Below are 114,308 nucleotides of genomic sequence, written 5' to 3'. Positions count from 1 at the left end.
CAACGAGTCCGGGTGCGACTGATCAACGCGGCATCGGACACGGTCTTCAAGGTCGCACTCGCCGACCACACGATGACGGTGACGCACAGTGACGGCCATCGGGTCAACGACAAGCAGACCGGAGCCCTGTACGTCGCGATGGGCGAGCGCTACGACGTGACCATCACCGCCGGAGATGGCGTGTTCCCGCTTGTCGCGGCGGCCGAAGGCAAGAGTGGCCAAGCCTTGGCGCTCCTGCGGACAGCTTCGGGACAGGCCCCGCCGAGCACCATCCGCCCGCGCGAACTCGAGGGCCCAGTACTTCTTGGCGCCGATGACCTGGCCGCGGCGGAATCGGCACGATTGCCCGACCGCGATCCCGACACCACACTCAAAGTCACTTTGAACGGGCAGATGTCGCCGTATGCCTGGGGGATCAACGGCAAGAAGTACGGCCAGGACACACCGCTGACTGTCCGGCCCGGCCAGCGGCTGCGAATGCAGATCACGAACTCGACGATGATGGTCCATCCGATGCACATCCACGGCCACACCTGGTCGCTGCCCGACCGATCGGGTTTGCGCAAGGATACGGTGCTGATCCGTCCGATGGGCCGCGTCAACGTCGACCTCGACGCCGACAACCCCGGCGCCTGGGCTCTGCACTGCCACAACATCTATCACATGGAGACCGGCATGATGACCACGCTCCGATACGCGTAGACGCACCAGCCCTGCGGCACCTAGACCGGTACATCGCGGGCCGACTGCGACACCTCGACCACCCCATCTACTAAGCTGCTTAGTAGATGGGGTGGTTTCGCCCCTCGCGGTCGCGTTCTGTGCACACGAGAGGTCGTATCCCATGGTCAAATTCCCTAGAGGCGGTACTGCCGCCTTCCTTCTTGCTGCCGTCCTGATCATCGCAGGGTGTTCGCAGCCATCCCGGGATCTGGTGGCCGATCCGTCGGTTGCGTCGGCCGCGCCGTCGATCGAGCTCACCCCCGACGACGGGGCGAGCGGAGTCGATCCCCTTGCCCCGGTCGTGGCCACTGTGCGCGGCGGCACCCTGGAGAACGTGACGCTCGTCAACGATGGGGGGCGGCCTGTCGTCGGCATCATGACACCGGACCGCTCCTCCTGGAAGGTCGGTGAACCGCTCGGTTATGGCCGGACGTACACCGTGACCGCCACGGCTCGCGGCGGCGGACAGCGCGCCTCGCGCACCGGGTCGTTCACCACGCTCACCCCCGACAATCAGGCCGGCGTCACCCTGCAGACGACCGGCGGCACGCCACTGTCGACCGGAGGGACCTACGGCGTCGGAATCGTCATCGTTGCTCACTTCGACGAGCCGATTGGTGACCGCGCCGCAGCCGAGCGGCGACTGTCGGTCCGCACCACGCCCGGAGTCGAGGGCTCCTGGTACTGGCTCGACGACCAGAACGCTCACTGGCGGCCGCGCGAGTACTACCGTCCTGGCACCGAGGTCACCGTTGAGGCGCGGATCTACGGCGCCGACCTCGGCGGCGGCCTCTACGGTCAAGAAGATGCCGAGGCGACTTTCACGATCGGTGACTCGCACGTAGCGATCGCCGACGATCGCACCAAGCAGGTCAAGGTGTACGAGAACGGCAACCTCGTCCGCACGATGCCGACCTCGATGGGGATGGGTGGCACTGAGGTCATCGGGGGCACCGAGATCAGCTTCTGGACTCAGCGTGGCATCTATACGGTGCTGGATAAGGCGAATCCGGTCGTCATGGACTCGTCCACCTACGGTCTGCCGATCAACTCCAGGCTCGGCTACAAGCAAACCATCGCCTACGCCACGAGGATCAGCACCGACGGTGTCTATCTGCATCAACTGGACGAGACCGTCTGGGCGCAAGGAAACACGAATCTCTCGCATGGCTGCCTCAACCTCAACGGCGCCAACGCCCGCTGGTTCTACCAGTTCTCGATCCCGGGCGACGTCGTCGAGGTCCGCAACACCGGCGGGGCGCCGCTGGAGCTCTGGCAGAACGGCGACTGGGGCGTGCCCTGGGAGCAATGGCGAGCAGGCAGTGCGCTGGCCTGATCAGAACTCCTGCGAGACGATCACGAATAGATCTCACTCCCGCAACGATCTACTAAGGCGCTTAGTAGATCGTTGCGGTGACATCGACGGCGTTGCAGCCCGCGCTGACATCGACCTGTCGACCGCGCTGACCTCCATGTTCTGCGATTGAAGGCGGCCCGCACACGCATTGCCCATTCCGTCGAATGTCCGGTTTGGTGCTGGTGGTGCCAGTGGTGCGCAAGTGTCATAGTGGCGTCCATGACTAGAGATCCCCTCGTCGGACTCACCTCCTCGCCATCATCGGCAACGCTCGCACCTCGGGTGCGGCACTGGGTGGGCACCGCCCCTGTCGCTCTTGGTCTGGCCGCGGCGGTTGCGGCGGGGACGCTGAGTCCAGCGCCCGCCGTGGCTGAGACCGCCAACGGTGTTGACGGTCACGTCGTGGTCGAGCTGGCGGCCATCGTTAAAGACAGCGTGCGGGCCGTGGCCGGACCTGACGGACTGGTGAAGCTGCTGGCCCCGATGGCCACCGTGACCTCATGTCTGACCGTCTCTGCCGAGACCGACCCCGCCGCAGGCGATCGGGTCGGAGCTCTGGGGTGCTTCGCGGCCGCCGGGACTGCCTTCGGTGGGCAGGCGCCATTGATCCTCGACGCGGTCCCTGTGGGGCGCCTACTGGCGACACTCGCTGCCGCGGTCGCGCCGCACGACCCGTCGATTTCGCACGGGGGATCCTCCGATCACCTCGCCCCGGACGGCGCCCGCCCCGCTCCCGGGCAGACTGCGGCCACCCCCACCCCCGGCGGTGTCCTGACCTCCACGTTCGGTGACGGTCGCGGTCATCAGGGCATCGACATCGGCAACCGCCTGGGAGCGCCCATCCTGGCGGTCGAGGACGGCGAGGTCATCAACTCAGGGCCTGCGGAGGGGTTCGGCCTGTGGATCCGTATCCGTCACGCGGACGGTGCTGTCACGACCTACGGTCACAACGATCAGAATTCGGTCAACGTCGGCGACCGTGTGCGTATGAGTCAGCAGATCGGCACTGTCGGCAGCCGCGGGGTGTCGAGCGGGCCGCACGTGCACTTCGAGGTCGCCGACCCCGCCGGGACGGCGATCGATCCGCTGCCGTGGCTGCAGGCCCGCGGCGTCACCATCGCCACCGAGGCATCGCCGCCGCCGACTGCGACGCCTCCGGACGTGTCGGTGCTGGCTCGGGGGCAGGTGCGCGACCGCCGACCCTGACCTACTATGTCTCTTAGTAGATGGAGAGAGGTTGGCAGTGACGCGAACAAGGGTCAGTCATCAACTCGCCGTGGCGGTCGGCATTCTCGCAGCAGTCCTCAGCGGTGCAATGATCATGGTCTATGCCGAGACCGTTGACTTGCGAGGGCGCCCGCATGCGCACCGCCTCGGCTGGCCGCCGACCTGGCATTGGGTGTGGGCGGCAATAGTAGCGGCGATCGTGGCGCTCGCCGCGCGAGCGCTGCTGCGGCGACTGGTATTCACCGCGCACGTTCGCCGTGATTCGACGACTGCCGACCCGGCGGACGAGACCGACTCGACTCGACGGGCCGAGACACAGATGCTGACCAAGACAAGAAGGAGTGGCCATGCTGCGTGAGTGGTCCCTGGTGCGCTGGGTGGTGGCAGCAGTCACGGCCATCGCGATCGGATTGGCCGTCGGTATTCCGTCCGGACTGATCGACACGCCGTGGTATTCACGCATGACGCCGACCCTGTGGTGGAACTACCCGATTTGGCTGGCGACCGCGGTGTTGGGCGGCCTGATCGCGGCCACCTACATTCAAGCCCGGACGGCGCCGCGGATGGAGAAGAAACTCTGGGCGACGGTCGGTTCGGCGTTGGCTGTCGGATGCCCGGTGTGCAACAAGGTGGTGGTCGCGGTCGTCGGTGTCAGTGGAGCCTTGACCGTCTGGGCGCCGTTGCAGCCGATCCTGGCTGTGGTGTCCGTGGCATTGTTGGGTTGGGCCCTTCAGCGACGGCTGCAGGGCGAACGGCGATGCGCGGTCGCGGGCTGACTGCGCGGTTTGCCGCAGTCAGTGCGGTGGCGTGAGGGAAAGGTGTGCGATGCACGGTCTGGGCGAGCTGGAGGCACGCATCATGGAGGTCTTCTGGCGCGATGACGCGGACAAACGCGTCCGCGACGTGCTCGAAGGGCTGGACGCGGAGCGCGAACCCGCGTACACGACGGTGATGACGGTGATGGACAACCTGTACCAGAAGGGGTGGCTGGGACGCGACCGGCGCGGCCGGGCGTACTGGTATCACTCGCTCAAGTCGCGTGAGCAGACCGTCAGCGATGCCTTGCGTGCGGTGCTGGCCGACGCCGGCGACCCGTCTGGGGCGCTGCTGCATTTCGTGCGGCACGCCTCCGACCAGGAAAGCGCAGCAATCGCTCAGGGCCTGCGGGAACGGGACTGACGCGGTGGTCACGGCAGCATTGTTGGGCGTGAGTGCGCTGGCTGCGACTCTGATCGGTGACCGGGTCCTCGACGTCCTGATCGCGCGTGATCGACTCACGGCCAGGACCCTGCTGCGGGTGTGGGCGGCGCTGACCGCTGGCGTGTTCGTCGCCGCTGCGAGCTCGGTGGCCATCGTCGCCATTCCCGGCCACGCGAGCGTCGTGGGTGGGGTGTTGCAGACCTGCCTGAACGGACTCGACAGTGCGGTCAGCCGCACCCTCGAGTTGGTCGCCGGGCCAGGCGTGTTCGCCCTCGTCCTGGCCGTGTCCGGGTGGCGGGCTGCGGCGTTCTGGCGGACCGCCCGTCGCCGTGACCTCGAGATCGGGGCGCACCACGCACTGCTCGCGCGGTTGCTGAACCCGACGGGCGCCCGGTCGCCACTGTGGCTGCCGACGAGCACACCCATGGCCTACAGCACGCCCGGACGGACCGAGGGCCTGATCGTGGCCAGCGAAGGGCTGCGGCAGCGACTGGACCCGGCGGCGTTGTCGGCGGTGATGGCTCACGAACAGGCGCACGTCCATGGTCACCATCATCTGTTCGTCCGCGTCGCCGACTGTCTCTCGCACGCGGTGCCCTGGCTACCACTGACTCGGCAGGCGAGTCCCATCGTGCGCGCCCTGGTCGAGTTCGACGCCGACGCACACGCCGCGCATGAGCACGGCGACGCTGCCGTCGTCCGCGCGATCACGCACGTTCACCCGACCGCGCCGGCGGGCGCTCTGGGGATCGCTCGTGACTGCGTCGATCTGCGGTTGCATCGATTGGGCCGTTCCGCCGCTCCCGGCACGCGACCGTCGCGTAGTTCGTCCTACGCTGCCCCGACAGCGGCCGCGATGTTCCCCATTCTGCTATTCCTCGCCGGTCTGGCCACCGTCTTCCTGGCTGCCTGCCCCGCCTGACCCTCCTGGGAACCGGCCGGTGCTCGCCCGGCCCGTCGCATCGATCGTGATCGAGAGTCCGCACGCCGACGCGCACCGTCAGGCCGGGGCCAGGCTCGTTGGGCGCCCGGTCACACGGGCAGGACGACGTCGTTGATCAGCGCCTTTCGGACCCAGTCCACGAACACATTCCACAAGCCCGTCACCAACATCACGCCGACACCGACCAGCAGGACGCCCCCGACGATCTGAATGGTGCGGGCGTGGCGGCGGAGGAAGCCAAGGCTGCGGACGGCCCATGCCGATGAGAACGCCAGGACCACGAACGGGACACCGAGGCCGAAGCAGTACGCGACGACCATCAGCGCGCCGCGGAACGGCGCGTCGCCGTTCGTGCTGATCGCTAGCCCGATGACGGCACCGAGGGTGGCACTGCTGCACGGTATCCACCCGATGGCGAACACGGCCCCCAGCAGCGGCGCGCCGACCATACCGGTGCGGCGGTGAGGCGTCATGCGGCGTTCTCGCCGGAAGAACGGAACCACGCCGACGAATACCAAGCCCATCACGATGGTCACGACCCCGCCGACGCGTTGCATCACTGCCAGGCGGGCCTGATCGAGGAAGACCGAGGTCACACCGAACAGCGCCACCGTGGCCAGGACGTAGACGAGCGTGAAGCCCAGGACGAACAGCCCTGCCGCGGCAACCACCCGCCACCGGCCGGACTTGGGGCCCTCACCGACCTGGACGGCGGGAGCTTCGGCACCGACCAGCCCCGCCAGATACGACAGGTAGCCCGGCACCAGAGGCACCACGCACGGCGAGGCGAAAGAGATGATCCCGACCAGCGCCGCGACACCCAGGCCCAGCAGCAGCGGACCACTGGTGACCGTGGCCGCGAACGTCGTTCCCAGATCCGCCAGAAACCACTGATTCACTGCGGCGCCGCCTTCTCCTCGGCCACCGTCACAACGGCAGCACGCAATTCGGCCTCGGTGATCGCTCGAAGGAACAGCTTCGCTGGGCGGTGCTGGCGGTCGAGGATCAGAGTGGTCGGGACAACACCCACGGGGACTCCGAGTGCGGCAAGGGTGGCGCCGCCGTAGTCGAAGATCGACCGATAGGGCACCTTGCGGTCGGTGGTGAAATCCTGTGCGGTCGAGCGCGAATCACGAAAGTTGATCCCCACGAACTGCACCCCACGGGCGCGGGTGTCGCGGTAGACGTTCTCCAGTGCCTGAAACTCGGTACGGCACGGTGGGCACCACGAAGCCCACACGTTCACCACAACAACGTCACCGCGGTAATCGGCGAGCCGGACAGCTCCCCGGTCGAACAAGTCCTCACCCTCGACCGCGCCGATCGCACGCCGCATGGCGGGCGCGTAGTCGATGACCGTCTGACCGTCAGGGGAGACGAACTGATTGGCGCGCACCGCAGACACGGCATCAGTGCCGGTACCGCACGCGGTCAGCACCGTGGCACCGATGAGCATCGCGCCGACGAGCGCCTGCGCGCGTCGCCGACGGCCACGCGCGCAGTCCGGCATCCTCTCGTCGATCCGGTACCTGTCCTCGGAAATGTGTCCGGGTGCCACACAACCACCTCCATCTACTAAGGAGAGTAGTACTAACTTGCTTAGTAAATGGTGAGAGTGATCGATGCCCGGGTGCTGACGGTGGCCGGCGGCGGACTAACCCGGCTAGCGGTCCAAGACTGCGCGCGTCGTTGATCCTGGATGCAGGTCGAGTCTGCGCAGCAGTTGTGCGTTCAGGGCCACGACGATGGTCGACAACGACATGAGGATCGCGCCCACCGACATCGGCATGACAAATCCGATGGGTGCAAGCACTCCGGCCGCGAGCGGGACGGAGATCAGATTGTAACCGGCCGCCCACCACAGGTTCTGTTTCATCTTGCGGTACGCCGCTCGCGACAGTTCGATCACCGAGAGCACGGAGCGGGGATCGTCGCTGGCCAGGATGACACCGGCCGAGGCGATAGCGACATCAGTACCTGCGCCGATCGCCAGACCGATGTCGGCCTGGGCGAGCGCGGGAGCATCGTTCACCCCGTCTCCGACCATCGCCACCCTGCGACCTTCGGTCTGCAGTTCCTGCACCTTGGCGGCCTTGTCTTCGGGACGGACACCGGCGAAGACACGGTCGATGCCGAGTTCATGAGCAACGGCATTCGCGACAGCTTCAGCGTCACCGGTGATCATCACGACCTCGACGCCCTGCGCATGGAGCGCATCGACAGCCTCGCGTGACTCGCGGCGGATCTCGTCGGCGAGTTTCAATGCGCCGATCAGCCGCCGGTCTTGAATGACATGCAAGATGATCGCCCCGTCCGCACGCCAGCGATCAGCGACAGGCAGTTCGTTGAGGTGTTCTTCGGCGAGCAGGTGCGGGCCCCCGACCCGCACTGTCGTTCCCTCGATCGTCGCGGTGACCCCCACTGCGGGCGATGAGGAGAAATCGCTGCTGGTCGGGACTCTGAGGCTGTGGCGATCGGCGGCGCCGACGATCGCGCGTGCGAGGGGATGCTCGCTGTCGGACTCAGCGGCCGCCGCCAACGCCAGCAACTGATCCTCGTCGACGTCGTCGACGGCAAAGACATCCGTGACAGTGGGTTCGCCCCGGGTGAGCGTGCCGGTCTTGTCGAATAGGACGCTGTCGACCGTCCGCATGCTCTCCAACGCAAGTCGGTCTTTGACGAGTACGCCGCCCCGGGCCGCACGCTCGGTCGCAATCGAGACGACGAGCGGAATCGCTAGGCCCAGAGCGTGCGGGCACGCGATCACCAAGACGGTGATCGTGCGAACCACCGCATCATCGGGCAAGCCGATCGCCGTCCACACAATCGCGGTGATCGCCGCGGCTCCGAGGGCAAACCAGAACAGCCATCCGGCCGCGGTGTCGGCGAGTCGTTGAGCACGAGACGACGAGTTCTGAGCATCGGTGACAAGCCGTTGGATCCCGGCGAGAGTCGTCTCGTCGCCGGTGGCCGTGATCACGATTCGTAGTCCTGAATCGGAAGCGACCGTCCCCGCGGTCACGGTGTCGCCAACACTGCGGGTGACCGTCTGGGACTCACCGGTGACCATCGATTCGTCCATCGCCGCACGCCCCTCGACGATCCGGCCGTCGGCTGGGATGCCCCCGCCGGGGCGAATGACGACGGTGTCGCCGACCTCCAGATCGGCGGGGGCCACGGCCTCGATTTGCCCGTCTCGGACACGTTCTGCTTGGTCGGGCAGAAGCGCGGCCAGGGAGTCCAGGGCCGAGGTGGTCTGGGCCAGCGACCGCATCTCGATCCAGTGGCCCAGCAGCATGATGACGATCAGCAGCGCCAATTCCCACCAGAACTCCAGTTGATGACTGACAAGTCCCAGCGTCGCCGCCCAGGACGCGAAGAACGCCACCGTGATCGCCAGTGCGATCAGAAGCATCATCCCGGGTTTCCGCGTCCGCAGCTCGCTCAGAGCGCCGGCCAGGAACGGCCAGCCGCCCCAGAGGTACATCACGGTGCCGAGCGCGGGCGCGATCCATTCGGCCCAGCCGGGGACCGAGTAGCCGACCAACATCGCGAACATCGGCGAGAAGGCGATTACCGGAACCGCGATGATGAGGTTGATCCAGAACAGTCGGCGAAACTCCCCGACGTGGTCACCGTGCCCACCATGCCCCCCGTGCGCACCGTGGTGGTCCCGGTGCCCACTGTGGTCTCCGTGTCCACTGTCGTGGTCCAGGTGCCCGCTACGCCCGCCGGGGGTGCCATGCTCTCCGTGATGGTCGGCGTGGTCGTTGTGATCTCGACCGTGCTCGCCGTGTTCGTTGTGCCCGCTGTGCGGTGGGTCTGCGACAGCATTGTGGCTCTCAGGCACTGCCGCGTCATGGCGGTCGACGCCGTGTATGGGGGCGCCGCCGACGTCTCGGTGGTGGTGGTGCGCGTGGGGGTCAGTCATCCTGCTGCCTTCCTCATCGTCATTCCCCAGCTGGGTTGGTGACTGTTGAAGTCGTCACCACCCCCCGGCTCAAGACGTCGGTTGAATTTCGCTCTCGACGACCCACTTATGGTTGGTCATCGTCATGCCGTCCGCCTCGTAATCGACCATGTAGACGGTCTGGTCGGTGGAGCTGGCGATTGTTGCCTTCGCCCCCTTCATGCCCGTCATGTGATCGGCCTCAAGGGTGACTTCGGTGCCATCGGCCAGACGTCGATCTCCTGCGTTTTTGATCTCCTGTTGGACTACCCACTTGTGATCCTTGACCGGCTGGCCGCCGGTGGTCGGGGTGAAGTTCACCGAGTAGGTGTAGGTGTCGAAGGCGCCGACGATTGTGGCCCGCGCACCGTACATGCCTGCCATGTGGTCTGCGGTCAGCATGACCTGGCTGCCGACCGGAAACTTGGGTGCCGAGGCCGCCTTGATGCCGGCAGGTGCCGGCCCGCCGTCCATCGGGTGGTCCATCGGCGAATCGCTCATTGCGCCGACACTGCTGGCCGTGCTGCCACCGTCATAGCCTTGGTGGTCCTGGCTTTCGCCGGCACTGCAACCGGCCAGAACCAGTGCTCCGACGAGTATTCCCGCCGAGACGGCCGTCATGAGAGGCTTGCGCATGTGGTCTCCTATCCACTCTGATCTCACCGAACGCGACGCACCGGTGTGGTGCATCGCCGTTCTCTCCGTTGTCGGCCGATAGCGATTTGCTCGGCGGCCGCACAGAGCTGAAGGTGTAAAAGTTCGCTAAACCGCGAACGTCACGCCGACAGCAGGAAGCGAGCTGGCGTCCATCAAATCCGCACTGCCGAATAGCCGGCCGCTGTGACTGCGTCGACCACCGCGGCCTCGTCGACGAGGCCGACGGAGGTGACCACGAGCCTGCCGGTCTGCGCGCTCACCTGAGCGTCCTGAACACCCTCTACGGCTGCGACTTCCTTGCGCACCGAGGCCTCGCAATGCCCGCACGTCATGCCTGCTACCTGATACTCGCTCGACGACATGTCTTTCCACCTCTCCAGTTGATACCCCATGGGGGTATGATGTTCTGATGAACATATACCTGCCATCGGCTGTGATGCAAGGGGTGCCGCCACGCATCGCAGTCTGGGGGTCTGGTGGGAGCTGCCAGGTGGGCGGCTTGGTCAGTTTGCGTTTGACTAGATCGGGCACTGACCAGCGGAGCCTCCGAAAACGGCGGCGAATCAGGCGGCTTGTGTGTGGCGACGATGGCATCCATGGAATCGGTCCGACTCTCGGTTGCCGCCGTCCACGATCGTGTGACAGCGCATCTGGACGCCTTCGACGACGCGACACTGGTCGACCAACTGCGCACGCTGCTCGGTGCGCGTTTGGTTGCGTATCTGGCCGGCGCCCAGCACCGCTGCGGTCAGCGACTACATCACACGCGCGGCCGCAGTCCCGGACCACGTCCGAGCCCGTTTGAAGGTGGCCTACACGGTGGCGGCCCTGCAACACCAGCTCGGCGCTACCCCATCGTTGATCCAAGCCTGGTTTCAGGGACGCAATCCGCGCCTGGATGATCGAGCACCGGCGCAGGTCATCGCCGACGATCCCTGCCGCTTCCGAGGCACGCTCATCGCGGCCGCCGTTACTCTGGTGGGTGGCTAGGTGGACACTGACGCCGCGTTTGCGGCCACCTGGCGGATCGGCAGTCGAATCTATGCCGTTGCTCAAGCCGAGATCCTCGTCGACTCCGTGGTGGGACCGCCCCAGCACATTCGGCGACGACTGGATGCCGTCATCGACGACCTCCTCGATCCTGCTGACTAGGCTGGCGAACAGACGGATCAGCCGATGGCCCTACGGTTGGGCGCGATGTGCGCAATGACGTTCTCGAACCGTGGGACGGGACGTGCGCCGGTTACCCGAGAATCGTCGGCGGTCTGTCGTCACTCGTCCGCCGTGTCTAGCCGGCCGTAGAGTGTGGCGATCAGCACATCCTTGGCGCGAAGTTCTGCGCGGAGACGATGGAGTTCGGCATCGTTGGCCGTCAACTGAGCCCGAAGCGCCGACACGATGGAGCTGTCGGTGGCTGCAGCCTCGGGTGGCGGGGCGATGGTGGTGTGGGCGCGGATCTTCTCCCGTAGGTCCGGATGGTTGTAAATCGTCTTGCGGGTGACGCCGGCACGTACAGCGACGGCGTTGATGTTGATTGTGGCCCCCGATCTCCGCATCGCGGTGAGGGCCTTCTCAATCCGAGTCCGGACGTCGGCGGAGCGCTGCCGTGCGTGGGCGTTGAGCGCGGCGATCGCCTGATCAGTCGGTGGCGTCATGCCCCATCACCTGGGTTCTCGGCTTTCCCGAGTGCGATCTCGTGCAGCCCTCGAGTCTGGATCTGCAGCAGCGGTCGCCGATCAGAGGTGCCGGCCCCGGCCACCGCCGACTCGCGATCGGCCGATGCCTGGTCACCTTCGGCAGCGAGTCGGGCGATGATGGCATCGAGCGAGGCGATCTCGCGGAGTCGTTCGTGGACCCAGACGTTCTCGTCGGAGAGTTCACGTCCGGTGCGCTCGTAGTACTGACGGCGACGGACTTGCATCCATCGACATACAGGACCTCAACTTGCATAGCTCGAGTTTCCCCGACTCGCCCAGAAAAGAGAGATCCGAACTGCTGACACCCGCGAACTTCGGGTTTCCCGACTCCGTCGTCGTCCGGCTGCGTACGTGGCTCGACGCGTGGACGGCGAACTTCGCCGACGCACCGAGCGACGACCAGCACACGTGGCGTCGCGGATTCGACGTCGCCGGCTGGCTTCACGAAGGCGATACACTGGCCGACCTCATCGCCGAGTCGCTCCCCGACTACACCGTCGAACGCCAGTATCGGACTTACGCAGCTAACGCCGTGCGGCGCGATGCCGATCACCCCGGCTAACAGCAGGTGTCGAGCACTCCTCTGAGTGCTTCCAGCGAGTCCGGTTCGGCGCGATGCAGGACGTTCACGCCTCGACGCTCGGAGCTGACTAGGCCCGCCTTTTTGAGTTGACCGAGGTGGTGGCTCACCGTACCCGCCGAGAGTGCGAGCGCCTCGGCGAGATCACTGGTGCTGATCGCACCTGGTCGGGCGCCCATGAGGATGGAGACCAGCTGAATTCGCGCCGGATCGGCCAGCGCCTTGAGCCGGAGAGCCAGCTCTAGGGCCGCATCCGCTTCCATTGGACCTGCGGAGATCGGTGCACAGCAGATCGGAGCACTGATGTCGACCACAGGGAGCGTCTTGGGCATGACCCCAACCTACCCATCCGTTGACATATGTCAAACTCTGGTCTAGAACTTGAGTCGCAACACTTTTGATGTATGTCGAATCCTTGGAGGATCTCATGTCACGCGTGCAACTCGCCCTCAACGTCGACGATCTCGACCAGTCGATCGCCTTCTACACCAAGCTGTTCGGCGTCGGCCCGGCGAAGGTCAAGCCGGGCTACGCCAACTTCGCCGTCACTGAGCCCGCACTGAAGTTGGTGCTGCTGGAGAATCCCGGCCAGGGCGGCAGCATCAATCACCTCGGCGTTGAGGTCGATTCCAGTGAGAAGGTGCACGCCGAGATCGCCCGATTCACCGAAGAGAAGCTGTTCACCGAAGAGGAGATCGGAGCAACCTGCTGCTTTGCCACTCAGGACAAGGTGTGGGTCACCGCTCCCGACGCCGAGCGGTGGGAGGTCTACACCGTGTTGGCCGACGCTGAGACCTTCAACGGCGAACCGGTCGCCGCCGCGGCCCCCGCCGGCGAATCTACGCCCGCGGCATGCTGCACTCCCGCGGCGAACTGCTGCTGAACGCGACCTTCTCTTAGGGCTGCCAGGCTGGTCGCCACCCGATGCCGGGGTGGCGACCAGTCCCGTTTCGAACGTGGACTGCATGCACCCTTGCAACCAGTATCGATATCTGTCAATATCGATACATGTCGAACTCGATTCCGTTGACCGATGTCACTGTGCGGTGCTCACCGTTGGTGCGTGAGCCCCTCTCGGAGCGGCAGTCGGTTGATCTTGCTGTGGTGTTCAAAGCACTCGCCGACCCGATCCGGTTGCGACTGTTCAGCTTGATCGCCAGCCACGAGGGCGGTGAGGCGTGCGTGTGTGACATCTCCCCGGCCGTCGACGTTTCGCAACCGACGATCTCCCATCACCTGAAGGTCCTCAAGAACGCCGGTTTGCTCGAGTCTGAGCGCCGCGCGTCGTGGGTGTACTACCGCGTTATCCCCGATGTTCTGTCCTCGCTCGCCGGGATCCTGCAGTCCGGCGAGCTCGCCAGCCCGATGGAGGTTCACTCGTGACCAGCCCCACCCCGACGGCCGGGCATCAGCCGGTCGTCGGCAAGCTCTCGACTCTGGACCGGTTCCTGCCGGTGTGGATCGGCGTCGCCATGGTCGCCGGTCTGCTGCTGGGCCGGATGATCCCCGGACTGAACACCGCGTTGGAGAAGATCCAGGTCGACGGCGTTTCACTGCCTATCGCCTTGGGCCTGTTGATAATGATGTACCCGGTCCTGGCCAAGGTGCGCTACGACCGCCTCGACACCGTCACCGGCGATCGCAAACTACTGCTGGGATCGCTGCTACTGAACTGGGTGCTCGGCCCAGCGCTCATGTTCGCCCTCGCCTGGATCTTCCTGCCCGACCTACCCGAGTACCGGACCGGCCTGATCATCGTCGGCCTCGCACGGTGCATCGCCATGGTCATCATCTGGAACGACCTCGCCTGCGGCGATCGTGAGGCAGCAGCCGTCCTCGTGGCGCTCAACTCGGTGTTCCAGGTGGTGATGTTCGCCGTCCTGGGCTGGTTCTACCTCTCAATCCTGCCGGGCTGGCTGGGCCTGGAACAGACGACCATCAGCACCTCTCCGTGGCAGATCGCCAAGTCGGTGCTGATCTTCCTCGGCATCCCGCTGCTCGCCGGATACCTGTCACGCCGGATCGGCGAGAAGACCAAGGGCCGCGACTGGTACGAAGCGAAGTTCCTGCCCAAGGTCGGGCCGTGGGCACTCTACGGACTGCTGTTCACGATCGTCATCCTCTTCGCCCTGCAGGGCGAACAGATCACCTCCCGTCCCTGGGACGTCGTCCGCATCGCCGTGCCACTGTTGGTCTACTTCGCAGTGATGTGGGGCGGCGGCTACCTCCTGGGTGCGGTTATGGGCCTGGGCTACGAACGCACCACCACGCTTGCGTTCACCGCGGCAGGCAACAACTTCGAACTCGCCATCGCCGTCGCGATCGCCACCTACGGCGCGACCTCCGGCCAAGCCCTCGCCGGCGTGGTCGGTCCGTTGATCGAGGTCGCTGTGCTGGTCGGCCTGGTCTATGTCTCCCTTGCCCTACGCAAACGCTTCCCCCTCACCCCGTCCTCTACCTCCGCTTCCGCGGACTCTTCTAGGAGCATGAACTGATGCCCGACGACCTGACGATCACCGAGAACGCGGCCACGCCGAGTGTGCTGTTCGTGTGTGTGAAGAACGGCGGCAAGTCTCAGATGGCCGCCGGCCTGATGGGCAAGGCGGTCGGCGAGGCCGTCGAGGTGCACTCGGCCGGAACCAAACCCGGCACCGCGGTCAACGGGCTGTCTGCCGAGAGCCTGGCCGAGGTCGGCATCGACATCACCGGCGAGACTCCCAAGCCCATCGATCCCGAGTTGCTCGCCCGCGTCGACCTGGTGGTCACTCTCGGCCGAGAAGCCGTGGTCGATGCCCCCGCCGGGGTCAGGTTGATCAACTGGGACACTGACGAACCGTCCGAGCGCGGAATCGACGGGATCGAACGGATGCGCCTGGTCCGCGACGACATCGCTGCCCGCGTCACCGCGCTGGCAGCCGAACTCACCGCGCGCTAACGCCGGAGCTGGGTCGGTATCTACGAACCGGGGTGAAGCCTGATGAACGCCGACGCCACGACCGAATCAGCCGGGACACCAGATCTGCTGATGCCCCAAGCCCTGCTATCGCGAACCGCGGAGAGGCTCGCCGCCCAGTACCGAGGGATCGTGTCCGAACAGACCGTCGAACGGGTCGTATTCGAGTCCTACACCGCGCTGCGGCGCACCTCCCGCATCCACACTCACCTGGTGACCCTGACAGGCAGGTTCGCCGCAGAACGCCTCGCCGCCCTAGCGCAGTCCACCGGCGCAACCACCACGACCGTGCCCGAAGTGCTGTTCATCTGCGTCCACAACGCTGGCCGCTCACAGATGGCCGCCGCGCTCCTGACCCACCACGCGGCAGGACGAGTGCACGTACGTTCAGCCGGGTCTCTACCCGCGGCGGACATCAACCCGATCGTCGAGCTAGCCATGACAGAGATCGGCCTTGATCTCGCCGCCAAGTTCCCCAAGCCGCTCACCGACGATGTGGTCGCGGCCGCGGACGTCGTGATCTCCATGGGCTGCGGCGACGCCTGCCCGATCTACCCGGGCAAGCGGTACCTGGACTGGCAAGTCGCCGACCCCGACAACCACCCCATCGAGACCGTTCGTCTGATCCGCGACGACCTCAACTACCGCGTCCGCAACCTCCTCGCCGAGCTCCTACCTGCCACTACCTGACCGCCGCTGATCGGCCTGCCCGCACGCTCCCGCGACTTCTCCCAACAGCGCGGCGCCCTGCTCTACCTCACATACCCGTGTCCCTTCGGAAGGAACCGACACCCATGCCTGCACGCAAGATCATCGCAATCGGCGGATCAGACGCCGGAATCTCCGCCGCACTGCGGGCTCGCGAGCTCGACCCAACCAGCGAGGTCACCGTCGTCGTCGCCGACGCCTACCCGAACTTCTCCATCTGCGGCATCCCGTACTACGTCTCCGGCGAAGTCACGCACTGGAGCAACCTCGCCCACCGCACCGCCGCCGACCTCGCCGCCACCGGCATGACCGTTCATACCGACACCCGGGCCACCGCGATCGACACCGCCGGGCACCGCCTCACCGTCACCGGGCCCGACGGCGTCTCACGAGACCTCGACTATGACGCTCTCATCGTCGGGACCGGCGCGGTCTCAGTGCGGCCACCGATCACCGGCCTCGACCAACTAGGCCCTGACGACGGCGTTCACCTCCTGCACTCGATGGGCGACACCTTCGCCGTCATGAACACCCTGACCACCACCGACCCGAAGACCGCGATCATCATCGGCGCCGGCTACATAGGCCTGGAGATGGCCGAAGGGCTCACCACCCGAGGCCTAGCCGTCACCCAGATCGAAGCCCTCCCCGAAGTCCTCCCCACCGTCGAACCAGAACTCGGCACCCTCGTCCACAACGAACTGGTCCGCAACCGAGTCGACGTACGCACCAACACCCTGGTCACCGCCATCGACCGCGCCGACAACGGCGACCTGACCGTCACCACCGCGAATGACGGCCACACCGACCACCTCACCGCCGACCTCGTGCTCGTCGTGGTCGGCGTGCGCCCCGACACCGACCTCGCCGCCGCCGCCGGCGCCAACCTCGGAATCAAGAACACCATCGCAGTCGACGAACAGATGCGCACCAACCTGCCGGACGTCTTCGCCGCCGGCGACGCCGTCCACACCCACCACCGCCAACTCGGCATCACCTGGCTCCCACTCGGAACAACCGCACACAAGCAGGGCCGCGTCGCGGGCGAAAACGCCCTCGGCGGCACCGCCCGCTACACCGGCTCCCTCGGAACCCAAGTCGTCAAAATCTTCGACCTCGTCGCCGCCCGCACCGGCCTCAAAGAAGCCGAAGCCCTCACAGCCGACCGCGGCTGGACACCAGTATCGACCACCTCGACACCCGACGACCACAAGGCCTACTACCCAGGCGCCACCCCCATCAACATCCGCATCACCGCAGACCACAAGACCGGCACACTGCTCGGAGCCCAACTCATCGGCCACCGCACCGCCGAAATCGCCAAACGGATCGACACCTACGCCACAGCCCTGCACCACGGCATGACCGTCGAAGCGCTCAGCGAACTCGACCTGTCCTACACCCCACCCCTGGGATCACCATGGGACGCCGTCCAAATCGCCGCCCACAACTGGGTACACGAACACCGCCTGCACGCCCAGCGCAGCGAACTGAACCCAAACCAGTGACCACCAGCAGCAACCCCTCCGAGCCCCACACAACACGCGCGGTCATCGCACCAATGTGAAGCGCCCTGGGTTTCGTTCCGTGGTTACACGGTCGCGGGCGCGGTCGTCGTGGTGTGAGTGTAGGTCGCTTCGACGTTCGCCGGGGTGCGGTAGCCGAGAGCTTCGTGGAGCCGGGAGGTGTTCCACCAGTGGACCCAGCCCATCGTGGCGAGCTCAACCTCGCTGACTGACTCCCAGATCCGCTTGGAGTAGATCAACTCCGCCTTGTATAGGCCGTTCACTGTCTCGGCCAGCGCGTTATCGTAGCTATCGCCGACGGTACCTACTGAAGCCGTAACTCCCGCGGCGAGCAGAGCGTCCGAATAGGCGAGCGAAACGTATTGACTACCCCTGTCGGAATGGTGGATCAATCCGCTTTCGTTCCTGCTCACCCCGGTGGACTGCAGTGCATGCTCCAGTGCGAGCAATGGCAGAGACTCCGTGTGGAGCGTGGGCGCGACCGCCCAGCCGACAATTCTGCGACTGAAGACATCGGTAACGAATGCGACGTAGCAGAACCCGGAGAGCATCCGGACGTAGGTGATGTCGGCGACCCAAAGCTGCTGCGGTCGATCCGCGACGAACCGCCGTTCAACGAGGTCCGGGCGCTGGTCATCTCCGTCTGCGGAGCAGGTGGTGACGGGCTTTCGACCTCGGCGAACGCCCTGCAGGCCGGCGATCTTCATCAGCCTCGCGACCTGGTCGCGACCGACGTTCCATCCTGCGTGGCGCATTGCGTGCCACATCTTCCGGACCCCATAGACGCTGTAGTTCGCCTGATGAATCCGCTGCACCTCCTCCGCCAGCATCTCGTCCCGAACGCTGCGAGCGGAGGCCGGCCTGTTCTTGGCAGCGCGGTATCCGCGGGAGGTGATGAACCCACATTCTGTCGCACTGAGGATGCGGCAGATGGCCTCGACCCCGAACTTCTCGCGATGCATGTCGACGAACGCGATCATTTCGTCGTGGGGCGGTCGAGTTCCGCTGCGAAAAACGCTGAGGCGGCCTTCAGGATCTCGTTCGCACGTCGCGCCTCGGCGAGCTCCCGCCGGAGACGGCGATTCTCCTCCTCGAGCGGCTCTCCCGGTCCGACCGGCTCGGTGGCGCCGTAGCGATTGCACCAGATCCGCAGCGTCTCTGTGCCGACACCGAGCTGCGGCGCGACGGCACGGATCGATGCTGCGCGAGGGCCGCCCTCGCGGGCTTGGCGGTCGTAGACCATGCGCACGGCACGCTCACGCAGCTCTGGACTGAACTTCTTGGGCATACTCCGATTCTCCTTGCTGAGACTCGGAACGGAACCCAGGGCGCTTCAATGGCGCCCGAACACGGACCCCAAGTCCTCGCGATCTACCAAGCCGGCATCGACACCGGCAACGCAACCTTCGCGACCGCCGCCCCAACCTGGCCCGACTTCGACCGCGATCACCTACCCGACCACCGATTCGTTGCCCTCGACCCCAACGGCAACGTCACCGGATGGATCGCCGCATCACCGGCATCGAGCCTGTGCGTCTACACCGGCGTCATCGAACACAGTGTGTACGTCGACCCCAACCACTCCGGCAAGGGCGTCGGCACCGCACTCCTACAAGCGCTCATCGACTCCACCGAAACCGCAGGAGTGTGGACCATCGAAACAGGAATCTTCCCCGAGAACCACGCCAGCCTCGCACTGCACCACGCCCACGGATTCCGCACCGTCGGAACACGAGAACGCATCGGCCAACACAACGGCCACTGGCGAGACGTCGTCCTCATCGAACGCCGCAGCAACGCCTAACATCGCCGGATACGCGCAATTTCGAGCGCACCAACCACAGCAATACGCATCGAAGTGATACGCAGGGTATCCAGTAGAATCCGGCAGCCCATACGACACGAGTCAACATCCGGCTTGGCACTTACGGGTCGGACTTCGAAGCCGAGTGGACCTCTAATACCCTCCTGCCCATCTTCTTTCGGGAGGTCGTACGACGGCTGGTCCATCAAGCCACGCGATGCCCGCTTGCACAACGCCCATGGCGGCTACGCTGGCCGCATGCGGGTGTCCCGATTGAACGACCTCGGGCTGGTTATCGGGCCGGCACTGTTCGCACTGTCGCCGGCATTCTGGAAGGACGGACACTACGGCGCGGTGGGCGGCATGCTGATCGCAGTGTCGACGGTGCCGTGGGTGTTCGGACTCATCGGCCAGTACGACCGGGTACGCTCGCGACTTCCTCTGGCGGCCGGACTGTGGCTCCTGCTGGTGCTGATCGGCATGTTCGGGACAGTCGCGTTCGGGTTGCAGGGGTTCTTCGAGGACGTGTTCGGAGTCGACGACGCATCCGCTCTCGCGGCATTCGACGGCTACCCGGCGGCTGGTACGGTGATGTTCCTACTGGCGGGACCGACGTTCCCGCTCGCACTCCTGCTACTCGGAATGATGTTGTGGCACACGAGACTGTCGCCCCGAGCGTGTTCAGGACTGCTCGTGATCGCCGCGATCGCGTTCCCGATTGCACGGGTGTCTCTCGATGACCGAGCATCGTGCGACTTAGACGAACGTCTCATGACGGACAGCGACCGGGTCAGCGTCCGTGCGGAACCAGCCCCATGACTTCAGCGAGTCTGTCGACAATCGCACCCAGACCGTCGCCTGTACGCAGATTCTGCTGATCGACAGCACTGGCGCGGGGGTCGCTCCCCTGTTCTGGGATCCGCCCGGCGGCTCGGACGGCGTCGGCGACATCGCGTGCACCGTCGGGATTCGCCGGCGCACGGTTGGAGAGCCTGTCGGCGGCGTACCGGGCGACCTCGTCGGCCAACTGCTGCGCCGCATCGACGGCCGGCAACCAGGCCGCGGCCACGGCGTCGCTCGGCGGTGGCTCAGCCAGCGCTCGGTGGAGCCGAGCGCTCAGCTCGGTGAGCGAGGCGGCGGCCGCACGTCGAGCACGGACAACGCCGTCGTGCCGTCGTCCGACAGGACCCGCATCGTCACGCGGAATCGGAGTTCCGGCATAGGTCAGTTCGGTCGCGATGGATCCCATCGCTTCGGCGAAGACCTGGTGCACCCACACTCTCCTGGAGTGCGGCCAGAGAAGGTAGCCGAAGACGATGACAACAGCTCCGCCGATGGCGGTCGCCGCGATGCGTTGTGCAGAGTAGTTGTCCTGTTCTGCGGGAGTGATCGCGGCGACGAGAAGAATCACCACCGGCGTGATGGCGACTGCCTGTAGAGAGTACGAGCGCATCATCAGCCACGGAATGAACACGGAGATCAGCAGGATGGCGATGCCGAAGCCGACGCCCTTCGGTACCAGCACGATGATCACGGTGGCAACGCCGGCACCGATGAGAGTCCCGATGATACGCAGGATCGCGCGCGAGAACACCGAACCGAAGTCCGGTTTCATCACGAGACAGACCGTCAGCGGCACCCAGAACCAGTGACTGAACGGGAAGTACCACTTGGCCCCGACGGCGATACCGAAGCACAGTGCCAGCCTGACCGCAGCGCGGATCACCTCGGAATCGATCGTCGCCGAGACCGGCGTGACCGGGCGACGCGCCTCTGTGCGCTGCGGTGCGGTCAGCGCGTCCTGCAACCGGTCGATGCGCAGCGTGAGCGCCGACGCGCCGTCGGTGCGCACCGGCACCGGTGTCGAGATCGACTCGTGGCGGGTGATGCCGTCGGCAAACGCTTCGAGGCGTCGCGCAGCGGCCTCCGCGACGTCCGGGTCCTCTTCGCCGACCAGAAGAGCCTGAACCCCCTCCGCTGCGTCGAGGACGTCGTCAGTGAGCGACCACCACCTCGTGCGCCGGCGCAGCGGGAGTTCCGCAAGTCGGTCACGCGCGGCATAGTAGGCGGCGTCGGTGCGGATACGTGCATCCGTGGTCTGCGCGCCCCCGACCAGCAGATCGCCGTGCCGAGCCCGGGCGAGTTCCGCCAGAGCTTCCAAGAGCGGTTGTAGCCCTTTGCGCTGCGGTCGGTCTGGGACGATCAGCGCCTCCAGCCCGAGCAGTACGGCATAGAGCGCTGCGCCGGCGCAGTACAGCCCCAGCGGCACCCACCAATTGTGAATCCCGTCGACACCGATCGCGATCGAAGAGGTGAGCAAGAACTGCATTCCGCCCACCGAGAAAGCAGGCCCGAGTCCTGCCAGCAGACCCATCAGGAGTGCGAGCATCGCCATGAGGACGGCGAGCGCGACGAGTGGCATGTCCTGCGAGTATCCGAGGATGTATCCGGCCGCCGCGATCGGTGTCGATACCGCGATGATCGTGAAGTTCAGCCGGTAGGTTCCTTCGCGCTCGCCCGCTGCGAGAAGCAGACAGGCCAGACCGATCCACATCCCGGTGACGATGTGGTCGGTGAGCGCTCCGACGATGAACGGCACGCCGACCGCCGCTCCGGACCGGATCGCATGTCCCACGGGGAATTCCGCCGGACGAACGCGTACGGTTTCGCGCATCCAGGACCATCGAGGATCGTCGGCGAGCGAACGCATCGGGGACAGCACCGGGACTCCTTGTGCCGAGCAGCACGGGGTGTGAACTGACTCTATCGGTGGTGTCAGACCCTTCAGTGCCATGGCGGACTCCGTTCCGTGCCGAGACGAAGTCCAAGCGAATTCAGAGCAGAGGAGAAGACATGTACGGCCGTCAATCGCGCGCAGTGGTTCTGTCGGGGTGCTCGGGTGGAGGCAAATCCACCGTGCTCGAGCATCTGGCGGCTCACGGATACCGCACAGTCGACGAGCCCGGTCGCCGAATCGTCCGGCAAGAACTCCGCACCGGCGGGCACGCCTTGCCGTGGGAGGACGCAGACCGGTTCGCGCGAGCGTGCATCGACCTCGCGCGCTGGGATCGCGAGGACGTCGTCGCCGACCGGTGGACCTTCTTCGATCGCGGGCTGGTCGACGCCGACACCGCGTTGCGTCACTACGCGGGCCGATCAGCGTGTTCGATCGAGGAGTTGCAGAGCTATCACGCGCGGGTGTTCATGACACCGCCATGGCCAGAGCTGTACGCAGCGGACGACGAACGGCAGTTGGGGCTCGACGAGGCAGTCAGTGAATACGGCCGTCTACTGCGCAGGTACGACGAACTCGGTTACAGCGTCACCGTCCTGCCGAAAGTGGGCGTCGCCGAGCGCGCCGAGTTGATTCTCGCTGAGCTCGGTCTGCGTGGTTGATCGGTCGGCCCGGCCGGAGCTTCCGGGGAGCGCTCACCCGACTTGCCCACAGTATCGATGGACGTCAATATCGAAGTATGTCGAATCAGTCAACGGCCGCCGTCGGGACCGGAACGATGCAGCGGTGCTCCCCTCTCGTCCGCGAGCCGCTTTGCGTCGAGGACGCCGGCGAGGTGTCGTCGGTGTTCAAGGCGCTCGCCGACCCGATACGGTTGCGCCTCTTCAGCTTGATCGCCAGCCACGCCGGCGGCGAAGCGTGCGTCTGTGACATCTCCCCCGCCGTCGATGTCGCGCAGCCGACGATCTCGCATCACCTCAAGGTGCTCAAGGCGGCCGGCCTCGTGGCATCCGAGCGCCGCGCCTCCTGGGTGTACTACCGCGTCGTCCCCGAAGCGCTGGCGACGCTTACCGCGGTCCTCTCTCCGGTGGACCAGCCCACCGGCACCCCGTGCGCGTCATGACCGGCACCTCTACGGAACCGGTGGCCGCACGGCTCTCCGGACTCGATCGCTTTCTGCCGATCTGGATCGGGGCGGCCATGGCCGCGGGGTTGTTGCTCGGCCGCGCGGTCCCGGGGCTCGGCACGGTTATCGAGAAGATACAGATCGACGGCGTGTCCCTGCCGATCGCTGTCGGACTGCTGATCATGATGTATCCGGTGCTGGCCAAGGTCCGCTACGACCGGCTCGACACCGTGACCGGCGATCGCAAGCTCCTCGTCGCCTCGCTGCTCCTCAACTGGGTGGCCGGGCCGGCGTTGATGTTCGCCCTCGCGTGGCTGATGCTGCCCGACCTCCCCGAATACCGCACCGGCCTGATCATCGTCGGCCTGGCGCGCTGCATCGCCATGGTGATCATCTGGAACGACCTCGCGTGCGGCGACCGCGAAGCCGCCGCGGTCCTGGTCGCGATCAACTCGGTGTTCCAAGTGGTCATGTTCGCTGTGCTCGGTTGGTTCTATCTGTCGGTCCTACCCGGCTGGCTCGGACTGCCGCAGACGCGAATCGACAGCTCGCCGTGGCAGATCGCTCAATCGGTTCTGGTATTCCTCGGCATCCCGCTGGTGGCCGGCTACCTCTCTCGCCGGATCGGCGAACGCCGACGAGGTCGTCAGTGGTACGAGGAGTCCTTTCTCCCGAAGGCCGGACCGTGGGCTCTCTACGGTCTGCTGTTCACGATCGTGATCCTCTTCGCCCTCCAAGGCGACCAGATCACCTCCAAGCCGTGGGACGTCGCTCGGATCGCCCTGCCGCTGCTGGCCTACTTCGCGATCATGTGGGGCGGCGGCTACCTTCTCGGCGCGGCCATGCGACTGGGGTACGCGCGGACCACCACTCTGGCCTTCACCGCGGCAGGCAACAATTTCGAGCTCGCCATCGCGGTGGCCATCGGCACGTACGGCGCCACATCGGGCCAAGCTCTTGCGGGCGTCGTCGGCCCGCTGATCGAGGTCCCGGTCCTCGTCGCGCTCGTGTACGTGTCTCTCGCACTGCGCAGACGGTTCGCCGCCGACGCTCCCGGGGACGGAGACGAAGCCGAAAACGCTTGAGGCCCCGGCTGTTCCGAGACCGGAACAGCCGGGGCGCCGAGCCTCACACCACGGTCAGTGCTTGTGGAGGGTTCCGCTGATCTCGTTCGGTGTCACGTCGAGCGACGCCTCGGCACTCACCGTGCCGGTGGACAACGACACCCGCTTGATCGTCTTCGTCGCGGGATCGGTCACATAGGCGGTGTCGTCACGGACGAACAGGGACGGCCGCGGCTCCTGCCAGTCCATCGGTTCCTGCCACTTGCCGACGACCGGAATCGACTTGACGTTCGCGCCGGAGACGACGTCGAAGACATGCAGATGTCCGTCGGTGCCCAGGATCAGAGCTTCGCCGCCGGGTCCACGGCCGAGCGAGCGGAAGCTGTAACTGGCGCCGCCCGGCATCTGGACCAACCGCTGCTTCTGGGCAGCGGTATCGATCAGAGCGAACTGCGTGGGGAATTCGCGCTCGGCATCCGGGTCGGTCTTGTAGTCGCCGACGAGCACCGGCGACGCGTCGCTGCCGACCTGAGTGGACGTGGCGCCGTACTCCGGATCGACGGAGGGCACCTTCACGAACGCGCCGTTCTTGAACAGGAGGACCCCGTCCTTGCAGCCGAGCCCGACCACCTCCCCGGACGCCACCGCCTCGCCGTGGACTCCCGGGCACTGATCACTGTGAGCGATCTGTCTGCCCTGCGCGTCGACGGCCCGCGCTCCGCGCCGGTTCTCCTCGTCGCCCACCGAGGCGACGATAGTCCCGTCGGTGAGTTCCACGGCGACGCCGTGATGCGGACTCGCACTCGTGTATTCGCGTGTGGTCGGTGCGCCGTCCGACAGTTCGTGCGGATCGAACGAGAGCGCCGACCCCGTGGAGTCGGTGAACAGCACGGTCTTACCGCCGTGCAGCACGACGTGACCCGGCTTCTCCCCGGGATAGACGAGATCGGTCAATTCGGCATGGGAGGCGTCCATCACCGTGAACCCCTTCTCGTCGGAGACGATGAGATGGTCGTCGTCTCCCGCCGGATTGACGCGAGTGAATCCGTCCATCGGAACCTTGCTCACCACGTCGAGGCTGGTGCCGTCGAGGAGCGCGATGCCTCCGTCGTAGGTGACGGCGATCGGTTCGGCGACTTCGGTTCCGTCGGGAGGCGTGCTCGACGACGCCGACTCGTCATCGGCCGACGAGCACGCGGTCATCGTGAGGGCGGCCGCGGCCGCCAGCGTGAGCACTACCCTGCTGTGCCGCACCCACTCTCGGTTGCTGAGCATCATTCACTGTCACCTTTCATTCACATGGGTGTCCGTCGAGGCCCGGGACGGGTCAACGCGACAGACCTGAACTGATACGAGAAGCGTTGGTTCGCATCATGGCGATGTAGCTGTCTGCCTCGGTGCCCCGCTCGTCGAGAGACTCCGAGTACAGCGGAACGATGGCGACCGCCGTCCGGGTCTCGGCTGCGAGGGCCTTCGCGAGGCGGTCGGGCTGGGACGTGTCGACGAAGATCGCCGACACCGCGGTGGTCCGGATGGCCGTCGCGAGCGATGCCAGGTCGGAGCTGCTCGGCGACGCGAGGGTGGTACCGCTCGGCACGACGGCGCCGATCACCTCGAAGCCGTAGCGATCAGCGAGATAGCCGAATACGTGGTGATTCGTCACCAGCTTGCGGCGATCCTGGGGAATCGCCGCGAAGAGCCCGCGCATCCACTCGTCCAGATCGTTCAGCTCCGAGAGATACGCCTCGGTGTTCGCGCTCAGCCGGGCCCGGTCGACGCCATCGATCTCCGCGAGCCGGTGCGAGACGGCACGGACCGCGTCGCGCATCCGGGTCGGGTCGGTCCAGAAGTGCGGGTCCGCGGCTCCGGAGGTCTCACCGGTGCGGAACGTGATCGGTCGGGCGGCCCCGCCGGCTTCGACGATCGGGACCCCGTCGCCGTGCGCGGCGCGCACATGATGCTCGATGCCTTCTTCCAGGCCCAGCCCGTTGTAGACGATCAGGTCCGCATTGCGCATGGCGCCCGCCTCGCGGGCCGAGACGGCGAACGAATGCGGGTCCGCGTTCGGCTTCATCAGGGTCATCACCGTCGCCTGATCACCCACCAGCCGACCGACGACGTCACCCAGAATGTTGGTGGTCGCCACCACCTGCGGCTGGTCGTCGTGCGCGATGCCGCAGCCGGTGAGCGCCACTGTCCCGAGCAGGGTCCCGATCACCGCTGCGAGCAGTGTCGCCACGAGGCGACGCGGCGGCGTCATCGACCGACCTCGACCATGAGCTCGGGCTCGACGTCGACCGGGAGGGTGCGTGTCCTGCGCAGGGAGTCGCCGTAGTCGAACTCGTGAACGGCTCGGGCCGTGGGCTCGGAGAGGTACGCCCGGCCGGTGTCGGCGGTCAGCACCTTCCCGGCCATGCCCGCAGACGCACCGGCCGTCGCGACCGGCCGCCCGGCGCCGGTTGCGGGGTCGACGGCCAGGGTGCGCAGTTCACCGTCGTCGGTGAGCACGATCAGCGTCTCGTCGCGCCCCGGGGCCAGAGCGGCGGACAGCCGGTCGGCCGAGGGCACCCACCGAAGCGACCCTGCCGAGGAGTCGAGCAGCCACGAGCCGGCCGCGGTGGCCGCGACGGCCCGGTTGCTGCGTGGCCGAACGCCGAACGCACCCGCCCGCGGTCCCCTGCGTCCGTAGTCGAGTACCTGTGCGGCGACCTCGCCGCCCCTGTCGGTGAAGAGGATGATCGCCTCGGCGCAGGACACCGCGACCGCGTTGCGCAGCAGCGCCGGGCCCTGCGGGTCGACGCAGGGCTGGGCCGGTCGGCGGGGATTTCCGTCCCGATCGGTGAAGACGACTCTTGAGGCGGGGCGGTCCGGACCGTCGCCCAAGCCCAGCACCAGGCCATCTGCGTAGGGCACGGCGAAACCCGCACTGCTGCGGGTGTCGATGGTCGAGATCGGGCGCGGGGCCGAACCGTTCTCCAGACCCCGCCGGTCCAGCACGGTCACCGAGCCTCCGCGCGCGCCCACCGCGGTGATCTCGTCCGCTCCCGACACGGTCGTGACGGCCGCGGGCACGGTCAGCGTGCCGAGCGGCTCGGTCGTCGCCCGGTAGTAGTGAACGTGATCGCCGTGATCGACGGTCCAGCCGCCGCTGTCCACCACTTCCAGGGTGTCGCCGTCGATCACGTAGACGAAACGGCCGTCCTCGTCCAGGCGCTGCGCCTCCGTGGTCAGGTCCACCGTCACGGTGCTCTCCTCCGCCGGGTCGAGGAAGCTCAGCTTCTTCCCGTTCCGGGCGGCGACGGCGAGCGCGATCTGGGGTTCGGACTTCTCTTTGGCTCCTTCGACGTAGCCGTGCGGGCGGTCGCTGCCGGCTGACCCGTTCTGCGGAGCCGGTTCGTCGGCGCCGCAGCCGGCGGCCAGGATGACAGTCGACGTCGCGAGCGCCGTCATCGCTGTTCGGACTGTTCGCGTTCGATTGGGCAAAAGTGTTCGCCTTTCATGTCGTCGGGTCGGCGATGCCACGGGCACGCCGCAGCACCGCGCGTCCGATGGTGCGGAGTGCGAGGGTGAGGAAGAACAGGACGACCGCGGTCGCGGCGATGGTGGCACCGGCCGCCGTGGCCCGATGCCAGGAGACGAGCAGCCCGACGAAAGTGGCGAGGGCGCCGAATCCGAACGCCACGAGCATGGCCGCGGGAACCCGGCGCACGATCAGCAGTGCGGACGCCGACGGCGCCACCAGCATGCCGAAGGCCAGCAGGGTGCCGACCACGCTGAAGGCGCCCGCCATCGCGACGGCGAGTGTCAGGACCATCAGCAGATTGGTCGCGGTCGGCCGCAGACCGAGCGTGCGCGCCTTGCGGACATCGAAGGTCACCGCGAGGAATCCCCGGTAGGACAGCGTTGTCACCGCCAGGACCGCCGCGACGAGTACGCACAGCCGCACGAGGTCGCCGTCGTCGACGGCCAGCACGTCACCGAATAGGAAGCCGGTCAGGTCGGTCGCGAACGACGAGGAGTGCGAGACGATGATGACCCCGACCGCCAGCAGTCCGACGAACAGCAAGCCGATGCTCGTGTCCCGGCCGAAGTCGCGGTGGGTGCGCATGGACTCGACCCCGAGCACCATCACCACCGCGCTCGCCGCCGCGCCGACGATCAGGTCGACCCCCGTCAGCGCCGCGACCGCGACCCCGGGAAGCATGGCGTGTCCCATCGCCTCGCCGAGGAAGGTCATGCCGCGGGCGATCACCCACACCCCGACGAGTGCGCACAGCGCCGACAGCACCACGCCGGCCCACAGCGCGCGCGCCATGAACGCGACCGAGAACGGCTCCAGTATCGTTGGGATCACGCGTTAACAGTAACGGTTATCAATGTCATTAACTCGAAGGGGTCCCGATTGACTGCCACCGGCTACACCGTGCGTGGGCTGAGCTTCAGATATGGCGCGACGACGGTCCTCGAGAATCTGACGACGACTCTGCAGCCGGGGGCGGTCACCGCCCTCGTCGGCGCCAACGGCACGGGCAAGAGCACGCTGCTGGAGCTGATCGCCGGAGTGCGCACACCGGACGCCGGCGAGATCACGCCCCGACCGCGACGCCCCGCTCTGCTGACACAGCGCAGCGAGCACATCGACGGCCTGCCGTTGACCGTCCGGGACTGCGTGCGAATCGGGACCTTCGGACAGGTTCCGTGCTGGCGCCCGACGGCACGGCGTGAGCGGCGCGCGGCAGAGGAGATGATCGAACGAGTCGGCATGACGCCGTTGCGGGAGTCCCGGATGCGCGACCTCTCGGGTGGGCAGCGCCAGCGGGTGTTGATCGCGCAGACGCTGGTTCAGCCGGCTGATCTCTATCTCCTCGACGAGCCCTCGACGGCGCTGGACGCCGGGACGCGAGAGCTCCTCTGCACCCTGCTGCGGGAACACGCGGACGCCGGTAAGACGGTGGTCGTGGCGTCGCATGATCGCGACGAGATTCGATTCGCCGACACGGTCATCGAGCTCGCGAGCCCGTCGATGTCGCGATGACCGTCGGGGCCGGCGCGGTCGGCTCCCGCACCGGTCCGGGGCGCGCCACGGGCATCCAGACTAGACTTATCGGCTATGCCCGTCACAGTGCCGCACGATCTCCCCGCCCGGGCCGTCCTGGAGGCGGAGAAGGTCTTCGTCATGTCCGACGAGCGCGCGGGGCATCAGGACATCCGCCCGATGCGGATCGCGATCTTGAATCTGATGCCGATGAAGGTCGCGACCGAGACACAGTTGCTGAGACTGCTGAGCAACAGCCCGCTGCAGGTCGAGATCACCTTGCTGCACATGTCCAGCCACGTCTCGCGGAACACGCCGCCCGGTCATCTCGAGTCGTTCTATTCGACCTTCGACGATGTGGCAGACAAGCACTTCGACGGATTGATCGTCACCGGGGCCCCGATCGAGAGGCTCGACTTCGAGGACGTCGACTACTGGCCCGAGATGACCAGAATCCTGGATTGGACACGCAGCAACGTGCAGTCGACGCTGCACATCTGCTGGGGCGCGCAGGCTGCGCTCTACCGGCACTACGGGGTCGGCAAGTACGAAGTGCGCCAGAAGATCTCCGGCGTGTTCACCCATCGCCTCACCGGCGCGAAGTCGCCGCTCGTCACAGGTTTCGACGAGGAGTTCCTGGCCCCGCATTCCCGGCACACCGATGTCCACGCCCGTGACATCGAGGCGACCGGTGCGGTCGAGGTGCTGGCCGTGAGCGACGAGGCAGGCGTCTTCCTGGCGGCCACTCCCGACGGCCGCGAGGTCTTCGTCACCGGGCATCCCGAGTACGACGCGGACACGCTGGCCCGCGAGTATCGGCGCGACAGTGACCAGCAGAGCGACGTCGCGGTGCCCGCACATTACTTCCCGGGCGACGACCCGACCGCGCTCCCGCTCAACCGCTGGCGCGGACACGGTCACCTCCTGTACACCAACTGGCTCAACTACTGCGTCTACCAGGAGACGCCGTTCGATCCGAACGGCGTCTGAGACCCGATCGATCGCCGACTTCGGCGCAGGGGCTCCGCTCCGTGCAGAAACCGGACTGATCCGTGCCGCCACGGCCTTGCGCGACGCGGACCCCGCGGGGGCACCTTAGGCTGACAGTGACGCCTGAGCCCACTGCTCACCGCGCCTGAACTGCGACGAAAGCGATTGACGTATGTGTACACGTGTTATGTGGCCGGACGCGGGTGGTTCGGTGGTCGTCGGACGCAACATGGACTTCGCGCGCGATCTGCACACCAACCTCTGGAAGCTCCCCCGCGGTGTGAAGCGCGACGACCGGGTCGGCGGAGGCCTCTCGTGGACCGCGAAGTACGGCAGCGTGGTCGCCGGAGTGTACGACATCATCTCCGCCGACGGGGTCAACGAGAAGGGTCTGGCCGGACACGTCCTGTGGCTGGCGGAGTCGGATTACGGCACGCCCGATCCGGCGCGCCCGCAGCTCGCCATGTCCGTGTGGATGCAGTACTACCTGGACAACTTCGCCACCGTGGCCGAGGCCGTCGAGTGGACCCGGGCCAACGACCCCCAGGTGGTTCCGATGGCCGACCCGACCGGAGGCAGCAAGCCCGCGATCCACCTCGCGCTCGACGACGCCGACGGCGACTCGGTGATCTTCGAGTACATCGACGGGAAGCTGAACGTCTTCCACAGCAGGGATTACTGGGTGATGACGAACTCGCCGTCGTACGACCGGCAACTCGAGCTCGTCGAGAAGTACGAGGGACTCGGCGGTGAGGATCCGATCCCCGGTACCTGCCGCGCCGAGGACCGCTTCGCACGTGCCCTGTACTACGTGCGGAATCAGCCGCGGCCGTCCTCGCGGCTGGAAGCCGTCGCCGCGATGGGCAGCATCATCCGGAACTGTGCGCAACCCTTCCGGAACCCCGAGCCGGGGAAGCCGGACGCCTCCACCACCCTCTGGCAGGTGGTGATCGATCTGACCAATCTCCGCTATGTCTTCGAATCGACCACGCGGCCGAACACCGTCTGGGTCGATCTGGCGGAGCTCGACTTCAGTGAGGGTTCGGGTGAGTGGAAGCTGAACCTGGTCGACCACCTCGAAGTGGAACACGGCCTCTCCGGCAACGTCACCAAGAAGTTCAAGAAGCACCGCAAGTTTCACCTCGTCTCGGTGAAGCAGAGTGAGCTGATCGGCGAACTCGTAGCGGAGGCTACGAAGACCATCGATCCGCTCAAGTCGGCGGAGACGCGGGCGGAGCGGATCCAGGAGAAGGTGGAGGCGAAGATCGCCGAGTTCATCGCCTCAGAGTAGGAATCTCGACGAACCCCCTGGTTGTGTCCGGTCAGCGGTGGGGCGTGAGAGTGATCGCGCCGATGACGGTGCCGCCGAAATAGGCCGGGCCCCGGTAGCCGCCGTGACCGTCGCTGTTGAGAATGACGCGATGTCCCGGGAAGAGGTCGACATAGCCGCCGGTGGCAGTCCGATGAATCGGGTACCGCCCGATGAGTACCAGTTGATCGCCCTCGACGCGGGCATCACGTTGCAGAAGGACGATCCCGGACGACGAGGTCGTTGACGTGTAGGAGCCCGGAGCGACGTCCGCGGCCGCCTGGCCGGCGGAGCCGAAGAGCGCCATGGCTCCGATCCCCGCCGCGATCGCGGCGGTCCGAACGACAGCGGTCCGAACGACAGTGGGGCTGGGGCGCATCGACATCGTCGTCTCCTGGCTGCTCGGGCCTATCAGCGTACGCCGCGCCGGTCGCTCAGCGCGAGCGAAGCCCGTCGGCGACGGTGGCGATGTACGTCGCGAGCAATCGGTCGAGCCGATCGTGGTCGGCACGCAGCGCCCCGGGGCGCCAGGCCAGTGCCAGCAGTCCGTTGAGGGTGGCCCAGAAGGCTGTCGCCAGATCGTCCGGATCGAGATCGGAGCGGGCGCTGCCGTCGGCCATGCCCGCGCGGATGGTCGCCGCGAGCTTGGCGTTCTGCTCCCCCGTCAGCTCCGCGATGTGGGCGACGGCGTCCGGCTCGTCGGGCGGCTCCACAAGGATGCGAAACTCGTGCGGCCGTTCCCTGGCGAACTTGGCGTAGGCGGCGGCCGCCAGCAGGAGGCGTTCCTCTGCGGTCCCCTCCGCGTCGTAGGCGGCGTCCATGTAGACCCGGCTCTCCCTCATCGCCTGCTCAGCCACCGCCGTGAGCAACGCCGACCGCCCGCCGACCCTGTTGTAGATGGTCTGGACTGCGACGTCCGCGCTTTCGGAGACCGCATCGAGCGTCAGCGCATCGGTGCCGCGGGTGGCGACGAGTTCGCGCGCGGCGTCGACGATCGCCTGACGCGTCGCCGCGGCGCGCCGCTGGGTACGCGTCATCGGCGCCTGCCCGTCCCCCGGCTTCGACGCCGACTGCTTCCGTACGCCACTGGGAGTCACGGACCCACCCTATCGACTTCCAACGGTGGAATCGATTCCAAGTCGGCTGCGGCCCTGCGGCCCGCTCAGACCGGTGCGGCGGCCGGTTCCGGACTCGCGGTGTTCAGCCCGAGCGGGTGTCGGACGTTGATCAGCAATCCCGCCACGACTGCCACGAACGCGAGGATGGCGGCCGCGACATAGAAACCGACACTGTCGCCGTGCACCATGGCGAGAGCCTGGAAATGAGGAATGTCCGCGGGGCCGCGGACCGAGTCCCGGTGATCGGTGATGTAGCGCGCGGCCGCGTTCGCGGCGATCGTGTTCAGCAACGCAGTCCCGACGGCGCCGCCGACCTGCTGCGAGGTGTTCACCATCGCCGAAGCGACACCCGCGTCGTACGGTGCGACTCCGAAGGTCGCCAGGTTCATCGACGTCATGAACACCGTTCCCATGCCGAAGCCGAGAATGATCAGACCGGGGAAGATCACGCTCCAGTATCGGGTGGCGTCGGCCGAGACCTGCGCGAGGATCAGCATGGCGCACGACCCGAGCAAGGCGCCGGGCACCAGCAGATACCGCGGCGGGACGCGGGTGATCAAGCGGGCCGCCACCTGCGTGGACCCGATGAGCATGCCGAACACCATGGGCAGGAACGCGAACCCGGCACTCAGCGGAGTGTAGTGATGCACAGTCTGCATGTAGAGGGTCAGGAACAGGAACGATCCGAACATCGCGATCACGGACAGCGCGACGGTCAGGTACGCGCCGCCGCGCGAACGGTCTGCGACCACGCGCAGCGGAAGCAGCGGATACGAGTACCTCCACTGCCAGCCTACGAACAGAGCGAGCAGCACCACCGCCGCCACCAGACAGGTCAGCGTCCCGCCGTCGGCCCAGCCCTTCTCCGCGGCCCGGCTGAAGCCGTACACCACCAGCGCCAGCCCGGAGCCGCCCAGCACCACGCCGAGCACGTCGAGCTTGACGACGTGGTCGGTGCTCCTCGGCGGCTCCTTGATTTCGAAGACCGCGCCGAGCAGCGCGACGGCCGCGATCGCGACGTTGATGTACATCGTCCAGCGCCAGTCGAGCACCTGCGTCAGCAGGCCGCCGAGGAGCAGGCCGACGGCGGCGCCGCCGCCGGCGATCGCGCCGAAGACGCCGAACGCGCGTGCACGTTCCTTCGGTTGCGTGAACATCACGGTCAGGAGGGAGAGCGCCGCGGGCGCCAGCAGGGCTCCGAAGGCCCCCTGCACGGCTCGCGCGGCGAAGAGCATCGCCTCATTGACCGCCGCGCCGCCGACCGCGGATGCGCAGGCGAATCCGACCAGGCCGATCATCAGCGCCCGGCGGCGGCCCCACATGTCCGCCACGCGGCCGCCGAACAACAGCAGTCCGCCGAAGGCGAGGGCGTACGCGGTGATCACCCACTGCTGGTTCGCGGTGCTGATTCCGAGATCCCGCTTGGCATCGGGCAGGGCGATGTTGACCACCGTGCCGTCGAGAACCACCATCAACTGTGCGAGACAGATGAAGACCAGGGCCTTCCAGCGGCGGGGATCGGGTTCGGTGACGGGTTCGGCTGCGGGCACTGACATCGGGTCGCTCGATTCGTCGTCGCTATCGTGCAATCTCAGGCAAGGTCAGCCAGAATCCTACGCACCGCGGGCACCACCTTCTCGCCGTACAGCCGGATGGACTCCTGCTGGTCGTCGTGGGTGACCGGTTGGTCGTATTTGAGGTCGAAGCGGTCGACCTTCAACGTGTGAACAGTCGCCGCGATCTTCTCTGCGACCGTCTCGGGGGAGCCGACGTACAGCGATCCGGTCTCGATCTCGCGCTCGAAGTCGCCCGCGGCCGGCGGCGGCCATCCCCGCTCACGCCCCATCCGTTCCCGCATCTCGAACCAGCCGTCGCGCACCAGATTCCGGGCCGCTTCGTCCGTATCGGCGATCAGCCCCGGCGAGTGGACCGCCACCGGCCTGCGCGGAACGCCGAACTGATCCTGCGCGCGCTCGAACAGGTCGACGTAACCGGCGAAGCGGTCGGCGGGTCCGCCGATGATCGCCAGGAACAGCCCGAAGCCGTATCGTGCGGTCCGGACCACCGATTCGGGACTGCCGCCGACGCCCACCCACGCGGTGATGCCGTGGGCGGTGGCCGGGTAAACGCGCTGGTCCGACAGCGAGGCGCGGGTGCTGCCCGACCAGGTCACCGGCTCCTCGGTCAAGAGCGCCGAGAGCAGGGCGAGCTTCTCCTCGAACAGCACCTCGTAATCGCGGAGGTCGTACCCGAAGAGCGGGAACGACTCGGTGAAGGACCCGCGGCCGGCGACGATCTCGGCTCGGCCGTTCGAGACCGCGTCGAGCGTCGCGAACCGCTCGAAGACGCGGACCGGATCGTCGGAGCTCAGCACCGTCACGGCCGAACCCAGCCGGATCCGTTCGGTCCGCGAAGCGATGGCGGCCAGGACCATCTCCGGACTCGACACCGCGAAGTCGGGCCGGTGATGTTCACCGACGCCGAAGAAGTCCAGGCCCGCTGCATCGGCGACCACCGCATCGTCCACCAGATCACGGATCACCTGCGGGTGGGGCACCGGCTGTCCGTGTGCGTCGCGGGTCACTCCGCCGAAGGTGTCCAGGCCGAATTCGATGTGGTTCACGGTTGGGTCAACGATCACCGTGGACCGAATGATTCCCGCACGTCAGCTCGAGACCCGGGCGGCGGCGCCCGCGTCGACGGGAAGCACGGTGCCGGTGATGTGGGCGCTGGCCTCCGCGGCGAAGAACAGGACCGCGCGAGTGACCTCCTCGGGTTCGAGGAAGGCGATCGGCTGCGCGTGCAGCATCGCCATCACCGGCTCCACATCCGCGCGCGTGGGTGCGTCCAGGTCTGGCCGCACCACCGAGTACAGCGCGTCGTTGTGCACCATCGGCGTCGAGATATTGCCCGGCGCAATGGCGTTCACCGTGATCCCGTGAGCGGCGAGATCGAGCGCCACGCTCTTGGTCATGCCGATGACGCCCCATTTGGACGCGCCGTACGCGGCCTGACCCTGTGCCGCGCTCCGACCGAGCATCGAGGAGATGGTGATGATGCGCCCGTAGCCGCGCGCGATCATTCCGGGCGCTACCGCGGCGAGCGTGTTGTACACACCGGTCAGGTTGCTGCCGATGACCTCCTCCCAGACGGCCGCGGACGCCTCGGTGATCGGCGACGTGCCGGAGACGCCTGCGTTGGCGACTGCGACGTCGACGCGGCCCAGCTCGTTCTCGGCGCGTGCGACCAGCGCCTCCATCGCCGCGCGATCGGCGGTGTCCGCCTTCACCGCGATGCATCGCCGCCCGGTGGCCTCCACCAGTCGGACCGTCTCGGCGAGATCCTCCTCGGTGCCCATCGGGTAGGCGATCGCGGGGCTGTCCGCACACCGATCGCAGACGACGACGTCCGCGCCCCGTTCGGCGAACGCGATCGCGTGCGCACGTCCCTGACCGCGTGCGGCTCCGGTCACCAATGCCACGCGATTGCTGAAGTCGTCCATGCCGTCTCCTTGCCGCCGGACGTGCGTCCGGATCGTCGATCGAAACTCGTCTGTCCAGAGGACACACCACATCTATCAGTCGCGGCGAGTCCGTGCGCCCACTGAGCGGGATCGCGTCCCGCGACAGTGCCTTCGGCCGCACCGCCGGTGCGGCTTGCCCCGCGCGGCTCTTGGTGAAGGTTAAGAGACAGCGCCTATCCTCACTCCCGATGAGTACTTCACACAGGGTGACCGCGCGCGGGTACGCGGTCATCGCCGCCGTCGCGGGTCTGGTCGCCCTCGTAGCTGCCATCGCCACACCGTTCCTGCCGGTCACCGAGCGGACATCGTCGTTCGACTGGCCGCGGGGCCAGAGCATCTCCGCCGACAATGCGTCGGTCACGGCGCCCCTGGCGACGCAGACCGCCCGGCGGCTCGACGTCACGGTGAATTGCCGGGTGCTCCGGGAGGCGGGGGCGGAGGGCTCCACCGCGGTCGTCGTGTCGACGGTTCCCGCCTCGGCGCCGCGCGACATCCGCGACACCGCCCTCGTGGTCACGTCCGGTCCTTCCGGTGCGACGGTCAACGTGCGCGGATCGGCGTTGACGAGCATCGACCGCGCGGGCCTGAACAACTGTTCGCAGCTGCGCTTCTGGGCGTCGGAGGACTCCTTGGGAGCTCAGTTCGTCGGCGCCGGCGCACCGGTGCACGGTGATCCCGCCACCCGGCCGGCGGTCGCCGGAGTCTTCACCGATCTGTCCGGGGACGCCGTGCGACGGGCACAGCAGGGCCTGACCGTGCACGTCGACGTCGACAACGCCTTCGACGTCGCCCGAACCGCGCTCAAGACCGCGGTCATCGTCATCGGTGTTCTGGCCGCCCTGGTGGCGCTGTTCGCGTTGAGCCGCCTCGACGCCGTGTCGCGCTTCCGGGCGCCGACCGCCGGGCGCCGACCGCTCCGCAGGCTCGTCGCACCGAGCGTCACCGATCTCACCGTCACCGCCGCCCTGCTGATCTGGCACGTCCTCGGAGCGGGCACCGCCGACGACGGCTACGTGATGGTGATGGGCCGCAACGCGACCGACGCCGGGTATCTGTCCGACTACTATCGCTACTTCGGTGTCCCCGAGGCGCCGTTCGACTGGTACTACTCCTTCCTCTCCCACTGGGCCACGGTGAGTTCCGCGGGCGTCTGGATGCGTCTGCCGGGCCTGGTGGCCGGGCTGGTGTCGTGGTTCATCCTCAGCCGCGTCCTGCTACCCCGTCTGGGCGCCGCCATCCGATCCTCACGGTGGGCGGTGTTCAGCGCCGCCGCGGTGTTCGTCGCGTTCTGGATCGCCTTCTGCAGCGGCCTGCGGCCGGAGCCGATCATCGTCGCAGGATCGCTCGCGACCTGGTGGCTGGTCGAGACGTCGATCGCGACACGCAGGCTGCTGCCCGCGGCGCTCGCGACGTTCGTCGCGTTGCTGACACTCGCCACCGGACCGCAGGGCGTCATCGCCGTCGCCGTTCTGATCGTCGGCTCCCGGCCGATGCTGCGAGTGGTCCGGACACTGCGCGGGCAGTACGGTCTGCTGCCGCTGTTCGCGCCCGTCGCCGCGGCCGTCTCCCTCATCTGCTTCCTGGTCTTCCGCACCCAGACCTTGGGCGCGGTCGTCGAGGCGATCCGGGTCCGGTACGTCGTCGGCCCGACGCTGTCCTGGTACCAGGAGTTGATGCGGTACTACTTCCTCACGCTGGGGACCCCGGACGGTGCCCTCGCCCGTCGTGTACCGGTGCTGCTCCTGCTCGCCACACTGGGGTTGACGACCGCGGTCATGATGCGGCGCGGCCGCCTGCCGGGCTTCGCACGCGGCCCGGTGTGGCGACTGATCGGCAGCGTCCTCCTCACGATGGGTCTGCTCTCGTTCGTGCCCATGAAGTGGACCGTCCAGTTCGGGATCTTCGCCGGGTTGGCCGCCGCCTGTGCCGCCGTCGCCACCGCGGCGATGATCCGGGTGTCGGCGCATGCGCCGCGCACCCTCTGGACGTACGTCACCGTGCTGGTCGGCGCGTGTGCCGTCGCGACGGCCGGCGACAACGCCTGGGGATGGTCGTACGACTACGGCATCCCGTGGTTCGACAAGGCTCCCGTCCTCGCCGGACGACCGGTGTCGACGCTGTTCCTCGTGCTGACCGCGCTCTCGTTCCTCATGCTGGTCTGGGTCAGCGTGCGGCCGCACACCGCACGTCCCCCGTCGGCCGCAGCGGTCCGCCGGCGCCGCATCGTATCGGCGGTGCCGGTCCTGCTGATCGCCGCAGCGCTGGTGCTCGCCGAGTTCGCACTCTTCGGCAAGGCTGCGCTGAGCCGCTCGGACACCTATACGGCGTTCAGCGCCAACGCGCGCGCCCTGACCGGGAGCGCCTGCGGGATGGCCGACCGCGTGCTCGTCGAGAAGGATCCGAACGTCGGGATGCTGCAGCCGGTCGGGGCCGTCGACGCGTCGCGGGCGCTCGCCGGGGAGTCGACGGGGTTCTCCCCCGACGGCGTCGCCGACGATCTGACACCCGATCCGGTCCGGCTCGGCGCCGGCACCCTCCGCACCGCGACGCCCGGCCACTCGTACTCCGGCGACGGCGCTCCAGCGGGTACCACCGGGGGTACCGGTCCGGAGACCGCGAACGGCGGCACCGTGGCACTGCCCTTCGGTCTCGATCCGGCCACCACTCCGGTGCTCGGCAGCTACGGCTTCGACAACGGCCGGGCGGAACTGACCACCGACTGGTACCGGCTCCCCGACCGGACTACGTCTCCGCTGATCGTCATCACCACGGCGGGTTCGGTCTTCTCCGTGGGACAGGACGGGGCCGTGACCGCCGGCCGCGATCTGCATGTCGAGTTCGGCGTCGACACCGACGGGGAGTTCACCCCGGTGGGTGCGCCGTTCGTTCCCATCGATCCGGGTCCCGACCACCCCAACCGGCCGTGGCGCAACCTGCGGATCCCGATGGCCGCGATCCCGCCGTCGGCGACCGCGATGCGGATCGTCGCCGTCGACTCGAACCTGAGTCCCGACGAGTGGCTGGCGATCACCCCGCCGCGTGCCCCGCGGCTGCAGACCCTGCAGAACGTCGTCGGCAGCCGGGAACCGGTGCTGTTGGACCTGTCGGTCGGCAGTCAGTTCCCCTGCCAGCAGCCGGTGACCGCGCGCGACGGGGTGTACGACGTTCCCCGATGGCGCATCACACCCGACCGGACCACGACCTATTCGACGTCGAAGAGCTGGCAGGCCGCGTCCTCCGGCGGAATCCTGTCGGTGTCGGAGTCGCTGACCAGGCCGTCGACGATGGCCACCTACCTGGAGAACGACTGGTACCGAGACTGGGGCAACCTCGTGAGACTCGAACCGCTCGTGCCGGATGCACCGGCCGCTGCGTTGACCACCGCGACAGTCCGGCAGGCCGGCTGGCGCAATCCGAGCACAATCGTGGCTGGAGGTACCGATGAGTGATCGGACACCGAGCCCCCGGACGGTCCGCATCGCACGGATCGTCGCCGTCGTGGCCGGCGCCATCGGCATCCTGCTCGCCCTCGCGTCGCCGTTCCTGCCGGTCACGTACGCCAAGACCGAGATCACCTGGCCGCAAGCCACGTCGTCGACGTCGGCGCCGACCGTGGCGAACATCGCGGCGCCCAACGTCTCGTACAACCCCGTGTCGATGGATGCGACCGTGCCCTGCTCGCTGGCATCGCTGTTGCCGGCCGACGGCGGCGTGCTGCTCTCGACCGTGCCGAAATCCGGTGTCGACGCGCGCAAGGTGGGCCTGTTCATCAGCGCCACCCACGACAACCTCCTGGTCACCCAGCGCAACGCCGTGCTGATGACGATCCCGCGCGAGCAGGCGCAGCGCACTCCTGAATGCCGCATCGTCGTGCACGCCGACACCGCCGGCACCCGCGGCGACGTCGAGGGACTGACGGTCCCCGACTCGGCCTTCGACATCCGCGATCCGAACGCGCGGCCGCAGATCATCGGCGTGTACACCGACCTGCCGGCCACCGCCCCCACCGCCGGGCTGAGCTTCCGCTCCACCGTCGACACCCGGTTCAGCACCAGCCCCACCCCGCTCAAACGCACCCTGCTGATCGTCGGCGTGGTCGCGACGATCCTGTCTCTCATCGCACTCGCCGTGCTCGATGCCCGGGACGGGCGACGCCTGCGCCGACTGCTGCCTCGGCGCTGGTGGCGACCGACCGTGCTCGACGGATTCGTCACCGCGGTGCTGCTGATCTGGCTGATGATCGGCGGCAACACCGCCGACGACGGCTATCAGGTGACGGTCGGGCGCGTGGCGCCCGGCGCGGGTTACCTCGACAACTATTACCGGTACTTCGGTGTCCCCCAGGACCCGTTCGGCTGGCATTACCAGTACCTGGCCAAATGGATGGAGGTCAGCACCGCGATCCCGTGGCTGCGCCTGCTGCCGTTCCTGTTCGCGATCGTCGGATGGTTCCTGATCAGCCGCGTGGCGATCCCGCGACTGGGTCGGACGATCGCCGGTTCCGGTGTCGCACGCTGGGCCGCGGCCCTGGCCTTCCTCGCCGTGTGGCTGCCGTTCAACAACGGCCTGCGCGTGGAACCGGTGATCACCGTCGGCATCCTGCTGACCTGGGTGCTCGTCGAACGCGCGATCGCCACCGGCCGACTGCTCCCCTTCGGTCTCGCGATCGTTTCGGCCGCCTTCACCCTGACCATCCACCCGGTGGGCGCGGTCGCGGCGGTCGCGCTGCTGGCCGGGCTCCGGCCGATGCTCAAGCGGGTGCTGTACCGGCGGCGTCGCGACGGGCTGGCGCCGATGCTGGTGCCCCTTGTGGCGGCGGGTCTGGCCGTCCTGTACGAGATCTTCGCCGACCAGCCGCTCGCCACGATCGTCGAGGGCGTGCAGGCTCAGGGCATCGTGGGTCCGACCAATCACTGGTGGACCGAGGCGATGCGGTACTACATCCTGCTCAATCCGACACCCGACGGCTCCATCGCGCGCCGGGTCGGGATCTTCGTGACGATCCTGTCGGTGCTGCTCGTCGTCCTCGTCCTCGTCCGCAAGCACAGCGTGCCGGGTGTGGCGACCGCGGCCCTGTGGCGGCTCGTGGCCGTCACCGGCGGCGCCGTGGCGGTGCTGGCCTTCGTCCCGACCAAGGCGACCCACCAGATGGGCATCTTCGCCTGCCTGGCCGGGCCGCTGGCCGCGGCCGCGACCGCCTTCCTGAAACCGAGTGTGCTTCGGCGCCCATGCAACCGGACGTTCTTCGCCGCGGCGTCGGCGTACGCGCTCGCGGTGGCCTTCGCCGGCCGCAACCAGTGGTGGTATGTGGGCAGCTACGGCATCCCGTGGTCGGACGACACGCCGCATATCGCCGGCATCGGTTTCTTCTGGCCGATCTTCGCCGTCGCCGTACTGCTGACGGCCGTCGGACTGTGGCAGTACTACCGGGACGACGGCCGAGCACAGTTCGCCGACGCCGCGGAACCCTTCCGGCGCCCGGAGCCGAGCCGTATGGCCGACCTGCCGATGTACTCCCTCGTGATCGTCTCCGCGGTGATCCTGGCCTTCAACATGATCTCGTTCGGCAAAGCGGCCAGGACGCAATCGGATTCGTGGACCTGGGCGAGTTCCAACATCGCGTCCCTGCAGGGGCGCCCGTGCGCACTCGCCGACGCCGTGCTGGTGGAGGCCGATCCGAACACGGGTCTTCTCGCGCCGGCGCAGTTGGCCGGCCAGCGGCCCGCGAGCGCCGGCCAGGCCCTCGCGGGCGGAGCGACGCCCCCGGCCGGGTTCTCATCCGACGGCGTGCCGACGCACTTGGAGACCGACGACAGCGACACGTCCAGCAGTGACACCGACGCTCATCCCGCCCAAGCGGTCGACCAGGATCAGACCGGGCAGTCGACCACCGGTGATTCGACGACCGCCGACACCACCTCCGACACCAGTGGCGGCACCACGGTCAGCCGTGGTGTCAACGGTTCGTCGGTGAAGCTGCCCTTCGGTCTCGACCCGCAGCGGGTGCCGGTGCTCGGGAGCTTCGGTGCGCCCGCCGGGACCGGCCGCCTGACCTCGGACTGGTACCAGCTGCCCGAACGCTCCGACGATCGGCCTCTGATCACCCTGTCGGCCGCGGGTGCGGTGGAGTCGATCGACGAACTGGCGGTCCGGCATCCGGGCCAGCAACTGCGGCTCGAAGCCGGACGGGTGCAGCCGGACGGCACCGTTGCAACCGTCGCGTCCCTGACACCGTACGACGCAGGCGGCGCACCGCAGTGGCGCAACCTGCGGTTCCCGATGGCCGAGATTCCTCCCGGCGCGTCCGTCGTCCGGATCGTCGCCGAGGACACCTCGCCGGGCTACGATGCCTGGCTGGCCGTCACGCCACCGCGTGCCACACGACTGCAGACGCTCAATTCGCTCGTCGGCAGCGATGATCCGGTACTGCTCGACTGGGAAGTCGCGTTCGCGTTCCCCTGCCAGCGCCCGGCCGGCGTGGTGCACGGCATCCTCGAGACGCCGAAGTGGCGCATCACCCCCGATGCGGTCGGTGAACGGGTGAACTCGGCGCAGTGGATGGCCGGCGACTACGGCGGCTCGCTGGGCATCACCGAGAACGAGCTGCGACAGACGGAGGTCCCGGCCTACCTCGAGAACGACTGGGGCCGTGACTGGGGTTCACTGCAGCGGTTCACCCCGCTCCTGCCGCAGCACGACGCCGAACTCACCGTCACCCACGAGGACCACACCGGTCTCTGGACTCCCGGGCCGATGCGGGTGATCCGCAACTGAATCGGGACAGTCGAAGGCACCCCGGTAGCCTGGGACGGTGATCACACCTGCCTCTCCCTTGGATTTCGCACGCGGCCCCGCCTGGGCCAACCGCATCGCCCTGGCTCCGCTGACGAATCTGCAGAGCAATGCCGACGGCACTCTCTCGGACGACGAGTACCACTGGCTCGTGAGGAGAGCCGAGGGCGGCTTCGGCATGGTGATGACATGCGCGGCATGGGTGTCCGGCCGGGGGCACTCGTTCTCCGGACAGCTCGGCGTCGCCGGCCCCGAGCACCTCGACGGACTGACCCGGCTGGCGCACGGGCTGCGCGCGGCGGGAGCGGTCTCATCGATCCAGTTGCAGCACGGAGGGCGACGCGGCGACGGACAGTTCGACCCCGTCCGGGTGGCGCCGTGGAACGATGCCGCCAAGCAGGCGGTGGAACTGAGCACCGCCGAGGTGGAGGCGATCGTGGAGGAGTTCGCCGAAGCCGCAGTCCTCGCCTCCGAGGCCGGTTTCGACGGGGCCGAGATCCACGGGGCCCACGGCTACCTGCTCTGCCAGTTCCTCGACGCGCGCAGTAATCACCGCGCCGACAAGTACGGCGGCAGCGCCGACAACCGATTCCGCATCATCCACGAGGTGGTCGATGCGGTCCGTCGCGCCACCGGACCGGATTTTCAGCTGGGCCTGCGACTCTCGCCCGAGCGTTACGGCGTTCCGCTCGCCGAGTCGCGCGAGCTGGCGGCTCAGGTTCTCGCCTCGGGACGGCTCGACTACCTCGACATGTCGATGTGGGACGCGTTCAAACACCCGGCCGAGGAGGAGCACCGCGACCGCACTCTGCTCGAACACTTCACCGATCTGCCGCGCGGGGGCACCCGTCTCGGCGTCGCCGGGAAGATCCTGACCGGTGCTCAAGTGCGCGAGAGCCTCGACGCCGGCGCCGACTTCGTCTTGATCGGGACCGCCGGGATCCTGCACCACGATTTCGCAGCCAGAGTGGTCGCCGACCCCGCGTTCACGTCGACGCCGCAGCCCGTGTCTGCCGATCACATGCGCGCCGAGTCCGTCGGTCCGGCGTTTCTCGAGTACCTGTCGACGAACTGGGACGACTTCGTGCTCTCCTCCTGAGGCCGGCGTCCCGCGGTTCCGGCCACACGCGCCGGTCGCCCGTCCGAATGGTCGGCTCTGAACGGTGTGTCACACTGGGGGCACAGGTGACTGCAGACGGGGGTATGCGTGCTGGGAATCGTGCTGTTGATCGTCGGCGGCGTCGGTCTGGTGTTGACGTTGCTGTCCGTCCTCGGTGTGGATGCCGGCGGCGTGGACGTTCACCTCGGCGACTCCGGCGCCGGACTGCTGTCCATTGTCACCCCGTTCGCCACTGGGTTCGGCCTGCTCGCGGGCGGGCTCCTGACGTTCACCGAGACGGCGACCTGGCCGGCACTGCTGGTCGGTGCGCTCGCCGGCGTGGTGCTCTCGGTCGCGGCCGTCGTCGTTCTGGGGTACCTCGTCGGCGCCGAAGCCGAACTGCCGAACGTCGACCTCATCGGTTCGGCGGTACGCATCGTGGAACCCGTCACTCCCGGCCGCTTCGGGATCGGTGAGGTACGGACGCCGCTCGGCACCCGCCAGGTGACGGTCACCTCCGACGCCCCGCTCGAACACAACGATGAGGCCGTGATCGTGGACCGCATCGACGGCGGCGACAACTACGTCGTCGCCCGCATCTCCCTCACCGACTGATCCCCACCCGGTTCCCTGCGGAACCGGGGCAACGAAAGGAACCCGCAAGATGGGAGCCGTCATCGGCGCCGTAGTGGCCATCGTGGTGCTACTCGTCCTCATCGTCCTGCTCGTGCTGTCGCGCTACCGCGTGCCGGGAGCGGAAGAGGCGTTCATCGTCACCGGCACCGGCAAGGGGCACGAGGGCAAGGTGTATCGCGGAACCGGAACATTCGTGCTTCCGGTGGTGCAGCGCGCGACCCGGGTGCAGTTGTCATCGGTCAAGGCCGATCTGGACACCTCGACCCCGGCCAACGACGGCATCGAGCTGAAGGTTCGAGGCGTCGCGGTCGTCAAGGTCGGCGACACGCCGGAAGCCATCCTCAAGGCGGGTCCGCGTTTCGGCGACGACCTCAACCGGGTCAAGGCCCTCGTCACCGAGCAGCTCTCCGGTGAGCTGCGGTCGATCGTCGGCACAATGACCGCCAAGAGCATCCTCGTCGATCGGCAGCAACTCGTCGACCAGGTCGCGCGCTCGATCAAGGAGATCCTCGGCAACCAGGGATTGATCCTCGACAGCTTCTCGATCAACGACGTCCAGGACTCGGACGGCCAGTACTTCTCCGACCTCGCCGCCAAGGAGCGATCGGATCAGGCCGCGATCGCAGCACGGTCGCGCGCCGTGGCCCACCGCGTGGCCGAACAGAGCCGCATCGAGAACGAGCAGGCGATCATCGAGCAGCAGCGCGAGCTCGACATCGAGCGGGAAGCCGCCCGCCAGGCCACCGACCGTGCGGCGGCCGAGGCCGACGCGGTCCGCCCGCTGGTCGAGGCCGAACGCCGGCGCATTCAGGTGGAGAAGGACAACGAGGTCGCCGAGCAGACCGCCCGACTGCGCGACACACAGCTCGACGCCGAGGTGCGCCGCCCCGCCGAAGCCGAGCTGTATGCGGCGCAACAGCGGGCCGAGGCCCGTAAAGCCGAGATCATCGCCGAGGCGGCGGCCAAGGCCGAGGGTATCCGGATCACCGGCGAGGCCGAGGCCGACGCCCTGGAGAAGCGCGCCGAGGCGCTCGGCAAGCTCGACGAGGTCGGCCAGCTGGAACTGGTGCTGAGCAAGCTCCCCGACATCGTCCGCGCGGCCTCGGCACCGCTGGCCGATGCGAACATCACACTGGTCGGCGACTCGGTGAGCCCGGTCGCCAAGGGCGCGGGATCGAGCCTGGTGAGCACCATGGAGCTGATCCGCGGCGCCACCGGTATCGACGTCGCGCAGATGCTGTCCGACCTCGGGACCAGTGATACCGACGGAAGCGGGCGCGCCGCGCCGGCGGAGCCTCCCCAGGATCACTGACGGTGGATCACTGACGGGCCACCGGGCCGGGGCAGCGCTGCCCCGGCCCGGTGGTCTATTCGCCCCGCAGGAACTGCAGGATGTCCGGGGTCACCGGATCGACGAGATCGGCCACCTCCTCATGCTTGCTCACATACTTGGCCACGAGCGGACAGACGGCCACCACCCGCCGGCCCGCGGCCCGGGTGTCGTCGAGCGCCTCACGGACCAGGACGGAGCTGAGACCGCGACCGGAGAACCGGTCGTCGAGTTCGGTGTGTGGAAAGATCCGCTGGTCTCCACGGTCGATGAATCGGGTGAATCCGGCGGTCTCACCGTTCACCAGGATCTCGTAACGGCCCAGCGCGTCGTTCCGGACCACCTCCGTGCGTTCTGCGTCGGTGTGTCCTGCGTCGGTCATCGCCCGTCCCCTCTCGTCATGGTCGAGTCCGCCTGCGCGGCTTCAGCCGAGTGTTCGGCAGCGGCGGCGCTGGGATCCATTCGTCGGCTCCCCAGCCGCCCACTGTTCCGAAACGTTCCGACCGCCGCTGCCATTCCTCGCGGTACTCGGCGATCTCGTCGTGGTCGCGGCCGACGAAGTTCCACCACATGACGATGTCCTCGGCGAAGGGCTCGCCGCCGAGCAGCACCGCGCGTGCCGGTCGGTCCGTGGGATTGTGCACTTCGAGCCGGCTGGACCCCGGGCCCACATAGGCGAGCGAAGCGCGCCCGATCCGGACTCCGCCGACCTCCGCGGCGGCCGTGTCGAGCAGAACACCGTGCTCGAAGGACTCGTCGACCTCCAAGACCGCACACGCGCCCGGGTCGATCGACAGTTCCGCGCCGAGCAGCGGTGTTGCCGTGACGATCTCCGCCGACGATCCGCCCGAGTCGCCCACGAATACCTTCATGCTGCCGACCACGGCTCCCGACGCATCGGTCAGGTCCACCGAGGGTGCACGATAGTGCTGAAAGCCGTTCTCCCCGTGGCGGGCGCCGTCAGGCAGCGCGACCCACAGCTGCACCCCGTGCAGCGTCTCCACCCGGCGTGTGGAAACCTCGGAGTGACTGATCCCGCGGCCGGCGGACATCAGGTTCATCTCCCCCGGCAGCACCATCGCGTGCACCCCCGCGCTGTCGCGGTGCTCGATCTCTCCTTCGAACAGCCAGCTCACGGTCTGCAGTCCGGTGTGCGGATGCGGCAGCACCCGCATCCCGCCCGACTGCGAGACCGGTTCGGGACCGTAATGGTCGGCGAAGCACCAGGCGCCGATCATCGATCGATCACGTGTCGGCAACGTCCGGTTCACCTTCATCGCCCGGATGCCGCCGAGCGGCACCAGGCGAGGTTCGATCACTTCCACACCGGCCGCGGGCGTCGCACCGCACTCCACCTCGGCGGGCTGTGCCTCCATGTTGCTCATCGATCAACCCCTCAATCTGAATCTGAGCGCTGCGATCAGGTCGTCGAGCGCGGCGTCGATCACATCGATCCGCGATCCCGGATCGGGGCTCTCCAGCACGCTCTGCCGGTCGGCCGGTCCGAGTGGAAGATCCGAGGCGGCGCGAAACGTCTCCGTGACCGGGTCGCCGTCGCCGTAGTCGACCGGCGCGGCGAGTTGCGAGGCGATCCACCGCAACTGCGGATCCTTCCGGCCGCCCTGCCCGCAGAGCAGTTGCAGCTGAGCCCGCTTCTCCAGGACGTCCGACCACTCGACGGGGCCGGTGTCCGGCTCGGGGAGATCCTCGACCAGAGCACGCGGATACGGATCGTCGGGCAGCCACTCGGTCACCCGGATGCGCGAGGTTCCGCTGCAGAGCAAGGAGTAGCGGCCCGGTCCCGCGTCGGTGAGGCGGTCGATCCTCGCCACGGTGCCCACCATCGAACGCACGTCGCCGCCGCCGACTTCCGAGCCGCGCTCGATCAACACGACACCGAACTCGCCGCCGTTCTTCTCCACCACGGGAAGCATTGCCGCATAACGGGGTTCGAAGATCCGGAGAGGCAGCTGCTCCCCTGGCAGGAGCACAGCGCCCAGCGGAAACATCGGCATCTCCCTCACGCCGATCACCCTACCCGCGGTCGGTCAGACCCACCCTGATTCGAATGGTTGTCGGCCTTCCCGTGCGAACAGCACACTGTCAACGTGCTCGCGCCGATGTACTCACCCCGCCGATGTCGCTGATCGGTCCCGCCTGATCCGCTCCGCCCGATCCGGCGGCGCCGATCGCCGGCCCAGTCCTGCTTCACCGAACTCTCGTCACCAACCTCACCGGAGGTCTATTCGTCATGTCCACCAACAGTTCCGACCGTCGTCTCGAGACCGCGTATCAGCCGCTCCAGTTCGCGTACTGGGTGCCGAACGTCAGCGGCGGTCTGGTCGTCTCCCGTATCGAACAGCGCACCGACTGGGGGTACGACTACAACCGCACTCTCGCCCGGCTCGCCGAGAACAACGGCTTCGATTACGCACTGAGCCAGGTCCGCTACACGGCCTCGTACGGTGCCGCGTACCAGCACGAGTCGACCAGTTTCTCGCTCGCTCTGCTGCTCGCCACCGAGCGGCTCAAAGTCATCGCCGCGGTCCATCCCGGGCTCTGGCACCCGGGCGTCCTCGCCAAGTTCCTCGCCACCGCCGACCATCTGTCCGGGGGCCGCGCCGCGGTCAACGTCGTGAGCGGCTGGTTCAAGGACGAGTTCACCAAGCTCGGCGAGCCGTGGCTCGAGCACGACGAACGCTACCGCCGCGCCGAGGAGTTCATCACCTACCTACGGCGGATCTGGACCGACGACCACGCCGACCTCGCGGGCGACTTCTATCGTCTCCATGATTTCGATCTGAAGCCGAAGCCGCTCGACCTGCCCGGACGCCCGCATCCGGAGATCTTCCAAGGCGGCAACTCGACCGCGGCTCGAGCGATGGCCGGTCGGGTCTCGGACTGGTACTTCAGCAACGGTAGAGACTTCGACGGTATCAGCGAGCAGGTCAGCGACGTGCTCACCGAAGCGGCACTGCACGACCGCACGGTCAAGTTCGGCCTCAACGGCTTCCTCATCGGACGCGACACGGAGAGCGAGGCCCGCGACGTGCTCCGAGAGATCGTCGACAAGGCGGACCGCGAGGCGGTAGAGGGATTCGGATCCGCGGTCAAGCAGGCCGGCTCGTCCACCTCGGACGGCAAGGGCATGTGGCAGGACTCGGAGTTCGCCGACCTCGTCCAGTACAACGACGGTTTCCGCACCGGACTGATCGGCACACCCGAACAGATCGCCGAGCGCATCGTCGCCTACAAGACCCGCGGCGTGAATCTGCTGCTCCTGGGCTTTCTACACTACCACGAGGACGTCGTCTACTTCGGCGAGAAGATCCTGCCGATCGTTCGCGATCTCGAGAACGACCTCGCCGTCAGCGGCCGCCTCGAATCCGAGCTCGCCCGTCACGGCGTCCTCGCCGCCCGGTGAGCTCCCACCTCCTCATTCCATCCGGATCGAAAGAAGGCAACCCATGACCGTCACCGACCACACCGCACCGCCCGCGTCCGACGACCTGGCCCGGTTCGACGCCGCGCTGCGCCGCGCCGACCTCGTCGCGGCGCAATTGCGGGCCACCGCCGCCGAGCGTGACCGCGCGAACAAGCCGCCGCTGGCCGAGATCGAACTGCTTCGCGAAGCCGACCTGCTGCAGGTCGGTGAGCCGGTGGAGTACGGAGGCTCGGGACTGGACTATTCGCAGTCGCAGCAACTGACCCGACACGTCGCCCGCGGCGACACCTCGATCGCGCACCTGCTCGGTTACCACTACGCACAGCAGCGCATACCGCACCTGTTCGGGACCGCCGATCAGGCCGACGAACTCTCGCGCCGCAACGCACAGTTCAAGCCCTTCTGGGGCGGCGTGCAGAATCCGCGCGGCGCATCCGGTCTGACGCTCACCCGTGACGGGTCCGGTTTCCGGCTCGACGGCCGGCGCACCTTCGCCTCGGGAGCCGGTGTCGCCGACCAGCTGTCGGTGACCGCCGAACTCGACGGCGACCTGGTGTTCCTGTCCATCCCGGCCCGGCGCGAAGGGTTCACACCGCTGAACGACTGGGACAACATCGGCCAGAGACTGACCGACTCCGGCGGAGTGGTCTTCGACGGTGTGCGCATCGAGCGCAGCGAGATCCTCGGCGAGGATCCGCTGACCGGACGCGTGCCGAGCGCATATCAGACTCTCGTGACCCCGCACTGGCAGCTGGCCTTCGTCAACTTCTACATCGGCACCGCCGAAGGTGCACTCGAGGAGGCACTGGACTGGACTCGCCTGCACGCCTCACCGTGGGAGACCTCCGGTCTGGAGAGCGCGACCGACGATCCGTACATCCTCGAGCTGGTCGGCGCGCTGCGCGCCGAGGTCACCGCCGCGGCGCTGCTCGCCGACCACGCGGGTGAGGCGCTGCAGAGCGCACTCGACATCGGCCCGGACCTCACGCCCGACCAGCGTGCCGAAGCCGCGATCGCGATCGCCGAGGCCAAGTACGTCACGACCAAGGTGTCCCTCGACGTGGCTTCGCGGCTGTTCGAGATCCAGGGAGCTCGCGCGACGACGACCTCCTACGGCTTCGATCGGCACTGGCGCAACCTGCGAACGCACACGGTGCACGATCCGGTCGCATACAAGGCCCGCGAGGTCGGCGATTGGACGCTGAACCGCCGCGCCCCGCAGTTCACGCTGTACAGCTGAACCGACCACCGTCCGCCGTCGAACCCAGAGGTCCTCTCCACCATGAGTCCCGTCTCGAGTCGAGCCGCAGAGACCACCGCCGTCACAGCCGATCCAATCGCCACCGTTCTGCCGGGCCTGCTGCCGGAGATCGCGCGCACCGCCTCGGACCGCGACCGCGACCGCGTACTTCCCCGCGCGGAGCTCGATCTCCTGGCGGGGGCGGGATTGCTGGCGGTCACCGTTCCGGTGGAGTACGGCGGACACGGTCTGGGCATCGGGTCGGCGGCGGGGCTCATCGCCGCACTGGCCGCCGTCGACCCGAGCCTGGCGCAGATCCCCCAGAGCCACTTCACCTTCCTCGACGCCCTCGCGCGGCTCGCGCCGCCCGGACTCGCCGAGGAGGTCTTCGGACGGGTCGCCGGCGGTGCGCGCCTGGCCAACGCCCAGAGCGAGCGCGGCGGCGCGACAGCCGTGGACGACGCTACGAGCGTGGTTCGGACAGCGCGCGGACTGCGCCTGTCGGGCAAGAAGTTCTACTGCACCGGTGCGGTCCTCGCCGATCTGCTGGCGGTGCGCGCCCTCGGCCCCGACGGCGGTCGCGTTCTGGTCTATCTGCCGGCCGAGACCGAAGGCGTGTCGATCCTCGACGATTGGGACGCGGTCGGCCAGCGGACCACCGCATCGGGGACGGTCGAGTTCGACGATGTTCCTGTCGAGCCGGAGCAGGTGGTGGCTTTCGACGAGCTGTTCGAGAGACCGAGCACGTATGGCGCTCGCGCGCAGCTGCTGCACGCCGCCGTCGACGCCGGTCTGGCCTCCGGTGCGCTGGCGGCCGGAGCCGAGGCCGCGCAACGCGCTCGTCCCTGGTTCGAGGCCGGCGTGGAGCGCGCGGTCGACGATCCCCTCCTGCTGGCCTCGGCCGGCGAACTCGAACTCACGGTCCGCGCGGCGCGGGCTCTGCTCGACGCCGCGGTCCGGGCCATCGAGACGGCCGAAGTCGCAGGCGAGCCGCCCGAACTCGTCGCAGAGGCGTCGCTGGCCACGGCCGCGGCCAAGGTCGCCGCCGGGCGTGCGGCCCGGCATGCGGGCGAGGCGCTGTTCGACTTCGGCGGCACCAGGGCGGCCGCGGCGGCGTCGAACCTCTCGCGGTACTGGCGCGACGCGCGAACCCACACCCTTCACGATCCCGAGCGATGGAAGCTCGCTCATCTCGGCCGATGGGCGCTCGCGGGCACCCGGCCCCCCGCCCACGGCAACATCTGATCCTCCACAGGAAGAAGACATGGCACAGACCCCCTCCTCGACCACCGTGACGGCCAACCGGTCCGCGATCCCGACAGCTCCGGTCGCGAGTCCGTCAGAGCAGTCGAACACCGAGCGCCCCGCACTGAAGCTCCACTGGTTTCTGCCGACCTACGGCGATTCCCGGTTCATCGTCGGCGGCGGACACGGGCTTCCGGCCGGGGCCGCCCGCGGCGATCGGCCCGCCTCGATCGGCTACCTGAGTTCGATCGCGCGCGCGGCGGAGGACTTCGGATTCACCGCGGCACTCACGCCCACCGGTGCCTGGTGCGAGGACGCCTGGCTCACGACGGCGATGATCGCGCGAGAGTCGGAGCGCCTGGGATTCCTGGTCGCCCTCCGTCCGGGGCTGGTGAGCCCGACTCTTGCCGCACAGATGGCTGCGACCTTCAGCAGGCACGCGCCCGGCAGGCTCCTGCTGAACGTGGTCACCGGCGGCGAGCCCCATGAACAGCGGGCGTTCGGCGACTTCCTCGACAAACCCTCGCGCTACGCCCGCACCGACGAGTTCCTGACCGTGGTCCGCGGACTGTGGCGCGGCGAACGGGTGACGCACCGCGGCAGGCACCTGCAGGTCGACGACGCAGCGCTGCATCGGCTGCCCGCAGAGGAGATCCCGCTCTACTTCGGCGGATCCTCTCCCGAGGCCGGTCCCGTCGCCGCGCGGCACAGTGACGTCTACCTGACCTGGGGCGAGCCGCCAGCGGCGGTGGCGGCGAAGATCGACTGGATCCGCGGCCTCGCCGCGCAGCGGGGCCGAACGGTGCGATTCGGCATTCGGCTGCACGTCATCTCCCGGGACACCGCGGACGAGGCGTGGACCGCGGCAGCCGGCCTGCTCGCAGCGCTCGACGAGGACACCGTTCGCGCCGCCCAGGAGGGCCTGGCACGCAGCGAGTCGGCGGGACAGGCGGCGATGCGCGATCTGCACGCCGCCCACCGCGGTGACGGATCGTGGCGCGATCCGCGGGCTCTGGAAGTGGCCGAGAACCTATGGGCGGGTGTCGGTTTGGTGCGCGGAGGCGCGGGCACCGCGCTAGTGGGCAGTCATGCCGAGGTGGCCGACCGCATCGCCGAGTACGCCGCGCTGGGCATCGATGAGTTCGTCCTGTCGGGTTACCCGCACTTGGAAGAGCTGTACTGGTTCGGGGAAGGCGTGATACCGCAGTTGGTGCTGCGCGGTCTGTTCGCGGTGCCGGGAAACAGTCCCGGACGCGTCGCTGCCGCGCCTTTTCTGACGGCCGCACACTGACGCCGCGGGGAGGACTCTGGTGATGACCACCGCGTTCGAAACCGAGCCGACGTTGCGGGCAACCATGGCCCGCTACCCCACCGGGTTGGTCACCGTGGCCGCCGTCGATGCGGACGGACCGTTCGGCCTGATCGCGAGTTCGTTCACCTCGGTGTCACTGGACCCGCCGTTGGTGTCGGTCAACATCGCTGCGACGTCGACCACGCTCCCGCGGCTCTCGGCTGTGCCGCAGTGGGGAGTGAGCGTGCTCGCCGCGGACCAGCCGCCGGTGGCCGACGCCTTCCGTCGAGCGGCTCCGCGCAGATTCGACGGTCTTGGTTGGCGCCGTGAGGCCGGCGGCGCCGTTCTGCTCGACGGAGCCGCCGCAGTGTTCGTCACCCGGCCGCGGCAGATCGTCACCGCGGGCGACCATGTGATCGCGGTGCTCGCCGTCGATCGACATTCCGGTGACCCGACTGTCGATCCGCTGGTCTTCTACCGGAGCCGGTGGCACCGCGTGTCCGCGCTCGAAGCGGACTGAGCCTTCGGCGCGGAAGTCGCTGCTGCTGGCTGACTACTGCGCGATGCCTACTGCTCGATGAGCAGGGTGGCCGTGCCCAGTGCCGGTTCCCGGACGGTGCATACGCGAGTGCCTCCCTTGCGGCCGGTGCGGACATCGCTGACTTCGAGGCCGGCGCCCGCCAGGCGATGCCGTTCGGCGACGATGTCGTCGGTGCGCCAGGCCAGTCCCATGAGTCCGAGGCGGTCGCCGGCGTCCGGGGCTCCGGCGACGACCTCGATCACGACGGTGCGTGTCCGGAAGAAGAGCTGGCACATCCCGTCGCCGAGCTCGCGGACGAGGCGCAGGTTGATCCCGAGCCGGCCGCCGAGGAGCGCGACGGCCCGGTCGGCATCGGGCGCGGTGAGGACGATGTGGTCGAGCATCCGGCCGGTGGGCCGGACCTGCGGGCCGGCGGTGATGCGCAGCGGCGAGGCGCCGACGATCGCCGCAGCGCCGTCCGTATCGTCCAGGGTCAGGCCCCGCCGACGCAGGAGCGCTGCGGCACCGTCGTAATCGGCGACAGTCAAGTCGACCGTCGGTTCGACGGCGTGCGCGTCGGCGTCGGTCCGCCCGTCCCGGAGTGCGACCGTCGCATTCGACGCCGCCCAGCGCAGCCCCTCGGATTCACCCAGGAGAAGGTCGTACATCCGCGACGCGGCGTCGAGATCGGCCACCGGCAGGCTCACGTGGACGTCGGCGATGGACAGCGGATCAGGGATCGAGTTCACGAAACCATCGTGGCACACGCGATCTCGGCACTCCTGCTTCTAAAGTGAGGGGTCACATCAGGCACATGGAAGGCAGGCTCATGGCCGCTGAAGAACCGACCGACGCGCCGCCTGCGACCGAAGCCGACGCCGTCGAAGAGACCCGCGCCGACGCCGCGCACGCCGGCGATGCGGAATCGGACGCCTCGTCTCCGAACGCCGTGGTGCGTCTGTGGTCGCGGTACTCCAGACGATTGTCGTATGGCGGTCTGGTCGTCGCGACGGTCCTGCTGTGGCTGTCGGTGACACCGTCGCTGCTGCCGCGCGGACCCCTGTTCCAAGGCCTCGTCAGCGCCGCTGCCGCCGTGATCGGCTACGCGATCGGAGCCTTCTTCACATGGCTGGCTCGATACCTGGTGTCCCGTCGAGAACCCTGGCCGCGTCCGCGCGGATGGTGGTGGGTGGGACTCACGATCGTCTTCCTCGCAGGCACCGTCTTCATGCTCTACTGGTATCACCGCTGGCAGGAGGAACTGCGTGACCTGATGGGCGTGGAACACCTCAACTGGACCGCGTACCCGATCATCGTGGTGGTGGCGGTGGTGGTCTTCGGGGTCCTGCTCGGCGTCGGGCAGGCGTGGGGTGCGCTGCTGCGGATGCTCGCGCGCCGCATGAGCCGGCGCATCCCACCCCGGATCGCCGGGATCACCGCGGCGACGGTGATGGTCGTCGTGAGCGTCCTGATCCTCAACGGCGCGGTCGCCGACTACGGCATGTCGGCGTTGAACAACTCCTTCGCGGCGCTGAACAATGAGACCAATCCCGATTCGGCTCCCCCGACCTCCACACTGCGTTCCGGCGGACCGGAGTCGGTGGTCAGCTGGGCGAGCCTGGGCCGCATGGGTCGCACCTTCGTCTCGACCGGCCCGACGGTCGCCGAACTCGAGGCGTTCAACAAGGCGCCGGCGAAAGAACCCATCCGGGTCTACGCCGGGCTCGATTCGGCGGACTCGATCCAAGACAGCGCTGGACTGGCGGCCCAGGAACTGGTCCGGACGGGCGGTCTGCAGCGCAAACTGATCGGCATCGCTGGGTCGACGGGCACCGGCTGGGTCAATCAGGCCAACCTCGACTCCCTGGAGTACATGTACAACGGCGACACCGCGATGGTGTCCATGCAGTATTCGATGCTGCCGAGCTGGCTCTCGTTCCTCGTCGACCAGGAGCGCGCGCGCCAGGCCGGACGCGCGCTGTTCGAGGCGGTCGACCGGCTGGTGCGGCGTATCCCCGAGGCGCAACGGCCCAAGGTCGTGGTCTTCGGCGAGAGCCTCGGATCGTTCGGCGCCGAGGCCCCGTTCGGCTCTGTCGCGACGATGAGCGCCCGGACCGACGGCGCCCTGCTGACCGGCCCCACGTTCAGCAACCAGACGTGGGTGGACACCACCGCCGACCGTGACGCCGGTACCCCGGAAGTGCTGCCGATCTTCAATGACGGTGAGCAGGTCCGATTCATCAACACGGCCAAGGACCTCGAGCGCCCGGCCGGTGTGGAATGGGACCGCGGTCGCATCGTCTACCTACAGCACGCGTCCGATCCCATCTCGTGGTGGAATCCGGATCTCGTGCTCAACAAGCCCGACTGGCTCAAGGAGCCCCGTGGCTCCGACGTGCTCTCAGCGGTGAACTGGATCCCGTTCGTCACCTTCCTGCAGGTCGCCGCCGATATGGCGGTGGCCGTCGACGTCCCCGACGGACACGGTCACAACTATCTGCGAGAGATCCCGACGACGTGGGCAGCGATCCTCACCCCCGAAGGGTGGACCGATCAGAAGACCGCCGAACTGCTGCCGCGGCTGCATCGCGACTGACGACTGCCGGATCCACCCGGGGTTACTCATGAGTAACCCCGGGTGGGTAGCATCGGGTCCGTGACTCAGGACAAGACTCTCACGGACTCCCCCGCATACCGGACGCATCCCTACAAGGCGTTCGAGGTGACCGTCGCCGATCACGTCGCCGAGGTGACGCTCATCGGCCCCAGCAAGGGCAACGCTCAGGGCCCCGACTTCTGGGCCGAGTCCGCCCCGCTGTTCGAGGCGATCGACGCGGACCCGGATGTGCGCGCAGTGGTACTCTCCGGATCGGGCAAGCACTTCTCGTTCGGCCTCGACCTGCCAGCGATGATGGGCGACTTCGGCAAGGTGCTGGCCCCGGATGCGAAGGCCGGTCCGCGCACTGAGTTCCACCACACCATCAAGCGCATGCAGCGGGCCATCGACGCCGTCGCCGACTGCCGCAAGCCGGTCGTCGCCGCGATCTCGGGCTGGTGCATCGGCGGTGCCGTCGACCTGATCAGCGCCGCCGACATCCGGGTGGCCAGCGCCGACGCGAAGTTCAGCGTGCGCGAAGTCAAGGTCGCCATCGTCGCGGACATGGGCTCGCTCGCCCGGCTGCCGCTGATCATCGGCGAAGGTCACACCCGTGAACTCGCGCTGACCGGCAAGGACATCGATGCCGCTCGCGCAGAGAAGATCGGTCTCGTCAGCGACGTGTACGACGACAAGGACGCCGCCCTTGCCGCCGCGCGGGGGATCGCGGCCGAGATCGCGGCCAACGCTCCCCTCGTAGTGCAGGGCGTCAAGGATGTCCTCGATCACAGCCGGAGCGCGCGCGTCGACGACAGCCTCCGCTACGTCGCGGCGTGGAACGCGGCCTTCCTGCCGAGCGACGATCTCACCGAGGCGGTCACCGCCGTCTTCGAGAAGCGTCCGCCGAACTTCCGCGGGCAGTGACGCCGTCGCCGGGCACCCGGATCACCGGCTGCCCGGCGAGCGGGGTATGGCACTCGTGAGATGCCATGCGCCGCACGCACATTCGTATGACCGAAGGCTGGGGCGACCTCGAGAGTTGCGAGCCACCGCCAGGATCGCGCCGGTCACCGCCGCCTGCGACGGATAGGCGATCTTCTCCGGCGTCGGACAGGCGAACTGCACGCGGGGCACCTGGCGCCTGCGCTTGCGCGGACGCGCATTCGCCGCCGCGGTCCGCGATTCGATGCGCCGGTAGAACTCTTCCAGCTCGTCGTCGTCGAAGGGCATCGTCAGTACCGCGGAACGACGCGGAACACCTGGAGTTCGCGCGGTACGCCCTTGGCCTTGAACCGCTTGCGGCGGAGGACATAGTCATCGGGATCGAGCTGGTCGAGGGCGGACTCGCTCGCATACACCTCGCCACCGCCCGCCGCATCGCAGACCCGCGCCGCGATGTTCACGTCCACACCGAGGAAATCCGAACCGACCGCTCGCGGGGTGCCGGTGTGCAGCCCGGCGCGCAGAGCCGGCCGGAAGCCGCCGACTACGATCGCGCTCACCGCACCCACCGCCTCGTGAGCTGCGGCGATAGCCTCCCCCGGATCGAGGAAGACCGCCATCGTGCCGTCGCCGAGCGTTTTCACCACCTGGCCGCCGCGCGCCCTGATCACCTCCTCGCACGCAGCGTTGACGGCGGTCAACAACTCCAGCACCTGGTCGTCTCCGGCGCGCAGCGCCCAGGACGAGAAGCCGACGAGGTCGGTGAAGAGAATCGTGGCCGGGATCGGACCGGCCGGGTCGGGGCGTCTGCGTTCGATGAGCGACTGCCAGACGGCCACCGAGGCCAGACCGAGTTCCCGGATCGCGCTGGGACGGTCGGGCCGCACGTCGTTGAGGAGGCGGGCGACCCGGTCGGAGGTGCGGTCGCCGGACGGGAGTCTGCCGTCCACCGGCGCGAGCCTGCGCGCGATCTGAGCGGCCCGAACAGCCGCCTGGCTCTCATCGGTGCGCGCGAGCAGTTCCCCCGCCCGGTGAAGAGGACGCACGGAGACGACGTCGGGAGCCGAGTCGTCGCGCCGTTCGTCGTTCACCCTGACGATCTTAACGGCGTTCGCGCGCGCCGCCGGCTCCGGAAGTCCGTGACCTGCCTCTCCCGGCTCGGCAGCCGGCGGTCAACGCAAGCGTTCGGCCTCACTCGCCAGCCGCAGGACCTCGGCGGCCAGGTCGGTCAGCGTCTGACGATCGGCCTTCTCCCCGAGTGCGGTCGACAAGTCCTCCGCAGCGCAGCGGAGCGCGAACATCCGGTCTCCGAGGTCTTCGGCCTCCGCGTGGCTGAGGATGATCGCATCCTCGGGAATAGAGGTGCCCTCGAGGAGCGTTCTCTGTTCGTAGGCGCGCTGCCGGCACGACCGCTTGCAGTACTTGCGTCTGCGCCCCCGCTCCGAATCCACCATCTGACGACCGCACCAGGCGCATGCGTACGGGCGGCGACGAGACTGCGGTTCGTTCGCAGGGCTTTCGGGAGCCGGGGATTCGGACACATCACGACGGTACCGTGGAACGCCGTCCACGTCGTGGACCGCGTAGAATGGACACCGTCACCCGACCGTTTGAGAGGAAGACTTCATGGCTGATCGAGTCCTGCGTGGTAGCCGGCTCGGGGCGGTGAGCTACGAGACCGACCGTGATCACGACCTCGCGCCGCGTCGGCTCGTCCAGTACCGCACCGACAACGGTGAGATCTTCGACATCCCGTTCGCCGACGATGCGGAGATCCCCGCGACGTGGCCGTGCAAGAACGGCATGGAGGGCAAGCTCCTCGAAGGCGGCGTGCCCGAGGAGAAGAAGGGCAAGCCGCCGCGCACGCACTGGGACATGCTCCTGGAGCGCCGCTCCGAAGAGGAACTCGAGGTGCTGCTGGCCGAGCGTCTGGACCTGCTCAAGCAGCGCCGGCGCGGCGGTTCGGCATAACCGCGACGCAATACGACGTCAGCCCCCGGAGAAATCGATTCTCCGGGGGCTGATTCGTTTCCGGGTGCGAGCCCGTGCCGAATACTAGCGTCCGCGGAGCCTGTCGAGGCGGCCGCGGATTCCCCACCGGGCGACGTTGAGGAACGATTCCGCGATCACGCCGCCGTCCATCTTCGACTCGCCGATCTCGCGTTCGGTGAAGGTGATCGGCACCTCACGGATCGTGAAGCCGTTCTGCAGCGAGCGCCACGCGAGGTCGATCTGGAAGCAGTAGCCCGCCGACTCCACCTGATCGAGACCGATCTTCTCCAGCACCTCTCGGCGGAAAGCGCGGTAACCGGCGGTGATGTCTTTGACCTTGGCGCCGAGCGCCAGCCGCGCATACGTGTTGGCGCCCTTGGAGAGGAGCTCGCGGCGCTTGGGCCAGTTCACCAGCTCGCCGCCGGGAACGTATCGCGAACCGATCACCAGGTCGGCGCCCTCATTGATGCCCTCCAGCAGCCGGAACAACTGCTCGGGAGCGTGACTGCCGTCGGCGTCCATCTCGACGATGACCGCGTAGTCACGCTCCAGACCCCACGCGAATCCGGCCAGATAGGCCTTGCCCAGACCGTCCTTGACGGTGCGATGCATGACGTGAATGCGGGCCGCCGGGTCGTCCGCTGCGAGCCGGTCGGCGACCTCGCCCGTGCCGTCCGGGCTGGAGTCGTCGACCACCAGCACGTGAATGCCCTGCTGAGCGGTCAACAGGCGACCGACGATGTGTGGCAGGTTCTCGCGCTCGTTGAAGGTCGGGATCACCACGAGGGCGCCCTCGCCGTTCGCCCCGACGATGCGCGATTCAGGTTGCCTGCTGGCCATCGTGCTCCTTCTTCGTGGCCGGTCCCCTCCGACCGGCGAACACATCGAGGCTAATGCGTCCGCGCAGCGCGTACAAAAATGCCACCACCGTGGCGAGGATCGCGAGCCGCTGCGGCCAGGGGCCGAGCCTGACGGCGAGGGTCTGCCCGGACCGCAACTCCATGCGGGCCTGCAGGACGTCGGGTGTGAAGATCTCGCTCTCGGCGATCAGCGAACCGTCCGGCGCGATGAGCGCGCTGACTCCGCTGGTGGCCGCCACGACGACGCTGCGACCCGTCTCCACGGCACGGACCTGCGACATCGCCAGCTGCTGGTAGGTCATGTCGGTCTTGCCGAAGGTCGCATTGTTGGTCGGCACGAACAGGATCTGTGCGCCTTCGCGAACCGATTGCGCGGGTGCGCGGTCGAAAGCCACCTCCCAGCAGGTCGACACGCCCATCACCACGTCTCCGTGACGGGTGTGCGCGGTGAGGACCGCGGGTCCCGTGCCCGGCCGGAAGTCGCCGGCTCGATCGGCGTACGACGAGAAGATCCGGAAGAAGCTGCGCCACGGGAGGTATTCGCCGAAGGGCTGGACGATGTGCTTGTCGTACCGTCCCGAGGGCTGGTCGTCGGCGAATCCGCCGTGTTCGCCCCAGAGCAGCACGGTATTGGTGGTGCCGCCGCCGTCGAGGGGAATCCAGGTGCCGAAGGCCACCGGGGCGCCGACGGCCGTGACGGCCGCCCGGATGCTCTCGGCGGAGTCCCGGTACACCGTCGGAGGCGCGTCGGCCGCGTTCTCCGGCCACAGCACCAGGTCGGGCCTGCTGCGCCGGCCGGAGTCGATCTCGGCGGCGAGCCCGAGCGTCTCCCGGACGTGATTGTCGAGGACGGCGCGGCGCTGGGTGTCGAAATCGAGGCCCAGTCTCGGCACGTTTCCCTGCACGGCGGCGATGTCGCTGGTGCCGGCCGACGACGTCAGCGGGCTTCCGATGCGCGACAGCGCCGCACCGGCGGCTAGGGGCACGACCACCACCCCGATCGCCAGAGCGGCACCCGCCGATCGGGCGGTCCTGGTCGGTCGATGCAGGAGCCTGCCGATGACCTCCACCGCGGAGGCCCCGGTGAGCGCGATCACGAAGGCGACGCCGGGAACGCCGATCACCGACGTGAGCGGCAGGTACCAGCCGTCCACCTGGCTGAAGGCGGTACGCCCCCAGGGAAAGCCCCCGAAGGGGAAGGCGGAGCGGACGGCTTCGACGGTGACCCAGCTGAGTGCGAACCACAGCGGCCGCGCGCGCAGCCGCATGGTGACCGCCGCAAGAGCGCCGAAGAGCGCGAGATAGCCGGCCATCACGGCGGCGAGCGCGAGCCACGGCAGTGGTCCAACGTACTCCCCTATCCACGGCAGCAGCGGGACGAAGAAGGCGAGGCCGAAGACGAAGCCGGACCCGGCGCAGCTCTTCACCGACGGGCGGCCGATGGTCATGACGGCGTACAGCAGCCCCAGTGAGACGGGCGCCAGCCACCACACATGGTGCAGAGGCGGAAACGACGCGTACATCAGGCCGCCGGCCGCCGCGGCGACCGGGACCCGCTGCCACCAACGGACGGCGGTCACGCGCGACGGAAGATGGTCCGGCCTCCGGCGACGGTCTCGACGCACTCGGGCAGTCGAGCTCCCGGTGCCACATCCGGCAGGGCCGGCACCCGCGAGCGCGGATCGGTGGACCACCGCTGCACGTTCTCGGTGGCCGCTGCGACCACGAGTTCGTCCACCTCCCACACGGCGTAGTGCGCGGGCGCACCGGGGACCAGCGTTCCGGTGAGGCCGTCGTTGACCCCGCCGGCGCGCCAGCCGCCGCGGGTGCACGCCGCGAAGGCGGCGCGCGGCGAGATCGAACTCGAGGCCGTGCGATGGTGCGCCGCGGCCCGGACGGTGGACCACGGGTCGATGTCGCACACCGGGGAGTCGCTGGAGAAGGCGAGGGACACTCCGGCCTTCGCGAGCATCGCGAAATCGTTCAACCCGGTACCCCGATCGCCGAGGCGCGTGGCGTACAGATCCTCGGTGCCTCCCCATGCGGCGTCGAACAGCGGCTGCATGCTCGCGACGGCGCCGCACCGGGCGAAGATCTCGGCCTGGGCGCGGGTGACCATCTCCGCGTGTTCGAGACGGTGAACGCACCGCGCCAGGGCCGGCGTGCCGAGTTCGGCCGCCAACACCTCCATCGCATGAGCGACGGCGGCCGCGGCGGCGTCACCGATCATGTGGAAGCCGGCCTGCACGCGGGCCTCGGTGGTGGCGCGCAGGTGATCGAGGATCACCTGCTCGGAGAGGTAGCTGACACCGCTGGTGCTCGACCAGTCGCTGTAGGGCTCGCACAGCCAGGCGGTGTGGGAGCCGAGCGCGCCGTCGACGAACAGGTCGCCGCCGATGGCATCGGCCCCGGTGCGGTCGAGGATGTGCCGCACCTCGTCGACGGACGACGCCGCCTCGCCCCAGTACCGCCGCACGCCGACCCCGTGGTCGAGGTCGGCGAGCGACCGGAAGTCGTCGAGCCCGCTGATGTCGGGGCCGCCGTTCTCATGGACGGCGACCACACCGCGGGCGGCCGCGTGGTCGAGGGCCCGCAACTGGGCGCGCCTGCGCGCGGTGGCACCGATCAGATTGCGCGCTGTGGTGCGGACCCGGTGGTGCGCGTCCGCGACGAGCGGCTGTTCGGGCGAGTACCCGTGCTCGGACTCGAGTCCCGGAACCAGGCGGCGCAGCCCCGACGACGCCGCGGCCGAATGCTCATCGATCCGGGCGAGGTACACGGCGCGGCCGCCGGCGACGGCGTCGATGTCGGACGTGGTCGGCGGCGAGTCCTGGCCCGGCTCGTCACTCGACCACGCCGATGCGTCCCAGCCGAGCCCCCAGACGAGGTCCTCATCGTGCTCGGAGAGGTACTCGGCCAGCATCCGCAGGCATTCCGAGCGGCTGCCGGCTCCGGACAGGTTGAGGCCGCCGAGCGCGATGCCGGTGTCGGTGAGATGAACATGGCAGTCGACGAACGCGGGGCTGACGAACCGTCCCTGCAGATCGATCACGTGCGCGTCCGGGTGCAGGGCCCGGCCGACGTCGTCGGTCCCGACCCATACGACCGTCCCGTCGGTCACCGCCATCGCGGTGGCGTCGGGTACCGCCGGCGAGGAGTAGACCATGCCTCCGAGGAGCAGCTGCGTCGTCACGCCGTCATTCTCCCAGACGGGTCTTCTGCCGCGCCGGTCGCGGTTCGCCAAGGTGACGGACTACTCAGTCGCGGCGGGTCGGCGGCAGCGACGGTGCGTCGGCGTGAACCGAGCCGTCCGGGTTGCGCACCGTGGTGTCCACGACCACGCCTTCGACCGTCCCGTCGACGTAACCGTGCCCGCCGAACCCGAAGCCTCGGCCGCCGGCGGGCCGGCCCCCGAGGTCGATCACCGTCATCCGGCCGGCCATCGCCGTGGCTCTGCGGGCAGCGGTGGCGGCGACCACCGGTCGCAGCAGGCGGCGCGCCGGCGGAGTCATCAGCAACAGTCCGACGATCGTCGACACGATCCCGGGAAGGATCATGAGCGTGGCGGTGACCGCGAACAGAGCGGAGTCGGTGATCGGGCGGCCCGCGCCGATCTCGTTCCGCATCGCCTTGCGCATGTCGGTGCCCAAGGTGCGGGCTCGGCGCCCGAGCACCGCGAACCCCACGCCGGCGGCGAGCACGGTGATGAGGAATGCCCAGGCGAATCCGAGGAAGTGCGCCATCGCCCAGAAGGCCGCGATCTCGGCGATCACATAGCCGACGAACAGGTATCGCATGTCAGGTCCTCTCTGCGCCGGTGCAGTCACCGGCGCTCACACAGAGTTCAACGAACGAGGACCCGGTTTTGCTCCCCCGCTGCTCAGCGACCTCGGCGCAGGCGGCTCACTCCTGTTCCGAGCGCGCCTCGATGTCGCCCTCGGCTTCGAGGTACACGCGGCGGAGTTCGGTCAGCATGTCGGCGGGTGGCTCGTGCCACATCTTCCGCTCCACCGCCTCGAGAAGCCTTTCGGTGATGCCGTGCAGGGCCCAGGGGTTGGCCGCATCGAGGAACTCGCGGTTGGTCTCGTCGAGCACGTACTGCTCGGTGAGCTGCTCGTACATCCAGTCGGCCACCACATCGGTGGTGGCGTCGTATCCGAAGAGGTAGTCGACGGTGGCAGCCATCTCGAAGGCCCCCTTGTATCCGTGCCTGCGCATTGCCGCGAGCCAGCGCGGGTTGACCACCCGCGCGCGGAACACGCGGGAGGTCTCTTCGTGCAGGGTGCGGGTGCGTACCGAGTCCGGGCGCGTGGAATCGCCGATGTAGGCCTCCGGTGCGGTGCCGGTGAGCGCCCGCACGGTGGCGACCATCCCGCCGTGGTACTGGAAGTAGTCGTCCGAATCGGCGATGTCGTGTTCGCGGGTGTCGGTGTTCTTCGCCGCCACCGCGATGCGGCGGTACGCGGCCCGCATGTCTTCGACGGCGGCGACTCCGTCGAGACCGCGGCCGTAGGCGTAGCCGCCCCACTCGGTGTAGACCGCGGCCAAGTCCTCGTCGGTGCGCCACTGCTTGGAGTCGATGAGCTGCAACAGGCCGGCGCCGTACGTGCCGGGCCGCGAGCCGAAGACGCGCGTGGTGGCGCGGCGGGCGTCCCCGTGTTCGGCGATCGCCGCCCGAGCGTGCGCGGCGACGTAATTCTGCTCGTCCGGCTCGTCGGCGTCGGCCGCGAGCTGCACGGCATCGTCCATCATCGCCACGACGTGGGAGAACGCGTCGCGGAAGAAGCCGGAGATCCGCACCGTCACGTCGATCCGCGGGCGGCCGAGTTCGGCGAGCGGCACGAGCTCCAGATCGACCACGCGGCGCGAGCCCTCGTCCCACACCGGCGTGACGCCCAGCAGCGCCAGGACCTCCCCGATGTCGTCGCCGGAGGTACGCATGGCGCTGGTCCCCCACACCGAGAGCCCGACGGACTCCGGGTACTCGCCGTGGTCGGCGAGATAGCGCTCGAGAAGCGAATCAGCCATCGCCCGACCGGTCTCGGCGGCCAGCTGCGACGGGACGGCCTTCGGGTCGACGGAGTAGAAGTTGCGACCCGTGGGGAGCACGTTGATCAGGCCGCGCAACGGCGATCCGCTCGGGCCGGCCGGGATGAACCCGCCGGCGAGCGCATGCAGGACCCGGTCCGTCTCGCACGTGGTCTGGCGCAGTCGCGGGATCACCTCGTCCCCGGCGAAGGCCAGGATCCGGTGCACGTCGTCGGGGTGGCCGTCGGCCGCGGCCGCGACGGCCTCGGGGGTCCAGCCCCCCTCGGCGCAGGTGCTGACCAATCGCCTGGCGATCGCCTCCACTCGGTCGACCTCCCCGCGCGCCGAGGCGTTCTCGGTGAGTCCGAGGGCCTCGCGCAGTCCGGGCAGCGTCTGCGAGCCGCCCCAGAGCTGGCGGGCGCGCAGCATCGCGAGCACGAGGTCGATCTCCATCTCGCCGTCGGGCGCCTGCCCGAGGACGTGCAGGCCGTCGCGGATCGCGGCGTCCTTGATCTCGCAGAGCCATCCGTCCACGTGCAGCAGCATGTCGTCGAAGACGTCCTCGTCGGGCCGCTCGGAGAGCCCGAGGTCCTGGTCCATCTTGGCCGCGGTCAGCAGTGTCCAGATCTGTTGCCGGATGGCGGGGAGTTTGGCCGGGTCGAGCGCCGAGATGTTGGCGTGCTCGTCGAGCAGCTGCTCGAGACGGTTGATGTCGCCGTACGTCTCGGCTCGCGCCATCGGCGGGATGAGGTGATCCACCAGGACCGCGTGCGCGCGCCGCTTGGCCTGCGTTCCCTCGCCGGGGTCGTTGACGAGGAACGGGTAGATCAGCGGCAGATCGCCCAGTGCCGCGTCGGTGCCGCAATCGGCCGAGAGCGCCACCATCTTGCCGGGCAGCCACTCCAGATTGCCGTGTTTTCCGATGTGCACCACGGCGTCGGCTCCGAAGCCCCAGCCGTCCCGATCGGGTCGCGACGCGAGCCACCGGTAGCTGGCGAGATAGTGGTGCGAGGGCGGAAGATCCGGATCGTGGTAGATCGCGACCGGGTTCTCACCGAACCCGCGGGGCGGCTGCACCAGCAGCACGATGTTCCCGAAGACCATCGCAGCGATCACGATCTCGCCGTCGGGGTCGTGAGAGCGGTCCACGAACAGTTCGCCCGGAGGCGGACCCCAGTGCTCGACGACGTCGGAGCGCAACTGCTCCGGCAGCGTCTGGAACCACCGCGAGTAGTCGGCGGCGCCGACGCGGATCGGGTTCGCCGCGAGCGCCTCCTCGGTGAGCCAGTCGGCGTCCTGCCCGCCGGCGTCGATCAGCGCGTGCATCAGGGCGTCCGGATCGTCGTCGTCGGGCCGTGATCCCAAGCCAGGGACGGCCGCGTCGCCGCCGGCCGGACCGATATCGTAGCCCGCATCCCGGAGGGCGCGCAGCACTCCGACCAGGCTGCGCGGCGTGTCGAGACCGACCGCGTTGCCGATGCGGGCGTGCTTGGTGGGGTACGCCGACAGCAGCAGGGCCACCTTCTTCTCCGCCGGTGTCACGTGCCGCAGCCGCGCATGGGCGACGGCGATGCCGGCGACGCGCGCGCATCGTTCGGGGTCGGGTGCGTAGAACGGGAGCCCGTTGTCGTCGAATTCCTTGAAGGAGAAGGGTGCGGTGATGATGCGGCCGTCGAACTCGGGCACGGCCACCTGGCTGGCGACGTCGAGTGGGGTCAGACCGTCGTCGTTGGCTGCCCAGTCGGACCGGGAACTGGTGGAGCAGAGCCCCTGCAGGATCGGGATGTCGAGCGCGGCGAGGCGCTCGACGTTCCAGGATTCGTCGTCGCCGCCGGCCGAGGCGAGCGCCGGCGTCGACCCGCCCGCGGCCAGCACCGTCACCACGAGCGCGTCGTATTCGGCGAAATGCTCGATCAGTTCATCGGGTGCGCTGCGCAGGGAGGCGCAGAAGACTCCGGTGGCGCGGGCCCCGTGGGCCTCGATCGCATCGCAGAGGGCGGCGACGTAGTCGGTGTTGCCCGCGAGATGCTGGGCGCGGTAGTACAGCACCGCCACCGCGGGCGCGTCGTCCGGGACGGCGGCCGCCGGCCGCTCGAGTACCCCCCAGTCCGGTGTCTGCGTCGGGCTGTCGAAGCCGAGCCCGGTGAGCAGCACGGTGTCGGAGAGGAAGTTGTGCACCGCGAGGAGGTTCTCGCGGCCGCCGGCCACGAAGTACGCGTGCGCCTGCGCGGCGACGCCGGCCGGCACCGTCGACAGTGCCATCAGATCCGGATCCGGATTGTGCTCCCCCGACAGCACGACCACCGGCGCCCGGCCGGCGAGGACCGCTGCCAGCCCGTCCTCCCACACCTGCTTTCCGCCGAGCAGCCGGACGACCACCAGGTCGGCGCCGTCGAGCAGCCCGGGCAGATCGTCGATCAGCGTGCGGGCCGGATTCGCGACCCGGAAGTCGGCACCGCAGGTGGCGGCCGTGCGCAGGTCGGTGTCGGAAGTGGAGAACAGGGTGATCACGGTGATACTCCTCGCCGGGAGTGCGCGCCCGGCGTCGTACGGTCACATCGGCCCGGTGGACCGAAGGTCGCCTGACGCTGCGGGTCTGACTCGGGACACGCCGGCAGTGGCGGGCGGTGTCCCACACAGTGGCGCGACCGTGCCGGACTCGAACCGGCTTCCGCGCGGGCAGGCTGGGCTTCACTGTAGGCCATATCCTGGAGGGGTGAACAAACCCGCCGACCGCTGTCCCGGCGTCTTCCGCACCCATCCGGCCGACGACGGCCGGCTGGCCCGGATCCGGTTGTCGGGCGGGCAGGTGGAACCGGCCGCGCTGGAGGCGCTGGCACTGGCCGCCGAGGAGTTCGGCGACGGCCACATCGAGATCACCGTCCGCGCGAACCTGCAGGTGCGCGGGATCGCCGACGACCGCGTGGACGCCTTCGCCGACCGCATCCTGGCGGCCGGACTCGCCACCGACCGGGCTCACGACCGCGTCCGGAACATCGTGGTGTCGCCGCTGAGCGGTCGGATCGGCGGTCTGGCCGATGTCCGGCCCGCTGCTCGCGAACTGGAGGCCGAACTGCATCGGCATCAGTGGACCCGCGACCTCTCGGGCCGGTTCTGGTTCGGCTTCGACGACGGCCGCGGTGACGTCAGGGGCCGCGACGTCGACGTGCTCGGCGCGGCCGTGAGTCCCGACGAGGCGGCGATCCATCTCGGGGGCGTCCCGACCGGCCGGGTGGTGCCGCTGACGGAACTGCCCGCCGCGATGGTCGCCGCCGCGGCGTCGTTCCACGAGCACCGTGCCGACGAGTGGCGGATCCGGGAACTCGACGGTCGGGCCCGCGCTGCGGTCTCGGGCGCCGTGGCGGGCTTCGGGCGTCTGGCACCGACCGAAGCCGCGGCCTCCGCGAATGGCGGCCGGCCGGACGTCCGAGAGCCCATCGTCGGATGGTTCGAGCAATCGGACGGACGGGTGCTGCTCGGTGCCGTCACCGAGTTCGGCCGGCTCTCGGCACGGCAGGCGCAGTTCGCCGGCGCCATCGGCACGCCGATCCTCATCACGCCCGAGCGCGAGATCCTGATTCCCGACCTCACCGAGGCCGTGGCCGAGACCGTGGTGCGCGTGCTCGCCCCGCTCGGGTTCATCTTCGATTCGGCCAGTCCGTGGACGAGATTCAGCGCTTGCACCGGCTCGCCCGGATGCGGCCGGTCGCACGCCGACGTCCGCGGCGACCTGCTCGCGCACCTCGGTGCCCCGGATGCGGCGCCCGGTCGCGAACGCGAGCATTGGCTGGGCTGCGACCGCGGGTGCGGATCCCCGAACGGTCCGCACGTCCGGCGGATCGCCACGGGCGACGGCTACCGCACCGACCGTCGCGTCCCGGGCGGCTGATTCCCACCGGCACGGCGCGGGGCCGTACCGGGTCCACCGCCGCCGCCTCGGGTGCGTAATCTTGGGCACACCATGACCGAGTATGTCCGCGACGGAGCCGAGATCTACCGTCAGTCGTTTGCCATGATCCGCGCCGAATCCGATCTGACGGGCTTTCCCGCCGACCTCGAGCCGGTGGTGGTCCGGATGATCCACGCGTCCGGACAGACCGACCTCACCGACGACGTGGTGGCGACCCCGGGAGTGGTGACGGCCGCTCGCGCCGCCTTGGCAGCGGGCGGGCCGATCCTCTGCGACACCAACATGGTCGCGTCGGGTATCACGCGGCTGCGGCTTCCCGCCGACAATGCGGTCCGCTGTCACCTCAAGGAGCCGGGGATCGCCGATCTCGCCGAGCGGATCAGCAACACTCGGACCGCCGCGGCGCTGCAGTACTGGCGCGACGACCTCGACCGCGCCGTGGTCGCGATCGGCAACGCTCCCACCGCGTTGTTCGCGCTCCTCGACCTGATCGACCAGGGCTGGCCTCGTCCGGCCGCGATCGTCGGCGCACCGGTGGGCTTCGTCGGCGCCGCCGAATCATGTGCGGCGCTCGCCGACCGCACTGATCTGGAGTTCATCACCGTCACCGGCCGACGCGGCGGCTCGGCGATCACCGCGGCCGCGGTCAACGCTCTCGCGAGCACGGCGGAATGAGCGGTCCGGTGATGTCGACGACGGGAGCGGACTCCGCTGTGAACGGAAAACTGTGGGGTGTCGGCCTGGGGCCGGGCGACTCCGAACTGGTGACGGTTAAGGCTGCGCGGATCATCGGCGAGGCCGACGTGATCGCGTATCACTGTGCACGGCACGGTAATTCGATTGCCCGCTCGGTCGCGGAACCGTATCTGCGCAAAGGCCAGATCGAAGAACGGCTGATGTACCCGCTCACCGTGGAGACCACCGATCATCCCGGCGGCTACGCGGGCGCGATGGCCGACTTCTACGCCGAGAGTGCCGAACTCCTCGCCGGGCACCTGGCCGCCGGACGCGATGTGGCGCTGCTCGCCGAGGGCGACCCGCTGTTCTTCAGCTCGTACATGCACATGCACAAGCGGCTCGTCGACCGGTTCGAGGCGCAGATCATTCCCGGGGTGACGTCGGTGAATGCGGCGTCCGCGGCGCTCGGCATCCCGCTCGTCGAAGGCGAGGAGACGCTGACGGTCCTGCCAGGAACCGCCGAGGCCGGCGAGCTGATCGCGCATTTCCGGTCCGGCGAGGCCTTGGCGATCATGAAACTCGGCCGCACCTTCGTGAAGGTGCGCGACGCTCTGGCCGCCGCCGGGCGTCTCGACGAGGCCTGGTACGTCGAAAGGGCGTCCACCGACCGCCAGCGCGTGGAGCGCGTGGCCGACGTCGACCCGTCGTCGGTGCCCTATTTCTCCCTGATCGTGGTACCCGGGCGACGCAACAATCCGCTCGCCGCGGGAGGCGACCGTTCGCGCGGTGAAGTGGTGGTGGTCGGCCTCGGTCCCGGACCGGTGGACCAGACGACGCCGCAGGTGGCCGCGGAGTTGGCAGCGGCGACCGATTTCGTCGGATACAAGACCTACCTCGACCGGGTGGTGGCGCGCCCCGGACAGCGCGTCCACGCCAGTGACAATCGAGTCGAGGCCGAACGCGCGGAGTTCGCCCTCGACCTGGCCTCGCGCGGCGCCAGGGTGGCCGTCGTGTCGTCGGGCGATCCGGGGGTGTTCGCCATGGCGACTGCGGTGGCGGAGGCTGCTGCGGAGGAACGGTGGGCGCATGTGCCCGTGCGAGTGACGCCGGGGGTGAGCGCCGCGCACGCGGTGGCGGCCGCTGTCGGTGCGCCGATCGGCCACGACTTCGCCGTGATCTCCCTGTCGAACCTGCTCAAGCCCGGATCGGTCATCGAGGAGCGGCTCCGGCACGCGATCGCCGCCGACCTGGTGATCGCGATCTACAATCCGGCGTCGCCGAAACGCGTGGAGCAGATCAAACGTCTCAAGGAACTCCTGACCGAACTGGTTCCGGCCGACCGCGTGGTGATCGCGGGCCGTGACGTGGGCGGCCCGGGACAGCGCCTGACGGTGACCACGGCCGCGGACTTCGATCCGGCGACAGTCGACATGCGCACGCTGTTGATCATCGGCTCGTCGATGACCACCCTCGCCCGCAGGCCGGGCGGCGACCTCGTGTACACCCCGCGGCACTACGCCTAGCGGATCTCTCCTCGGCCGGCCGGCCCGGACAGCCAGTCGAGGGCCTCGCTCGGGGTGTCGACGCGCGCGATCCCGTCGGGTTCCGCGGGACGGTCGACGACGATCACCTCGACACCGAGCCGCGCGGCGGCGCGGAGTTTGGCGACGGTCATCTCTCCCCCGCTGTTCTTCGTGACCAGCACGTCGATGCGGTGCTCGCGCAGCAGCGCCGTCTCATCGGCGAGACGGTACGGGCCGCGGGAGCGGAGAACCCGGTGATGCGGCGGAAGCGGCCCCTCGGGCGGATCCACCACCCGAATCAGGAACCACGCTTCGTCGATCTCCGCGAACTCGGACACGTCCTGTCTTCCGGTGGTGAGGAATACCCGGCTCCCGCCCCTCTCGGCGACCGCGGTCGCGGCGGCGGCGATGTCGGGCACGCGCGTCCAGCGCTCGCCGGCCCCGGGTGACCACGGAGGTCGGGCGAGGCGTAGATATCCGACCCCGGTCAGTTCCGCCGCCGCGACGGCGTTCGGCGTGATTCTGGCGGCGAACGGGTGCGTCGCGTCGACGATCGCGGTTATTCCGGCCTCGCCGATCCACGCGGCGAGACCGTCGACGCCGCCGAAGCCGCCGACGCGCACCCGGCCGACCGGCAGACGCGGATCGGCGACTCTGCCCGCGAGGGAGGTGACGACCGGAACACCGGACTCATCGAGCAGGCGTGCGAGTTCGCGCGCCTCGCCGGTTCCGCCCAGGATCAGCACGGACGGCTCAGGCATGGCGGTCCTCACGCAGCTTCGTCATCCGGGCATGCGAGTAGAGATAGCTGTCGGTGACGTCGGGATGCGTCCGGGCGTCCAAGACGCGCCCGACGAAGATCACGGCGGTCTTGGTGATGCGCGCCGCCGACAGTTCCGCGGGCAGTTCGTCGAGCCGGCAGCGCACGATCCGCTGATCGGGGCGCGAGGCGTACGCGACCGTCGCCGTCGGGCAGTCGGCGCCGTAGTGCGGCGCCAGTTCGGCGACGATCTGCTCGGTGCGGTGTGCGGCGAGGTGGAGGGCGAGAGTGACGCCGCTGCGAGCCAGGGAACCGAGGTCCTCCCCCGGCGGCATATCGGTCGAGAGCGTCGAGACGCGCGTCACCATCAGACTCTGCCCCACTCCCGGGACGGTCAGCTCGGTGTCGAGGGCGGCCGCCGCCGCCGCGAACGCGGGCACCCCGGGAATCAGTTCGTAGGCGATGCCCAGTTCGCGCAGACCGCGCTGCTGCTCGGTCAACGCCGAGTACAGGGCGAGATCGCCGGAGTGGAGTCGGGCCACGTCGTGACCGGCGGCGTCGGCGCGTGCGAGTCTGCTCAGGATCTCCGTCAGCGGCATTCGCGCGGTGTTCACGATCTCGGCACCGTCGGGCAGACGACCGAGGAGTTCGTCTGGCACCAGCGATCCCGCGTACAGGCACACCGTGCATCGACTGAGGATCTCGGCGCCGCGAACCGTGATGAGGTCGGCTGCCCCCGGGCCGGCGCCGATGAAGTAGACGGTCATGTGTCCTCCCGCGCGGCGTCGTCTTTCACCGCGACCCATTGGACGATCGGCAGAGCGGGTCGCCACGCCGTGAGGCGGCCCAGTGGTGCGGCACGTTCCACGGACAGGCGGGTGAGGCTCCCCCCGTACCGCTCCTGCGCGTCGATGAACAAGTGCTGGGTCTCGATCGCGACCGCGTTTCCGACGATGCGTCCGCCAGGCATCAGCGCATCCCAGGCGGTGTCGAGGACGTCGCGGTCGACGCCGCCCCCGAGGAAGACCGCGTCGGGGTCGGCGGCTCCGGCCAGCGCCTCGGGCACCGCGCCGGCCAGCGTGAGCCGGTGACCGACGCCGAGCTTCTCGGCATTGCGTCGCAGGGCGGCGGCCCGGAGCCGGTCGGCCTCGAAGGCGACGGCCCGGCCGTCGCGCGTGCACCGCAGCCACTCGATACCGATGCTTCCGGCGCCCGCGCCGACGTCCCACAGCAGTTGTCCGGCGGCGGGAGCCAGGGCCGAGACAGAGAGTGCCCGCACGGTCTGTTTCGTCAGCTGGCCGTCGTGCTCGTACGCCTCGTCGGGCAGTCCCGGGCAGTGCGACGAACTCGGGCCCACACAGTCGAGCGCGGTGATGTTCAGTGGCGCGCACGGGCGGTCGTCCCATGAGCGAGCCAGTCCGGTCCGGACGGCCTGCGTCGCGGCTCCGAGATTCTCGAGCACACTCATCGTGGTCCAGCCGTACCCGTGCGCCCGGCACAGCTCCGCGATTTCGGCCGGTGTGGAGCCGTCTCTGGACAGGACCAGAAGGCGGATGCCGTCGCCGAGTTCGGGAACCACCGCCGAGGCGGGTGCGGTGACTGTGCTGACGATGGTGGTGGATGCCAGGTCCCAGCCCAGTTCGGCGGCCGCGAGCGAGACGCTCGACGGTGCCGGGACGATGGTGACGCGGTCGCGACCGACCTGTCGGACGATGGTGGAGCCGATGCCGTGGAACATCGGATCACCGCTGGCCAGCACGTGAATCGTGCCATGTGCCGAGCTGTCGCGCAGCACTTCGCGCAGGTGCTCGGACATCGGCGAACGCCACGGCACAGTATCCGCGGTCAGGTGTTCGGCGACCAGGTCGAGTTGGCGCGCCGAACCGTACACCGTCGTCGCCTCGTCCAGCGCTGCTCGGGCGCGGGCGCTCAGTCCGCTCCATCCGTCGGCTCCGATTCCCACCACGACGAAGCGGGCGGGCTGCTTCGGCCCGGACTCTCCCGTCATCGCGGCAGCCTCCGCCAGACGGGGCGGGGAAGCAGGCGCATGCCGAAGAAGATGGGCCGGAGCACACCGGGGATCCACACCTCGCCTCTTCCCTTGCGATAGGCCTTGGCGACGGCGTCGGCGACCTGGTCCGCGGTCCTGGCGAAGGGAGCGGGCTCGACTCCGGAGGCCATCAGCTCGCGTGTCATCGCACCGACCACGAATCCTGGCCGCGCGAGGAGGAGGCGGACGCCGGAACCGTGCAGCGCGTCGGCCAGCCCGCTCGCGAAGCCGTCGAGCCCGGCCTTGGTGGAGCCGTACACGTAGTTCGCGCGGCGCACGCGGACACCGGCGACCGACGAGAACACGATGATCGTGCCCGACCCCTGGCGTCGCAGGGCCACCGCGAGAGGAGTCATCACGCTTATCTGCGCGTAGTAGTCGGTGTGGGCGATCTGCAAGGCGTGGGCCACATCGGTCTCCGACCGGGCCGCGTCGCCGAGAATCCCGAACGCCACGATCGCGACGTCCACCCGGGCACCGTCGCGGAACAGCGATTCGACGAGTGCGGTATGCGAGGCGATGTCGTCGGCGTCGAACGCCACGGTGTCGACCGCGGTCGCGCCCGCCGACAGCAATGTCTGCGTCTCACCGGCCAGGTCGTCGGGTCGGCGCGCGGCGAGGACCACGCGATTTCCCTCGGCCAGGCGCGCCGCCGTCGCCACCCCTATCTCGCTGCGTCCACCGAAGACCACGATCGTTCCCACCGGACCAGTATCGCCGGTGCTGCCGGACCGCGACGCGGCCGGGTCGATGACGGCGCGACGTCGCCGATACCGTGGGGACCATGAGCCGAACCGTCGCCGAACTGTCCGCCGAAGCCGCCCAGATGCTGTCCGAGTACCACCTCGCGACGCTGGCGACCACCCGAGCCGACGGAACGCCGCATGTGGTGGCAGTCGGCTTCACCTTCGACGGCGACGCGCAGAAGGCACGGGTGATCACCTTCGAGGGCTCGCAGAAGGTGCGCAACGCCGATCGGGGCGGATACGCGGCGCTGACGCACGTGGACGGCCCACGGTGGCTGACCCTCGAGGGTCCGGTGACCGTCCGCCGCGATCCGGTCTCCGTGGCCGACGCCGAGGCACGGTACGCGGCTCGCTACCGGACTCCGAAGCCGAATCCCCGCCGCGTCGTGATTGAGATGGACATCGCGCGCGTGCTCGGGTCGGCCGGAATGTTCGGCACTGCTGCTGCCGGATGAGTCGCGGGCCGAGGTCACGGAGACCTCGATGACGCGAGGTCTTCCCCGAAGATGCGGGGACCGGCGCCGCGCTGCGTCAGATGCAGGGCGCGGACCATGTTGGTGCGTTCGTCCTTCGGGATCGCGATACCGTCGCCGGCCAGGACCGCGCGGGCCGCGGCGACAGCATCAAGCGGGTCGGACTTGCCCCTTGATTCGTTTCTTGTCCTTGCCGCCGCCGTACACTTCGGCCACCGACAGCCCTGCCGCCTGGAGCACGCTGGTGATTCCCCGCCCGTAGCTGCTGGTGCATTCCACCCCGACGGCACTGACGTCGTGACCATCGAGGCACGAAGTCATCGCCCGGTACCCGGCCGAGGTCGCCGGGAACTCTCGCCTCGGCCGGCTCGCCGCCGACCGAGGTGATGACTGCGACGGCGCTCGGCGGGCGGCGGCGGTCAGACAAGACATCGGTTAGGCAACCGGCCAAGCTCCTGATCAGGTCATGGCCACCGCCGCTCGTGAACATTCGACGCCCCACACCGACCGGACAGACCAATTCGTGGACAACCCAGCAGGGGGTCAGTCGTACCCGGAGTCACGACCGTCGTGGAACTACCAACCATCATCAATGTCATACCCCGTTGGTAGAGTTCTGGTAGGTCAAGAAAACATGGTGTGAACAGCTGAAACACTCGGGGGAGGTGACAGCGATGACCGATCCGATCACCGATTCGATCGCCACTGTCGTCGCCACCGGCGCGCTGCCGGCGCGGCCCGCCGAACTACTCGCCCTGATCGATGCCGCGGCGGTCAAACTCGCCGAGACCTCCCTGTCGCCGGAGACCGAACCGGACCTGTTGGCGCACACACAGACCGCCGAACGCATTCGGCGACGCTGGGACGGCGTTTCGTCCAGATTGTTGGTGGAGGTCTCCGACCGCAACGCGCACCGCACCGCCGGCTACCTGAAGCCACACCAATACCTGTCACAAGGCTTGCGGCTGGGAACCCGCGAGGCCGGCCGACGGCTGCGGATGGCCGAGACCATCGGCGAGTTCTCCAACTTCCAAGGTGAAACGCTGCCGCCACGGAAGCCCGCCACCGCCGCGGCAGTGGCGGCCGGGACCGTCGGCGCAGAACACGCACTGGTGATCTCCGCGGTGCTGGCGAAAGTGCCCGGCTGCATCTCACCGGAAGTCAAAGCCCGCGCGGAGGCGGAGTTGGCCGAGGCTGCCGTCGGGTTGAATCCGGATGATCTGGGCAAGGTCGGTGACCGGCTGCTCGCCCATCTGGATCCGGACGGGCAGGAGAGCGATCACGTCGACTGGCAACGCCAACGCGGAATCACCATCCTCCCGCAGGATCGGCAGTTGATGAGCAGAGTCCGCGGCGCGATGACTCCGGAGTTGCGGGCGAAGTTCGAGGTGATCTTGACCGCCTGGGCCGCACCCGGGATGAACAATCCCGCCGACCCCGACTCACCCACCGGAACCATCGACGCCGACGGCATTGACGCCGAGGCTTTGGCGGCGGCGCGGGGCCGGGATCTGCGCAGCGCCGCTCAGCGCACACACGACGCGCTGCTGGCGTTGTGTGATTACGTTCTCGCCCACGGCGGACTCGGAGCACCGAACCGGATACCGGCGGAGTTGGTCATCACCGTCACCGACCAAGAACTCGCCGCCCACGCCGGCATCGCATTGACCGCCACCGGCACCCGTGTTCCGATCGGCGAACTCGTCCGGCTCGCCGCCGACGCCGTCCCGCACCTGGCCGTCTTCCGCAATCACACCAGCGAAGTGCTCTACCAGGGCCGCGGTGCACGGTTCGCGAGTAGAGCGCAGCGGTTGGCGTTGTTCGCCCGCGACCGCGGCTGCACCGCTCCCGGCTGCGACCGCCCCTTCGCGCAGACTCAGGCCCATCACGCACCGGACTGGATCACCCGGGCCGGGCGCACCGACATCGACGCCCTCGGCGCAGCCTGCGGACGCCACAACCGCGCCGTCGGAACCAACCGCGGCCAATGGGAGACCACCACCCTCACCGACGGACCCCACGCCGGACGCATGGCCTGGCGACCAGCCACCACCGATCACCCCTGGCGCCTGAACCCCATCCACCATGCCGGACAAGCACAATCGCTTCACCCGCGCGAGCCGCGATCGCGGGGGCTGCCCCGCCCGATCAGTTCGGCAGGACCACCAGGCCGTGCGGCCGCGAGTTGACCGGTTCACAGCCGTCGGCTGTCACGATGACGATGTCTTCGATACGTGCGCCCCAGTCGCCGTCGAAGTACACGCCAGGCTCCACGCTGAAGGCCATGCCCTCCCGCAGAACGTCCGCATTGCCCGCGACGATGTAAGGCTCCTCATGCACCGACAGCCCGATCCCGTGGCCGGTCCGATGAATGAACCGGTCGCCGAGTCCCGCGTCCACGAGGATGTCGCGGGCCGCGGCGTCGACGCTCTCCGCGGAGACGCCGGGCCGGACCGCAGCGACCGCGGCCGCCTGCGCCCGTTCCAGGACCGCATAGGCCTCGGCGACGTCGGCGCGCGGCGGGCCGAAGCAGTACGTGCGAGTGGAATCGGAGTTGTAGCCGGGCTCCACCGGTCCGCCGATGTCGATCACCACCACGTCGTCTTCGGCGATCACGCGATCGGAATGCTCGTGATGCGGATCGGCGCCGTTGGGCCCGGACCCCACGATGATGAACTCCGCATGAGTGTGGCCCTCGGTGCGAATCGCCGTATCGATATCAGCCGCCACCTCCGCCTCCGTACGGCCCGGCTTCAGAAACTCGGCCATACGCGCGTGAACGCGGTCGATGGCCTCTCCCGCCCTCCGCAGTGCTTCCAGTTCGGCGTCGTCCTTGATCATCCGCAACTCGCGCAGCACCGGCGTCGCCAGATCCGGGGCCACCGAGGTCCGGCGCGCGAACGGGATGAGATGCAGCGCGGGCAGACTGTCGGACACCGCCAGACGCGCCGACTCACCGAGTCCGTCGAGGGCCAGCGCGTACGGGTCATCACCGTCCACCCAGTCGGCTATGCGCAGGCCCAGTTCGCCGATCGCCGACTCGCGAAGAGCCGCCAGTTCGAGCCTCGCGGTCACCACCCGCGCCTGCCCGCTCGCCGGAATCACCAGAGCTGTCAGCCGCTCGAAGGTCTCGGCCGTCGATCCCGTCAGATACCGGAAGTCGGGTCCGGTCCCGACAATGATCGCGTCGTAGCCCGCATCGCGGGTGAGATCGGCTGCCCGTCGCAGACGGCGGGCATACACCTCGGAGTCGAATCTGGTCGCCATGCGTTCAGGGTATTTCACCGGCGGTGTGACAAGGTGATGACCATGACCGGATCATTGATGCTCCTCGACGGAGCGAGCCTGTGGTTTCGTTCGTTCTACGCGCTGCCGGAGAAGATGACCGCACCCGACGGACGCCCGGTCAACGCGGTCCGGGGGTTCGTCGACACGATCGCGGCGCTGGTCACCGCACATCGCCCCACACGGCTGGTGGTGTGCCTCGACCTCGAATGGCGACCATCGTTCCGAACCGATCTGATCCCGTCGTACAAGGCGCACCGGGTCTCCGACGGCGGCGACGGCGCCGAAGAGGTTCCGGAGACCCTCACCCCGCAGGTCGACATGATCCTCGACGTGCTGCGGTGTGCGGGCATCGCGACTTCGGGCGCTGCCGGCTGCGAAGCCGACGATGTCATCGGCACGCTCGCCTTCCACGAGGCCGACGACGAGGTGCTGGTCGTCAGCGGCGACCGCGACCTGCTGCAGGTGGTCGCCGACGATCCGGTCCCGGTCCGCGTGCTGTACGTGGGCAGAGGACTGGCCAAGGCCGAACTGATGGGCCCGGAGGAGGTCGCCGCCAAGTACGGAGTTCCGCCAGAGCGCGCGGGCGTCGCCTACGCCGAGATGTCGATCCTCCGGGGCGACCCGTCGGACGGGCTTCCCGGCGTTCCCGGGATCGGCGAGAAGACCGCCGCGAAACTGCTCACCCAGTTCGGCAGCCTCGACGCGCTGGAGGCAGCGGCCTACGACGACCGGACCGCCGTACCGACACGGGCTCGGAACTCGATCCGCGATTCGAGGGACTACCTGGCTGCGGCCCGCACAGTGGTCGCCGTACGGACCGACGCCGACACCGTCGACAGCACCGAGACCGATGCGCTACCCGCGGCGCCCGCGAACCGGAACGGACTCGACGCCCTCGTCGCCGAGCTCGGGATCGACGCTTCGATCACGCGGCTGGCGAAGGCGCTCGAATGGTGATCGGGAGCCCGCAGCACGGCCGGCGGGCGGTCGGTCCCGCGCGTCAGTTGGTCGGACGCGAGACCTCGTAGGTGCCCTTGTCGTCCTTGACCGTGACGGTGACGTGCTTGTTCTCGCCCTTCACCTTCACCGAGCAGGTGAACACGGTTCCCGCCTTCACTTCCTGACCACTCGGGCACTGGACGTCCTTCACGTCCGACAGACCGTATCCGTCGTCCTGGTTCTTCGCAGTCAGCACCTTCATGACGCCGTCCTGCACCGCGGACTGATTGAACGTCTTCGTGACCCATCCCGGCCAGACGAACGCAGTGAGCGCCACCACGGCCGCGATGAGGACCAGCACGCCGACGATGACGCCGATCAGCTTCCCGGTCGCCTTCTTCGGCGCGGGCTGCGCGGGAGCGTACGGGTTGAGAGTGGGATCGCCGCCGAGCGGCGGAGCCGGCGGCTGCTGCTGACCGAACGGGGCCTGCGCATACGGCTGCTGCTGACCATACTGGGACTGATCGAACTGGGACTGACCGAACTGGGGTTGCCCGTACTGCTGCTGATATCCCTGCTGATACCCCTGCTGCGCGTACGGCTGCTGGCCGTACGCCGGACCCCCCTGCGGAGCACCGGACGGAGCGCCGTACTGGCCCGGCTGCCAGCCGGTCTGCGTCTGCCCCGCCTGTTCCTGCCCCGGCTGCCCGTGCCCCGGCTGCGGCTGACCCGGCTGCGGCTGACCGATCTGCTCGGTGGGGCCCGCGAATGACTGCTGATCTCGCTGCCACGGGCTCTGCTGCTGTCCCGCCGCGTCCGGACGTCGCACCACCGTGGTCTCCTCGTCCCCCGGCTGACCCGGAGCGGTGGGCTCGTTTCCGTTCGTCATGTCGCGCCTTCCTCCTCAGCAGATGCCACCTGCGGCCGTGGCTGGTGTCACGTTACCGCAGCGACTCAATCCAATTCGGAGGCGACGACCCCGCGTTTGACACCCTTGACCGCCCGTGCCGCAGCCACCGCGAGACCGGTGTCCGGATCCACGCTGCCTCGGATCTGCTCCAGCAGATCGATGACCTGGCGGTTCCACCGAACGAAGTCGCCAGGTGAGAGCAACTGTCCCCGTTCCGACGCCGCCAGCAAGGCTTCCCGCAGCGACCGGCCCGAGGCCCAGGCACCGATGGCGACACAGAATCCGGTGTCGGGTTCACGCGTCTGAACGACTCCGTGTCGCTCCTGCACGTCGTTGGTCGCCTGCCACACGTCGACCGTCGCGAGGAGGGCCTCCCGCAGCGCCCGGTCGCCGGGCATCGAGTCGACACCGCCGCTGTAGGAGTCGCGCCGCGACTCGTACACCATCGACGACACCACGGCGGCCAGATCCTGCGGTGAGAGCCGGTCCCAGATCCCCGCACGAATGCACTCGGCGACGAGCAGGTCGCTCTCGGAGTAGATCCGTCGCAGAACCGCGCCGGTCGGCGTCACGACCAGCTCCCCGGAGTCATCGGTCTCGAGATACGACAGTTCGGTCAGCACACCGGTGATCGCGTCGAACTCGGTCTCGAGTGCCGCGGTCCGTTCGTCCACCGCTCGTTCGAGACTGTCGATGTCGCGAAGCAGCCGGTGACGACGTTCGGACAGCCGGTGCAGATCGTCGATGCCGTTGAGCTTGTGGACCGGGTGCTTGCGGAGCCGGTTGCGCAGTTCGGTGAGCCGCAGATCGTGCTCCGACAGCTCCCGCTTCTTCTTGTTGCGTCCCCGTGGCCGCGCGATTCCGCTGGAGCGGATCAGCTTGACCAGTTCGCGTCGGCCCTGTGCGCTGCGCCGATTCGCCGACTTCGGTATCCGCAGGTGTCCCAGCACCTCGGGCGGATTGACGAAGTCGCGCACACCGACCCTGCCGGTCCAGCCGTCCTCGCTCAGCACCAGTGGTTTCGGGTCCACATCCATGGCCGCGCGCTCGAGCACCAGTGCCAGTCCGCGGTGCCTGCCGTTGTTCAGGCCGATCACGTTGCCGGGCTTCAACGACAGCAGATCCTCGGACACCGCCTCGGACGCCTCCATCCGACGGACGAACTTGGCCGCGCGTTCGTGCCTGCGGATGTCCTCGCGAAGCGAGACGTACTCGAGGAACGACTCGGGGGCCAGCCCCTTCCGTTCGGCCGAGTGCTCGAGCTCGGCGTCCACCTTGCGGAGCGTCATGCGGGCGCGGTCGAGTTGCCGCGCCTGACCCACCACCGATCTGTCGGTCTGGAACTGCGCGAACGACCGTCGGAGCAGATCGCGCGATCCGTCCACCCCGAGCCGATCGATCAGATTCATCGCCATGTTGTATTCGGGGGCGAACGAGCTGCGCAGGGGAAAGGTCCGTGCTCCCGCCAGGCCGGCCACCCGGTCAGGGGCCACTTCGGGAGTCCAGACGACCACCGCATGTCCTTCGACGTCGATTCCGCGTCGTCCGGCGCGGCCGGTGAGCTGGGTGAACTCCCCCGGCGTCAAGTCGACGTGCGCTTCGCCGTTGTACTTCACCAGGCGTTCGAGGACCACGCTGCGCGCGGGCATGTTGATGCCCAGCGCCAAGGTCTCGGTCGCGAACACCACCTGCACGAGTCCCTCGACGAACAGCTCTTCGACGGCCTGCCGAAAGGTCGGCAGGAGTCCTGCGTGATGGGCGGCGAAGCCGCGGCGCAGGCCGTCGCGCCACTCGTCGACCCCGAGAACGTCAGCATCACCGGGGGCCAGCGCCGAGAGATGGCGGTCGACGATCGCGTCGACGGCGGAGACCTGGTGCGGCTCGAGCAGGTTGAGGTCCGAGCGCAGACACTGCGCGAGCGCGCCGTCGCAGCCCTTGCGGGAGAAGATGAAGGTGATCGCGGGCAGCAGCCCGTTCTCCTCGAGGAGCCGGATCAGTCTGGGCCGCGAGACTCCGGTCCCGCCGCGCCGGCGTTCGCGCGCCAGACGTTCGCGGTAACCGCCGACAGCGTCGTCGGACAGCAGGCGGTGCTTGATGAAGCGGTTGAGCTCGGGGTTCACCTGCTTCGGATGCTTGCGGTCGAAGAGCTCGAACATCCTGTTTCCGACCAGCATGTGCTGGTGCAGCGGTACCGGCCGGTGCTCGTCGACGATCACCGCGGTGTCGCCCCGGACCGTGGTGATCCAGTCGCCGAACTCCTCCGCGTTGCTCACCGTCGCCGACAGGCTCGCCACGCGCACCGACGGATCGAGCCCCAGGATCACCTCCTCCCACACGGCGCCCCGGAAACGGTCGGCGAGGAAATGCACCTCGTCCATCACCACGTGCGAGAGGCCCTGCAACGACGACGACTCCGCGTACAGCATGTTGCGGAGCACCTCGGTCGTCATCACGACCACCGGTGCCCCCGAGTTGACCGAGTTGTCGCCGGTCAGCAGTCCCACATTCGCCGCACCGTGCACGTCGACGAGGTCGTGGTACTTCTGGTTGCTCAGCGCTTTGATCGGAGTGGTGTAGAAGCACTTCGTCCCCTGCGCCAGCGCGAGATGCACGGCGAACTCACCGACGATCGTCTTGCCCGCGCCCGTGGGTGCGCACACGAGCACGCCCTGCCCCGCCTCCAGAGCGGCGCACGCCTCCCTTTGGAAGGGGTCGAGCCGAAAGCCGAGTCGAGCGGTGAACGTCGCTAGTTGCGGGCGGGGGCCGGAGAAGTCGTCGGTGGTCATCCCCTACAGGATGTCATCGAATGCGCCCGGAGTCCGAACGGATCGACGCTCGCTCGACGCGCCGATCGGTCCTGCGGGCTCGATGGGTGCCGGACGGCCGACGTCGTCGGTCACCGGGGCGGAGCCGTCGTGTTCGAGCGGCGAGGCCTGATCGTCGGGCACGCTCATCCAGTCGGGATCGCGGCGGGCCTTGCGGCGGTCGTGGAAACGGGCGATCTGAATGGCCATCTCGAGGAGCACGGTGAGCGCCGCCGCCAGCGCCAACATGGTGAACGGGTCCTGGCCGGGTGTGACGACCGCGGCGAAGACGAACATCGCGAAGATGAGCCCGCGGCGCCACCGCTTGAGTCGTTCGTAGGTGAGCACTCCGACCAGGTTCAGCGCCACGATCAGCAGTGGAAGCTCGAAGCTGATGCCGAAGAGGATCAGCAGGTGCAGCATGAAGCTGAAGTACTGGTCGCCCGCGAGCGCAGTGACCTGAACGTCGTTGCCCACCGTCAGCAGGAAGTGGAACGCCTTCGACACCACCAGGTAGGCCAGCACTGCGCCGGCGACGAAGAGGACGCTCGCAGCTGCGACGAAGCTGATGCCGTATCGACGCTCGTTCTTGTGCAGCCCCGGTGTGATGAAACGCCAGATCTGCAGCAGCCAGATCGGGCATGCGAGTACCACGCCCGCGGTCAGGGCGACCTGCAGGCGCAGCATGAACTGGTCGAACGGCCCGGTGGCCAGCAGCCGGCATTCGCCGTCGGGGGTCAGCGAGGCGCGGGTGGACGCCGGGAGGTCGCAGTACGGACCGCGGAGGAGCTCACCCAGTGACTCGATCCGCCACACGCCGTGGCTGTACCAGACGAAACCGATGACGGTGGTGACCGCGATCGCCACCATCGAGATGACGAGCCGGGTCCTCAGCTCGTAGAGGTGCTCGGCCAGCGGCATCGAGCCGTCGGGGTTGACTCGGCTCCGTCGCTGCCGGGGGTCGAGACGGGCGAGTGAGAATCGCTTGCGCACTCCGGTGGTGCGCGGCTAGGCCGTCTTCTTGTCGGATCGCGTCGCCTGGTCGGCGGGATCCGGACTCGGCTGAGGTGCGGTCGGGAGTTCGCGCGCGGTCTCAGTGGTCTCGGCGGACGGCTTGCCGTCGCTCTGCATCTCCTGGATCTCCGATTTGAAGATGCGCAGCGACCGGCCGAGGCCGCGAGCCGCTCCGGGGAGCTTGGCCGAGCCGAACAGCAGCACGAGCACGAGCAGAACGACCGCCCAGTGCCACGGCGACATCGCACCCATAATTCAACCCTTCGAGAGTAAACAGTCTCAGACGTGTTCGAGTCTACCGAACAGCGGCGTCATCGGCGCGCCCAGATTCGTCGGCCGGTACTGCGGTCAGGAACCGTACCGGCTCCGCGCAGCCTTCGCGGTGCTCGCGATCAGCGACGTCACGCCGTCGACGTCGCTACGAACCCGCACGCGCCCGCCGAATCCGAGCACGAATCGCGCGAGCCACTGCGGCGAGCCGTAGCGGATGGTCGCGGTGATCGGCTCGGTCGGCTCCTCGGAGAGTTCGTCGTCGGGCTCCGCCGCGAAGTACTCGAGCAGCCAGACCGCCTCGGGATCGATCTCGATGTGCGCCGTGGGCAGTTCCCCGGTGAGCGCGCCCAGATCGGTCGGGTCCGTCCGGTGGAGGGCCTCGACCGGAGGCTGCGAGACCTCGCCGGTGCCGTGCGCCGACTCGATCCGGTCGAATCGGAACAGGCGCACGCCCTCCGACGACCGGCACCAGGCCTCCAGATAGCTGTTGCCGTCCACCGCCCGGATGCGGATCGGGTCGACGGTCCGCTCGGTCACCTCGTCGCGACTGGCCGTGTAGTACGTGATCCTCAGCGACTGGCCGTCCTCCAGGGCCTGGCGGATGACGCCGTCGACGGGCGGTGCCGGAGCGGCGGGCAGGTCGGCGCTCACCGCGCGCCGCGTGGTACCCATCGCCTCCTCGATCTTCGCGATCGCGCTGCGCACGGCATCGGCGTCGACCGCTCCCCGTGTCTCAGAGAGCATGTTGAGCGCCATCAGCAGCACGTTGGCCTCGGGGCCGGTCAGCCGCAGCGGCCGGTCCATTCCGGCGGTGAAGACCACACTGACGTATCCGTCCCAGAACTGGATGTCGATGAGGTGTTCGGGACCGTAGCCCGGGAGACCGCACACGTACAGCTGCTCGAGATCGGTCTGCAGTTGGTGCTCGCTGACGCCGAGGTCGTCGGCCGCGGTCGACACCTTGATTCCCGGACGGGCCAGGAAGTACGGCACCATCGCCAGCAGACGCGACAGCCGGCTCGGATTGGCGTCGCTCATGCGCTCACCTCCGCCGCGATCAGGCGGTCCAGGTCGGCGACCACCTCCGCGCGCAGATCGTCCGGTGCGAGCACCACCGCGTCGGGTCCGGCGGCCAGGATCACCCTGCGCAGCCCCGACCGCGAATGGATCTCCACGGTCAGCAGATCTCCGTCCTCGTCTCCGAACCGCTGCGGGACCGTCGACGTCGCCATCCGCCGCAGGCCGTGCGCCCGACCGGCGGCGACCCAGATCTCCGCGGTGGCGCCGCCGTCCGCTGTCGCCACGTCGACCGCCTCGTTCACGATCGCCTGGATGTCGACCGTCGCCGGCACCACCACCGACCCCGGGTCACCGAAGGCTTCGACATCGGAGATCCGGGAGATCCGGAAGGTCCGCACAGCCCCGCGGTCGCGGTCGTGTCCGGTGACGTACCAGCGTCCGCCGCCGCCGGCGATCCCCCACGGTTCGAGGGTCCGCGTCTTGCGGCCTTTCGACGAGCGGTGAGTGAAGGTGACCGGGCGGCCGGCGTCGATCGCCGAGAGCAGATCGGTGATCGTGCGTTCGTCGCCCAGTGATCTGGTGGCGCCGCCGAGGGTCACCACCGATTCGTCGTCGGGAACCACTTCGATCCCCGCCGCGCGGAGCTTGAGGACCGCGGTCTGGAAGACGGCCGCCACCGAGGGATCGCGCCAGAGCGCCGAGGCCGCGGCGACGGCGGCCGCCTCGGCACGATCGAGGGTGATGTCGGGCAGCGCGTACTGGTCCGGATCGATCCGGTAGCCCTCCTCGCCCTGCGGGTTGCGGCCGGTCTCGACGGGAATGCCCATCTCGCGCAGCAGCGCCTTGTCGCGCTCGAGCATCCGCTTGAACGAGTCGTCGCTCCGGTCCGACTCCATGTATCCCTGCACGTTCGCACGCACATAGGTTGCGGGGACGTACGTCCGCGCCGACATCAAGCAGACGACGAGGTTGACGAGTCTCTCGTTCTTCGCAGTCACGCGTCCACTTTAGGCGTCACATCGACGCGATCAGCCGATCGACGCGCTCATCGACGTTCCGGAACGGGTCCTTGCAGAGCACGTTCCGCTGCGCCTGATCGTTGATCTTCAGATGCACCCAGTCGACGGTGAAGTCTCGTCCCGCCTTCTGGGCCGCGGTGATGAAGTCGCCGCGGAGCTTGGCCCGGGTGGTCTGCGGCGGCGTCGAGGTGGCCTCGTCGATCGCCTCGTCGGTGGTGACCCGTGCCGCGAGCCCCTTGCGGGACAGCAGGTCGAAGACGCCGCGGCCCCGGCGGATGTCGTGGTAGGCCAGGTCGAGTTGCGCGATCTTCGGATCGGTCAGCTCCATCGAGTACTTGTCCTGGTAGCGCTGCATCAGCTTGCGCTTGATCACCCAGTCGATCTCGGTGTCGACACCGCTGAAGTCGTCGCGCTCCACGGCATCGAGGACACGGCCCCACAGGTCCACCACGCGATCGAGCGTCGGGTCGGGCGTGCGCGTCTGCAGGTGCTTGACGGCCCGCGCGTGGTACTCGCGCTGGATCGCCAGCGCCGTCGCCGTCCGTCCGCCCGCGAGCCGGATCTCGCGCCGGCCGGTCGGATCGTGGCTGATGTCCCGGATCGCGCGGATCGGGTTGTCGAGCGCGAAGTCGTGGAACGAGATCCCCGACTCGATCATCTCCAGCACCAGCAGTGCGGAACCGACCTTGAGCATGGTGGTGGTCTCGGACATGTTGGAGTCGCCGACGATCACGTGCAGCCGACGGTACTTCTCGGCGTCGGCGTGGGGCTCGTCGCGTGTGTTGATGATCGGCCGCGACCGGGTGGTCGCGGACGAGACGCCCTCCCAGATGTGGTCGGCGCGCTGCGACAGGCAGTAGCGCGCCTCGTGGCCCACCGAGAGCACCTTGCCCGCCCCGCAGATCAGCTGGCGCGTCACGAGGAAGGGCAGCAGCACATCGGAGACCCTGCCGAACTCCCCCACCCGGCTGACCAGGTAGTTCTCGTGGCATCCGTAGGAGTTGCCCGCGGAGTCGGTGTTGTTCTTGAACAGGTAGATGTCGCCGCCGATGCCCTCGGCCACCAAGCGTTCCTCGGCGTCGACGAGCAGTTCCTCCAGGATCCGCTCGCCCGCGCGGTCGTGCGTGATCAGCTGCGCCACCGAGTCGCATTCGGCGGTGGCGTACTCGGGGTGAGAGCCGACGTCGAGGTACAGCCGCGCACCGTTGGTGAGGAAGACGTTCGACGACCGGCCCCACGCGACGACGCGCCGGAACAGGTAGCGCGCGACCTCGTCCGGGCTGAGTCGACGCTGTCCCTTGAACGTGCAGGTGACACCGAATTCGGTCTCGATGCCCATGATCCGTCGTTCCACGGCGCTCACTCCTCGAGGTAGCCGGCGATGTCGGTGCGGCGCAGCCGCTTGAACGCGCGCCGCGGTCGGTTGCGATCCAGGATCGCCACCTCGACGTCGGCGGCGGTGAGTGTCGGTGCGGCGGCGGTGTCGCCGTTGGCCGACTCGGCCGGTGTGGACAGTGCGCGCACGGCGATCTGCAGGGCGCGCGGCAACGGAAGGTTCGGCTCGTATGCGTCTTTCATCGCCGCGTTGATGGGTTCGGTGCTGCCGCCCATCACGATGAACGAGGTCTCGTCGACGATCGATCCGTCGTAGCCGATCCGGTAGAGCTGCGACGGGGTGGCGCGTCCGGCCCGGGCCACCTCGCCGACGCAGAGTTCCACCTCGAAGGGCTTGGCCTGCTCGGTGAACACCGCGCCGAGGGTGTTCGCGTAAGCACTGGCCAGCGACAGTCCGGTCACGTCAGCGCGGTCGTAGCTGTAGCCGCGCAGGTCGGCCATCTGGATGCCGGCCTTCCGCAGGCCCTCGAACTCGTTGTACTTGCCGACGGCCGCGAAACCGATGCGGTCGTAGATCTCACTGACCTTGCGCAGCGTGTTCGACGGATTGTGCGCCACGAACAGGACGCCGTCGGCGTAGGTGAGCGCCACCACGCTGCGGCCCCGGGCGATGCCCTTGCGCGCCAGCTCCGAGCGGTCTCGCATGATCTGCTCGGCGCTCGCATAGTACGGAAAAGTCATGCGCGCTCCCCTGTCTGGCCGGCCGGCTCGGACGGTGCCGTACCCGACGCCGCCGCGCTCCTGCGGCGGGCGACCACCGCCTCGGCCGCACTCTCGATCTCCGCTTCCGCCACCAGGTCGGCGCCCTCGGCGCTCACCCGGGCGGCGGTCGGGAAGATCCGCCGCACAAGGTCCGGGCCACCGGTCGCGGAGTCGTCGTCGGCCGCATCGTAGAGCGCCTCGACCGCGACCGCCAGCGCCTCGTCGGCGGACAGGTCCGAACGGTACAGCTTCTTCAGAGACGATTTCGCGAAGACCGATCCCGAGCCGATCGCGTCGTAGCCGCCGGTCTCCTCGTGACGGGAGCCGGCGACGTCGAACGAGAAGATCCGGCCCCGTGCGCCCGCGTCGGCTTCGGCGTCGAAACCGACGAGCAGGGGGATCGCGGCGAGCCCCTGCAGCGCAGCGCCCAGGTTGCTGCGGACCATCGTCGCCAGGCGTGCCACCTTGCCGTCGAGGGTCAGCGGCACCCCTTCGATCTTCTCGTAGTGCTCCAATTCGACGGCGAACAGCCGGACCATCTCGATCGCGATGCCCGCGGTGCCCGCGATACCCGCCGCGGAGTATTCGTCGGTGACGTACACCTTCTGCACATCACGGGTGGCGATGAGGTTGCCCATCGTCGACCGGCGGTCGCCGGCCAGCACCACGCCACCGGGGTAGCTGACCGCGACGATCGTGGTGCCGTGCGGGATCTGCTCCACGCCGGCCCGGCCGCCACCGTCGATCATGTTGTGCGGCAATCGATCAGGCGCATGAACGCGCAGGTACTCGGTGAACGACGAGATCCCGCCGGCTCCAGCCTCGCCCGGTACCGAGATCACTGCCCGCCCTTCTGGACGTAGGCGCGGACGAAGTCCTCCGCATTCTCCTCCAGCACGTCGTCGATCTCGTCGAGTAGATCGTCGGTCTCGCCGGTGAGCTTCTCTCTCCGCTCCTGGCCGGCCGCACCACCACCGATCGCGTCGTCATCGTCGCTGCCGCCGCCTCGTTTGGTCTGCTCCTGCGCCATGTTCGCCTCCTGAGAAGAGAATGTTGTGACTTCAACCCTACCGGTGGGCGCGGTCCCAGCGTCGCCGACGCGTCGGTCCGGTCGGCGATCGTCTTGCGCCGGTGGGGTTCCGGCCGCTCACGACGCGGTCAGGCGGTCGACCAGATCGGCGGCCGAGTCGGCGGCGTCGAGCAGCTCACCGACGTGAGCAGCGGTGCCGCGAAGCGGTTCGAGCATGGGAATCCGGACCAGCGAGTCGCGGCCGAGGTCGAAGATCACCGAGTCCCAGCTGGCGGCGGCGACGTCGGCGCCGAACCGGCGGACGGCTTCGCCGCGGAAGAAGGCCCGTGTGCTCTCCGGCGGCGTCTCGACCGCGCGCATCACCTCGTCCTCGGTGGTCATTCGTTTCATGGACCCGCGTGCCACCAGACGGTTGTAGAGACCCTTGTCGAGACGGACGTCCGAGTACTGCAGGTCGATGAGCTGCAGACGCGATGCCGACCAGGTGAGTCCCTCGCGGTTGCGGAACCCCTCCAGCAGCCGCAGTTTGGCCGGCCAGTCCAGCAGATCGGCGCACTCCATGGGATCGCGTTCGAGCTTGTCGAGGACATCGGCCCACGTGGCCAGCACGTGCGCGGCGCGCTCGTCGTCGGAGTGGTGGGCGTCGTGGAACTTCTGCGCTCGGTCGAGGTACTCGCGTTGCAGGGCCAGCCCGGTCATCTCACGGCCGTTCTCGAGCGCCACGGCCGTGCGCAGCGTCGGGTCGTGGCTGATCGCGTGAACCGCCTCGACGGGCCAGGCCAGCGCGAGATCGGACAGGTCCACCCCGGCCTCGATCAGGTCCAGCACGAGTGCCGTGGTGCCCACCTTGAGGTAGGTCGCCGTCTCGGCGAGATTCGCGTCACCGATGATGACGTGCAGGCGGCGGTACTTCTCGGGATCGGCGTGCGGTTCGTCGCGGGTGTTGATGATCCCCCGCTTCAGTGTGGTCTCGAGACCGACCTCGACCTCGATGTAGTCGGCACGCTGCGACAGCTGGTAACCGGAGTCCTCGCCGCGCTGGCCGATGCCCACCCGGCCCGAACCGCAGATCACCTGACGCGACGCGAAGAAGGGCATCAATCCGGTGATGATCGAGTCGAACGGCGTGTCGCGGCGCATCAGGTAGTTCTCGTGAGTGCCGTACGAGGCGCCCTTGCCGTCGATGTTGTTCTTGTACAACTGCAGCCGAGGGGCGCCGGGAACGCTCGCGACATGCCGAGCCGCCTGCTCCATCACCCGCTCCCCCGCCTTGTCCCAGATCACCGCGTCGAGCGGGTCGGTCACCTCGGGTGCCGAATACTCCGGATGCGCGTGATCGACGTACAGCCGGGCACCGTTGGTGAGGATCATGTTGGCGGCGCCGATCTCGTCGGCGTCGATGATGGGCGCCGGACCGCCGCTCCGGCCGAGGTCGAATCCGCGCGCATCGCGCATCGGTGACTCGACCTCGTAGTCCCAGCGGGTCCGGCGGTCACGGCGCGGCACGTTCGCCGCGGCGGCGTACGCCAGGACGGCCTGGGTTGACGTCATGATCGGGTTCGCGGACGGATCGCCGGGCGCGGAGATGCCGTACTCGACTTCGGTTCCGATGATGCGCTGCATGGAACCCAGCCTAACCGTGGCGATCTGCGCCCGGCGCGGCGCCGGTCAGCGTCTGCGCAACCGCAGGCGGGAGAAGATGAACAGCGTGAGTACCAGCGCGATGGCCACCAGCGCCGCATAGCTGATGAGCGCGTGCGCGAGGGAGGGTTCCCAGAGCGGATACATCATCTCGCCACCGGGCTCGTCGATCTTCACCTGGGGAACCTGATCGGCGATCCACGGGATGTTCACCGACTGCGCCGCATTGGTGTACCCCCAGTAGGTCGGGAACAGCCAGGTGATCGGCTTGACGAAGGCCGACCCGATCGCGAACAACCCGCCTGAGAGGACCAACTGGACCATCACCACGATCACCAGCGGCGGCATCGTCTGTTCGGTCGATCGCACGGCCGCCGAGATCGCGAGGCCGACGAGCACGCTCACGCACGCCAGTGTGGCGACCGCGATGAACAGCGTCACCGCGGGCGGGATCGCGGGTTCGGCGCCGCCGGTCTTGACGATGTCGGCGGCCTTCGGCATCGCCCGAAGCCCATAGGCGATGCCGATCATGATCGCCACCTGGACCACGCTCATCAGCGAGAACACCAGGATCTTGGCGGTCAGGTATGCGCCCGGACGCAGTCCCACCGCGCGCTCGCGCTCGAAGATCCCTCGCTCGCCGACCAGATCGCGGACGGCGAGCGCGGTGCCCATGAAGGCGGCGCCGATCACTAGCACGGTGAGGATCTGCAGAGCCTCCCCCGGATCCTTCGGCGGGACGTAGTCGTTCGTCGGCGGCAGCACCGCCCGGCTGAATCCCTTGTCACCCGGGATCACGAGGGTGAGCAGTCCCAGGACGATCGGCATCACCAGCAGCACCACCAGGTACCCCTTGTCGGCCCACACCAGGCGGAACTGCCGTCGGGCCACCGTGCTGGTCTGCCGCATCAGGCCCATCTTGACCGGTGTGACGGGTGCCCCGGGCGCGGGCGCCTGCGGTGGCGGCTGATGCGGATGGCGCCCGCGGTACTGGGCCCAGGCCTGGTCGGGCTGTTCGGCGACGTAGCTGAAGATCTCCGCCCAGTCGGCGGTGCCCATCTCGCCGGCCACATCCCCGGGGGCGCCGCAGAACGACGTCTTGCCGCCGGGCGCCAGCAGCAGCACTTGGTCGCACAGACTCAGGTAGGTGAGCGAGTGGGTCACCACCAGCACCACGCGACCCGCGTCGGCGAGCCGGCGCAGCGTCTTCATCACCTGCTGGTCGAGAGCCGGATCCAGACCCGAGGTCGGCTCGTCGAGGATGAGCAGCGACGGCCCGGTGAGCAGCTCCATCGCCACCGAAGCGCGTTTGCGCTGGCCGCCGGAGAGTTTGTCGACGCGGGTGTCGACGTGCTCGGTGAGCTGGAGTTCGGAGAGCACGCCGTCGATCACGACGTCGCGGTCGGCGGTCGACAGATCGGCGGGCAGCCGCAGTTCGGCCGCATAGCGCAGCGCCTGTCGGAGGGTGAGCTTCTGGTGCAGCACGTCGTCCTGCGGCACCATCCCGATACGGGAGCGCAGCGCCTCGTACTCGCTGTGAACTCCGCGCCCCTCGAAGGTCACGACTCCGACTGTCGGGTTGTTCAGGCCCGCGACGATCTTCGAGACCGTCGACTTGCCCGCTCCGGACGGGCCGATGATCGCGGTGAGCGTGCCGGGGGCCGCGGAGAAGGAGACGTCGTTGAGCAGTGCCTTGCCGTCGATCGTCAAGCCGATCCCGGATACCTCGAGGCCACCGGCCACCTGCGCCTGTGGCCGCCCGCGCACCAGGCGGCCGTCGGTCAGCACGAAGTCGGAGTTGCCGATCGTGACGACGTCGTTCTCGCTGAGGCGATGCGCCATCACGCGACGGCCGTTGACGAAGGTGCCGTTCACGCTCCCGAGGTCTTCCAGGAGCAACCCCTGCGGGGTACTCGTCATCCGCGCATGGTGCCGGGAGGCCAGGACGTCGCTGACGACGATGTCGTTGTCGGGCGTGCGGCCGATGGTCTGCACGCCGGTGAGCGAGATGGTCTCGCGCCCGCGCAGGTCGCCGGGCACTTCGTAGACGGCCGACGCGTTCTGATGCAGTGCCGCCAGGTGCGGGGCGTCGGGAAGCGCGCCGAATCGCGGGGGCGCCTGCCGGTATCCGCCGGGCGGACGCTGAGCCGAGAGCGGTGCGGTGGCCGGACGGTTCGCCGGGCGCACGGGTGGCCGGTCCGGCCGCTGCGGCCCGGACGGGTACGGCGTCGGCGCCTGCGGTCCGGCTGCGGATCGCAGCGGGCGAGACTGCGGCGCCGGAGGCTGCGGCACGGGCGGTTGCCGGCCCGGGACCGGACGCGAGGGCGGCACCACCGTCGGAGCCGCGGCTCCCTGCGGAGCCAACTCGACCACGGGTCCGGTCGCCGCATCACCGAGGCGGATCTGGACCGGCCGGTCGATCCGGGCCGCGGACTGCCGGACGCCTGCCACGAAGAAGCCGTTCGTGCTTCCGCGATCGACCACGCTCCAGCCGTCCGACCACTCGAACGCCAGGTGCACGCGGGACACGAGCGGGTGATTCACCACGACGTCGTTGTCGGGAGTGCGCCCGAGCGTCGCCGGTGAGGTCCGCACCACATGCGGGCGAGCCTGTGCGACCCGGACCTGCAGCGGGGTGATTGCTGTCGTGTTCATCGCCGGTAACTCTAGCGAGTCCCGGCGCCCGGCCTAGACCGACGGAATGACTAAGCCGGATCCGGGCTCCGGCGAACGCGGTCGGGCGGGCCGCGGACCAGAGCCCGGGATCAGAGATACTGGCCGGTGTTCGACTCGGTGTCGATGGCCCGGCTGGCACCGCCGGTCTTACCCGTGACCAGCGTCCGGATGTAGACGATGCGCTCGCCCTTCTTCCCCGAGATGCGCGCCCAGTCGTCCGGGTTGGTCGTGTTCGGCAGATCCTCGTTCTCCGAGAACTCATCCAGAATCGAGTCGAGGAGATGGCTGATCCGCAGTCCGCTCTGACCGGTGTCGAGATGCGCCTTGATCGCGTACTTCTTCGCTCGGTCGACGACGTTCTGAATCATCGCTCCCGAGTTGAAGTCCTTGAAGTACATGATCTCCTTGTCGCCGTTGGCGTAGGTGACCTCCAGGAACCGGTTGTCGTCGGACTCGGCGTACATCCGCTCCACCACGCGCTGGATCATCGCGTCGATGCACCGCCGGCGATCGCCGTCGAACTCCGCCAGATCCTCCGGGTGCACCGGTAGATCGGGCGTCAGGTACTTCGAGAAGATGTCGATCGCCGACTCCGCGTCCGGCCGCTCGATCTTGATCTTGACGTCCAGACGGCCCGGCCGGAGAATCGCCGGATCGATCATGTCCTCGCGGTTGGAGGCGCCGATCACGATCACGTTCTCCAGGCCCTCGACGCCGTCGATCTCGCTCAGCAGCTGGGGCACCACCGTCGTCTCGACATCCGAGGACACGCCGGAGCCGCGGGTACGGAAGATCGAGTCCATCTCGTCGAAGAAGACGATCACCGGAGTGCCCTCCGACGCCTTCTCACGGGCGCGCTGGAAGATCAGCCGGATGTGTCGCTCGGTCTCGCCGACGAACTTGTTCAGCAGCTCCGGGCCCTTGATGTTGAGGAAGTACGACTTGGCCTCGTGCGCGTTGTCTCCGCGCGCCTCGGCGATCTTCCTCGCCAGTGAATTGGCGACGGCCTTCGCGATGAGCGTCTTGCCGCATCCGGGAGGTCCGTACAGAAGCACGCCCTTCGGCGGGCGCAGCGAGTACTCGCGGAACAGGTCCTTGTGCAGGAACGGGAGTTCGACGGCGTCGCGGATCTGCTCGATCTGACGGCGGAGCCCGCCGATGTCCTCGTAATCGACGTCCGGAACCTCTTCGAGGACGAGATCCTCCACTTCGGCCTTCGGGATGCGCTCGAGGGCGAAGCCGGCCTTGCCGTCGATCATCAGCGAATCGCCGGGCCGGAGCTTGCGGGTCGACTCGCCGCCTTCGTCGGTGTGGATCAGCGAGCCCGCGAGTTGGACGATCCGCTCCTCGTCGCTGTGGCCGACGACGAGGGCTCGCCGTCCGTCCGCGAGGACCTCGCGCAGGGTGCTGATCTCGCCGACCGTGTCGTAGTCGAGCGACTCGACGACGGTCAATGCCTCATTGAGGCGGAGCGACTGGCCCCGCCGGAGAGTGGAGGCGTCGATGTTGGGTGACAGCGTCAGCCGCATCTTGCGACCGGAGGTGAACACGTCGACGGTGTCGTCGTCGAAGACCTGCAGGAGCACGCCGTATCCGCTGGGCGGCTGACCCAGGTTGTCGACTTCCTCGCGCAGGGCGATGAGCTGCTGCCTCGCCTCTTTGAGCATCTCGGTGAGCTTGCTGTTGCGCACGGTGAGACTCTCGACGCGCTGCTGCATGGTCGAGAATTCGACGCTGCTGCTGGGCGAACGGTCGGACTCGGTCATCGTCTCTCCTTTGCCGGCGGTACGTACTCCACGCTACCCGCGTGTGGGACGCCGTTGTACCCGAAGCGTTTCCGTACCGTCGGCGAGTCGGCGCGCGGTGATCAGGAAGGCGGTGTGGCCCTGCATCCGGTGCTCGGGGCGGACCGCGAGACCCACCGCACTCCACTCGCGGACCAGCGACTCCCATGCGCGCGGCTCGGTCCAGCACTGCTGTTCGCGCAGGCCCTCCATCACCTTCGACAGCTGCGTCACCGTGGCCACGTACACGGTCAGCACGCCGCCGGGGCGGATCGTCTTCGACACCACGTCCAGGCACTCCCACGGCGCGAGCATGTCGAGGATGATGCGGTCGAACTGCTCGGCGGGGTCGTGATCGACGAGATCTCCGACGCGCAGGGTCCAGTTGTCGGGGCGCCCGCCCAGGAAGGTCTCGACGTTGCGGACGGCGTGCTCGGCGTGATCCTCTCGCACCTCGTACGACAGCACCGAGCCCTCGGTGCCGACGGCGCGCAGCAGCGACAGCGTCAGCGCTCCCGATCCCGCGCCGGCCTCCAGGACTCGGGCCCCGGGGAAGATGTCGCCCTCGGCGACGATCTGCGCGGAGTCCTTCGGGTAGATCACCTGCGCCCCGCGGGGCATGGAGACCACGTAGTCGGTCAGCAGCGGTCGCAGCGCCAGGTACTGGGTGCCCGAGGTCGCCTCGACGACGCAGCCCTCGGGGCTGCCGATCAGATCGTCGTGCAGGATGCCGCCGCGATGCGTGTGGAACTGCTTGCCCTCCTCCAGGACGACGGTGAACTTGCGTCCCTTCGCGTCGGTGAGCTGTACGCGATCGCCTACGGCGAACGGGCCGGTTGTCGCCATCGTGCTGGTGTCCTTCAAGTCGGTCGGCAGGGCCGATTCGGGGCCTTCGCGAGGAGTGGAGAGGCCCGGGAATCGCTCAGACAACCTTGTCATAGAGTGCCGGTATGGACATGAGCGAGGTGCCCTACAGCTGCTACTACGAGCCCATCCCCGTCCCCGGCGGTGACGATCCGGGCTACGAGTACTTCCAGCCGACACCGGCCACGGCGAGCGTGTGGTCGCAGGACATGCAGCACGGCGGTCCGCCCGCCGGCCTGCTGATGCGCGCGATGATGCGAGCCGTGCCGGACGACGGTCAGGAGTTCAGCCGCATCACCACCGAGATCATCGGACCCGTGGGGCTGGGCGTGAACCGGATCCGCACCAGCATCCCGCGGCCGGGCCGCCGCATCTCGATGGTTCAGGCCGACCTCGAGGCGCAGGGGCCCGACGGCACCTACCGGACGGTGGCCCGGTCGGTGGCGTGGCGTCTGCTCGGGTCCGACTCGACGGCCGTCGCCGACGCTCCCCTCGATCCGCTGCCCGCCTCGCCGGACGAGCTTCCGCAGACGGTCGGATTCCCGACACAGGACACGGACGCGGTCGCGTGGGGAAAGGTCGGGTTCATCGGCACCACTGTCACCGCCCGTCAGCCCGGCCGCAACGGCAAGACGCCGGCGATCTGGATCCGGCCCGCGATCCCGCTGGTGGCCGGCGAGGAGATGTCGCACCTCGAGTCGGTGTTCACCGTGCTCGACGTCGCCAACGGCGTCGGGACGCGTCTGGACCCGACGCAGTGGTCGTGGATGAACATGGACACGACGGTCCATCTGATCACCCAGCCGACCTCACCGTGGCTCGGTGTGGACTCCGATCTCGCCGTCGGCGCGCGCGGCTACGGCGCGAGCTTCGCCGACCTCTACGACGTCTCAGGCTTCCTCGGCCGCTCGGCGCAGACCGATCTGATCGCCGAGCAGGGATAGCGGCTGGAGCTACTTCTAGGCTGGTTGGACACCTCACCGGCTGGTTGGGCGCCTAACAGGCTGGTTGAGCGCCTAACAGGCTGGTTGAGCGCCTAACAGGCTGGTTGAGCGAGCGTAGCGAGTCGAAACCGCCGCGAGTGAAGCTGGGAACCGAGCGATCGAGCTCCCAGCCCGGGTGACAGTTGGCTTCGACTCGCTGCGCTCGCTCAACCAGCCTGAGGAAAGCGCTCACTCAGCCAGACCGGGTGGCAGTTGGCTTCGACTCGCTACGCTCGCTCAACCAGCCTGAGGAAAGCGCTTGCTCAACCAGCCCGGGTGGCAGTTGGCTTCGACTCGCTACGCTCGCTCAACCAACCTGGGGAAAGCGCTCACTCAACCAGCCCGGGTGATAGTTGGCTTCGACTCGCTACGCTCGCTCAACCAACCTGGGGAAAGCGCTCACTCAACCAGCCTGGGTGGCAGTTGGCTTCGACTCGCTACGCTCGCTCAACCAGCCTGGGGAAAGCGCTCGCTCAACCGGCCTGAGGAAGGCGAGCGTGTCCTAGAAGCGGCAGGAGCGGATGTCCGAGGCGAGGATGGCGCGGACGCCCAGTTCCGACAGGTCGTCCATCAGCGGCTGATGCGTCTTACGCGGAACCATCGCGCGGACCGCGAGCCATTCCGGGTCGAGCATCGGCGACACGGTCGGCGATTCCAGGCCGGGCGTCATCGCGACCGCCTGATCGAGCAGTGCCTTGGGGCAGTCGTAGTCGATCATCACGTACTGCTGACCGAAGACCACGCCCTGTACGCGGGCGATGAACTGCTTCGCGGCCCGGGAGGCCTCCGCTGACTCCGGATTGCGGATCAGCACCGCCTCCGAATCGCAGAGGGAGTCGCCGAACGCCGCCAGACCGTGCAGCCGCAGCGTGCGTCCGGTTCCCACGACGTCGGCGATCGCGTCGGCCACGCCGAGCTGAATCGAGATCTCCACGGCACCGTCGAGGCGGATGATCTCCGCGTCGATCCCCCGGGCGGCGAGGTCGCGGCGGACCAGGTTGGGATACGACGTCGCGATCCGCTTGCCCGCGAGGTCGGCGACGGTCCATTCCTGGTCGGCCGGAGCGGCGTAGCGGAACACCGAGGAACCGAAACCGAGCGCCACCTCCTCGATCACCTCGGCGCCGGAGTCGGCGGCCAGGTCGCGCCCGGTGATGCCGAGATCGAGGGTGCCCGCACCCACGTAGATCGCGACGTCCTTGGGACGCAGGAAGTAGAACTCGACGTCGTTGTTGACGTCGATGACGTTGAGGTCCTTGGGGTCCGAGCGCTTGCGGTACCCGGCTTCGGAGAGGATTCCGGCGGCGGCTTCGGACAGGGCGCCCTTGTTGGGGACGGCGACGCGCAACATTGCGGTGACTCCTAGAGGATGTGGTCGGCGGGAGGTGTCGGTGACCGGAGGCCGGCGGTCAGAGGTAGCGGTAGATGTCCGCGGGGGTGAGCCCGCGCTTGACCATCATCACCTGCAACCAGTACACGAGCTGGGAGATCTCCTCCGAGAGCGACTCGTCCGACTCATGCTCGGCGGCCAGCCAGACCTCGCCCGCCTCCTCGATGATCTTCTTCCCGAGCGTATGGACGCCCGCGTCCAGAGCGGCGACGGTACCGCTGCCCTCGGGGCGGGTCTGGGCCTTGTCGGCCAGCTCAGAGAAGAGTTCGTCGAAGGTTTTCACACCGACTATTTTTGCACGTCGAGTCGATCGGTCCCTGGCCGGGGCGCGGTGCCCTCCCGGGGCGCGCGACGGGGTCCGGTCAGCGTGCGGCGAAGACCTCCGCGAGATCGTCGAGGGTGAGACCCTCGAGCGTCTCTCGGTAGGTGTACGTCGGCTTGGGCGGCACCGGGATCGCCGACGGGATCACGATCGCGGGCACGCCGGCGGCGTGCGTCGCGGCGGCGCCGACCGGCGAGTCCTCGAAGGCCAGACACTCGGACGCGCAGAATCCGACCAGTTCGGCGGCCCGGCGATAGATGTGCGGCTCGGGCTTGCCCGCCTCCACCTCGTCGCCGCAGACGGTGGCGACGAACCGGTCGCGCCCCAGCGTCTCGAGCATCACATCGGTGACCTCGCGGACCGTGTTGGTGACCAGCACCATCGGGATCTCCGCACCCGCCACGAGGTCGAGCGCGGAGAGTGCGCCGGGCCGCCACCGCAGATCGGTGGCGAACAGTTCGAGGACCCGAGCGACCATCGCGTCCTCGTCGGCCTCGAAGTCGCGCCCGGACTCCGGCACCCGTGCCGCGTCGTACACCTTGGTCAGCGCGTCCACCGAACTGTTGCCCATGGTGGCGTTGCGCAGCTCCGGAGTCATCTCGGCGCCGATGCCGCGGGCGAACTCCTCCATCGCCCGGCCCCACAGCGGCTCGGTGTCGAGGAGCGTTCCATCCATGTCCCAGAGCACGGCGCGCGGAAGCACACGGTCGTCTGTCACTGCCTCTTGCCTTTCGACGTCGGTTCCCGATCGGCCGGCGACGGGCCACGGCCATCGGGCACCAGCGTAGGCCAGCGGTCGTCGGCGCGGGCGGATCGCCGCACCCCTCAACTGACCAGGTTCATCACCAGGTTGATGGTCGTGGCGATGATGACCGTTCCGTAGACGTAGCTGAGCAGGCAGTGCTTGAGCACCTCGCGCCGGATGACAGTGGGTCCGACGGCGGTGTCCGAGACCTGATAGGTCATGCCGAGGTTGAAGGCGAAGTAGAAGAAGTCCGCGTAGCAGGGCGGATCGCTCGTGTTGAAGTCGATCCCGCCCGGCTCGCCGGCGTAGTAGATCCGGGCGTACCGCGACGCGAACAGCGTGTGCAGCATCCCCCACGCCGCGAGCACCGCCACCACCGCCAGCATCGCGTACCAACTGCCGTTGCGGTCCCGGGCGGCCAGCAGCAGCACACCGATCGCGGACAGACTCACCGCGAGCGTTGCGATCAGCGCCGCATCGCCGAGTTCGTCGCGGACGTCGGCGGCCTCCGCGTGGGCGCGGGTGGTCGGCGCGTCCATCGGCCACAGCATCGCCACCGACCACACCAGATACACCGCCGACGTGACCGTCACCATCAGCATCGGCGCGAGCTGCCACAGTCCGGTCGCCGGCCAGACCACCGCGGCGATCACCAGTCCCGCCGCGAGTCCGACGATGAAGCGCGTCATCCCGCGCACATCCCGTTTGGCCATGCTGTGACGTTATCGGAGCGCCGAGCCGGTCGCGGACCGCACGCCCGGGGCGGCCCCGCCGTCAGCGGGGACTCCCCTGGCGCGGCCCTCGGACTACGTGTTGAAGTACTTGGCCTCCGGGTGGTGCAGCACGAAGGCGTCGGTGGACTGCTCCGGATGCAGCTGCAGTTCCTCCGACAGCTCGACGCCGATGCGGCCCGGTTCCAGCAGATCGATCATCTTGGCGCGGTCTTCGAGGTTCGGGCAGGCACCGTAGCCGAAGCTGTAGCGCGCACCGCGGTACTCCAGGTCGAAGAAGCCCTGCGGGCGGTCGGGGTCCTCGTCGGCCATCACCCCGTCGGCGAAGGTCAGCTCGCTGCGCACCCGCTGATGCCAGTACTCGGCGAGCGCCTCGGTGAGCTGCACGCCGATGCCGTGCACCTCCAGATAGTCGCGGTATGCGTTCTCGGCGAACAGCTTGTTCGCGAAGTCGGCGATCGGGGTGCCCATCGTGACCAACTGGAAGGGCAGGACGTCGACCTTCCCGTCGGCGAGCGCCTGCTCCCTGGAACGGATGAAATCGGCGATGCACAGGAAGCGGGGGCGCTGCTGCCTCGGGAACTCGAAGCTGTGCCGGACGGGCGCGGAGGGGTCGGGCGACTCCAGCACGTGCACCGTGTCGCCCTCGCTGACGGCCGGGAAGAAGCCGTAGACGACGGCGGCGTGCTGCAGGATCCCCTCGGTCGCCAGACGGTCGATCCACTCGCGCAGGCGCGGCCGCCCCTCGGTCTCGACGAGTTCCTCGTAGTCGGGTCCCTCTTCGCCGCGGGTGCCGCGCAGTCCCCACTGTCCGAGGAACAGCGCGCGTTCGTCGAGCATCGCCAGGTAATCGGCGACCGGAATGCCCTTGACGATCCGCGTCCCCCAGAACGGCGGTGTCGGCACCTCGTTGTCGGCGGCCACATCCGACCGCGCCGGGACCTCGACCGGCGGTTCGGCGGCCTTGCGCTTCTCCGCGATCCGCTTGGACCGTTCGCGACGGGCCTTGCGCTCAGCGACCTTGGCCGCGGCGGCCTTGGCCTCCTCGCTGTCGGGATCGGGACCCTCTCCGCGTTTGATGGCCATGATCTCGTCCATCAGCGACAGCCCCTCGAAGGCGTCGCGCGCGTACCGGACATCACCCTCGTAGACGTCGGCGAGATCGCCCTCGACGTACGTGCGGGTCAGTGCCGCCCCGCCCAGCAGCACCGGGTAGTCGGCCTTGCCCTGGGAGTTCATCTCCTCCAGGTTCTCCTTCATCACCACCGTCGACTTGACCAGCAGTCCGGACATGCCGATGACGTCGGCCCGATTCTCCTCGGCCGCCGACAGGATGGTCGCGATGGGCTGCTTGATGCCGATGTTGACGACGTCGTACCCGTTGTTGCTCAAGATGATGTCGACGAGGTTCTTGCCGATGTCGTGGACGTCGCCCTTGACGGTGGCGAGCACGATCTTGCCCTTGCCGTCCTCGTCGGTCGCCTCCATGAACTGCTCGAGATGCGCCACCGACGACTTCATCACCTCGGCGGACTGGAGCACGAAGGGCAGCTGCATCTGGCCCGACCCGAACAGTTCGCCGACGGTCTTCATGCCCGACAGCAGAGTGTCGTTGATGATCGACAGCGGCGGAACGGTCTGTCGCGCTTCGTCGAGATCCTCGATCAGGCCGTTCTTGTCGCCGTCGACGATCCGCCGCTCCAACCGCTCGAACAGCGGCAGCGCCGCGAGTTCGGCGGCCCGCGACTCGCGCGCCGACGCCGCCGACACGCCCTCGAACAACTCCATCAGCTTCTGCAGCGGATCGTAATCGTCGGTGCGGTTGTTGTAGACGAGGTCGAGGGCCGTCTGTCGCTGCTCGTCCGGGATCCGCGCCATCGGCAGGATCTTCGACGCGTGCACGATCGCCGTGTCCAATCCCGCCTTCACGCACTCGTGCAGGAACACCGAGTTCAGCACTTGACGCGCGGCGGGGTTGAGACCGAACGAGATGTTCGAGATGCCGAGCGTGAAGTGGACCTGCGGATGGGCCTCCTTGATGCGCCGGATGGCTTCGATGGTCTCGATGCCGTCGCGGCGCACCTCCTCCTGACCGGTCGAGATCGGGAAGGTGAGCGCATCGATGATGATGTCCTCCTCTTCGAGACCCCAGTTCTGGGTGAGGTCGGTGATCAGCCGCTCGGCGATGGCCACCTTGTGATCCGCGGTGCGTGCCTGCCCCTGCTCGTCGATCGTCAGCGCGACCACGGCGGCGCCGTGCTCCACGACGTGCGACATGATTCGGGTGAACCGCGAGTCGGGCCCGTCGCCGTCCTCGTAGTTCACCGAGTTGACCGCGCAACGGCCGCCGAGGTGCTCGAGGCCGGCGCGGATCACGTCGGGTTCGGTGGAGTCGATCATGATCGGCAGCGTCGACGCGGTCGCGAACCGGGAGGCGAGCTCGGTCATGTCGGCCGCCCCGTCGCGGCCGACGTAGTCGACGTTGAGGTCGAGCATGTGGGCGCCGTCGCGGGTCTGGTCCTTGGCGATCTCGAGACACTTCTCATAGTCGCCGCTGATCATCGCCTCGCGGAAGGCCTTCGAGCCGTTCGAGTTGGTCCGTTCGGCGATCACCAGGAAGCTCGCGTCCTGGTGGAACGGCACCGCGGTGTACAGCGACGAGGTCTCCGACTCGTGCTGGGGGTGGCGGGAGGCCGGGGTGACGTCCTTGACCGCCTCGGCCACCTGGCGGATGTGCTCGGGAGTGCTGCCGCAGCACCCACCGACGAACTGCAGACCGTAGTCGGCGACGAATCCCGACAGCGCGGACGCCATGTCCTCCGGGGTCAGCGGATACTCGGCGCCGTTCTTGCCGAGAACGGGCAGGCCGGCGTTCGGCATCACCGAGACCGGGATCCGCGCGTGCTTGGACAGGTACCGCAGATGTTCGCTCATCTCGGTCGGACCGGTGGCGCAGTTGAGTCCGACGACGTCGACGCCGAGCGGCTCGATCGCCGCCAGCGCTGCACCGATCTCCGAGCCGATCAGCATGGTGCCGGTGGTCTCGACGGTCACGTGGGTGATGATCGGCAGGTGGCGGCCGAACTGCTCCATCGCGCGGCGTGCCGCGACGACGGCGGCCTTGAGCTGCAGCAGATCCTGGCTGGTCTCGACGAGGATGGCGTCGGCACCGCCCTCCAACATGCCGAGCACGCATTCGACGTACGCGTCGCGGATGGCGCCGAAGGTGGTGTGCCCGAGGCTGGGAAGCTTGGTGCCCGGACCGATCGAGCCGAGCACGAACCGGTCGGTCCCGTCGGCCGACGGCCCGAACTCGTCGGCCACCCCGCGGGCGATCGACACCCCTTTGTAAGCGAGTTCCCGGATCCGGTCGGCGATGTCGTAGTCGCCCAGGTTCGACAGGTTGCAGCCGAAGGTGTTGGTCTCGACGGCGTCGGCGCCCGCCTCGAAGTAGGCGCGGTGGATACCTGCCAGCACGTCGGGACGAGTGTCGTTGAGGATCTCGTTGCAGCCCTCGAGCTGCCGGAAATCGTCGAGCGTCAGATCGGCGGCCTGGAGCATCGTTCCCATCGCCCCGTCACCGATCAGCACCCGACGCGACATCGCCTGGAGGAAAGTCGAGTCGTAGTTATCATGTGCGGTGGAGTGCGATGCCATACCTAGCAGGTTAGTTCGCGGCGAATCGACGGCCGTCGTAGGCTCGGTGGAATGAACTCCACACCGGACGGAAACGCAGCTGAGCAGGACGATTCGGCCGACCGCGCGGGACTGCCCATTTTACGCACGCCGATTTTAATTGCGGCGTTCTCCGGGTGGAACGACGGCGCCGACGCCGCCACCGCGGCGGTCGAACACCTGGCGCTGGAGTGGGACGCCACCTCCATCTGGGAGATCGAACCCGACGACTTCTACGACTACCAGTCCACACGTCCCACGATTCGGCAGCGCGGCGGCGTCACCCGGCACATCGAGTGGCCGGTGACGAGCATGTCGGTGTGCGTCCTGTCCGCGCACGACCGCGACGTGGTCCTCGTCCTCGGTCCCGAGCCGAACTACCGCTGGCGGTCGTTCTGCGCCCGCATCGTCGAACTCGCCGAGGCACTGGAGGTCGAGATGACCGTGATGCTCGGTGCCCTGCTGGCCGACACCCCGCACACTCGTCCGGTGCCGGTCTCGGGGACCGCCGAGACCAGCGACGCCGCCAAGCGGCTGGGTCTGGAGCTCAGCCGATACGAGGGACCCACCGGAATCACCGGCGTACTGTCGGACGCCTTCGTCCAAGCGGGCATCCCGTCGGTCTCCCTGTGGGCGGCCGTCCCCCACTACGTGGCGCACACCACCAACCCCAAGGCCACACTCGCGCTCCTGACGAACGTCGCGTCGGTGACCGGTCTCCCGATCCCGCTGGGCACGCTGCCGCACCGGGCCGAGGAATGGGAGCAGTCGATCAGCGAGATGACCTCGGACGACGAGGACATGGCCGCGTACGTCCATGAACTCGAGCAGGCCTCCGACGAGGATCTGGACGACACCATGCTCCGGATCGACGGTGAACAGCTGGCGGCGGAGTTCGAGAAGTACCTTCGTCGGCGGGACGACGAGGACTGACCGGCTCCCCCACGGCGAGAGTGATCAGCCGATGCGCTCGATCTCGACGACGGGCGTCGTCACCCGCCAGGTGCGCACCTCCGGGTCGTCGGCGGCGCGCACCCAGAACTGGGCGGGCTCCCCGACGCGGCAGATCTTGACGTCCAGCAGCGGGATGTCCTCCGAATCGCGCCGGAGTTCACTGACCTCCCACCGGTGATCGTCGGTGCGCCCGACGCCGGGTGCGCGCAGGAGGGTCATCTCCCCGAAATCGATGACGTAGGTGGAGGTACGCGTGACGACCGTCCACACACCCTCGGGACCGTCGATCGGGATCTGCTGAGCACGAGCCACGAGCGAACCTTAGCCGACCGGTGCGATGTCGACACCCAGCAGCGCATCGACGGCGTCGGCGACCAGCCGCGGCGCCGTGGTCGACGCACCGATTCCCAGGATCGCGTCGGCCGCCCACGCGTCCACGGCGGCCAGCGCCTTCGGGGTGTCGAGATCGTCGGCCAGATGCTGACGCAGTCGTGCGACGGTGTCGGCGGCGTCGGGCGCGGTCGCGAGCTTGGCCGCCCGGCGCCACGTCGCCAGTCGGCGCTCACCGTCGGCGAGGATGTCGTCGGTCCACATGCGGTCGGCACGGTAGTGCTGCGAGATCAGACCGAGTCGGACGGCTCCCGGATCGACGCCCGCGGCCCGCAGCTTCGACACGAGCACGAGGTTCCCCAGGCTCTTGGACATCTTCTCGCCGTCGAGTCCGATCATCCCGGTGTGGACGTAGTGACGGGCGAAGCGACGCTCACCGGTGAGCGCTTCGGCGTGGGCCGCCGAGAACTCGTGATGCGGGAAGATCAGATCGCTGCCGCCGCCCTGGATGTCGAAACCCATGCCCAGCCGTCGCAGCGCGATGGCCGAACACTCGATATGCCAGCCGGGACGGCCCGGGCCCATCGGCGACTCCCACGACGGCTCGCCGTCGCGCGCGGCGCGCCACAGCAGCGCATCGAGCCGATTGCGCTTGCCCGGACGGTCGGGGTCGCCGCCGCGCTCGGCGAAGAACGTCGCCATCGTCTGCGCGTCGTATCCGGACTCGTACCCGAACTGCGGTGTCGCGTCGACGCTGAAATAGACGTCCGGGAACTCCTCGTCGTCCACCACGTAGGCCGCGCCCCGCGCCAGCAGCTCGCCGACGGCGTCGACCACCTCGCCGATCGACTCCACGGCGCCGACGTAGTCGCGCGGCGCCAGGACTCGCAGCGCCTCCATGTCGGCGCGGAACAGATCGATCTCACGCGAGCCGAGGTCGCGCCAGTCCACACCGTCGCGTTCGGCGCGCTCGAACAGCGGGTCGTCGACGTCGGTGATGTTCTGCACGTAGTGCACGTCGTGCCCGCCGTCCCGGAGAATCCGGTTGATCAGGTCGAAGGTCACGTAGGTGGCGGCGTGGCCGAGATGAGTGGCGTCGTACGGGGTGATGCCGCAGACGTACATCGTCGCGACCTCACCCGGGCTGACCGGCTTCACCTGGGCGTCGGAGGTGTCGTAGAGACGCAGCGGGACAGCGGGCCCCGGCACGGACGGAATCTTGGGCGACGGCCACGAATGCATGCCGTCAACTGTATGTGCCCGCGGCCGGTGCCCGGCAGTCCGGGTACCCGGTCAGAAGGGCGGCCACGGGATCGCGCGGCTGTGGGGCGGCAGCGGCATCACGCCCACATCGGCGAGCGACTTCGCACGCCGCAGCAGCGCGGCGATCTCCTCCGGGGTGATCAGCGTCGACAGACGCACATGCAGCACGCTGTCCACGTCCTCGAGCACGCCGCTCAGACGCGCCAGGTCGGCACGCTCGCCGGGCGGCACCGGGGTGCCCGCCCATCCCCACAGGATGGTCCGAAGCTTGTTCTCGCTGTGCAGGCAGATCCCGTGATCGATGCCGTACAGCCGGCCGTCGCCGTCGGTCAGGATGTGCCCGCCCTTGCGATCGGCGTTGTTGAGGACGGCGTCGAGCACCGCGAGGCGGCGCAGCCTGTCCTCCACCGAATGAACGAGGATCACTTCATCGCCTCGGTGGTCGTAGGCGTTGAGGACCCCGCGATACCCCTCCGGCACCTCGCCGGCGGGCACCAGATCCACCGGGTCGAGACGGCCGTCGTCCGACGGCGGCTGCTCGATCCACCGCTGGACCATGCCCGCACCCAGATCGATGTCGGTCGGACCGTCCTCGCGCAGCACGGTCTCGGGTATCAGATCCCATCCGAGTGCGTCGCTGATGAGATAGGACGCCACTTCGCGGCCGGCGAGGGTCCCGTCCGGGAAGTCCCACAGCGGTTCCTCACCGCGTACGGGCTTGTACACGCAGCGCATGGCCGTCCGTCCGTCCGACACGGCGCAGGCCACCGTGAGGTTGCTGGCCGAGGCGATGCGGCCCAAAACGGTGAGCTCGCCGGTGGCCAGCAGCTCCAGGCAGTCGGCGTTCACCGGTGCGTGTCGTCCCCGCCCCAGTCGCCGTCGTCCGCGCCGTCACCACGCTCGTCGGTGCCGTCGTCGTCGCTGTCGTCATCAGTGTCGTCGTCCAGTACGGCGTCCTCGTCCTCGACGGTGAACGACGAGTCGAATCCGGGCACCAGCCGACTCAGACTCGCGAGCACCTCCGGGTCGACGAACTCGATTGACCGGCTGAACTCGGCGTCGCGTTTGTAGCCGTTGCTGCGTGCGCAGATGTGCCCCGACGGATCCAGCGGCTGGTCGCACAGGGGACACAGCGGGCGGCCGGCCGCGATCACGCGCATAGAGCGGGCACTGAACTCGCGCGCCTCGTCGGCGGTCAGGAAGACGCGGACGGTGTCCGGTCCCTCCTCGGTGTCGTCGAGGATCACCGACTCGTCCAACGGCTGTTCGGTGACCGCGAGCAGTTCGATCACCACCGCGGCCGCATCGGCGTCCCAGCCCAGACCCATCGAACCGACCCGGAACTCGGAATCGATCGGGCTCTCGAGCGGCGAGACGTCGCCGACGTCCTCGGCCTCCGGTGGAATCGGCGTGCCGAAGCGCCGGCGCACCTCGTCGAGCAGATAGCTGAGGCGGTCGGCCAGGATCAGCACCTGCTGCTTCTCCAGTTCGACGCTCATCAACCGAGAGTCCTGCGACACCTGAATGTAGAAGGTGCGATCCCCCGGCTGACCGACGGTGCCCGCGACGAAACGCCGCGGACTCCGGAATTCGTGGATCGTACGAGCCATGACTCAACGGTACCCGGACGGCGAGCCGTGCTCCCGACTATGCCCCGGTGGACCCGCCCACCGTGGCGCCGGCGGCCATCGGCGGCCGCGGGAGCTCGAGCACCCCGTTGTTGTTGACGGTCTGCACGTAGGGCCGGGCAGCCGAGTAATGGATCACGCTGATCGAACCCGGATCCACCACGATCCGCTGGAACTGGTCCAGATGCATGCCGAGTGCATCGGCGAGCACCGCTTTGATCACGTCGCCGTGCGAGCAGGCCACCCACACGCCCTTCCCGTCGGGACCGCCGTGTACCCGGTCGAGTTCCCGGATCGCCCTGGTCGCGCGGCGCGACACGTCGAGCAGGCCCTCGCCGCCCGGGAACACCACCGCCGACGGCTGCTGCTGCACCACCTTCCACAGCGGCTCGCCGAGCAGTTCGGAGATCTTGCGATTGCTCCAGTCGCCGTAATCGACCTCTTCCAGATTCGGGTCGGTCAGGTGCGGCAGCTCCGGGCGCGCCGCCACGAGCGGTGCGACCGTCTCCGCGCATCGCTGCAACGGCGAGCGGACGACGGCGGTGAGGTCGCCGAGGACGCTGCCGAGCCTGACCGGGAGTTCACCGGCCTGCGTGCGTCCGTGACCGTCGAGCCCCACACCCGGCGTCCGACCCGCGAGAAGTCCCGACGTGTTGGCCGTGGAGCGTCCGTGCCGGACCAGGATCACCGTCATGTCACACAGGTTACTGCCGCACGTGAATCGGGCCCGTCGACGCGGTCACGCCCCGATCGCGCCCACCTGCAGCAGGACGATGACGAGCAGGCCGAGCGCCACGCGGTAGGTCGCGAACCAGACCATCGAATGGTGCGAGACGAACTTGAGCAGCCACGCGATCGAGACGTAACCGAGCACGAAGGCGATGAGAGTGGCCACCGCGATCTGCGAGCCGCTCGCGGCCAGGCCCTCCCCCGCGGGTTCGAACACGTCCTTGAGGCTGAACAGTCCGGAGGCGAGAACCGCCGGAATCGCGATCAGGAAGGAGAATCGGAACGCCGCCTCGCGTTCGAGGCCGACGAACAGACCCGCGCTCGCCGTCGCACCCGACCGCGAGACTCCGGGGATCAGCGCCAGACACTGCGCCGCGCCCATCACGAGGGCGTCGCGCCGGGTGATCTTCTCGAGGGGCCGCTCGCGCGTTCCGACGTACTCGGCGGCGAGGAAGACGAAGGAGAACAGGATCAGCATGATCGCCACCAGCCAGAGGTTCCGGCCTGCGGTGCGGATCTGGTCCTTGAAGACGAATCCGAGCACGCCGATCGGGATGGTGGCGAGAATCACGTACCAGCCCAGCCGGTAGTCCAGACCGCGCCTCGTCCGATCCCGCAGTCCCGCGAACCACGCACCGACGATCCGCCAGATGTCCTTGGCGAAGAAGATGAGAACCGCGAGTTCGGTGCCGAGCTGGGTGACCGCGGTGAACGAGGCACCGGCGTCGTCACCGAACCAGATCTCCGAGATGATGCGCAGGTGGGCCGAGGACGAGATCGGCAGGAACTCCGTCAGGCCCTGGACCGCTCCGAGGACGATCGCCTGGAGCCATGTCATGGTCTCAGTCACGGGGGCTGATGCTACCCATCGAACGGGTCACACATCGGCATCGCGCAAGATGGTGTCATGCGCGCGCGAACCCGACTCACCGCCCTGCTCGTGGCCGTGGCCACGGCCTCCGCCCTCACCGCCTGCGGTCAGTCCGACGACGGCTCCGCACAGAATGTGCCGACTGTCACACCCGCGACACCTGCCGAATCCCCGGCCGACGCCGCCCGCCCGGCGGGCGCGGTCGTCGCCGCGGACGCCGCACGCGCCGTGGTGGCCGGGCACGGTCAGCAGTCGCGGGTCGCGCTGCTGTCGAACGACGGCCGAACCGTGCAGATCTTCACCGATCCGGGCGCCCCGGGTGCGCCCGCGCCGACCTCGGTTCCGGTGCCCGGTCTCGCCGCGCTCACCGCCTCCGGCGACGGTTTCGTCGGTGCCGGAGAGAGCGGGATCGTCCGCATCGATCCCGCCGGCTCGGTGACTGTGACGAAGGCGGATCTGCCCGGCGCACTGTCGGTGGCGACCACCGAGGACGGCCGGACGCTGGTCGGCACCGACCGCGGCCACGTGCTGGTGCTCGACCGCGACGGACAACAACAGCGCGACATCGGCGGGTTCGTCCGCGTCGACGACATCACCGTGGCACCTGCGACCGCCGGCGATCGTGCCGGGCAGGTCGTGGTCCTCGATCGGGCGCAGTCGGCGGTCACCCCGGTCGACATCGACTCGGGGGAACTCAAGGCGGCGCTGCGCGCCGGCGACGGGGCGACCACCTCCATCGTCGATCGATACGGCCGGGTGCTGGTGGCCGGTACCCGCAACAACGAGGTGTACGCGTTCTACGGGCAGCCGATCGTGATGCGCATGCGGGCTCCGGTCGCCGACAGCCCGTACGCGCTGGCCTTCGACAACCGTCGCAACCTGCTGTGGGTCTCCAGCACTGCCACCAATGAGATCGCCGCCTATGACGTCTCCACCGGAGAGGTCATCGAGAAGCACCGGTTCGCGAGCGTCCCGCAGGTCACCTCGATGGACGTCGACCCGGTCAGTGGTTCACTTCTGGCGGCCTCGGGCCGCGACGGCTCACTCCAGGTGATCGCGGCCGATGCGGTCCGGTGACCGCCCCGTACCCGACCTCGCACTCACGACGAAGGCTCTCACGATGCTCAGCACACTGAACCGGATCCTCTACCCGCTGGTCTTGAAGGTCATGTTCCTGCTCGACCCCGAGCGGATCCACGCGATCACCGCTCAGGTGATCCGCCGCTGCGGCTACGCGCCGGGAGTGCGATCGCTGATGGCGAAGCTCTTCGCCACCGATGACCCGATTCTCCGCAACGAGGTCTTCGGGGTCTCGTTCCCCGCACCGATCGGACTGGCCGCCGGCTTCGACAAGAACGCGTCGAGCGTCAACGCGTGGGGGCAGATGGGCTTCGGATTCGCCGAGATCGGCACCATCACCGGTCAGGCGCAGCCGGGCAACCCCGCTCCCCGTCTGTTCCGGCTGCCCGCCGATCGGGCGCTGATCAACCGGATGGGCTTCAACAATCCCGGTGCGGACACCGCGGCCCGCGCGCTGGCTCAGCCCCGGCCCGGACCGGTCCGGGTCCCGATCGGCGCGAACATCGGCAAGACCAAAGTGGTTCCGGTCGAGGATGCCGTCGACGACTACCGGCACAGCGCCCGGACACTCGGGCCCCTGGCGGACTTCGTGGTCGTGAACGTCAGCTCGCCGAACACTCCTGGACTGCGCGACCTGCAGGCCGTCGACTCGCTGCGGCCGATCCTCGCGACGGTCCTGGACGTGGTCGACAAGCCGGTGCTGGTGAAGATCGCACCCGATCTGTCGGACGAGGACGTCGACGCCGTCGCCGACCTCGCCGTCGAGCTGGGCGTCGCCGGCATCGTCGCCACCAACACGACCATCCGGCGCGATTCCCTTGTGACTCCGCGGGCCGAGGTCGAGGCCTGCGGCGCGGGCGGACTCTCCGGACCGCCGGTCGCCGACCGGTCGCTGGAGGTGTTGCGCCGCCTGTACCGACGAGTGGGCGGCCGGGTGGCGCTGGTCAGCGTCGGCGGGATCGAGACCGTCGACCAGGCGTGGGAACGCATCTGCGCCGGCGCCGACCTGCTTCAGATGTACACCGGATTCATCTACGGCGGACCGGTCCGTCTCCGGGAACTGCACGAGGGCATCGCTGCGCGGCTGCGCGCGGGCGGCTACTCCTCGATCCGCGAAGCCGTCGGCTCCGCGGCGCAGTGAGCCGCCCGGCGGCGCGCCCTACTCGGCGGGCTGTTCGAAGACGCCGGTGAGGATCCCGCGCGCGATCGCGCGCGAGTAGAGGTTGAAGCCGAGGAAGGCCGGAGTCGCCTCGGCGGGCAGTTCCAACGATTCGGTGTCGACGGCGTGCACGGCGAACATGTAGCGGTGCGGACCGTGACCGGGAGGCGGACCGGCACCGATGAACTGCTTGAGGCTCGCATCGTTGTTGAGCGTCACGGCACCGGCGGGCAGATCCGCCGACCCCGGCGACCCGGCGCCCGTCGGCAGCGAGGTCACCGACGCCGGGATGTCGGCGACGGCCCAGTGCCAGAAGCCGGAAGCCGTGGGAGCGTCCGGATCGAAACACGTCACGACGAAGCTCTTGGTCTCGGCGGGGAAACCCGACCAGCTCAGCTGCGGGGAGACGTCGTCTCCGCCCGCGCCGAAGATCCCCGAGACCTGCGGCGTCGGGAGGGTCTGGCCCTCGGCGAAGTCGCTCGATGTCACCGTGATCGCCGGCAACTGGGGTAACGCGTCATACGGGTCGTATGTCGTCACTATCGCATCCTTTCGACTGTCCGCACCCGGCCGTTGTCGTCAGCAGTTGCGGAGAAAATGCTCGAAAACCTTGGTACCGAACACGATCGAGTCTACGGGCACGCGTTCGTCGACGCCGTGAAAGAGCGCGGCGAAATCGAGTTCGGGAGGCAGCCGAAGCGGAGCGAAGCCGAAGCACCGGATCCCGAGCTTCGCGAAGGCCTTCGCGTCGGTGCCGCCCGAGAGCATGTACGGCACCGTCCGGCCGTCCTCGTCGTGCGCGAGGATCGCATCGTTCATCGCGTCGACGAGATCGCCGTCGAACCGCGTCTCGTAGGGATCCAGGTGGGTGATCCACTCGCGCTTCACCTTGGGGCCGATCAACTCGTCGATCGTGCGCTCGAACTCGGCCTGCCTGCCGGGCAGCACGCGGCAGTCCACGACGGCCTCGGCGTGCTGGGGAATGACGTTCGCCTTGTAGCCGGCCGACAGCATCGTCGGGTTCGCGGTGTCCCGGAGGGTGGCGCCGATGATGCGGGCGATGTTCCCGATCTTGAACAGGGCGGACTCCAGATCCGGCGTCTCGGGACTGAAATCGAGGCCGGTCTCCTCCGACAGTGCCTCCAGGAACTCCCGGACCGACTCGGTCATCACCAGCGGGAAGCGGTGCGCGCCGATGCGGGCCACCGCGGTCGCGATCTCCGTGACCGCGTTCTCGGCGGCGAGGAACGAACCGTGGCCTGCCTGCGCGTCGCAGGTGAGCCGCATCCACGACAGTCCCTTCTCGGCCGTCTCCACGAGATACAGACGCCGCACACCTCCGTCCGGGCGGTCGACGGTGAGGGAGAACCCGCCGACCTCCCCGACGGCCTCGGTGATGCCCTCGAAGAGATCGGGGCGGTTCTGCACCAGCCAGTGCGATCCCCACGTGCCACCGGCCTCCTCGTCGGCCAGGAAGGCGAAGACGATGTCGCGCGGCGGAACGGTGCCCTCACGTTTGAACTGGCGCGCCAGTGCGAGCGCCATGCCGGCCATGTCCTTCATGTCGACCGCGCCTCGGCCCCAGACGTAGCCGTCGCGGACGGCGCCGGAGAACGGGTGGACGCTCCAGTCCTCCGCCTCCGCGGGCACCACGTCGAGATGCACGTGGATCAGCAGCGCACCGCGGTCCGGATCGGCGCCCGGCAACCG

At 68.3% G+C, this 114,308-nt stretch carries 111 protein-coding genes and 1 other annotated feature (2 of these 112 only partly in view); of the genes, 47 read left to right on the top strand and 64 right to left on the bottom strand.

The window, feature by feature from the left end; translation table 11 throughout:
• From P5P27_RS09865 to P5P27_RS09835, 7 genes are all read left to right on the top strand, one after another.
• Positions 1-702: the end of a multicopper oxidase family protein gene (locus P5P27_RS09865; protein ID WP_278125295.1), read on the top strand. 786 nt of this gene lie to the left of the window's left edge; only the last 702 of its 1,488 coding nucleotides appear in the window; its start codon lies beyond the left edge, outside the window; the stop codon is at positions 700-702.
• A gap of 142 nt (positions 703-844) precedes the next feature.
• The gene (locus P5P27_RS09860) at positions 845-2,059 is read left to right on the top strand and encodes a L,D-transpeptidase (protein ID WP_006898158.1); all 1,215 of its coding nucleotides are present in this window, start codon (positions 845-847) and stop codon (positions 2,057-2,059) included.
• A 303-nt stretch (positions 2,060-2,362) separates the two neighbouring features.
• Entirely contained in the window at positions 2,363-3,286 is a 924-nt protein-coding gene (locus P5P27_RS09855) for a M23 family metallopeptidase (protein ID WP_278127433.1), read from the top strand.
• A gap of 31 nt (positions 3,287-3,317) precedes the next feature.
• A complete protein-coding gene (locus tag P5P27_RS09850) occupies positions 3,318-3,665 on the top strand; it encodes a hypothetical protein (RefSeq protein ID WP_278125294.1) in 348 nt (115 codons plus the stop codon).
• Positions 3,655-4,083, top strand: a complete 429-nt coding sequence (locus P5P27_RS09845) for a hypothetical protein (RefSeq protein ID WP_278125292.1) — start codon at positions 3,655-3,657, stop codon at positions 4,081-4,083. The genes P5P27_RS09850 and P5P27_RS09845 overlap by 11 nt, the downstream gene beginning before the upstream one ends.
• 49 nt (positions 4,084-4,132) lie before the next feature.
• The gene (locus P5P27_RS09840) at positions 4,133-4,486 is read left to right on the top strand and encodes a BlaI/MecI/CopY family transcriptional regulator (protein WP_006898154.1); all 354 of its coding nucleotides are present in this window, start codon (positions 4,133-4,135) and stop codon (positions 4,484-4,486) included.
• Between the two features lie 28 nt (positions 4,487-4,514).
• Positions 4,515-5,429, top strand: a complete 915-nt coding sequence (locus P5P27_RS09835) for a M56 family metallopeptidase (protein ID WP_278127366.1) — start codon at positions 4,515-4,517, stop codon at positions 5,427-5,429.
• 110 nt (positions 5,430-5,539) lie between these two features.
• Here the strand turns inward: P5P27_RS09835 and P5P27_RS09830 are convergent, their stop codons facing one another.
• The 3 genes from P5P27_RS09830 to P5P27_RS09820 all read right to left on the bottom strand — a co-directional run bounded on the left by P5P27_RS09830 (position 5,540) and on the right by P5P27_RS09820 (position 9,009).
• Positions 5,540-6,349 (bottom strand): cytochrome c biogenesis CcdA family protein, encoded by an 810-nt coding sequence (locus tag P5P27_RS09830; protein ID WP_006898152.1) that lies wholly within the window; start codon positions 6,347-6,349, stop codon positions 5,540-5,542.
• Entirely contained in the window at positions 6,346-6,960 is a 615-nt protein-coding gene (locus tag P5P27_RS09825) for a TlpA family protein disulfide reductase (RefSeq protein WP_039868132.1), read from the bottom strand. Before P5P27_RS09825 ends, P5P27_RS09830 begins: the two co-directional genes overlap by 4 nt.
• Positions 6,961-7,113: 153 nt before the next feature.
• Positions 7,114-9,009, bottom strand: a complete 1,896-nt coding sequence (locus P5P27_RS09820; RefSeq protein ID WP_006898150.1) for a heavy metal translocating P-type ATPase — start codon at positions 9,007-9,009, stop codon at positions 7,114-7,116.
• Between the two features lie 87 nt (positions 9,010-9,096).
• On the opposite strand from P5P27_RS09820, the gene P5P27_RS09815 reads away from it, so the two are divergent.
• Positions 9,097-9,423 carry a hypothetical protein gene (locus tag P5P27_RS09815; protein ID WP_231650302.1) on the top strand — a complete coding sequence of 109 codons (327 nt, stop codon included), beginning with the start codon at positions 9,097-9,099 and terminating at the stop codon, positions 9,421-9,423.
• 27 nt (positions 9,424-9,450) lie between these two features.
• On the opposite strand, the gene P5P27_RS09810 is transcribed toward P5P27_RS09815, so the two are convergent.
• A complete protein-coding gene (locus tag P5P27_RS09810) occupies positions 9,451-10,035 on the bottom strand; it encodes a YdhK family protein (protein WP_278127365.1) in 585 nt (194 codons plus the stop codon).
• A 173-nt stretch (positions 10,036-10,208) separates the two neighbouring features.
• Positions 10,209-10,418: a heavy-metal-associated domain-containing protein gene (locus P5P27_RS09805; protein WP_040519341.1), complete on the bottom strand. Its 210-nt coding sequence runs from the start codon at positions 10,416-10,418 to the stop codon at positions 10,209-10,211.
• 628 nt (positions 10,419-11,046) lie between these two features.
• On the opposite strand from P5P27_RS09805, the gene P5P27_RS09800 reads away from it, so the two are divergent.
• Entirely contained in the window at positions 11,047-11,208 is a 162-nt protein-coding gene (locus tag P5P27_RS09800; RefSeq protein WP_157435742.1) for a hypothetical protein, read from the top strand.
• Between the two features lie 119 nt (positions 11,209-11,327).
• Here P5P27_RS09800 and P5P27_RS09795 read toward each other — a convergent pair whose 3' ends face one another.
• Both P5P27_RS09795 and P5P27_RS09790 read right to left on the bottom strand, forming a co-directional pair.
• Positions 11,328-11,711 (bottom strand): hypothetical protein, encoded by a 384-nt coding sequence (locus P5P27_RS09795; protein WP_278127364.1) that lies wholly within the window; start codon positions 11,709-11,711, stop codon positions 11,328-11,330.
• Positions 11,708-11,977: a hypothetical protein gene (locus tag P5P27_RS09790; RefSeq protein ID WP_186349799.1), complete on the bottom strand. Its 270-nt coding sequence runs from the start codon at positions 11,975-11,977 to the stop codon at positions 11,708-11,710. The genes P5P27_RS09795 and P5P27_RS09790 overlap by 4 nt, the downstream gene beginning before the upstream one ends.
• Before the next feature lie 23 nt (positions 11,978-12,000).
• On the opposite strand from P5P27_RS09790, the gene P5P27_RS09785 reads away from it, so the two are divergent.
• Entirely contained in the window at positions 12,001-12,315 is a 315-nt protein-coding gene (locus P5P27_RS09785; protein WP_008376388.1) for a hypothetical protein, read from the top strand.
• Here P5P27_RS09785 and P5P27_RS09780 read toward each other — a convergent pair.
• Complete coding sequence (locus P5P27_RS09780) at positions 12,312-12,665, bottom strand: Rv2640c family ArsR-like transcriptional regulator (protein ID WP_005206748.1); 354 nt, start codon at positions 12,663-12,665, stop codon at positions 12,312-12,314. The genes P5P27_RS09785 and P5P27_RS09780 overlap by 4 nt on opposite strands.
• A gap of 95 nt (positions 12,666-12,760) precedes the next feature.
• Here P5P27_RS09780 and P5P27_RS09775 point away from each other — a divergent pair, with 95 nt between their 5' ends.
• From P5P27_RS09775 to P5P27_RS09750, 6 genes are all read left to right on the top strand, one after another.
• Positions 12,761-13,216 carry an ArsI/CadI family heavy metal resistance metalloenzyme gene (locus tag P5P27_RS09775; RefSeq protein ID WP_161896580.1) on the top strand — a complete coding sequence of 152 codons (456 nt, stop codon included), beginning with the start codon at positions 12,761-12,763 and terminating at the stop codon, positions 13,214-13,216.
• A 125-nt stretch (positions 13,217-13,341) separates the two neighbouring features.
• Entirely contained in the window at positions 13,342-13,716 is a 375-nt protein-coding gene (locus P5P27_RS09770; RefSeq protein WP_278127363.1) for an ArsR/SmtB family transcription factor, read from the top strand.
• Complete coding sequence (gene arsB, locus P5P27_RS09765; protein WP_278127362.1) at positions 13,713-14,828, top strand: ACR3 family arsenite efflux transporter; 1,116 nt, start codon at positions 13,713-13,715, stop codon at positions 14,826-14,828. The genes P5P27_RS09770 and arsB (P5P27_RS09765) overlap by 4 nt, the downstream gene beginning before the upstream one ends.
• Positions 14,828-15,268: an arsenate-mycothiol transferase ArsC gene (locus tag P5P27_RS09760; protein ID WP_005206752.1), complete on the top strand. Its 441-nt coding sequence runs from the start codon at positions 14,828-14,830 to the stop codon at positions 15,266-15,268. Before arsB (P5P27_RS09765) ends, P5P27_RS09760 begins: the two co-directional genes overlap by 1 nt.
• A gap of 42 nt (positions 15,269-15,310) precedes the next feature.
• Positions 15,311-15,976 carry a phosphatase gene (locus P5P27_RS09755; protein ID WP_005206753.1) on the top strand — a complete coding sequence of 222 codons (666 nt, stop codon included), beginning with the start codon at positions 15,311-15,313 and terminating at the stop codon, positions 15,974-15,976.
• 104 nt (positions 15,977-16,080) lie between these two features.
• On the top strand, positions 16,081-17,502 hold the full coding sequence (locus tag P5P27_RS09750; protein WP_278127361.1) for an FAD-dependent oxidoreductase: 1,422 nt from the start codon (positions 16,081-16,083) through the stop codon (positions 17,500-17,502).
• Positions 17,503-17,585: 83 nt separating this feature from the next.
• Here the strand turns inward: P5P27_RS09750 and P5P27_RS09745 are convergent.
• Positions 17,586-18,808, bottom strand: a protein-coding gene (locus P5P27_RS09745; protein WP_085948520.1) for an IS3 family transposase whose coding sequence is annotated in 2 segments (ribosomal slippage) — positions 17,586-18,529 and positions 18,529-18,808 — 1,224 coding nt in all. Because the reading frame shifts where the segments join, the coding sequence is not laid out codon by codon here.
• Positions 18,406-18,539, bottom strand: a sequence feature (AL1L pseudoknot). (Overlaps the previous gene by 134 nt.)
• 48 nt (positions 18,809-18,856) lie before the next feature.
• Here P5P27_RS09745 and P5P27_RS09740 point away from each other — a divergent pair.
• The gene (locus P5P27_RS09740) at positions 18,857-19,324 is read left to right on the top strand and encodes a GNAT family N-acetyltransferase (protein ID WP_009681069.1); all 468 of its coding nucleotides are present in this window, start codon (positions 18,857-18,859) and stop codon (positions 19,322-19,324) included.
• Positions 19,325-19,582: 258 nt separating this feature from the next.
• Positions 19,583-20,143 carry a hypothetical protein gene (locus P5P27_RS09735; RefSeq protein WP_231875765.1) on the top strand — a complete coding sequence of 187 codons (561 nt, stop codon included), beginning with the start codon at positions 19,583-19,585 and terminating at the stop codon, positions 20,141-20,143.
• Here P5P27_RS09735 and P5P27_RS09730 read toward each other — a convergent pair.
• Positions 20,115-22,046 carry an FUSC family protein gene (locus tag P5P27_RS09730; protein ID WP_278127360.1) on the bottom strand — a complete coding sequence of 644 codons (1,932 nt, stop codon included), beginning with the start codon at positions 22,044-22,046 and terminating at the stop codon, positions 20,115-20,117. The genes P5P27_RS09735 and P5P27_RS09730 overlap by 29 nt on opposite strands.
• 131 nt (positions 22,047-22,177) lie before the next feature.
• On the opposite strand from P5P27_RS09730, the gene P5P27_RS09725 reads away from it, so the two are divergent.
• From P5P27_RS09725 to arsB (P5P27_RS09715), 3 genes are all read left to right on the top strand, one after another.
• Positions 22,178-22,720 carry an AAA family ATPase gene (locus tag P5P27_RS09725; protein ID WP_062367861.1) on the top strand — a complete coding sequence of 181 codons (543 nt, stop codon included), beginning with the start codon at positions 22,178-22,180 and terminating at the stop codon, positions 22,718-22,720.
• Positions 22,721-22,797: 77 nt separating this feature from the next.
• Positions 22,798-23,181 (top strand): ArsR/SmtB family transcription factor, encoded by a 384-nt coding sequence (locus tag P5P27_RS09720; RefSeq protein WP_045538211.1) that lies wholly within the window; start codon positions 22,798-22,800, stop codon positions 23,179-23,181.
• Complete coding sequence (arsB, locus tag P5P27_RS09715) at positions 23,178-24,269, top strand: ACR3 family arsenite efflux transporter (RefSeq protein ID WP_039866870.1); 1,092 nt, start codon at positions 23,178-23,180, stop codon at positions 24,267-24,269. The genes P5P27_RS09720 and arsB (P5P27_RS09715) overlap by 4 nt, the downstream gene beginning before the upstream one ends.
• A gap of 54 nt (positions 24,270-24,323) precedes the next feature.
• Here arsB (P5P27_RS09715) and aztD read toward each other — a convergent pair whose 3' ends face one another.
• The 4 genes from aztD to aztB are packed head-to-tail and all read right to left on the bottom strand — an operon-like array spanning position 24,324 to position 28,602.
• Complete coding sequence (gene aztD, locus P5P27_RS09710; protein ID WP_006895005.1) at positions 24,324-25,526, bottom strand: zinc metallochaperone AztD; 1,203 nt, start codon at positions 25,524-25,526, stop codon at positions 24,324-24,326.
• 49 nt (positions 25,527-25,575) lie between these two features.
• Positions 25,576-26,508, bottom strand: coding sequence for a zinc ABC transporter substrate-binding protein AztC (aztC, locus tag P5P27_RS09705; protein WP_278127359.1), 933 nt, complete (start codon positions 26,506-26,508; stop codon positions 25,576-25,578).
• A complete protein-coding gene (locus tag P5P27_RS09700; protein ID WP_045538210.1) occupies positions 26,505-27,698 on the bottom strand; it encodes a hypothetical protein in 1,194 nt (397 codons plus the stop codon). Before P5P27_RS09700 ends, aztC begins: the two co-directional genes overlap by 4 nt.
• Before the next feature lie 46 nt (positions 27,699-27,744).
• Entirely contained in the window at positions 27,745-28,602 is an 858-nt protein-coding gene (aztB, locus tag P5P27_RS09695) for a zinc ABC transporter permease AztB (protein WP_052692401.1), read from the bottom strand.
• A gap of 48 nt (positions 28,603-28,650) precedes the next feature.
• On the opposite strand from aztB, the gene aztA reads away from it, so the two are divergent.
• The 3 genes from aztA to P5P27_RS09680 all read left to right on the top strand — a co-directional run bounded on the left by aztA (position 28,651) and on the right by P5P27_RS09680 (position 31,564).
• A complete protein-coding gene (aztA, locus tag P5P27_RS09690) occupies positions 28,651-29,283 on the top strand; it encodes a zinc ABC transporter ATP-binding protein AztA (RefSeq protein WP_278127358.1) in 633 nt (210 codons plus the stop codon).
• 75 nt (positions 29,284-29,358) lie between these two features.
• Complete coding sequence (gene metA, locus P5P27_RS09685; protein WP_045538208.1) at positions 29,359-30,273, top strand: homoserine O-acetyltransferase MetA; 915 nt, start codon at positions 29,359-29,361, stop codon at positions 30,271-30,273.
• Between the two features lie 172 nt (positions 30,274-30,445).
• Positions 30,446-31,564, top strand: a complete 1,119-nt coding sequence (locus tag P5P27_RS09680; RefSeq protein ID WP_278127357.1) for a linear amide C-N hydrolase — start codon at positions 30,446-30,448, stop codon at positions 31,562-31,564.
• Between the two features lie 31 nt (positions 31,565-31,595).
• Here the strand turns inward: P5P27_RS09680 and P5P27_RS09675 are convergent, their stop codons facing one another.
• The 5 genes from P5P27_RS09675 to P5P27_RS09655 all read right to left on the bottom strand — a co-directional run bounded on the left by P5P27_RS09675 (position 31,596) and on the right by P5P27_RS09655 (position 36,202).
• Entirely contained in the window at positions 31,596-31,967 is a 372-nt protein-coding gene (locus P5P27_RS09675; protein WP_101841569.1) for a hypothetical protein, read from the bottom strand.
• 49 nt (positions 31,968-32,016) lie between these two features.
• On the bottom strand, positions 32,017-32,619 hold the full coding sequence (locus P5P27_RS09670; RefSeq protein ID WP_039866831.1) for a TetR/AcrR family transcriptional regulator: 603 nt from the start codon (positions 32,617-32,619) through the stop codon (positions 32,017-32,019).
• 125 nt (positions 32,620-32,744) lie between these two features.
• Positions 32,745-34,256 (bottom strand): MFS transporter, encoded by a 1,512-nt coding sequence (locus P5P27_RS09665; RefSeq protein WP_006894996.1) that lies wholly within the window; start codon positions 34,254-34,256, stop codon positions 32,745-32,747.
• 35 nt (positions 34,257-34,291) lie between these two features.
• Positions 34,292-35,323, bottom strand: coding sequence for an Atu2307/SP_0267 family LLM class monooxygenase (locus P5P27_RS09660; RefSeq protein ID WP_222111421.1), 1,032 nt, complete (start codon positions 35,321-35,323; stop codon positions 34,292-34,294).
• Between the two features lie 42 nt (positions 35,324-35,365).
• Positions 35,366-36,202, bottom strand: coding sequence for a mycofactocin-coupled SDR family oxidoreductase (locus P5P27_RS09655; RefSeq protein WP_045538204.1), 837 nt, complete (start codon positions 36,200-36,202; stop codon positions 35,366-35,368).
• A 209-nt stretch (positions 36,203-36,411) separates the two neighbouring features.
• On the opposite strand from P5P27_RS09655, the gene P5P27_RS09650 reads away from it, so the two are divergent.
• The 5 genes from P5P27_RS09650 to P5P27_RS09630 all read left to right on the top strand — a co-directional run bounded on the left by P5P27_RS09650 (position 36,412) and on the right by P5P27_RS09630 (position 46,062).
• Positions 36,412-39,672, top strand: a complete 3,261-nt coding sequence (locus P5P27_RS09650; RefSeq protein WP_278127356.1) for an arabinosyltransferase domain-containing protein — start codon at positions 36,412-36,414, stop codon at positions 39,670-39,672.
• The gene (locus P5P27_RS09645; RefSeq protein ID WP_278127355.1) at positions 39,665-42,997 is read left to right on the top strand and encodes an arabinosyltransferase domain-containing protein; all 3,333 of its coding nucleotides are present in this window, start codon (positions 39,665-39,667) and stop codon (positions 42,995-42,997) included. Before P5P27_RS09650 ends, P5P27_RS09645 begins: the two co-directional genes overlap by 8 nt.
• Before the next feature lie 37 nt (positions 42,998-43,034).
• Positions 43,035-44,114 (top strand): NADH:flavin oxidoreductase, encoded by a 1,080-nt coding sequence (locus P5P27_RS09640; protein ID WP_006894991.1) that lies wholly within the window; start codon positions 43,035-43,037, stop codon positions 44,112-44,114.
• Positions 44,115-44,222: 108 nt separating this feature from the next.
• Positions 44,223-44,729, top strand: a complete 507-nt coding sequence (locus tag P5P27_RS09635) for a hypothetical protein (protein WP_006894990.1) — start codon at positions 44,223-44,225, stop codon at positions 44,727-44,729.
• Positions 44,730-44,778: 49 nt separating this feature from the next.
• Positions 44,779-46,062, top strand: a complete 1,284-nt coding sequence (locus tag P5P27_RS09630; protein ID WP_006894989.1) for a flotillin family protein — start codon at positions 44,779-44,781, stop codon at positions 46,060-46,062.
• A gap of 55 nt (positions 46,063-46,117) precedes the next feature.
• On the opposite strand, the gene P5P27_RS09625 is transcribed toward P5P27_RS09630, so the two are convergent.
• Genes P5P27_RS09625 through P5P27_RS09615 form a run of 3 tightly spaced genes read right to left on the bottom strand, consistent with a single transcriptional unit; the run spans position 46,118 to position 48,095 of the window.
• Positions 46,118-46,462, bottom strand: a complete 345-nt coding sequence (locus P5P27_RS09625; protein WP_006894988.1) for a GNAT family N-acetyltransferase — start codon at positions 46,460-46,462, stop codon at positions 46,118-46,120.
• Between the two features lie 16 nt (positions 46,463-46,478).
• Positions 46,479-47,465 (bottom strand): pirin family protein, encoded by a 987-nt coding sequence (locus P5P27_RS09620; RefSeq protein WP_222111418.1) that lies wholly within the window; start codon positions 47,463-47,465, stop codon positions 46,479-46,481.
• A gap of 3 nt (positions 47,466-47,468) precedes the next feature.
• Positions 47,469-48,095, bottom strand: coding sequence for an LON peptidase substrate-binding domain-containing protein (locus tag P5P27_RS09615; RefSeq protein WP_039866865.1), 627 nt, complete (start codon positions 48,093-48,095; stop codon positions 47,469-47,471).
• A 236-nt stretch (positions 48,096-48,331) separates the two neighbouring features.
• Here P5P27_RS09615 and sfnG point away from each other — a divergent pair, with 236 nt between their 5' ends.
• Genes sfnG through P5P27_RS09590 form a run of 5 tightly spaced genes read left to right on the top strand, consistent with a single transcriptional unit; the run spans position 48,332 to position 53,821 of the window.
• On the top strand, positions 48,332-49,504 hold the full coding sequence (gene sfnG, locus P5P27_RS09610) for a dimethylsulfone monooxygenase SfnG (RefSeq protein ID WP_006894983.1): 1,173 nt from the start codon (positions 48,332-48,334) through the stop codon (positions 49,502-49,504).
• 43 nt (positions 49,505-49,547) lie between these two features.
• On the top strand, positions 49,548-50,765 hold the full coding sequence (locus P5P27_RS09605) for an acyl-CoA dehydrogenase family protein (protein WP_278127354.1): 1,218 nt from the start codon (positions 49,548-49,550) through the stop codon (positions 50,763-50,765).
• Positions 50,766-50,807: 42 nt separating this feature from the next.
• Complete coding sequence (locus P5P27_RS09600; RefSeq protein WP_062367849.1) at positions 50,808-52,010, top strand: acyl-CoA dehydrogenase family protein; 1,203 nt, start codon at positions 50,808-50,810, stop codon at positions 52,008-52,010.
• Positions 52,011-52,029: 19 nt separating this feature from the next.
• A complete protein-coding gene (locus P5P27_RS09595) occupies positions 52,030-53,301 on the top strand; it encodes an LLM class flavin-dependent oxidoreductase (protein ID WP_278127353.1) in 1,272 nt (423 codons plus the stop codon).
• A 22-nt stretch (positions 53,302-53,323) separates the two neighbouring features.
• Positions 53,324-53,821 carry a flavin reductase family protein gene (locus tag P5P27_RS09590; RefSeq protein ID WP_062367848.1) on the top strand — a complete coding sequence of 166 codons (498 nt, stop codon included), beginning with the start codon at positions 53,324-53,326 and terminating at the stop codon, positions 53,819-53,821.
• A gap of 47 nt (positions 53,822-53,868) precedes the next feature.
• Here P5P27_RS09590 and P5P27_RS09585 read toward each other — a convergent pair whose 3' ends face one another.
• Complete coding sequence (locus tag P5P27_RS09585; RefSeq protein ID WP_231875761.1) at positions 53,869-54,570, bottom strand: VOC family protein; 702 nt, start codon at positions 54,568-54,570, stop codon at positions 53,869-53,871.
• Positions 54,571-54,650: 80 nt separating this feature from the next.
• On the opposite strand from P5P27_RS09585, the gene P5P27_RS09580 reads away from it, so the two are divergent.
• Positions 54,651-56,417, top strand: a complete 1,767-nt coding sequence (locus P5P27_RS09580; RefSeq protein WP_278127352.1) for an alpha/beta hydrolase — start codon at positions 54,651-54,653, stop codon at positions 56,415-56,417.
• A 60-nt stretch (positions 56,418-56,477) separates the two neighbouring features.
• A complete protein-coding gene (locus tag P5P27_RS09575; RefSeq protein ID WP_278127351.1) occupies positions 56,478-57,341 on the top strand; it encodes a crotonase/enoyl-CoA hydratase family protein in 864 nt (287 codons plus the stop codon).
• Positions 57,342-57,362: 21 nt separating this feature from the next.
• Here the strand turns inward: P5P27_RS09575 and P5P27_RS09570 are convergent, their stop codons facing one another.
• The 3 genes from P5P27_RS09570 to P5P27_RS09560 all read right to left on the bottom strand — a co-directional run bounded on the left by P5P27_RS09570 (position 57,363) and on the right by P5P27_RS09560 (position 58,813).
• On the bottom strand, positions 57,363-57,647 hold the full coding sequence (locus P5P27_RS09570) for a hypothetical protein (RefSeq protein WP_278127350.1): 285 nt from the start codon (positions 57,645-57,647) through the stop codon (positions 57,363-57,365).
• Positions 57,648-57,649: 2 nt separating this feature from the next.
• Positions 57,650-58,450 (bottom strand): adenylate/guanylate cyclase domain-containing protein, encoded by an 801-nt coding sequence (locus P5P27_RS09565; protein ID WP_278127349.1) that lies wholly within the window; start codon positions 58,448-58,450, stop codon positions 57,650-57,652.
• 81 nt (positions 58,451-58,531) lie between these two features.
• Positions 58,532-58,813: a hypothetical protein gene (locus P5P27_RS09560; protein WP_006894965.1), complete on the bottom strand. Its 282-nt coding sequence runs from the start codon at positions 58,811-58,813 to the stop codon at positions 58,532-58,534.
• Between the two features lie 172 nt (positions 58,814-58,985).
• On the opposite strand from P5P27_RS09560, the gene P5P27_RS09555 reads away from it, so the two are divergent.
• Positions 58,986-59,330, top strand: coding sequence for an RNA polymerase-binding protein RbpA (locus P5P27_RS09555; protein ID WP_006894962.1), 345 nt, complete (start codon positions 58,986-58,988; stop codon positions 59,328-59,330).
• Positions 59,331-59,414: 84 nt separating this feature from the next.
• On the opposite strand, the gene P5P27_RS09550 is transcribed toward P5P27_RS09555, so the two are convergent.
• From P5P27_RS09550 to cobN, 5 genes are all read right to left on the bottom strand, one after another.
• Positions 59,415-60,191: a polyprenol monophosphomannose synthase gene (locus tag P5P27_RS09550; protein WP_045537362.1), complete on the bottom strand. Its 777-nt coding sequence runs from the start codon at positions 60,189-60,191 to the stop codon at positions 59,415-59,417.
• Complete coding sequence (lnt, locus tag P5P27_RS09545; protein WP_411815864.1) at positions 60,172-61,791, bottom strand: apolipoprotein N-acyltransferase; 1,620 nt, start codon at positions 61,789-61,791, stop codon at positions 60,172-60,174. The genes P5P27_RS09550 and lnt overlap by 20 nt, the downstream gene beginning before the upstream one ends.
• Positions 61,788-63,404 carry an amidohydrolase gene (locus P5P27_RS09540; protein ID WP_278127348.1) on the bottom strand — a complete coding sequence of 539 codons (1,617 nt, stop codon included), beginning with the start codon at positions 63,402-63,404 and terminating at the stop codon, positions 61,788-61,790. Before P5P27_RS09540 ends, lnt begins: the two co-directional genes overlap by 4 nt.
• A 64-nt stretch (positions 63,405-63,468) precedes the next feature.
• Positions 63,469-64,008, bottom strand: a complete 540-nt coding sequence (locus tag P5P27_RS09535) for an FxsA family protein (protein WP_278127347.1) — start codon at positions 64,006-64,008, stop codon at positions 63,469-63,471.
• Positions 64,009-64,114: 106 nt separating this feature from the next.
• Positions 64,115-67,750 (bottom strand): cobaltochelatase subunit CobN, encoded by a 3,636-nt coding sequence (gene cobN, locus P5P27_RS09530; protein WP_278127346.1) that lies wholly within the window; start codon positions 67,748-67,750, stop codon positions 64,115-64,117.
• Between the two features lie 205 nt (positions 67,751-67,955).
• On the opposite strand from cobN, the gene cobG reads away from it, so the two are divergent.
• The 3 genes from cobG (at position 67,956) to P5P27_RS09515 (ending at position 71,350) form a co-directional block, all read left to right on the top strand.
• Complete coding sequence (gene cobG, locus P5P27_RS09525) at positions 67,956-69,128, top strand: precorrin-3B synthase (protein WP_278127345.1); 1,173 nt, start codon at positions 67,956-67,958, stop codon at positions 69,126-69,128.
• A gap of 72 nt (positions 69,129-69,200) precedes the next feature.
• Positions 69,201-69,824, top strand: coding sequence for a precorrin-8X methylmutase (locus P5P27_RS09520; RefSeq protein ID WP_278127344.1), 624 nt, complete (start codon positions 69,201-69,203; stop codon positions 69,822-69,824).
• Positions 69,825-69,835: 11 nt separating this feature from the next.
• Complete coding sequence (locus P5P27_RS09515; protein WP_278127431.1) at positions 69,836-71,350, top strand: precorrin-2 C(20)-methyltransferase; 1,515 nt, start codon at positions 69,836-69,838, stop codon at positions 71,348-71,350.
• On the opposite strand, the gene P5P27_RS09510 is transcribed toward P5P27_RS09515, so the two are convergent.
• Genes P5P27_RS09510 through dprE2 form a run of 4 tightly spaced genes read right to left on the bottom strand, consistent with a single transcriptional unit; the run spans position 71,347 to position 74,864 of the window.
• A complete protein-coding gene (locus tag P5P27_RS09510) occupies positions 71,347-72,111 on the bottom strand; it encodes a cobalt-precorrin-6A reductase (RefSeq protein ID WP_278127343.1) in 765 nt (254 codons plus the stop codon). The genes P5P27_RS09515 and P5P27_RS09510 overlap by 4 nt on opposite strands.
• Positions 72,104-72,877, bottom strand: a complete 774-nt coding sequence (cobM, locus tag P5P27_RS09505) for a precorrin-4 C(11)-methyltransferase (RefSeq protein WP_045537376.1) — start codon at positions 72,875-72,877, stop codon at positions 72,104-72,106. Before cobM ends, P5P27_RS09510 begins: the two co-directional genes overlap by 8 nt.
• Positions 72,874-74,118, bottom strand: coding sequence for a bifunctional cobalt-precorrin-7 (C(5))-methyltransferase/cobalt-precorrin-6B (C(15))-methyltransferase (locus tag P5P27_RS09500; protein WP_006894949.1), 1,245 nt, complete (start codon positions 74,116-74,118; stop codon positions 72,874-72,876). The genes cobM and P5P27_RS09500 overlap by 4 nt, the downstream gene beginning before the upstream one ends.
• The gene (dprE2, locus tag P5P27_RS09495; RefSeq protein ID WP_433820935.1) at positions 74,115-74,864 is read right to left on the bottom strand and encodes a decaprenylphospho-beta-D-erythro-pentofuranosid-2-ulose 2-reductase; all 750 of its coding nucleotides are present in this window, start codon (positions 74,862-74,864) and stop codon (positions 74,115-74,117) included. Before dprE2 ends, P5P27_RS09500 begins: the two co-directional genes overlap by 4 nt.
• 80 nt (positions 74,865-74,944) lie before the next feature.
• Between dprE2 and P5P27_RS09490 the strand changes: the two genes are divergently transcribed.
• Positions 74,945-75,361, top strand: a complete 417-nt coding sequence (locus tag P5P27_RS09490) for a TIGR03618 family F420-dependent PPOX class oxidoreductase (protein ID WP_006894947.1) — start codon at positions 74,945-74,947, stop codon at positions 75,359-75,361.
• Positions 75,362-75,529: 168 nt separating this feature from the next.
• Here the strand turns inward: P5P27_RS09490 and P5P27_RS09485 are convergent, their stop codons facing one another.
• On the bottom strand, positions 75,530-75,700 hold the full coding sequence (locus P5P27_RS09485; RefSeq protein ID WP_278127342.1) for a hypothetical protein: 171 nt from the start codon (positions 75,698-75,700) through the stop codon (positions 75,530-75,532).
• Positions 75,701-76,053: 353 nt separating this feature from the next.
• On the opposite strand from P5P27_RS09485, the gene P5P27_RS09480 reads away from it, so the two are divergent.
• A complete protein-coding gene (locus P5P27_RS09480) occupies positions 76,054-77,568 on the top strand; it encodes an HNH endonuclease signature motif containing protein (RefSeq protein ID WP_278127341.1) in 1,515 nt (504 codons plus the stop codon).
• On the opposite strand, the gene P5P27_RS09475 is transcribed toward P5P27_RS09480, so the two are convergent.
• On the bottom strand, positions 77,528-78,646 hold the full coding sequence (locus P5P27_RS09475; protein ID WP_278127340.1) for a M24 family metallopeptidase: 1,119 nt from the start codon (positions 78,644-78,646) through the stop codon (positions 77,528-77,530). The two genes, P5P27_RS09480 and P5P27_RS09475, sit on opposite strands and share 41 nt — an antisense overlap.
• Before the next feature lie 42 nt (positions 78,647-78,688).
• On the opposite strand from P5P27_RS09475, the gene P5P27_RS09470 reads away from it, so the two are divergent.
• Positions 78,689-79,624, top strand: a complete 936-nt coding sequence (locus tag P5P27_RS09470; RefSeq protein ID WP_231650049.1) for a 5'-3' exonuclease — start codon at positions 78,689-78,691, stop codon at positions 79,622-79,624.
• A gap of 43 nt (positions 79,625-79,667) precedes the next feature.
• Here P5P27_RS09470 and P5P27_RS09465 read toward each other — a convergent pair whose 3' ends face one another.
• The 14 genes from P5P27_RS09465 to P5P27_RS09400 all read right to left on the bottom strand — a co-directional run bounded on the left by P5P27_RS09465 (position 79,668) and on the right by P5P27_RS09400 (position 96,720).
• The gene (locus tag P5P27_RS09465; RefSeq protein ID WP_045537387.1) at positions 79,668-80,495 is read right to left on the bottom strand and encodes a DUF4333 domain-containing protein; all 828 of its coding nucleotides are present in this window, start codon (positions 80,493-80,495) and stop codon (positions 79,668-79,670) included.
• A gap of 65 nt (positions 80,496-80,560) precedes the next feature.
• Positions 80,561-83,302: a DEAD/DEAH box helicase gene (locus P5P27_RS09460; protein ID WP_278127339.1), complete on the bottom strand. Its 2,742-nt coding sequence runs from the start codon at positions 83,300-83,302 to the stop codon at positions 80,561-80,563.
• Between the two features lie 3 nt (positions 83,303-83,305).
• Positions 83,306-84,313, bottom strand: a complete 1,008-nt coding sequence (gene tatC, locus P5P27_RS09455; RefSeq protein WP_006894939.1) for a twin-arginine translocase subunit TatC — start codon at positions 84,311-84,313, stop codon at positions 83,306-83,308.
• Positions 84,314-84,328: 15 nt separating this feature from the next.
• Positions 84,329-84,586 (bottom strand): Sec-independent protein translocase subunit TatA, encoded by a 258-nt coding sequence (gene tatA, locus P5P27_RS09450; protein WP_006894938.1) that lies wholly within the window; start codon positions 84,584-84,586, stop codon positions 84,329-84,331.
• Positions 84,587-84,682: 96 nt separating this feature from the next.
• Positions 84,683-85,645: a helix-turn-helix transcriptional regulator gene (locus tag P5P27_RS09445; protein WP_006894937.1), complete on the bottom strand. Its 963-nt coding sequence runs from the start codon at positions 85,643-85,645 to the stop codon at positions 84,683-84,685.
• Positions 85,642-86,625, bottom strand: coding sequence for a helix-turn-helix transcriptional regulator (locus tag P5P27_RS09440; RefSeq protein ID WP_278127338.1), 984 nt, complete (start codon positions 86,623-86,625; stop codon positions 85,642-85,644). Before P5P27_RS09440 ends, P5P27_RS09445 begins: the two co-directional genes overlap by 4 nt.
• Positions 86,626-86,641: 16 nt before the next feature.
• The gene (gene pafA, locus P5P27_RS09435) at positions 86,642-88,000 is read right to left on the bottom strand and encodes a Pup--protein ligase (RefSeq protein WP_006894935.1); all 1,359 of its coding nucleotides are present in this window, start codon (positions 87,998-88,000) and stop codon (positions 86,642-86,644) included.
• 5 nt (positions 88,001-88,005) lie between these two features.
• Entirely contained in the window at positions 88,006-88,722 is a 717-nt protein-coding gene (gene prcA / locus P5P27_RS09430; protein ID WP_278127337.1) for a proteasome subunit alpha, read from the bottom strand.
• On the bottom strand, positions 88,719-89,585 hold the full coding sequence (prcB, locus tag P5P27_RS09425; protein WP_278127336.1) for a proteasome subunit beta: 867 nt from the start codon (positions 89,583-89,585) through the stop codon (positions 88,719-88,721). The genes prcA and prcB overlap by 4 nt, the downstream gene beginning before the upstream one ends.
• A complete protein-coding gene (locus P5P27_RS09420) occupies positions 89,582-89,773 on the bottom strand; it encodes a ubiquitin-like protein Pup (protein ID WP_006894932.1) in 192 nt (63 codons plus the stop codon). The genes prcB and P5P27_RS09420 overlap by 4 nt, the downstream gene beginning before the upstream one ends.
• 117 nt (positions 89,774-89,890) lie before the next feature.
• The gene (dop, locus tag P5P27_RS09415) at positions 89,891-91,396 is read right to left on the bottom strand and encodes a depupylase/deamidase Dop (RefSeq protein ID WP_278127335.1); all 1,506 of its coding nucleotides are present in this window, start codon (positions 91,394-91,396) and stop codon (positions 89,891-89,893) included.
• A gap of 45 nt (positions 91,397-91,441) precedes the next feature.
• Positions 91,442-94,069, bottom strand: a complete 2,628-nt coding sequence (locus tag P5P27_RS09410) for an FHA domain-containing protein (RefSeq protein ID WP_278127334.1) — start codon at positions 94,067-94,069, stop codon at positions 91,442-91,444.
• 110 nt (positions 94,070-94,179) lie between these two features.
• Positions 94,180-95,856 (bottom strand): proteasome ATPase, encoded by a 1,677-nt coding sequence (arc, locus tag P5P27_RS09405; protein WP_278127333.1) that lies wholly within the window; start codon positions 95,854-95,856, stop codon positions 94,180-94,182.
• Between the two features lie 33 nt (positions 95,857-95,889).
• Positions 95,890-96,720, bottom strand: coding sequence for a tRNA (adenine-N1)-methyltransferase (locus P5P27_RS09400; RefSeq protein ID WP_045539066.1), 831 nt, complete (start codon positions 96,718-96,720; stop codon positions 95,890-95,892).
• Positions 96,721-96,824: 104 nt separating this feature from the next.
• Here P5P27_RS09400 and P5P27_RS09395 point away from each other — a divergent pair, with 104 nt between their 5' ends.
• On the top strand, positions 96,825-97,682 hold the full coding sequence (locus P5P27_RS09395) for a thioesterase family protein (protein WP_006894927.1): 858 nt from the start codon (positions 96,825-96,827) through the stop codon (positions 97,680-97,682).
• A gap of 541 nt (positions 97,683-98,223) precedes the next feature.
• Here the strand turns inward: P5P27_RS09395 and hisG are convergent.
• The 5 genes from hisG to metH form a co-directional block, all read right to left on the bottom strand.
• Positions 98,224-99,072, bottom strand: coding sequence for an ATP phosphoribosyltransferase (gene hisG, locus P5P27_RS09390; protein ID WP_006894925.1), 849 nt, complete (start codon positions 99,070-99,072; stop codon positions 98,224-98,226).
• A gap of 58 nt (positions 99,073-99,130) precedes the next feature.
• Entirely contained in the window at positions 99,131-99,394 is a 264-nt protein-coding gene (locus P5P27_RS09385; RefSeq protein WP_006894924.1) for a phosphoribosyl-ATP diphosphatase, read from the bottom strand.
• Between the two features lie 79 nt (positions 99,395-99,473).
• Positions 99,474-100,109 carry an HAD family hydrolase gene (locus P5P27_RS09380; protein ID WP_231875730.1) on the bottom strand — a complete coding sequence of 212 codons (636 nt, stop codon included), beginning with the start codon at positions 100,107-100,109 and terminating at the stop codon, positions 99,474-99,476.
• A gap of 149 nt (positions 100,110-100,258) precedes the next feature.
• Positions 100,259-100,876, bottom strand: a complete 618-nt coding sequence (locus P5P27_RS09375) for a DUF1345 domain-containing protein (protein WP_045539082.1) — start codon at positions 100,874-100,876, stop codon at positions 100,259-100,261.
• Positions 100,877-100,984: 108 nt separating this feature from the next.
• Positions 100,985-104,566: a methionine synthase gene (metH, locus tag P5P27_RS09370; protein WP_278127332.1), complete on the bottom strand. Its 3,582-nt coding sequence runs from the start codon at positions 104,564-104,566 to the stop codon at positions 100,985-100,987.
• 51 nt (positions 104,567-104,617) lie between these two features.
• On the opposite strand from metH, the gene P5P27_RS09365 reads away from it, so the two are divergent.
• Positions 104,618-105,517, top strand: a complete 900-nt coding sequence (locus P5P27_RS09365) for a PAC2 family protein (protein WP_045539073.1) — start codon at positions 104,618-104,620, stop codon at positions 105,515-105,517.
• Positions 105,518-105,541: 24 nt separating this feature from the next.
• Here the strand turns inward: P5P27_RS09365 and P5P27_RS09360 are convergent, their stop codons facing one another.
• From P5P27_RS09360 to P5P27_RS09335, 6 genes are read right to left on the bottom strand one after another with little or no spacing between them, the layout of a single operon-like run.
• Positions 105,542-105,850 carry a hypothetical protein gene (locus tag P5P27_RS09360; protein ID WP_006894919.1) on the bottom strand — a complete coding sequence of 103 codons (309 nt, stop codon included), beginning with the start codon at positions 105,848-105,850 and terminating at the stop codon, positions 105,542-105,544.
• Positions 105,851-105,859: 9 nt separating this feature from the next.
• On the bottom strand, positions 105,860-107,110 hold the full coding sequence (gene mshC, locus P5P27_RS09355) for a cysteine--1-D-myo-inosityl 2-amino-2-deoxy-alpha-D-glucopyranoside ligase (RefSeq protein ID WP_278127331.1): 1,251 nt from the start codon (positions 107,108-107,110) through the stop codon (positions 105,860-105,862).
• A 51-nt stretch (positions 107,111-107,161) separates the two neighbouring features.
• Entirely contained in the window at positions 107,162-107,980 is an 819-nt protein-coding gene (locus P5P27_RS09350; RefSeq protein ID WP_052692428.1) for an SCO1664 family protein, read from the bottom strand.
• A complete protein-coding gene (locus P5P27_RS09345) occupies positions 107,977-108,741 on the bottom strand; it encodes a DUF3090 domain-containing protein (RefSeq protein ID WP_006894916.1) in 765 nt (254 codons plus the stop codon). Before P5P27_RS09345 ends, P5P27_RS09350 begins: the two co-directional genes overlap by 4 nt.
• 37 nt (positions 108,742-108,778) lie before the next feature.
• Positions 108,779-109,453: an MSMEG_4193 family putative phosphomutase gene (locus P5P27_RS09340; protein ID WP_006894915.1), complete on the bottom strand. Its 675-nt coding sequence runs from the start codon at positions 109,451-109,453 to the stop codon at positions 108,779-108,781.
• 45 nt (positions 109,454-109,498) lie between these two features.
• A complete protein-coding gene (locus P5P27_RS09335) occupies positions 109,499-110,338 on the bottom strand; it encodes an undecaprenyl-diphosphate phosphatase (protein ID WP_278127330.1) in 840 nt (279 codons plus the stop codon).
• 57 nt (positions 110,339-110,395) lie between these two features.
• Between P5P27_RS09335 and P5P27_RS09330 the strand changes: the two genes are divergently transcribed.
• The gene (locus P5P27_RS09330; RefSeq protein ID WP_062367487.1) at positions 110,396-111,436 is read left to right on the top strand and encodes a YncE family protein; all 1,041 of its coding nucleotides are present in this window, start codon (positions 110,396-110,398) and stop codon (positions 111,434-111,436) included.
• A 43-nt stretch (positions 111,437-111,479) separates the two neighbouring features.
• The gene (locus P5P27_RS09325) at positions 111,480-112,580 is read left to right on the top strand and encodes a quinone-dependent dihydroorotate dehydrogenase (RefSeq protein WP_278127329.1); all 1,101 of its coding nucleotides are present in this window, start codon (positions 111,480-111,482) and stop codon (positions 112,578-112,580) included.
• Positions 112,581-112,598: 18 nt separating this feature from the next.
• On the opposite strand, the gene P5P27_RS09320 is transcribed toward P5P27_RS09325, so the two are convergent.
• Both P5P27_RS09320 and P5P27_RS09315 read right to left on the bottom strand, forming a co-directional pair.
• Complete coding sequence (locus P5P27_RS09320) at positions 112,599-113,138, bottom strand: YbhB/YbcL family Raf kinase inhibitor-like protein (protein ID WP_006894911.1); 540 nt, start codon at positions 113,136-113,138, stop codon at positions 112,599-112,601.
• Positions 113,139-113,177: 39 nt separating this feature from the next.
• Positions 113,178-114,308: the 3' portion of a M20/M25/M40 family metallo-hydrolase gene (locus P5P27_RS09315; RefSeq protein ID WP_006894910.1), read on the bottom strand. 201 nt of this gene lie beyond the right edge of the window; 1,131 of the gene's 1,332 nt are visible here — the last part of the coding sequence; the start codon falls outside the window, past its right edge; the stop codon is at positions 113,178-113,180.

Source organism: Gordonia sihwensis, assembly GCF_029632925.1.
Taxonomy (GTDB): domain Bacteria; phylum Actinomycetota; class Actinomycetes; order Mycobacteriales; family Mycobacteriaceae; genus Gordonia; species Gordonia sihwensis.
Note: the sequence above shows the minus strand (reverse complement) of the source record. Positions and strands in the feature narration are given on the sequence as shown.

Coding starts and splice junctions, on each gene's coding strand:
- P5P27_RS09650 (WP_278127356.1), top strand. CDS start 36,412: ATGAGTACTTCACACAGGGTGACCGCGCGCGGGTACGCGGTCATCGCC.
- P5P27_RS09410 (WP_278127334.1), bottom strand. CDS start 94,069: ATGAACACGACAGCAATCACCCCGCTGCAGGTCCGGGTCGCACAGGCT.
- P5P27_RS09500 (WP_006894949.1), bottom strand. CDS start 74,118: ATGACGGGAGAGTCCGGGCCGAAGCAGCCCGCCCGCTTCGTCGTGGTG.
- P5P27_RS09395 (WP_006894927.1), top strand. CDS start 96,825: ATGGACATGAGCGAGGTGCCCTACAGCTGCTACTACGAGCCCATCCCC.
- P5P27_RS09630 (WP_006894989.1), top strand. CDS start 44,779: ATGGGAGCCGTCATCGGCGCCGTAGTGGCCATCGTGGTGCTACTCGTC.
- P5P27_RS09535 (WP_278127347.1), bottom strand. CDS start 64,008: ATGCGATACCTGTTCGTCGGCTATGTGATCGCCGAGATCGCGGCCTTC.
- P5P27_RS09840 (WP_006898154.1), top strand. CDS start 4,133: ATGCACGGTCTGGGCGAGCTGGAGGCACGCATCATGGAGGTCTTCTGG.
- dop (WP_278127335.1), bottom strand. CDS start 91,396: ATGCAGCGCATCATCGGAACCGAAGTCGAGTACGGCATCTCCGCGCCC.
- P5P27_RS09485 (WP_278127342.1), bottom strand. CDS start 75,700: ATGACTTCGTGCCTCGATGGTCACGACGTCAGTGCCGTCGGGGTGGAA.
- P5P27_RS09735 (WP_231875765.1), top strand. CDS start 19,583: ATGCGGGTGTCCCGATTGAACGACCTCGGGCTGGTTATCGGGCCGGCA.
- P5P27_RS09520 (WP_278127344.1), top strand. CDS start 69,201: ATGACCGAGTATGTCCGCGACGGAGCCGAGATCTACCGTCAGTCGTTT.
- P5P27_RS09560 (WP_006894965.1), bottom strand. CDS start 58,813: ATGGTGGATTCGGAGCGGGGGCGCAGACGCAAGTACTGCAAGCGGTCG.
- P5P27_RS09550 (WP_045537362.1), bottom strand. CDS start 60,191: ATGGCCAGCAGGCAACCTGAATCGCGCATCGTCGGGGCGAACGGCGAG.
- P5P27_RS09555 (WP_006894962.1), top strand. CDS start 58,986: ATGGCTGATCGAGTCCTGCGTGGTAGCCGGCTCGGGGCGGTGAGCTAC.
- P5P27_RS09860 (WP_006898158.1), top strand. CDS start 845: ATGGTCAAATTCCCTAGAGGCGGTACTGCCGCCTTCCTTCTTGCTGCC.
- P5P27_RS09475 (WP_278127340.1), bottom strand. CDS start 78,646: ATGGCGACCAGATTCGACTCCGAGGTGTATGCCCGCCGTCTGCGACGG.
- P5P27_RS09345 (WP_006894916.1), bottom strand. CDS start 108,741: ATGGCTCGTACGATCCACGAATTCCGGAGTCCGCGGCGTTTCGTCGCG.
- P5P27_RS09340 (WP_006894915.1), bottom strand. CDS start 109,453: ATGACGGTGATCCTGGTCCGGCACGGACGCTCCACGGCCAACACGTCG.
- cobM (WP_045537376.1), bottom strand. CDS start 72,877: ATGACCGTCTACTTCATCGGCGCCGGCCCGGGGGCAGCCGACCTCATC.
- P5P27_RS09675 (WP_101841569.1), bottom strand. CDS start 31,967: ATGTCGATGCGCCCCAGCCCCACTGTCGTTCGGACCGCTGTCGTTCGG.
- P5P27_RS09680 (WP_278127357.1), top strand. CDS start 30,446: ATGTGTACACGTGTTATGTGGCCGGACGCGGGTGGTTCGGTGGTCGTC.
- P5P27_RS09605 (WP_278127354.1), top strand. CDS start 49,548: ATGACCGTCACCGACCACACCGCACCGCCCGCGTCCGACGACCTGGCC.
- metA (WP_045538208.1), top strand. CDS start 29,359: ATGCCCGTCACAGTGCCGCACGATCTCCCCGCCCGGGCCGTCCTGGAG.
- P5P27_RS09620 (WP_222111418.1), bottom strand. CDS start 47,465: ATGAGCAACATGGAGGCACAGCCCGCCGAGGTGGAGTGCGGTGCGACG.
- P5P27_RS09420 (WP_006894932.1), bottom strand. CDS start 89,773: ATGGCGCAGGAGCAGACCAAACGAGGCGGCGGCAGCGACGATGACGAC.
- P5P27_RS09365 (WP_045539073.1), top strand. CDS start 104,618: ATGAACTCCACACCGGACGGAAACGCAGCTGAGCAGGACGATTCGGCC.
- P5P27_RS09725 (WP_062367861.1), top strand. CDS start 22,178: ATGTACGGCCGTCAATCGCGCGCAGTGGTTCTGTCGGGGTGCTCGGGT.
- aztD (WP_006895005.1), bottom strand. CDS start 25,526: ATGATGCTCAGCAACCGAGAGTGGGTGCGGCACAGCAGGGTAGTGCTC.
- P5P27_RS09790 (WP_186349799.1), bottom strand. CDS start 11,977: ATGCAAGTCCGTCGCCGTCAGTACTACGAGCGCACCGGACGTGAACTC.
- P5P27_RS09770 (WP_278127363.1), top strand. CDS start 13,342: ATGTCGAACTCGATTCCGTTGACCGATGTCACTGTGCGGTGCTCACCG.
- P5P27_RS09845 (WP_278125292.1), top strand. CDS start 3,655: ATGCTGCGTGAGTGGTCCCTGGTGCGCTGGGTGGTGGCAGCAGTCACG.
- P5P27_RS09510 (WP_278127343.1), bottom strand. CDS start 72,111: ATGCCTGAGCCGTCCGTGCTGATCCTGGGCGGAACCGGCGAGGCGCGC.
- P5P27_RS09810 (WP_278127365.1), bottom strand. CDS start 10,035: ATGCGCAAGCCTCTCATGACGGCCGTCTCGGCGGGAATACTCGTCGGA.
- P5P27_RS09615 (WP_039866865.1), bottom strand. CDS start 48,095: ATGCCGATGTTTCCGCTGGGCGCTGTGCTCCTGCCAGGGGAGCAGCTG.
- P5P27_RS09330 (WP_062367487.1), top strand. CDS start 110,396: ATGCGCGCGCGAACCCGACTCACCGCCCTGCTCGTGGCCGTGGCCACG.
- mshC (WP_278127331.1), bottom strand. CDS start 107,110: ATGCATTCGTGGCCGTCGCCCAAGATTCCGTCCGTGCCGGGGCCCGCT.
- P5P27_RS09490 (WP_006894947.1), top strand. CDS start 74,945: ATGAGCCGAACCGTCGCCGAACTGTCCGCCGAAGCCGCCCAGATGCTG.
- sfnG (WP_006894983.1), top strand. CDS start 48,332: ATGTCCACCAACAGTTCCGACCGTCGTCTCGAGACCGCGTATCAGCCG.
- P5P27_RS09595 (WP_278127353.1), top strand. CDS start 52,030: ATGGCACAGACCCCCTCCTCGACCACCGTGACGGCCAACCGGTCCGCG.
- P5P27_RS09825 (WP_039868132.1), bottom strand. CDS start 6,960: ATGCCGGACTGCGCGCGTGGCCGTCGGCGACGCGCGCAGGCGCTCGTC.
- P5P27_RS09470 (WP_231650049.1), top strand. CDS start 78,689: ATGACCGGATCATTGATGCTCCTCGACGGAGCGAGCCTGTGGTTTCGT.
- P5P27_RS09380 (WP_231875730.1), bottom strand. CDS start 100,109: ATGGATGGAACGCTCCTCGACACCGAGCCGCTGTGGGGCCGGGCGATG.
- aztC (WP_278127359.1), bottom strand. CDS start 26,508: ATGACGCCGCCGCGTCGCCTCGTGGCGACACTGCTCGCAGCGGTGATC.
- metH (WP_278127332.1), bottom strand. CDS start 104,566: ATGGCATCGCACTCCACCGCACATGATAACTACGACTCGACTTTCCTC.
- P5P27_RS09460 (WP_278127339.1), bottom strand. CDS start 83,302: ATGACCACCGACGACTTCTCCGGCCCCCGCCCGCAACTAGCGACGTTC.
- P5P27_RS09645 (WP_278127355.1), top strand. CDS start 39,665: ATGAGTGATCGGACACCGAGCCCCCGGACGGTCCGCATCGCACGGATC.
- P5P27_RS09655 (WP_045538204.1), bottom strand. CDS start 36,202: ATGGACGACTTCAGCAATCGCGTGGCATTGGTGACCGGAGCCGCACGC.
- P5P27_RS09755 (WP_005206753.1), top strand. CDS start 15,311: ATGAACGCCGACGCCACGACCGAATCAGCCGGGACACCAGATCTGCTG.
- P5P27_RS09805 (WP_040519341.1), bottom strand. CDS start 10,418: ATGTCGTCGAGCGAGTATCAGGTAGCAGGCATGACGTGCGGGCATTGC.
- P5P27_RS09740 (WP_009681069.1), top strand. CDS start 18,857: ATGGCGCCCGAACACGGACCCCAAGTCCTCGCGATCTACCAAGCCGGC.
- tatA (WP_006894938.1), bottom strand. CDS start 84,586: ATGGGTGCGATGTCGCCGTGGCACTGGGCGGTCGTTCTGCTCGTGCTC.
- P5P27_RS09750 (WP_278127361.1), top strand. CDS start 16,081: ATGCCTGCACGCAAGATCATCGCAATCGGCGGATCAGACGCCGGAATC.
- P5P27_RS09590 (WP_062367848.1), top strand. CDS start 53,324: ATGACCACCGCGTTCGAAACCGAGCCGACGTTGCGGGCAACCATGGCC.
- P5P27_RS09775 (WP_161896580.1), top strand. CDS start 12,761: ATGTCACGCGTGCAACTCGCCCTCAACGTCGACGATCTCGACCAGTCG.
- P5P27_RS09795 (WP_278127364.1), bottom strand. CDS start 11,711: ATGACGCCACCGACTGATCAGGCGATCGCCGCGCTCAACGCCCACGCA.
- P5P27_RS09600 (WP_062367849.1), top strand. CDS start 50,808: ATGAGTCCCGTCTCGAGTCGAGCCGCAGAGACCACCGCCGTCACAGCC.
- hisG (WP_006894925.1), bottom strand. CDS start 99,072: ATGTTGCGCGTCGCCGTCCCCAACAAGGGCGCCCTGTCCGAAGCCGCC.
- arsB (WP_039866870.1), top strand. CDS start 23,178: ATGACCGGCACCTCTACGGAACCGGTGGCCGCACGGCTCTCCGGACTC.
- P5P27_RS09580 (WP_278127352.1), top strand. CDS start 54,651: ATGGCCGCTGAAGAACCGACCGACGCGCCGCCTGCGACCGAAGCCGAC.
- P5P27_RS09820 (WP_006898150.1), bottom strand. CDS start 9,009: ATGTTCGCGATGTTGGTCGGCTACTCGGTCCCCGGCTGGGCCGAATGG.
- P5P27_RS09780 (WP_005206748.1), bottom strand. CDS start 12,665: ATGCCCAAGACGCTCCCTGTGGTCGACATCAGTGCTCCGATCTGCTGT.
- P5P27_RS09400 (WP_045539066.1), bottom strand. CDS start 96,720: ATGGCGACAACCGGCCCGTTCGCCGTAGGCGATCGCGTACAGCTCACC.
- P5P27_RS09480 (WP_278127341.1), top strand. CDS start 76,054: ATGACCGATCCGATCACCGATTCGATCGCCACTGTCGTCGCCACCGGC.
- P5P27_RS09570 (WP_278127350.1), bottom strand. CDS start 57,647: ATGCCCTTCGACGACGACGAGCTGGAAGAGTTCTACCGGCGCATCGAA.
- P5P27_RS09465 (WP_045537387.1), bottom strand. CDS start 80,495: ATGACGAACGGAAACGAGCCCACCGCTCCGGGTCAGCCGGGGGACGAG.
- P5P27_RS09760 (WP_005206752.1), top strand. CDS start 14,828: ATGCCCGACGACCTGACGATCACCGAGAACGCGGCCACGCCGAGTGTG.
- P5P27_RS09815 (WP_231650302.1), top strand. CDS start 9,097: ATGCCCCCCGTGCGCACCGTGGTGGTCCCGGTGCCCACTGTGGTCTCC.
- P5P27_RS09720 (WP_045538211.1), top strand. CDS start 22,798: ATGTCGAATCAGTCAACGGCCGCCGTCGGGACCGGAACGATGCAGCGG.
- arc (WP_278127333.1), bottom strand. CDS start 95,856: ATGACCGAGTCCGACCGTTCGCCCAGCAGCAGCGTCGAATTCTCGACC.
- P5P27_RS09325 (WP_278127329.1), top strand. CDS start 111,480: ATGCTCAGCACACTGAACCGGATCCTCTACCCGCTGGTCTTGAAGGTC.
- P5P27_RS09670 (WP_039866831.1), bottom strand. CDS start 32,619: ATGACGCGTACCCAGCGGCGCGCCGCGGCGACGCGTCAGGCGATCGTC.
- prcA (WP_278127337.1), bottom strand. CDS start 88,722: ATGACTTTTCCGTACTATGCGAGCGCCGAGCAGATCATGCGAGACCGC.
- P5P27_RS09445 (WP_006894937.1), bottom strand. CDS start 85,645: ATGAGCGACGCCAATCCGAGCCGGCTGTCGCGTCTGCTGGCGATGGTG.
- P5P27_RS09665 (WP_006894996.1), bottom strand. CDS start 34,256: ATGTCAGTGCCCGCAGCCGAACCCGTCACCGAACCCGATCCCCGCCGC.
- P5P27_RS09625 (WP_006894988.1), bottom strand. CDS start 46,462: ATGACCGACGCAGGACACACCGACGCAGAACGCACGGAGGTGGTCCGG.
- P5P27_RS09700 (WP_045538210.1), bottom strand. CDS start 27,698: ATGACGGCGCTCGCGACGTCGACTGTCATCCTGGCCGCCGGCTGCGGC.
- P5P27_RS09515 (WP_278127431.1), top strand. CDS start 69,836: ATGTCGACGACGGGAGCGGACTCCGCTGTGAACGGAAAACTGTGGGGT.